The organism is Pelomonas caseinilytica, from assembly GCF_021353235.1.
Lineage (GTDB): Bacteria > Pseudomonadota > Gammaproteobacteria > Burkholderiales > Burkholderiaceae_C > Pelomonas > Pelomonas caseinilytica.
In genome coordinates this window covers 391428-475600 of record NZ_JAJTWT010000004.1, presented here as the reverse complement: position 1 = coordinate 475600, position 84173 = coordinate 391428, and the positions used below count along the sequence as shown (strand labels likewise).

62 protein-coding genes and 1 tRNA gene (1 of these 63 only partly in view) are annotated in these 84173 nt (G+C 71.8%); 12 read left to right on the top strand and 51 right to left on the bottom strand.

Going from position 1 to position 84173, the window contains the following annotated elements:
• Window positions 1-249 precede the first annotated feature (249 nt).
• The 5 genes from LXT12_RS12750 to tssK form a co-directional block, all read right to left on the bottom strand.
• Entirely contained in the window at window positions 250-2019 is a 1770-nt protein-coding gene (locus LXT12_RS12750) for a type VI secretion system contractile sheath domain-containing protein (protein WP_233392559.1), read from the bottom strand.
• Window positions 2020-2027: 8 nt separating this feature from the next.
• Window positions 2028-2636, bottom strand: a complete 609-nt coding sequence (gene tagF / locus LXT12_RS12745) for a type VI secretion system-associated protein TagF (protein ID WP_233392558.1) — start codon at window positions 2634-2636, stop codon at window positions 2028-2030.
• A 109-nt stretch (window positions 2637-2745) separates the two neighbouring features.
• Window positions 2746-6288: a type VI secretion system membrane subunit TssM gene (gene tssM / locus LXT12_RS12740; protein WP_233392557.1), complete on the bottom strand. Its 3543-nt coding sequence runs from the start codon at window positions 6286-6288 to the stop codon at window positions 2746-2748.
• Window positions 6289-6474: 186 nt separating this feature from the next.
• Window positions 6475-7830 (bottom strand): DotU family type VI secretion system protein, encoded by a 1356-nt coding sequence (locus tag LXT12_RS12735; RefSeq protein WP_233392556.1) that lies wholly within the window; start codon window positions 7828-7830, stop codon window positions 6475-6477.
• Window positions 7831-7967: 137 nt separating this feature from the next.
• Entirely contained in the window at window positions 7968-9305 is a 1338-nt protein-coding gene (gene tssK / locus LXT12_RS12730) for a type VI secretion system baseplate subunit TssK (protein WP_233392555.1), read from the bottom strand.
• 174 nt (window positions 9306-9479) lie between these two features.
• Between tssK and LXT12_RS12725 the strand changes: the two genes are divergently transcribed.
• Together LXT12_RS12725 and LXT12_RS12720 are read left to right on the top strand one after the other, a co-directional pair.
• Window positions 9480-10049 (top strand): OmpA family protein, encoded by a 570-nt coding sequence (locus tag LXT12_RS12725; RefSeq protein ID WP_233392554.1) that lies wholly within the window; start codon window positions 9480-9482, stop codon window positions 10047-10049.
• Between the two features lie 48 nt (window positions 10050-10097).
• Window positions 10098-11183, top strand: a complete 1086-nt coding sequence (locus LXT12_RS12720) for a hypothetical protein (RefSeq protein WP_233392553.1) — start codon at window positions 10098-10100, stop codon at window positions 11181-11183.
• 67 nt (window positions 11184-11250) lie between these two features.
• Here the strand turns inward: LXT12_RS12720 and LXT12_RS12715 are convergent, their stop codons facing one another.
• The 19 genes from LXT12_RS12715 to tssA all read right to left on the bottom strand — a co-directional run bounded on the left by LXT12_RS12715 (window position 11251) and on the right by tssA (window position 33592).
• Window positions 11251-11658 carry a DUF4280 domain-containing protein gene (locus LXT12_RS12715; protein ID WP_233392552.1) on the bottom strand — a complete coding sequence of 136 codons (408 nt, stop codon included), beginning with the start codon at window positions 11656-11658 and terminating at the stop codon, window positions 11251-11253.
• A 10-nt stretch (window positions 11659-11668) separates the two neighbouring features.
• Window positions 11669-12418, bottom strand: a complete 750-nt coding sequence (locus tag LXT12_RS12710) for a PP2C family protein-serine/threonine phosphatase (protein WP_233392551.1) — start codon at window positions 12416-12418, stop codon at window positions 11669-11671.
• Window positions 12419-12443: 25 nt separating this feature from the next.
• Window positions 12444-14234 carry a type VI secretion system-associated FHA domain protein TagH gene (tagH, locus tag LXT12_RS12705; protein ID WP_233392550.1) on the bottom strand — a complete coding sequence of 597 codons (1791 nt, stop codon included), beginning with the start codon at window positions 14232-14234 and terminating at the stop codon, window positions 12444-12446.
• A gap of 23 nt (window positions 14235-14257) precedes the next feature.
• Complete coding sequence (locus LXT12_RS12700) at window positions 14258-15043, bottom strand: hypothetical protein (protein WP_233392549.1); 786 nt, start codon at window positions 15041-15043, stop codon at window positions 14258-14260.
• Window positions 15043-16626 carry a hypothetical protein gene (locus tag LXT12_RS12695; protein WP_233392548.1) on the bottom strand — a complete coding sequence of 528 codons (1584 nt, stop codon included), beginning with the start codon at window positions 16624-16626 and terminating at the stop codon, window positions 15043-15045. The genes LXT12_RS12700 and LXT12_RS12695 overlap by 1 nt, the downstream gene beginning before the upstream one ends.
• Window positions 16614-17162 carry a DUF4123 domain-containing protein gene (locus LXT12_RS12690; protein ID WP_233392547.1) on the bottom strand — a complete coding sequence of 183 codons (549 nt, stop codon included), beginning with the start codon at window positions 17160-17162 and terminating at the stop codon, window positions 16614-16616. Before LXT12_RS12690 ends, LXT12_RS12695 begins: the two co-directional genes overlap by 13 nt.
• The gene (locus LXT12_RS12685; RefSeq protein ID WP_233392546.1) at window positions 17159-20092 is read right to left on the bottom strand and encodes a type VI secretion system Vgr family protein; all 2934 of its coding nucleotides are present in this window, start codon (window positions 20090-20092) and stop codon (window positions 17159-17161) included. Before LXT12_RS12685 ends, LXT12_RS12690 begins: the two co-directional genes overlap by 4 nt.
• An 18-nt stretch (window positions 20093-20110) precedes the next feature.
• Window positions 20111-22786 carry a type VI secretion system ATPase TssH gene (tssH, locus tag LXT12_RS12680; protein ID WP_233392545.1) on the bottom strand — a complete coding sequence of 892 codons (2676 nt, stop codon included), beginning with the start codon at window positions 22784-22786 and terminating at the stop codon, window positions 20111-20113.
• Between the two features lie 159 nt (window positions 22787-22945).
• Window positions 22946-24025: a type VI secretion system baseplate subunit TssG gene (gene tssG, locus LXT12_RS12675; protein ID WP_233392544.1), complete on the bottom strand. Its 1080-nt coding sequence runs from the start codon at window positions 24023-24025 to the stop codon at window positions 22946-22948.
• Window positions 24022-25887, bottom strand: a complete 1866-nt coding sequence (gene tssF / locus LXT12_RS12670) for a type VI secretion system baseplate subunit TssF (RefSeq protein WP_233392543.1) — start codon at window positions 25885-25887, stop codon at window positions 24022-24024. The genes tssG and tssF overlap by 4 nt, the downstream gene beginning before the upstream one ends.
• A gap of 140 nt (window positions 25888-26027) precedes the next feature.
• Window positions 26028-26561, bottom strand: a complete 534-nt coding sequence (tssE, locus tag LXT12_RS12665) for a type VI secretion system baseplate subunit TssE (protein WP_233392542.1) — start codon at window positions 26559-26561, stop codon at window positions 26028-26030.
• A complete protein-coding gene (locus tag LXT12_RS12660; protein ID WP_233392541.1) occupies window positions 26561-27409 on the bottom strand; it encodes a type VI secretion system accessory protein TagJ in 849 nt (282 codons plus the stop codon). Before LXT12_RS12660 ends, tssE begins: the two co-directional genes overlap by 1 nt.
• Window positions 27410-27561: 152 nt before the next feature.
• Window positions 27562-28128: a double zinc ribbon domain-containing protein gene (locus LXT12_RS12655; protein ID WP_233392540.1), complete on the bottom strand. Its 567-nt coding sequence runs from the start codon at window positions 28126-28128 to the stop codon at window positions 27562-27564.
• Between the two features lie 19 nt (window positions 28129-28147).
• On the bottom strand, window positions 28148-29005 hold the full coding sequence (locus LXT12_RS12650) for a type VI secretion system tube protein Hcp (RefSeq protein ID WP_233392539.1): 858 nt from the start codon (window positions 29003-29005) through the stop codon (window positions 28148-28150).
• A gap of 10 nt (window positions 29006-29015) precedes the next feature.
• Window positions 29016-29561 (bottom strand): hypothetical protein, encoded by a 546-nt coding sequence (locus LXT12_RS12645; protein WP_233392538.1) that lies wholly within the window; start codon window positions 29559-29561, stop codon window positions 29016-29018.
• 238 nt (window positions 29562-29799) lie between these two features.
• Window positions 29800-30300: an Hcp family type VI secretion system effector gene (locus LXT12_RS12640; RefSeq protein WP_233392537.1), complete on the bottom strand. Its 501-nt coding sequence runs from the start codon at window positions 30298-30300 to the stop codon at window positions 29800-29802.
• A 97-nt stretch (window positions 30301-30397) separates the two neighbouring features.
• Window positions 30398-31891, bottom strand: coding sequence for a type VI secretion system contractile sheath large subunit (gene tssC, locus LXT12_RS12635; RefSeq protein WP_233392536.1), 1494 nt, complete (start codon window positions 31889-31891; stop codon window positions 30398-30400).
• 42 nt (window positions 31892-31933) lie between these two features.
• Window positions 31934-32428, bottom strand: a complete 495-nt coding sequence (gene tssB / locus LXT12_RS12630; protein ID WP_233392535.1) for a type VI secretion system contractile sheath small subunit — start codon at window positions 32426-32428, stop codon at window positions 31934-31936.
• Window positions 32429-32506: 78 nt separating this feature from the next.
• The gene (gene tssA / locus LXT12_RS12625) at window positions 32507-33592 is read right to left on the bottom strand and encodes a type VI secretion system protein TssA (RefSeq protein ID WP_233392534.1); all 1086 of its coding nucleotides are present in this window, start codon (window positions 33590-33592) and stop codon (window positions 32507-32509) included.
• 162 nt (window positions 33593-33754) lie between these two features.
• Between tssA and LXT12_RS12620 the strand changes: the two genes are divergently transcribed.
• The 3 genes from LXT12_RS12620 to LXT12_RS12610 all read left to right on the top strand — a co-directional run bounded on the left by LXT12_RS12620 (window position 33755) and on the right by LXT12_RS12610 (window position 37007).
• Window positions 33755-35620 carry a serine/threonine protein kinase gene (locus tag LXT12_RS12620; protein ID WP_233392533.1) on the top strand — a complete coding sequence of 622 codons (1866 nt, stop codon included), beginning with the start codon at window positions 33755-33757 and terminating at the stop codon, window positions 35618-35620.
• A 223-nt stretch (window positions 35621-35843) separates the two neighbouring features.
• Window positions 35844-36296 carry a hypothetical protein gene (locus LXT12_RS12615; protein WP_233392532.1) on the top strand — a complete coding sequence of 151 codons (453 nt, stop codon included), beginning with the start codon at window positions 35844-35846 and terminating at the stop codon, window positions 36294-36296.
• A gap of 153 nt (window positions 36297-36449) precedes the next feature.
• Entirely contained in the window at window positions 36450-37007 is a 558-nt protein-coding gene (locus LXT12_RS12610; protein ID WP_233392531.1) for an RNA polymerase sigma factor, read from the top strand.
• A 36-nt stretch (window positions 37008-37043) separates the two neighbouring features.
• Here LXT12_RS12610 and LXT12_RS12605 read toward each other — a convergent pair whose 3' ends face one another.
• From LXT12_RS12605 to LXT12_RS12585, 5 genes are all read right to left on the bottom strand, one after another.
• On the bottom strand, window positions 37044-37898 hold the full coding sequence (locus LXT12_RS12605; RefSeq protein WP_233392530.1) for an endonuclease/exonuclease/phosphatase family protein: 855 nt from the start codon (window positions 37896-37898) through the stop codon (window positions 37044-37046).
• Window positions 37899-37990: 92 nt separating this feature from the next.
• Complete coding sequence (pdeM, locus tag LXT12_RS12600; RefSeq protein ID WP_233392529.1) at window positions 37991-38650, bottom strand: ligase-associated DNA damage response endonuclease PdeM; 660 nt, start codon at window positions 38648-38650, stop codon at window positions 37991-37993.
• Window positions 38647-41178 carry a ligase-associated DNA damage response DEXH box helicase gene (locus tag LXT12_RS12595; RefSeq protein WP_233392528.1) on the bottom strand — a complete coding sequence of 844 codons (2532 nt, stop codon included), beginning with the start codon at window positions 41176-41178 and terminating at the stop codon, window positions 38647-38649. The genes pdeM and LXT12_RS12595 overlap by 4 nt, the downstream gene beginning before the upstream one ends.
• A 638-nt stretch (window positions 41179-41816) precedes the next feature.
• Window positions 41817-43460, bottom strand: a complete 1644-nt coding sequence (locus LXT12_RS12590; protein WP_233392527.1) for an ATP-dependent DNA ligase — start codon at window positions 43458-43460, stop codon at window positions 41817-41819.
• Window positions 43457-44485: a ligase-associated DNA damage response exonuclease gene (locus tag LXT12_RS12585; protein WP_233392526.1), complete on the bottom strand. Its 1029-nt coding sequence runs from the start codon at window positions 44483-44485 to the stop codon at window positions 43457-43459. The genes LXT12_RS12590 and LXT12_RS12585 overlap by 4 nt, the downstream gene beginning before the upstream one ends.
• Window positions 44486-44679: 194 nt before the next feature.
• On the opposite strand from LXT12_RS12585, the gene LXT12_RS12580 reads away from it, so the two are divergent.
• A tRNA-Met gene (locus LXT12_RS12580) sits at window positions 44680-44756 on the top strand.
• Here the strand turns inward: LXT12_RS12580 and LXT12_RS27130 are convergent.
• The 5 genes from LXT12_RS27130 to cadR form a co-directional block, all read right to left on the bottom strand.
• Window positions 44713-45651 (bottom strand): recombinase zinc beta ribbon domain-containing protein, encoded by a 939-nt coding sequence (locus LXT12_RS27130; protein ID WP_419964772.1) that lies wholly within the window; start codon window positions 45649-45651, stop codon window positions 44713-44715. The genes LXT12_RS12580 and LXT12_RS27130 overlap by 44 nt on opposite strands.
• Window positions 45652-45754: 103 nt before the next feature.
• Window positions 45755-46171 carry a type II toxin-antitoxin system VapC family toxin gene (locus LXT12_RS12570; RefSeq protein ID WP_233392523.1) on the bottom strand — a complete coding sequence of 139 codons (417 nt, stop codon included), beginning with the start codon at window positions 46169-46171 and terminating at the stop codon, window positions 45755-45757.
• Window positions 46158-46385 carry a hypothetical protein gene (locus LXT12_RS12565; protein WP_233392521.1) on the bottom strand — a complete coding sequence of 76 codons (228 nt, stop codon included), beginning with the start codon at window positions 46383-46385 and terminating at the stop codon, window positions 46158-46160. Before LXT12_RS12565 ends, LXT12_RS12570 begins: the two co-directional genes overlap by 14 nt.
• Before the next feature lie 13 nt (window positions 46386-46398).
• Window positions 46399-46575 carry a hypothetical protein gene (locus LXT12_RS12560; protein WP_233392519.1) on the bottom strand — a complete coding sequence of 59 codons (177 nt, stop codon included), beginning with the start codon at window positions 46573-46575 and terminating at the stop codon, window positions 46399-46401.
• Window positions 46576-46793: 218 nt separating this feature from the next.
• A complete protein-coding gene (cadR, locus tag LXT12_RS12555; protein WP_233392518.1) occupies window positions 46794-47246 on the bottom strand; it encodes a Cd(II)/Pb(II)-responsive transcriptional regulator in 453 nt (150 codons plus the stop codon).
• A 97-nt stretch (window positions 47247-47343) separates the two neighbouring features.
• Between cadR and LXT12_RS12550 the strand changes: the two genes are divergently transcribed.
• The 4 genes from LXT12_RS12550 (at window position 47344) to LXT12_RS26745 (ending at window position 51539) form a co-directional block, all read left to right on the top strand.
• A complete protein-coding gene (locus LXT12_RS12550; RefSeq protein ID WP_349255021.1) occupies window positions 47344-49608 on the top strand; it encodes a heavy metal translocating P-type ATPase in 2265 nt (754 codons plus the stop codon).
• A 100-nt stretch (window positions 49609-49708) separates the two neighbouring features.
• Window positions 49709-49981 (top strand): hypothetical protein, encoded by a 273-nt coding sequence (locus tag LXT12_RS12545; RefSeq protein ID WP_233392516.1) that lies wholly within the window; start codon window positions 49709-49711, stop codon window positions 49979-49981.
• A 456-nt stretch (window positions 49982-50437) separates the two neighbouring features.
• Window positions 50438-51358 carry a cation diffusion facilitator family transporter gene (locus LXT12_RS12540; RefSeq protein WP_233392514.1) on the top strand — a complete coding sequence of 307 codons (921 nt, stop codon included), beginning with the start codon at window positions 50438-50440 and terminating at the stop codon, window positions 51356-51358.
• Window positions 51359-51413: 55 nt separating this feature from the next.
• Window positions 51414-51539, top strand: a complete 126-nt coding sequence (locus LXT12_RS26745; RefSeq protein WP_255763586.1) for a hypothetical protein — start codon at window positions 51414-51416, stop codon at window positions 51537-51539.
• Window positions 51540-51715: 176 nt separating this feature from the next.
• Here LXT12_RS26745 and LXT12_RS12535 read toward each other — a convergent pair whose 3' ends face one another.
• Window positions 51716-52210: a Rossmann-fold NAD(P)-binding domain-containing protein gene (locus LXT12_RS12535; RefSeq protein ID WP_233392513.1), complete on the bottom strand. Its 495-nt coding sequence runs from the start codon at window positions 52208-52210 to the stop codon at window positions 51716-51718.
• Window positions 52211-52406: 196 nt separating this feature from the next.
• On the opposite strand from LXT12_RS12535, the gene LXT12_RS12530 reads away from it, so the two are divergent.
• A complete protein-coding gene (locus tag LXT12_RS12530; protein WP_233392512.1) occupies window positions 52407-53213 on the top strand; it encodes a Crp/Fnr family transcriptional regulator in 807 nt (268 codons plus the stop codon).
• Window positions 53214-53268: 55 nt separating this feature from the next.
• The gene (locus LXT12_RS12525) at window positions 53269-56628 is read left to right on the top strand and encodes a bifunctional diguanylate cyclase/phosphodiesterase (protein WP_233392510.1); all 3360 of its coding nucleotides are present in this window, start codon (window positions 53269-53271) and stop codon (window positions 56626-56628) included.
• Here LXT12_RS12525 and LXT12_RS12520 read toward each other — a convergent pair.
• The 16 genes from LXT12_RS12520 to LXT12_RS12445 form a co-directional block, all read right to left on the bottom strand.
• A complete protein-coding gene (locus LXT12_RS12520) occupies window positions 56614-58704 on the bottom strand; it encodes a PAS domain S-box protein (protein ID WP_233392508.1) in 2091 nt (696 codons plus the stop codon). The genes LXT12_RS12525 and LXT12_RS12520 overlap by 15 nt on opposite strands.
• Window positions 58701-59465, bottom strand: a complete 765-nt coding sequence (locus LXT12_RS12515; protein ID WP_233392506.1) for a winged helix-turn-helix domain-containing protein — start codon at window positions 59463-59465, stop codon at window positions 58701-58703. The genes LXT12_RS12520 and LXT12_RS12515 overlap by 4 nt, the downstream gene beginning before the upstream one ends.
• A gap of 103 nt (window positions 59466-59568) precedes the next feature.
• On the bottom strand, window positions 59569-62094 hold the full coding sequence (locus LXT12_RS12510; protein WP_233392504.1) for a PAS domain-containing sensor histidine kinase: 2526 nt from the start codon (window positions 62092-62094) through the stop codon (window positions 59569-59571).
• Between the two features lie 3 nt (window positions 62095-62097).
• Window positions 62098-62889: an ABC transporter substrate-binding protein gene (locus LXT12_RS12505; protein ID WP_233392502.1), complete on the bottom strand. Its 792-nt coding sequence runs from the start codon at window positions 62887-62889 to the stop codon at window positions 62098-62100.
• A 14-nt stretch (window positions 62890-62903) separates the two neighbouring features.
• On the bottom strand, window positions 62904-63650 hold the full coding sequence (locus LXT12_RS12500) for an HD-GYP domain-containing protein (RefSeq protein WP_233392500.1): 747 nt from the start codon (window positions 63648-63650) through the stop codon (window positions 62904-62906).
• Complete coding sequence (locus LXT12_RS12495) at window positions 63650-64021, bottom strand: response regulator transcription factor (RefSeq protein WP_233392499.1); 372 nt, start codon at window positions 64019-64021, stop codon at window positions 63650-63652. The genes LXT12_RS12500 and LXT12_RS12495 overlap by 1 nt, the downstream gene beginning before the upstream one ends.
• Before the next feature lie 319 nt (window positions 64022-64340).
• The gene (locus LXT12_RS12490) at window positions 64341-64550 is read right to left on the bottom strand and encodes a hypothetical protein (protein WP_233392496.1); all 210 of its coding nucleotides are present in this window, start codon (window positions 64548-64550) and stop codon (window positions 64341-64343) included.
• 130 nt (window positions 64551-64680) lie between these two features.
• Entirely contained in the window at window positions 64681-64917 is a 237-nt protein-coding gene (locus LXT12_RS12485; RefSeq protein ID WP_233392494.1) for a hypothetical protein, read from the bottom strand.
• A 111-nt stretch (window positions 64918-65028) separates the two neighbouring features.
• Window positions 65029-65661 (bottom strand): hypothetical protein, encoded by a 633-nt coding sequence (locus LXT12_RS12480; RefSeq protein ID WP_233392493.1) that lies wholly within the window; start codon window positions 65659-65661, stop codon window positions 65029-65031.
• Window positions 65662-65663: 2 nt separating this feature from the next.
• Window positions 65664-67358: a putative porin gene (locus LXT12_RS12475; protein ID WP_233392491.1), complete on the bottom strand. Its 1695-nt coding sequence runs from the start codon at window positions 67356-67358 to the stop codon at window positions 65664-65666.
• Window positions 67359-67375: 17 nt separating this feature from the next.
• Entirely contained in the window at window positions 67376-68047 is a 672-nt protein-coding gene (locus tag LXT12_RS12470; protein WP_233392490.1) for a TonB C-terminal domain-containing protein, read from the bottom strand.
• Window positions 68047-68448 (bottom strand): ExbD/TolR family protein, encoded by a 402-nt coding sequence (locus LXT12_RS12465; RefSeq protein ID WP_233392488.1) that lies wholly within the window; start codon window positions 68446-68448, stop codon window positions 68047-68049. The genes LXT12_RS12470 and LXT12_RS12465 overlap by 1 nt, the downstream gene beginning before the upstream one ends.
• Window positions 68449-69273: 825 nt before the next feature.
• The gene (locus tag LXT12_RS12460) at window positions 69274-69687 is read right to left on the bottom strand and encodes an ExbD/TolR family protein (RefSeq protein ID WP_233392486.1); all 414 of its coding nucleotides are present in this window, start codon (window positions 69685-69687) and stop codon (window positions 69274-69276) included.
• A 23-nt stretch (window positions 69688-69710) separates the two neighbouring features.
• Entirely contained in the window at window positions 69711-71402 is a 1692-nt protein-coding gene (locus tag LXT12_RS12455; protein WP_233392484.1) for a DUF2341 domain-containing protein, read from the bottom strand.
• 19 nt (window positions 71403-71421) lie between these two features.
• A complete protein-coding gene (locus LXT12_RS12450; RefSeq protein ID WP_233392572.1) occupies window positions 71422-83346 on the bottom strand; it encodes a filamentous haemagglutinin family protein in 11925 nt (3974 codons plus the stop codon).
• Between the two features lie 9 nt (window positions 83347-83355).
• On the bottom strand, window positions 83356-84173 hold the final stretch of the coding sequence (locus tag LXT12_RS12445) for a ShlB/FhaC/HecB family hemolysin secretion/activation protein (protein WP_233392482.1). 835 nt of this gene lie beyond the right edge of the window; only the last 818 of its 1653 coding nucleotides appear in the window; its start codon lies beyond the right edge, outside the window; it ends in the stop codon at window positions 83356-83358.

Sequence of the window (84173 nt, the reverse complement as noted above, 5' to 3'; positions counted from 1 at the left end):
CTCATGGTTCAGCTCCAATCGAAGAGCGAGGCAAATCGCCTCGCTCTCCAACTTGGCAGAGCCACAAACCCGACGAGCCATCGTGGTGTTGCCGGAGCGGTTACCGCGCGAGCGGTTTAGTCCTGCGCTGCAGACCCGCCGTCATCTCGCCCTGGTTTAGTACTTGCGCAGATATCCTCGCTTCACGGCGGAGCCTCCTTGGGACATGCCATTTTTGTTCTGGTGCTGCGGCAGATCGTGGCGGTTGGGTCAGCCGAGCGACTTGAGCAGCTCGGCCAGCTCGGGGTCCATGTCGGCGTCGTCCGCTGCGGCGGACGCGTCGCCCTCGCCGGGCTGATCGTCGCTACCGCTCGCGTCGCCGTCGTCGCTGCCGCCCAGGCTGGCCAGCAGCGCGTCGAGGTCGTCGGTGCCGGCGTCGCCATCGCTGCTGGTGCCGGCATCGTCGAGGCCGGCGATGGCCTCGTCCGCGTCGGAGGGGCTGTCGTCGTCGGTGGCAGTGCCGCGCCGCGCGGGGCGCGCGTCGGCCTCGGCCAGCTTGGACTTCAGGCTCATCTCGATGCCGGCACGCGCGCCGGCCTTGGAGGCCGCGCCCGCCGCGGTGAAGCCGGCCAGGCCAGCCAGGCGCACGCTCGGCTCGCCCTTGTGCGCGACCAGGGCGCCCACGCCCCAGCGCGCCAGCGCCGACACCGCCACCGTCGAAATGAAGCGTTCGGTGCAGGGCAGGGCGGTGCTGTCGCCGTCGGCGTCGACGTAGTGATGGAAGGGCAGGTCGTTCACCGTCGGCGTGCCGCCCTGGCCGGCCAGCACCGTGAGGGCCAGCAGGGCCGGGTGGCCCCAGAGCATGCCCGACAGGCCGTCGGCCAGCGTGAACTCCTCGAAGGCGAAGGACGAGATCGGGTCGCTGCGCTTGCCGTAGGGGTGGCGCAGCAGGAAGCGCGGGCCCAGCAGGCTCAACCGCCGGGCCTCGGGCAGGGCCTGCAGCGCGGTGAAGGCCTCGGCCACCAGCGGATGGGGCGGCTTCTTGGGGTTGGCGAGATCGTCCACGGCCATGGCCGTGAAGAAGCCGGCGCCGGCCGCCTCGGCCACCTTGGCCATGCGGCCGAGCAGTTCGGTGTGCGGCGGCGTGGCCTCGAACTCGTACAGGCCGGCGATGTAGGTGTAGCCACCGTCCTTTGCCTGGCTGGGCTGCTCTACCAGCAGCTTGTACAGGCCGGTGTCCGTCAGGTCGTCGCCGCTGCTGAGGTCGGCGGCGAACTCCTCGGCGCTGACGTCGATGAGGTGGACCTGCAGCATGGGCCCGGTCTCCAGGCGGCGCAGCAGGAAGTCCACGCCGCGCCACAGCGACTCGGCGGCCTGGAAGTCGGCCTGGTGCAGCACGGCGCGCATGCCGTCGGCGATGGCCGCATCCAGCGCATTGAGCAGGCCGGCCTTCTCGGGTTTGGCGGCCGGCACGACGAAGGGGCCGACCACGTCGCGCAGCAGGGCGTCGATGCCGCCGGCCTCGGGGGCGCTCGTTCGTCCCGTCAGGCGGGCGAAGTCGTCCAGCCGCGCGCCGGCGGCCGGCGCCGCGCCACGGGCCCGCGCGCCGCGACCGGCGCGCGAGGCCTTCTTCTTGATGCCGGCCATCTTGGCCACCTCGGCCGCGGCCTTGTCGAAGGTGGCCGTGTTGTTGAGGCGTTTGCGCAGGTCGGCGAGCTTCCTGAACAAGTCCAGCTCGCGGAAGAGGGTGTCGGGATGGAAGGACTCCAGGTCGGCCAGGGGCACCTGCACGCCGCCGCGCTTGCTGCCGATGGGCAGGGTCAGCGTCAGGTCCTGCTGGCCGAGCCAGTCCTCCAGCGAGTCGAACTCGACGGACTTGGGCTTGTGGCGGGCGAGGTCGCTGCCGGTGTCGAGCCGGCCGGCGGCGGCGCCGGCGCCGAAGTCGCCGAGCAGGGCGATGCGCACGGGGCGTTTGGCGGCCCAGGGGGGCGCGGCGGCGTCGAGCGTGCCGTAGTCGGGTGTCCAGTCGGAGTGGGCCATGGGAATCCTCAAGGTCTGAAAAGGGCGGCGAAGGCCGCGCCGCGGGGCAGGGCGGGCTGCACGCTGGGGCCGCTGGCCGCGTGCATCCAGAGGCTGCAGCCCTGCAGGCCGTCCCAGGCGGCCTGGCCGAGCAGGGCGGTCAGCGCGGCCGGGACGTTCGCATCGGTGGCCTGCGGCTCGGCGGGCGGCGGTGCCTCGGCCAGGGCCGCGTCCAGGGCTTCGGCGCTCCAGTCGTCGTGCAGGGCGTTGACGGCGATCTCCTCGATGCGGCCCGCCCACTGCCACAGCGCGGCGACCTGGGCGCCGTCGGCCGGCCGGGGCAGCGGCTCGCTGACGACGACGAGGGGGAAGTAGCGCCCCACGCGGTCCACCGACGGGATCATCACGCCCACGCGCAGGCCTTCGCCCGAGCCGTCGGGCATGCAGCCGGGCAGCAGGGCGAAGCGCCAGGCGGGGCTGGCGAGGTAGTCGTCCAGCCAGCTGTCGGGCGCGGCCTCGCGCAGCTGGTGCAGGCCCTCGGCCAGCCAGCCGTCCCACTGGGCGATCCACTCGGGCGTCAGTCGCCGCGAGGCGAAGTCGCCGAGGGCTGGCAACTTGCCGTACCAGCCTGCGGTCATGTCGAAAACTCCGAACACAGCCACAGAGGCACAGAGACACAGAGGGACTCGGAGTCCCACTCTCTCTGTGCCTCTGTGCCTCTGTGGCTGTTTCTTTGAATGCCCATGTTCACAAAGCCCCTGGGCAGCGGAACTGCTGCAGCTCGCGCAGCCGGAAGGGGTTGAAGACGCTGCTGGCCGTCACCTCCAGGCGGGCGCGGTGGCCGTCGAGGTTGATGACGACGACGAAGCGCTCGGGCTGCTGCGGCGAGCCCTGCACCTCGAAGCGGTCGAAGAGGCGGAACAGCGCCCACGGGCCGTCGAAGCTGACCGGCGCGCCGCCAGGCTGGCCGCTGAGCCGGATCTGCGAACTCAGCCGTGCGCCGGGCCACTGCAGGCTGACGGCCTGGTTGCTGCCGGCCGTGAACTTCGTGACCTGGCCGTCGATGTCCAGCGTCAGTTCCTTCAGGCCGTCGCCCAGCTCCAGGGCGCGCACGTCGACACGGAAGGCCGGCGCCTTGCCGCCGTTGCGGAAGAAGACCTCGCGCACGCGGGCGGCGCGCTGGAAGTCGGCCAGCGCCGCGGGCGACACCGGCCGGCTGCCGTCACCCGTGGGCCGGAAGCTCCACGGGTTGGTGCCGACGTCGACCAGCGGGCTGAGCTTGCGGCTGAAGAAGTCGTCCATCATGCCGCCCGGCGCGAAGAACTGGCCGAAGTCCTCGGGCAGCACGTCGACCTTGGAGCCCTGGGCGACGGGGTAGCGGCCGGCAATGGCGCGGGCGCAGAAGTCGGCGATGGGCTGCAGTTCGCCCGTCAGGCTCTGGCGCTCCACCAGGCGGCTCTGGTTGTCGGCCGCCTCGGCCAGGGTCTCCAGCGCGCCGCGCAGTGGCTCGGGCTGCTGGCCGGCAGCGGCCTTGAGCTTGGCGCCCCCGCCACCGGCCGGCGGCGGCGACTTGCTCTTCAGGGCTTCCTGCACGGCGCTGAGCTGCACGTAGACCTCGTTGAACATCTTCATCACGTCGTCCAGCGGCGGCGGCGTGCCGGTGACGAGGCGGTGCAGCGAGTCGAAGTGGTCGTCGACGATCTTCTCCAGCGGGCCGCCGGTCGAGATGGCCTGGGGCGCGCGGGCCTGGTTGCCAGCCAGCCGGGCGAGCTCGCCGCCCTTGGCGAGCACGGCGTCGTCCACCTTCTTGTTGGCCTCCTTGGCCAGGGCGTTGTCGGCGCCGGCGGGATCGATCAGCGTCGTCTCGCGCGAGGCCGCGCGCAGGAAGGCAGCCAGCGGCGAGTCCACCGCCGACAGCAGGCGCGACACGGCGATGCCGCGGTCCAGGCCGTTCATCTTCACGAGGCGCACGTCGGCGAGGTAGGCGTCCCAGACCTTGACGTACTCCTCCAGGTAGAGGCGCCGCACGCGCTCCACCAGGGTCTTGTCCGCCGCCTGGCGCTTGGCCGTGGCGGGGTTGGTGCCCAGCACCCAGGCCTCCTCCTCGGCGAGCTGCCTGGCGGTCTTGTCGACCGAGGTCTGGAAGGCCTTCTTGTAGCCGTCCCGGGTGAACATGCCGGGGATGCCCTGCGTCAGCGGCTGGCCGCTGGCACGCACGAAGACGTTGGGGCTCTGCGGGCCCGCCGCGGCGGCCACGGTGAAGGGCGGCAGGTCGCCGTCGATCTGGGCACGGCGCAGGCGGCTGAAGATGCGGTACTCCAGCGGGTAGGCGCCCAGCATCTCGCGCACGCTGGCCACGAGGGTCTTGTCCATGGGCTGGGCCACCTCGAAGGCGCCGCGGGAGAGCAGGGCGTCGAGGTGGTTCTTCAGCAGGGCCACCTTCTCGGGGCCGAGGCTGCCTTCGAGGTTGGCGTCCCAGTCCAGCCCCACCCAGGCCTGCAGGCCCGCGGCATCCAGGTGCTCGGGCGTGTAGAGCATCAGGTAGGCCTTGAGCGACTCGTAGGCGAACTCCAGGTTGTCGCGGTTGGCCGTGCGCAGCCGCTCCTCCAGCCGTGCCGCCACGCGCGGGGCGAGGGCCCGCTCCAGCAGCCGGTGGTAGGACACCTGGGCGCCGGCGTCGAGCTTGTCGCCCTGGAAGAGGCCGAAGCCCAGGCGCAGCGGCGGGTCGCTGAGCGCGAAGCCGGGCGGCTGGGCCGCGTCGCGGATGGCGGCCAGCGCCTCGGGCAGGGCCGAGGGGTCGCTGCCGCTGGTGGGCGGGAGCGCGGCCACGGTGTCGCGCAGGGCCGGCAGCTTGGCCTCGATCTCGGCGATGTAGCGCTTGTTGCCGACGTAGCTGAAGCCCCATCCGACCAGCAGCGTGAGCGTGGCCAGGGAGAGGGCCGCGAAGCCGGCCAGGCGCAGCCGGGCGTTGCGCCGCTCGACCTGGGCGTTCTGGCCCACCAGGCCCTGCTCCACGAAGACGACCTTGCGCAGCAGGTGGTTGAGGAAATAACTGCGGCCCTTGGCGGCGGCCGGCGGCGTCAGGCGGCGCTCGACGCCGAAGCTGCGGGCCAGCGCGCCGAGCACGCGGTCGATGGGCGTGCCTTCCTGCGTGCCGCTGGTGAAGTAGACGCCGCGCAGCCGCGGGGCTTCGTCCAGCGCGCCGCCGCCTCCGAAGACGGTCTCCAGGTAGCCTCCCAGCAGCCCGCGCAGGCCGCCGAACTGCTGCGGGAAGGCGAAGATGACGGCACGCTTGAGCGTGTCGGTCTCGGCCTCCATGCGCTCGATGAGGCGCTCGCGCAGGCGCTTCTCCAGCGAGGCGAACTCGCTGCCGAAGTTGGCCATGACCTCCTCGCCCGGTGCGGTGGCCAGCGGGAAGGTGAAGCCGAAGACCTGGTCGCGCTCCTCCTTGCCCATGGGGCCGAAGGTCTCGTTGAAGCCGGCCAGCAGGTCGCACTTGGTGACCATCACGTAGACCGGCACCTTCACGCCCAGGCGCTGCTGCAGCTCCTGCATGCGGCCACGCATGCGGGCGGCCTGCTCCTTGCGCTGGTCGGGCGGCAGGGCCAGCAGGTCCTGCACGCTGACGGTGAGCAGCACGCCGTTGATGGGGCGGCGCGGGCGCGCCTTGCGCAGCAGGTCCAGGAAGGTGTTCCAGGCCGAGGCGTCGGTGTCCTTGTCGGAGTCCTGCGTGGCGTAGCGGCCGGCGGTGTCGATGAGGACGGCCTCGTCGCTGAACCACCACTCGCAGTTGCGCGTGCCGCCGACGCCGCGCACGCTGGCCTGGCCGAGCTTGTCGGCGAGCGGGAAATTCAGCCCCGCATTCAGCAGGGCGGTCGTCTTGCCCGAGCCCGGCGCGCCGACGAAGACGTACCAGGGCAGGTCGTAGAGCGAGTTGCCGGCGAACAGGCCGCGCTTGCTGCCGGGGGCCTTCTTCAGCAGGCCGATGGCCTGGCTGAAGCGCTCCTGCAGCACCGCTTCCTCCTTGGCCGCGGCCGACGGGCCGCCACCCATGCCCTTGACGAGGGCGGCATTGATGCGGCGCCGGCGCATCTGCGACCACACCAGCCGCAGGCCACCGAGCAGCCACACGACGGCCAGCACGATCCAGCGCACCAGGCTGGAATCCAGCGGCCGGTGCTCGCCGAAGGCGATCAACGGGCCGACCCACCAGACCAGGGCCGAGACAACGGCCAGGAAGAACACGCCGAGCGTGATCGGGTGGAAGAGGATGGACAGGAATTTCTTCATATCAGGAGTTCCGTCGCGCTGCGTCTGCCTTCGACGAGGCGGCGGGCGCCTGCGAAGGGGTTGCCAAACACAGCCACAGAGACACAGAGACACAGAGGCGCTGCGGCACAACGGAGGCACAGGCGCAATCTCTCTGTGCCTCTGTGTCTCTGTGGCTGTGTTCTGCGGCCCTGGCAAATGCAGTCGTCATGATGAGCGTCCGTCCTGGACCATCAGCGTGACTTCGACGCGCCGGTTCTTCGCGCGGCCGGCGGGCGTCGCGTTGTCGGCCACGGCCTCGGCATCGGCGCGGCCTTCGGCGCGGACGCGGTTGATGTCGACCCGCTCCGACAGCAGGTTGCGGAAGGCCTCGGCCCGCGCCTGCGACAGGTGCCAGTTGGACGGGAAGCGCAGCGAGCGGATGGGCTGGTTGTCGGTGTGGCCGGTGACGAGGATGGGGCCCTTCATGCGCTGCAGGGCCTCGCCGATGCGCAGCACCAGCGGGCGCAGCTCGGACGAGACCTCGGCGCTGCCGGGCCCGAACAGGCCATCGCCCTTGATGACGACGATGGACTTGTCGGCCAGGTCCCTGACCTCGATGAGGCCGGCCTTGATGTCGGCGTCCAGCAGGCCGGCCAGGCGCGGTGCGGCCGGTGGCGGCGCGGGCGCGGCGACGGCGGCGGTCTTGACGTCATAGCTGCGCAAGGCCGTGAACACGTCGTCGGAGGCGCCGTTGATGCCGAAGCGCAGGCCCATGTAGACGACCAGCAGCACCAGGGCCGTGGCCGCGGCGACGGCCCACAGCGGCAGCTTGCGGCGCAGGCCGGCATCCCGGGCCTCGGCGCCCTGCCAGCGCGGCGACAGCGCCGGGTCGGGGGTCTGGCCCTGGCGCAGCATCTGCGCGAGGCGGGCGCGCACGCCGTCGAGCTGGGCGCGGCCGTTGTCGATGACGCGGTAGCGGCCCTCGAAGCCGAAGGCCAGGCAGACGTAAAGGAGCTCGAGCAGGTTGCGGTTGGCCGGCACGTTCTCGGCCAGCTTGGCCATCAGCGCGAAGACCTTCTCGCCGCCCCAGGACTCGTTGTGGAACTGCACCAGCAGGCTCTGCGCCGCCCAGGCGCCGGAGCCACCCCAGGGCGTGCTGGCGGCGGCTTCGTCGAGCAGGGTGCACAGGATGTAGCGGCCGGCGATGACCTGTTCGTTGGGCAGGCCGTCGGCGCGCGCCTTGGCCTCGAAGGCGCGGACGCCCTCGGCCAGCGCCTCCTTGAGGCCGGCGGGGTTGGGATGCTGGGCGCTGTGGCGGATGCGCGGCGCGGCCGACAGCAGCGGCATGGCGGCGGCCACCAGCGGGTTGAGGCTGGCGGTGGTGAGGGCTTCCAGCGCCAGGGGCGCCTCCCGCCCGGCCGGCCCCGCGGGCACGCCGACCGGCGTGCCGCCCGCGGCCGCCGCCGGCCGCGCGGGCTGCTGCTGCGGCTGGCCGCCGATGGGGCGGCCGGCGCTGGGCTTGATGACCGTGCGGTCCTGCCCGAAGGCGGCAAAGGGATCGTCGTTGTTGGGATCGCTCATGGGATCAACCGATCAATTCAGGAACACAGCCACAGAGGCACAGAGACAGCCGGACCGGGCAGACGCACGAGCGCAGGCCTGGGCCCGACTTCTCTGTGTCTCTGTGCCTCTGTGGCTGTGTTCGGATTTCCATGGCGTCAGGCGCGAATGGCCCAGAACTCGAGTTCGAGCCCGGGGAACTCGCCCGCGATGTGCATGGCCAGGCCGCCGGAGCTTTCGAGCTGCTTCCACAGCTCGTTGCCGCGCGTCTCCAGCTCGAAGTAGTTGTGGCCGGCGTGGTAGGGGATCTGGCGCGGCGCCACCGGCAATGGGCGCAGGGCGACGCCGGGCAGCTGCAGGTTGACGAGGTCGCGGATGCGCTCGACCGGGCCGATCTTGACCTGGGTGGGGAAGCGCGCCCGCAGCGCGTCGCCCGGCAGCTGGGCCGACACGGCCAGCACGAAGGTGGCCGTGCGCTGCAGCCCCACGTCGGGGATGAGGGCCACGCGCACGCCGTAGGCGCGGTCCTGCAGCTCGATGGGGATCGCCGTCTGCTCCATCACCATGGACAGCGACTGGCGCAGGTCGTCGATGACGGGCCGGAAGGTGGCGGCGAGGTCGTCGTGCACATAGTCGGCGTAGGCCGTGGGGCGGCGGCTGTCGCGGAAGGTGGCGAGGTCGCCGGCCAGGGCGAGGCAGTCGCTGTAGAGCCGCTCGGGATGCAGCAGCGACAGCGTGCGCAGGTGGTTGAAGACGGCCTGGTTGCGGTTGACGGCCTCCAGCAGCAGGAAGTCGGCGATCTCGCCGACGCCGCCGCGGCCGGGTGCCGCCAGCCGGGCGGCCAGGGCTTCGCCGCGCTGGTTCAGCAGGCCGCAGAGTTCGCGCAGATAGCCGTCCAGCACCGGGTGGGCGGGCGCGTGCAGCAGCGGCGGCACGAAGCTCGGGTCGAGCACGACCCGGTTGTCGGCGCGGCGCTCGACGACGCGGGCCACGCCCAGGGTGGCATAGCCGTCGCCGGCGTCGCGTTGCAGCATCAGGCGCAGGTTGAGGCGGCCGATCTGCAGGGCGGCGTCGCGGTCGAGCTGGGAGTTGCTGTCGCCGACGTCCACTTCCGCCGCCAGGAAGCGCGGGCCCATGGCCCCGGCCGCCTGCTCGGCATCGGTCTCGACGACGCCGGGGCGCTGCAGGGTCACGGCCAGCACGACGATCTCGTTGCGGGCGTCGGGCGGGATGTCGAGCGCGGCCGGGGCGGGGTCGCTGCCCGGCGCCGAGAAGGCCGTGCCGTCGGGCAGCAGGCCCTGGGCGGCGGCCAGGCCCACCTTGCCGAGGGTCAGCGAGGCCTCGTCCAGGCTCAGGGCGGAAAAGCCCCAGGCGTAGGCCACGGCCTGCTGCAGGCGCTGGCGCCATTGGTGCTCCCAGTGGCGGTCATGCTGCTGGAAGTGCTGCGGCTGGAGGAACATGCCCTCCGTCCAGATCACTCGGTCACGCCAGGTCATAGGGATGCAATTGCCTCAAGGAGCGGGGGAAAGGGAGCGGGGGCGCAGCCATGACGGCCTGCGATCAGGCACTGAGTGACCGGGGCGGCGGCTTGGTTCCCGGCCCGCACGGGAACCATTCGCGGCCGGCGGTCACTCAGTCAGCGTTCCACCCCCGACGACACGAGATCCGCCATGAAGCAGCTTCGCCCCGCCCTGGTCCTCTCCCTGTGTGGCCTCACCCTGAGTTCCTGGGTGGCGGCCCAGACGCCCGACATCGTGCCGCCCCCCGCGGCTTCGGCGCCCGAGGCCGTCGACCTGGGCAAGACCGTGCCCACCGCCGAGGCCATCGCCGAAGGCCTGTTCCCCGACGACAAGTGCAAGGAGCTGGAGGCCAACGGCTTCAAGTGCATGGGCTTCAAGCCGGCCATCAAGTACTCGCTGCCCGCGACCTCCTTCCGGGTCGGCTCGGCCGAGCTGCCGGCCCTGCTCAAGCGCCAGCTCGACGTCTTCGCCGACGTGCTCAAGACCAGGAAGAACAGCGACCGCAAGGTGCGCATCATCGGCCACGCCGACGCCTCCGGCACGCCCGAGGCCAACCAGGCCCTGTCCATGAAGCGCGCCGAGTCGGTGCGCGACTACCTCGTGGGCAAGGGCGCCGACCCGGCCATGCTGGTGACCGAGGGCGTGGGCTCCAAGGACCTGAAGAACCCGGCCAAGCCCAACGCGGACGAGAACCGCCGCGTCGAGATCGGCCGCAAGTAGCGCACTCGCCCGCCGTCGCATCCCGCCGATCAACAAGCCACGAAGACCATGAGCAAATCCATCGATAGCGGTACCGTCGTCTACGAGATCAAGGCCACCAATCCCAACGCGATCGCGAACTACGACGCGGGCAAGCTCGTGAAGGGCATCGGGGACGATCTCATCGCCTTCGTCGGCCGGCCCATCCAGGGCCTGGTGGTGAAGGCGAACGACGCCACCGCGATCGTCAAGAAGGTCAAGGAGGACCTGGTGGGCGGCAAGTGCGCCCAGCCTTGGCTGCGCGCCGGCATGTCGGGCAAGGACATGATCTTCCTGGTCACGGACCTGAAGAACGCCAAGTACGAGCGCGCCTGCACGCTGGTCGCCGACTACAAGGGCATCCGCGAGAAGCAGAAGAAGCTGCTGACCGAGACCAAGGTCTACAACCTCGACAAGGGCGACAAGGTCATCGACAAGGCCGCCAAGGACATGGTCAAGGCGCTGGGCGTCAAGGGCGACGGCAAGGGGCTGGGCGAGATCGACGGCAGCGTGTCCATCATCCTGCTGGCCCATGGCGACGAGGACAAGACGGCCAGCGGCCAGATCTACGGCAAGGACTTCGCCGGCAGCTCGCCCAAGGACCTGGTGGCGCTGCTGGTCGACAACAAGGACCCCAAGAAGCGCCTCAACCCCAGCTACTCCGGCACCATCTACCTGGACGGCTGCTTCACGGCCCAGGGCGGCGCGATGCAGAACTACACCAAGCAGGTGTGGGAGCTGCTCAAGGCCAAGGGCATCAAGAACTGCAAGGTGAAGGGCAACCTCGGGGCCGCGGCGACGCTGAAGTCGGGCGACGAGCTGGTGACCACCACCGAGGCCGAGAAGGCCGGTGACAAGCTCACGGCCAAGGCGCAGAAGGATTACGAGAAGCAGATCGCGCCGGCCCAGGCCAAGATCGAAGAGATCTGGAAGAAGAAGTACGGCGGCAAGGACAAGGACGGCTTCAAGAACGACCCCGACGTCGCCAAGCTGAATGCCGCGATCGAGAAGGCCCGCAACGACGCGGTCAAGAAGCTCGAGGCCGAACTGAAGAAGATCCCCGGCTACGAGGTCAAGAACCTGGTCGGGCAGTTCGGCCTGACGCGCTTGAACTGACCTTCACCCCGCGGCGTTCTGCCGCGCACTCCGGTCGATGTCGCCGCCCTCGGGCGGCGACGTGCTTTCAGGGCACCATCTCCGTCGTCTGCCCCGGCATGGTGATCGTGATGACCCCGCCGTAGGCGCAGTTCAGCGTCGAGGTGTTGTTGAGCACCGGCATGTTGGCCAGCATGACCGTGGCGGCGCCGGGCGTCCAGGGCGCCGGGAACACCGGCTGGCAGGGCATGGGCGTCAGCGTGAACACGCCCATCGCGGCGGCGGTGGCGGAGGCGGTGGCCGAGGCCACCGTCGGATTGCCCATGCTGCTGCACGCGCCGAAGGGGGCGATGTTGACGTTGGGCACGTTGTCCATGATGTTGGCCGCCGGCTGGTTGCTCGTCTTCATCTTGTTCTTGGGCAGCACGGTCAACTGGCTGGGCGCGGCGCCGAAGGGGCAGGCCAGCGCGGCGCCGCTGCAGACGTGTTGGGGCATGGCGTTCTCCTCAATCCGGTCCCAGCCACAGGGCCAGTGCCGTGAAGTTGTCGTGTTTGGGCGAGCCCGCCGCGGCGCGGCGCACGCGCTGCTCCAGGTCGTTGAGCCAGGCCTGCGGCTCGTGGGCGGCGGCCAGGGCGGCGGCGATCTCGTCGTCGGGCACCCATTCCCACAGGCCGTCGGTGCACAGCATCAGGGCCTCGCGCCCGAACAGCGGGAAGGGCGTCTGCGAGACGCTGATCTGCAGATCGCTGCCCTCGGTGCCCAGGGCGGAATACAGCTCGCTGCGCTTGGGATGCACGCGCGCGCCGGCCTCGTCGAGCAGGCCGGCGTCGATGAGGGACTGCACGAGGCTGTGGTCGCGCGTGCGCTCGGCCAGGCGCCCGTCGCGGAAGGCGTAGAAGCGCGAGTCGCCGCAGTGGCCCCAGAGGGCGTGGCGCTCCTGCAGGTCGATGGACAGCACCACCACCGTGGAGTGCATGTTGCGCAGGGCGGGGTTGTCGGCACGGTGGGCCAGTACCTCGCGGTTGGTGTCCATCAGCAGGGCCTCGAGGGCCTGCGGGTGGTGGGCCGGTGCGTTGGCATAACCCTGCAGCACGTGGCTCACCGCGAGCTTGGAGGCCACGTCGCCGCCGCCATGGCCGCCGGCGCCATCGGCCAGCACGCAGCACAGGTAGCGCTCGGAGTGCCAGTGGCCGCAGGCGTCCTCGTTGTAGTCGCGGCCGCCGCGTTCCGACATCAATGCCAGCTCGATATGCACGGGTGTGGGGTCCTTTGCTGGGCTCTTAGTCTCGGCCGGGTTCGGACTGCAGCGCGTCGAGCTGCGCCTCGTAGGCGCGCAGGAACTCACGGCCGAAGACCTGATGGAAGTCGTCGGACAGCTCGCCGGCGATCTGCTGGTACTCCTGCTGGAACACCGACCACAGCTGGGCCTTGCGCGCCGCCGGCAGCAGGCTGGACAGCACCGACTTCTGCGTCAGGCGCGACTCCAGGGCCGAGGGGTCGAAGCGCTGCAGCAGGCCTTCGAGCGCGGCGCGCATGCCGGCCAGGAAGGCGAGCTGGTGGGCGCGCAGGTCGTCGAAGGCGTCGCGCATGGCCCGCTGCGGCTCGATGAAGCCGCGCACCTGGGGCCCGAGCAGGTGGCCCAGCGCCACCTCGGGCGTGGGCGAGAACTTCAGCGGGTTGTTCTCCTTGGCGACGATCATGGTCGCCTCGGCGCGCACCTCGCGCTTGAGCGCCGCACGCGCCACCAGCAGGTCGACGGTGCCGCGTGCCGACTCGTGGATGAGCTGGCCGAGCAGCCGCATGAACTCGGGCGTCAGGCCGCCGGCCGGCAGGTTGGGCAGGCCCAGGCCTTCGCGGAAGGCGGCGAGCAGGGCGGCGTGGTCGGCCGAGACGGCGGGCGCGGATGCCGGGACCGCGGTCTGTGCCTGGACGGTGGCCGGCGGCGCGGGGGCCGGCGTGGGCGGCAGCAGCGTCGCGTCGGCATCGGCGGGCGGCGCTGCGGGCGGCACGGCGGGCGGTGCGGCGGACTTTCGGCCGGCGCGGATGATGGTCTTGCCTTCGCCGGCGCTGTCGTTCCAGGAGACGACGGCGCCGGACAGCGTGCCCGACGGGTCGAGCTTGTTCAGCGCCTCCATCGACGCCGCAGGCGGCCGTGGCCGCTGGCCGGTCGACGTGGCCGGCAGGGCCGGCGCCGCCGGTGGCAGGAAGGGCCGGTTCAGCTCGGACAGGGTGTCAGGCGCCGCGGGGCCCGCCGCGGCCGGCAGCATGCCCAGGGCCTTCATCGGGTCGGCGTGGCCGGCCATGTTGGGCTGGGCGATGGCCTCGCCCAGCAGCGACTGGCCGAGCGGGTTGCCGGCGGGCGCGGGCGCACCGAGGCCGAAGAGGGCGTCCAGCGAATCGCCACCCGCGCCGCCGCGGGGCGAGGCGCCGGGCAGGTCGGGAATGAGGGGGGCGGGCGCGCCGGAGCCGAGATCCAGGCCGAGGGCGCGGGCGCCGGCGGCAGGGACCGGCGCCTGGGCCTGGCGCGCCGGGGCGACGGGCGCGAAGGGGTCCCAGTCGGCCGGGATGCCGCCGGCCGCAGGCGCCGGTGGCGTGGGGGCGGCGAAGGCCGGCGCCGCCGCAGCGGCCGGCGGCGGTGCGCTGCCGAAGAGGCCGAGCGGGTCGGCCGCGGCCTGGCGCACTCCCGGCTGGGTCTTGGGCTGGGCGGGCGCCAGGCCGAAGAAGTCGGCGAAGGGGTCGCTCGCGCCACCACCGGCCGTGGCCGCCTCGACGCTCAGCACATAGCCGCCTATCTGCAGGGTGTCGCCCGGCTTGATGGCCGCCTCGCGGCCCTTGCCGAGCTGCACGCCGTTGACGCTGATGGCGTTGCTGCCCTGGTCGACGATGCCGAAGCCGCTGCTGGCGCGAAACAGCACCCGTGCATGCACGCGCGAGACGGTGCGTTCGGGATCGGGCAGCACCAGCTGGTTGGTCTCGGCGCGGCCGATGTCGCCGCCGAGTTCGTCGAATTGGGCGGACAGGGGCTGGGCCAGGGGCTGGCCGTTGTAGGAGGTGACTTGGAGGCGGATCATGGCCGGAGTGTCGGGGCTGGCGGTCAACGCAGCACGTAGACCTGGCCTTCGACCACGGCGACGCGCAGCGGCCAGGTGGTGCTGGGCACTTGCAGGGCAGGTTCGCCCAAGGCGTTCAGGCAGTCAATCAGGCGGCCCCCTGCCACGGGGCGCAGGATCACGTCCGCCGCGGTGGGCGGTTGCAGCGAGGCCAGGCTGCCGCTTTCGTGCAGGGCCTGCAACCCGGCCTTGAGCCGCTCGGCCGCCTGGCCGGCGGGCCACTGGTAGGCCTGGCCCAGCTCGTCGAGCTTGAGCCGGCTGCAGGCCAGCAGCATGTCGGGCCGGCCGCGCGAAAGCTCGAAGGCGAGTTTCTGCAGCCACGACAGCAGCAGCGCGTCGAGCCTGGGGCTGGCGGGCATGACGGGCGCGTCCAGCCAGCGCCAGCGCGGGAAGCCGACGGGCAGGTTCACGTCCTGGTGGACCGTGGTCGGGGCCTCGTAGGACTCGCCCGCAGCCACCGCCCAGCGGGCCGCCGCCAGCTCGCGCGTACTGGGCGACTCGGGTGTGCGGCCCTGGCGCACCAGCAGCAGCCGGGCGACGGCCATCTGCTCGGCGGCGGCCACGCGGGGCTGCGCCGCGGCGCCGTCCAGCCCCGGGGGCGGCGGCGCGATCGTCAGGCTGATGCGGTTCTCGCCCGCGAGCAGGACCTCGTGCACCGGCAGGCAGCGCGGCGGTGCGCCCTCGGGCAGGCGCAGCACGGGCAGGCCGTTGACGGCGACCTCGACGGCCACCCCCAGGGCGCTGACCTGCAGGCACATCAGGCGCTCCATCAGCCGGCACTCCAGTCGAGCAAGGTCAGGGCCGGCAGCAGCGGTCGCGTCTCGCGCTGCTCGCCGAGCACCGGGTCCAGCCGCGACAGCGGCAGCAGCACGGGCTCGAGCTCGATGCGGCAGAACCACTGGTGGCCGCGCCCGTCGGGCCGAGGGCGCAGGCCCGCCTTGCCGGCGAGCGCGCCGGTGAGGCCCGGCCGGGCGTGCAGCAGGGCCGGGTCGCCGGTGAGGCAGGGCAATAACGTCAAGGTCAGCGGATGGCACCAGCTGCAGGCGACCGACTCCAGCGGCGTGGTGGGGTCGACCTCCTGCTGCCACAGGCTCTGGCCGCTGGCCTGCAGCCGCAGCTCGGCGAGGCTGTCGCCCCAGCGCAGCTGGCCCGCCAGGCGCAGGTCCAGCGCGGCGGCGGTGAGGTCGATGCGGCCACTGGCCTGCATGGCGATGCCTTCGGGGGTCTCGCGCCAGGCCCAGGCCAGCCGTGCCTGGCCGGCGAGCAGGCGGCTCTCGGCCTCGAGCGTCGGCTGCTCCACGCCGCGGGCCCAGGCGTTGAAGAGCTTGTCCAGCCCCTTGCGCCATTGCGCTTGCAGGTCCAGCCACTGCGGCTGCCACAGCGCCGTGTCCACTTCGCGGCCATCGGCCTCCAGGCGCAGTTGCAGTGCGGCGGGCACGAGGGGTTCGGGCTCGGGCCAGCGCGTGGCGGGCCAGTCGCCGTGGTGCAGACCGAGCTGCCAGGCCGTGCGGGCGAAGGCCTGCACCGACACGGCCAGGCTGCGGAACGGCGCACCGGCCTCGCGCACACCGCAGGTGCCGACCGTGAACTGGTGCAGCGCCGGGCCTGGCGAGTGGGCGATGCCGGTGAGCCCAGGCTCGGCCTCGCGCGGGGCGGGCAGGGGCAGGGCCAGGCGGCGCGCGTCGGCGCCGCGCCGCTGCAGCCGCCCTGCCGGGCCATCGTGGCGCAGCTCCGGGTGCCGGCCACAGCCGCCGAGGGCATCGACGGCCAGCTTGAGCGTCGTCGGCGCGAGCACGGCAAGGCTCAGCGGTTCGGCGGGGGCGTCCTGCAGCGTCAGCGGCTCGCCGGTGCCGACGGCCAGGCGCACGGTGGCCAGGTCGCAGGTGACGAGCGGCGTCGGATCGGGCATGTCGGCGAACACGCCGGTCGCGCGTTCGAGGGCGGCCACGATGACGGCCGAGCGCTGCAGTGCGGCGTCGAAGCCCGGGCGGTTCAGCGGGCCGGTGGCCGGCAGCTCCGCGCGGGCGCGCGCCAGCAGCTGGTGGACCTTGAGCCGCCCGTCCAGGCGGGGCGAGCGCAGGATCTCCGCCGCCCACTCGAAGCCGGGCCGCGCGTCGAAGCTCGCGCCCCACAGCCCGCACAGCGCGACGAAGTCGGCTTGCGGACCGCAGGCGGCGATGCCGTGTCCGGCGGCCCGCTCCACCGCGGAGGCGACGAAGGCCGGCCAGCGCGGGCCCAGGCGCTCGGCGACGGCCGGCCAGATGCCGGCCAGCACCGGCGCGAGCGCCGCGCCGAAGCGCTGCCGCTCCAGCGCCTCGATGCGCTCGAACTGGGTGTCAGTCAGAGCAAGCACCGGGCCTCCCGCTGCAGGACGCCCTCGGCTTGCGACCACCACAGCCAGACCTGCGGTGCCAAGCCGACCAGCGTCTGGCCGTGCGCGAAGACCTGGTCGCGCTGGCCCGGGGCGAGCAGCGGCAGCAGGGCGTCGAGCAGCACCGGGTCCCACCAGCGCCAGGGGCGGCGGCGCCCGTCGGGCAGCTGCACTTCGGCCAGGTCGCGCGCGTACTCGCGCATCGCCAGCAGCGAGCGGTTGGACACCAGCAGCACGCCCCAGCCGGTGAAGGCGGTCGTGGCCTCGTCGACGAGCCAGCGCAGCAGCGGCTCGTCGGGGCGAAGCTCGGCGATGTAGGCGGCGCGTGCCGCCTGCGCGTCATCGAGCTGGCCGCGGCTGAGGCAGTTGAAGTCGGCGCCACTGTCCTGCAGCCGCTCGGCGAGGCCGGGCACCCGGCAGCCGTCGATGACGGCGTAGACCCGGCCGCGCGCCCACAGTGCCGCTTCGAGCTGGGCGAGGCTGAAGCGCGCGGTCGACGAAGCAGCCGTCGCGGTCATTCGGTCGAGGCGGGCGGTTCGGCGAGGCGCTCGTCCGCGTCATAGATGTCGGGCCGGGCGTTGGGGTCGGTGGTGGTGGCCTTCTCGCCGCCGACCAGCTGGCCGTCCTTCTCGTAGAGGTCGGGCCGGGCGTTGGGGTCGGTGGTGACGGCCTTCTCGCCGCCCACGAGCTGCCCATCCTTGGCGTACAGGTCCGGCCGCGCGTTGGGGTCGGTGGTCTGGGCCCGCGGGCCGCCGACGAGTTGGCCGTCCCGGTCGTAGAGATCGGGCCTGGCCTTGGGATCGGTGGTCTTGGCGCGCGGGCCGCCGACGAGCTGCCCGTCCTTGTCGTAGATGTCGGGCCGGGCGTTGGGGTCGGTGGTCTGGGCGCGGGGGCCGCCGACGAGTTGGCCGTCCTTGTCGTAGATGTCGGGGCGCTGGTTCGGGTCGGTGGGTGGCGCGGGCGGCGAGAGCAGCGCCATGGCTGCGGCACCGGCGGCTGCAGCCGCGGTGGCCGCCGCGACGGCCGCCGCCGCCCCTGCCGCCGCACCCGCGGCTGCGCCAGCCGCTGCACCGGCGGCGTCGCCCAGCGCGCCGGCCGAGGCCGCGAGGCCGCTGCCCGCAGAGAAGGCGTTCGCTCGCGGCCGGCCCCCGGCCGCGCCGCCGGGGGCGGTGCCGCCTGGCGAGCTGCCCTCCTCGAAGGGGTCGGCGAGCTGCTTCTTGTAGTCGTCCTGCTGGTCGCTCTTGAGCTCGTCGAGCACCTTGGCGTCCGCCACTTCCTTGGGCGAGGCGGCGGCGGCGCTCTCCGCCGAGCCCGCCGAGCCGCCACCGCCGCCGCAGTTGATGTTGACCAGGCCGCCGGTGATGTCGACGCTGCTCGACGTCAGTGCGATGGAGGAGCCGCCGCAGACGAGCTTGATGCCGGCCGTGCCTTCGATCACCACCTCGCCGCTGGCCTTGATCTTGACGCTCACGCCCTCCGCGACGACGTCGCTGGCGGCCTTGAGCGAGACCTTGGCACCGCTCTCGCCGACGAGGTTGCCGGTGGACTTCAGGTGCAGCACGCCGCCGCTGTCCAGGTGCACGTCCCCGCCGCTCTTCCAGTCGGACTTGCCGTCGGCGTCAACGCTCACGTCGGTCGCGGTCTTGACGCTGAGCTCCTTCTCGAGCTTGATCTGCCAGGTCGCGGCGCCCTTGGTGAAGATGTCGCCGGCGACGGTGGTGTGCAGGTCCTTGCCGAGGTCGTGCATGACGTCGTCGCCGACGTTCAGGCTCCAGGCGCCGCCCACCACTTCCTTGACCGACTGCCCGACGCGGCGCGTCTCGTTCATCTCGAGGTGGTCGAAGGTGTCGCCCTTCACGTGCCGGTAGAAGGCCTTCTGGGCCTGCAGCCAGACGTGCTCGTTGTCCTTGTCGTCGCAGAAGCGCAGCTCGTTGCGGGCGTCGTCGGCACCTTCCTTGGTCGAGTGGCTGACCCAGCCGCTGGTGTGCGCATGGGCGGGCAGCTCGTAGGGCGGCAGGTTGGCGTCGTTGTGGACGGAGCCAGTCACGAGCGGGCGGTCGGGGTTGCCGCCGATGAAGCTCACGACGACCTCGTGGCCGATGCGCGGGATCATCCACATGCCCATGCTCTTGCCGGCCCAGGGCTGGGCCACGCGGACCCAGCAGGAGCTGTCCTCGTCCTTGCCGCCCTTGCCGTCCCAGTGGAACTGCACCTTCACGCGGCCGTGCTTGTCGACCTCGATCTCCTTGTCCTGCGCGCCGACGACGTCGGCCGTCAGGGGGCCATGCATGCGGGGCCGCGGCGTGAGGCGCTCCGGGCGGAAGGGATGGCCGCTCTTCGGGATGCAGGCGAGATCGGAGACGAAGCCGTCGCGCCGGCCCTTCAGGCCCTTGAGGTCGTCGATGGCCTCATGGTCGCCGAACTCGGCGCGGTAGGACATGCCGACGACGAGGTAGTCGACGTTGTCGGAGGCCGCGAGCGCCTTCGTCAGCTTGAAGGCGGCGCCCACCGTCACGGCGCTGGAGTTGGTCGTGCCGGTGCAGACCGTCTGCAGGGACTGCAGCTCCTCGAGCCGGAGCTTGGCGATTTCCTTGGCCGCCGTCGTCGCCGACTGGGCCTCGGTGTTCTTCTGGTTGAGCACCGCGCCGGCCGGGAATTCGAACACCTCGCCGCCGCCGGGCACCTTGGGCGAGGCGGTCTGCAGGGCCGCCTTCTCTTCCTCGATCTCCTTGGTGGAGGCGAGATAGTCGTGGTCGCGGACGATGGCCTTGGTCGAGCGCACCTCTTCCTGGCGGCGCCAGTCCATGAGGCTCTCGTCGTGCTTGAGGCCGTTGGCCCACTGCAGCGTGGGCTTGTCGAGGGCGGGCAGGCCGCCACCCGATCCGTCGGTCAGCACGAGGATGTCCTTCTTCCTGTCGTGCTTGAAGAAGTAGTAGATGCCGGCGTCCTCGAGCAGGCGGCTGACGAAATCGAAGTCGGTCTCGTCGTACTGCACGCAGTATTCGAGCGTCGGATAGGCGGGCGTCGTGCGCAGCTTCCAGTCGATGTCGCTGCTGTAGGGGCCGAGCACCGCGTCGACGATCTCGCGCACCGTCTTGTCCTGGAAGACGCGCGAGTTGCGGCTGCGCGTGGCGAACCACAGCCAGGGCCGCATGACGATGCTGAAGGCCTCGTAGCGGCCGTGCCGCTCACCGCGCACCGCACGCGTCACATGGCCGTTGAATTCGCGCTTGACGCCGTGCAGGTCCATCACCACGTGGGCCGGCTTGCCGAGCATGGCATGCAGGTCGACGCGCTCCTTGATGCCGAGCCGGCTGACGTTGCCGACGAGGTCGACCTGCCACTCCGGCAGTCGGCCGAGCTTCTCCTGGCCCTGCATGCGCAGCACCAGCAGCTTGTCGGTGCCGCCGCCGAGCGCCGTCTCGATGGACAAGGTATGGCTGCTCATGCGCGCCCTCCCGGCCCGTCAGTCGAAGGCATAGCTGAAGTCGCCGTCGGCGACGTCCAGCGAGACGCGCTGCAGCGGCTGGCCCGAGGCCGTGCGCGACAGGTACTCGATGGAGACCCGCGGCAGCACCGTGTTGGTCAGGATGGCGTCGATGATGCGTCCGCCCGACTCCGCGTTGTTGCAGCGCTTGACGATGAGCTCGACCGCCGCGTCGCTGTACTCGAAGGGGATGCGGTGGTTCTCGGCCACGCGCTTGACGATGCGGCCCAGCTGCAGGCGCACGATGCGCGCCAGCATCTCGTCGGACAGCGGGTAGTAGGGGATGGTGACGATGCGGCCCAGCAGCGCCGGCGGGAAGACCTTCTGCAGCGGCTCGGTCAGCGCCGTGGCCAGCGACTCGGGGTCGGGCAGCAGCTCGGGGTCGCGGCACATGTTCATGATGAGCTCGGACCCGACGTTGCTCGTCAGCAGGATGATGGTGTTCTTGAAGTCGATGAGGCGGCCCTCGCCGTCCTCCATCCAGCCCTTGTCGAAGACCTGGAAGAAGAGCTCGTGCACGTCGGGGTGGGCCTTCTCCACCTCGTCGAGCAGCACCACGCTGTAAGGCCGGCGGCGCACCGCTTCGGTCAGCACGCCGCCCTCGCCGTAGCCCACGTAGCCGGGAGGCGCGCCCTTGAGCGTGGAGACGGTGTGCGACTCCTGGTACTCGCTCATGTTGATGGTGATGACGTTCTGCTCGCCGCCATAGAGCGACTCGGCCAGGGCCAGCGCGGTCTCGGTCTTGCCCACGCCCGAGGTGCCGCAGAGCATGAAGACGCCGATGGGCTTGTTGGGGTTGTCCAGCTTGGCGCGCGAGGTCTGGATGCGGCGCGCGATCATGTCCAGGCCATGCTGCTGGCCGATGACGCGCTGGCCGAGCGTGGCGCCCAGTCGCAGCACGGCCTCCAGCTCGTTCTTGACCATGCGGCCCACGGGGATGCCGGTCCAGTCCGCCACGACGCTGGCCACGGCCTGGGCGTCCACCGACGGCAGGATCAGCGGCGCATCGCCCTGCAGCTCGGCCAGGCTGGCCTGGGCCGTGTGCATGCGGCCGAGCAGGGCGGCGCGGTCGGGCTGGCTGGAGCCGGCCTCGTCCACCGCCTGGCCGTCGCCGCGCAGCTGGCCTCGCAGCTCCAGGATCTGGGCGACCAGGGCCTTCTCCTGCTGCCAGCGCTCTTCCAGCGTGGCCAGCCGGGCGCGCTCGGCCGCAAGCGACGCCTCCACCGTGGCGCCGCGGTCGCCGACGTTCACGCCGACCTGGGCCTCGCGGCCGATGATGCCCTGCTCGATCTCCAGCGACTCGATGCGGCGCTTGCAGTCCTCCACCTCGGCCGGCATGGCGTGCTGGCTGACGGCGACGCGGGCGCAGGCGGTGTCGAGCAGGCTGACGGCCTTGTCGGGCAGCTGGCGGGCCGGGATGTAGCGGTGCGAGAGCTTGACGGCCGCCTCGATGGCCTCGTCCAGCAGCTGGACCTGGTGGTGCTTCTCCAGCACGGTGGCCACGCCGCGCAGCATCAGGATGGCCTTCTTCTCGTCGGGCTCCTCGACCTGCACGGTCTGGAAGCGGCGGGTCAGGGCCGGGTCCTTCTCGATGTATTTCTTGTACTCGGCCCAGGTGGTGGCACCCACGGTGCGCAGGTTGCCGCGCGCCAGGGCCGGCTTGAGCAGGTTGGCCGCGTCGCCCGTGCCGGCGGCGCCGCCGGCGCCGACCAGGGTGTGGATCTCGTCGATGAACAGGATGATGGGCTTGGGGCTTTGCTGCACCTCGTCGATGACCTGGCGCAGGCGCTGCTCGAACTCGCCCTTCATCGAGGCGCCGGCCTGCAGCAGGCCGATGTCCAGGGTCAGCAGCGTGACGCCCTGCAGCGGCGGCGGCACGTCGCCGCGGGCCAGACGCAGCGCGAAGCCCTCCACCACCGCCGTCTTGCCCACGCCGGCCTCGCCGGTGAGCAGCGGGTTGTTCTGGCGGCGGCGCATCAGGATGTCGACGATCTGGCGGATCTCGTCGTCGCGGCCGGTGACGGGGTCGATCTCGCCGTTGCGGGCCTTCTCGGTGAGGTCGACGGTGAACTTCTTCAGCGCTTCCTGGCGGCCCATGGCGGCCGGCGCCATCGCGCCTTCGGCCTGGCCGGGCTGGGCCGAGCCCAGGGCGCTGCCGTCGGTGGCGCCCAGGCCCGCTTCGCCGGTCTTGCCGACCAGGGCGGGCAGCTTGTCCGCCAGGTCGTCGGGTTTGATCTTCTCGAACTGGCGCGAGATGCCCAGCAGGGCATTGCGCAGCGTCGGCGTGCTCAGCAGGGCCAGCAGCAGGTGGCCGCTGCGTACCTGGGCGTCGCCGTACATCAGCGTCGCGTAGACCCAGGCCTGCTGGATGGCGTGGGTGATGTGCTCGGAGAAGTCGCTGATCGAGGTGGAGCCGCGCGGCAGGCGGTCCAGCGCCGCGGTCACGTCGCGGGCCAGGGCGGCGGCGTCCAGGCCGTAGTGGCGCACCAGGGCGGCCACGTCGGATTCGTTGTTCTCCAGCAGCTGGGTGATCCAGTGCACCAGCTCGACGTAGGGGTTGCCCCTGAGCTTGCAGAAGACGGTGGCGCCCTCGATGGACTTGTAGGCCAGCGGGTTGAGCTTGCCGAAAAGGGCTTGGCGGCTGATGTCGGTCATCTGGAAATCTCCTCGGTGCTTGGTGCCCGAGTCGGCCGTTCAGTTCCCTGCTCGAGAAAACCGAAAGTCGAAAACCGAACACAAGCCACAGAGGCACAGAGGCACAGAGAAATCCGGGCCTCTCTGTGCCTCTGTGCCTCTGTGGCTGTGTTTGATTTGTTAGATGAGATGCGCCGGGGCGAGGGAGCGGCTGAGCGGCGCCCGGCAGATGCTCTCGACGTTCATGACCAGCTCGTCGGCGCGCGCGCGCGGCCGCCCGCTGTTCAGCCAGGCGCTGCGGCCGAGCTGGCCGATGCCGCGCTCGCGGCCCAGGCGCCAGGCCGGCACCTCGGCCGGCCGCAGCCGCAGCTGCACGTCCCAGGCGAACTCGAAGCCGACGTATTGCCTCACCATGGCCTGCAGCGCTTCCAGGCGCTGCCCCTCGGGGAGGAAGGATTGGAAGTCCGGCCAGGAGAGGGGGCCGACGACGATGCGGAACTTGTGCTGCACGTCCCACACCTGGGCGCCCAGCAGCGCGCCGCGGCCCAGGGCCTGGGCCGGGCCCGGATGCCGGTCCAGCCGGGTCCGCTCTTCACGGTCCAGCGGCATCCAGTGGCCCTGGAACTGCCGCACCTGCACCGGCACGCCGAAGCGCAGCCGCATCCAGGCCTCCAGGCCATCGGCGTCGCGCGTCGAGCGGGCCAGGCGGCCGGCGAAGTGCAGCTTGGGGAAGTCGCCCAGGGCGTCGCGCCCGCGCTGGGAGGGTTCGGCCAGGCCGGCGAGGGCGCCGACGTGCCGCACGATGGGGGCGTCATGCGGCCGGTCCATGCCGACGACCGGGTTGGCGCGCGCCCAGGCCCGGTAGAACAGCAGCCCGAAGCGGTGCAGCAGCAGGTCGACGAAGGCCGAGAAGCTGCGGTCGCCATGGTGCATCTGGCGTTCGCGGGCGTATTCGGTCAGGTGGGTGGGCAGGGCGCCGTTGGGCCCGAACATGCCGATGACCCGCTGCACCAGCCGAGGCGGCCCGTGGGGATGCACTTCGAGCCGCGTGATTGCCGTGGGGGCGAAGTTCAGCGCCGGCTCGCCGGCGAAGCGCAGCGGCTCGTCGCCGGGCCGCAGTGCCTCGCCCAGGCGGGGCTTGTCGGGGTGGGCGGCCTCCACGCGGCGCAGGGCCTGGAAGAGGTCGAACCGGCCCGGCCGCTCGGACAGGGCGCGGAAGATCGCCCCGCTGTCGCCTGCCGGGTGCGCCTCTTCGCTCACAGCAGTTGCCGGGCGCCCGACAGCGGGGCCCAGCGCTTGAGTTCGCCGCGCGTGCGCGACACCAGCTGCGTCTGCACGAAGCTGTTCATCGACACGTGGCGGGTGAAGAAGTGGTGCAGCACGCTGCCCAGCAGCGTGGCGCTGCCGCCCTCGAAGGAGAGTTCGTCGACCTCGACCCGCACCTCCAGCCCGCGCCCGAAGGCGATGGGCCCGGGCACCGGATGGCGGCGCACCACCGGCCGGGCGCTGACGGCCCGCAGGCCCTCCACCTGGCGCAACAGGCCGGCGTCGTTGCTCTGGGCGAAGAGGCCCACCAGTTCACGCAGGGCCAGCGCGCCGCGTTGGGGGTCTTCGTCCACCAGGGACAGATAGTTCAACGACAGCAGCGACAGCAGCCGCCAGGCCAGCGGCCCTTCGCGCAACGCGCTGACGGGCCGCGACGGCCCCGCGACGATGCCCACCGACTGCACCGGCGCGCGGCTTTCGAGGCTGAGCCCGCCGTCGGCGGAGCCGGCCGGCATGAACAGCGGCAGGTCGCGGTTGGTGCAGCGCACCTGCGCGGCGAGCTGGCGCAGCTCCTGCCGGTAGGGCGCGCGCTGCAGGTCCACGAGGGTGAGGTAGACCTCCGAGGGCACGTAGGCCGAGCGCGGGCCCTCGCGCTTGCCGCGTTCGCTCACGAGCCGCGGTTCGCGGTGGGCGCTGAAGAAGCCGGCCGCGCCCGCGGGGCCGGCGTGCGGCACGTCGAACAGCGGCAGGAACTGCAGCTCGTCGGTCTCGTTGGAAAAGCCCGTGACGGTGCCGACGTCGAAGACCTCGTAGTCGTTGCCGGCCAGCCGGTCGGGGATGACCTGGAAGCCGGTGCTGCGGTCGTCCACCGCGATGCGTTCGGCGCGGCGCTCGAAGAGATTGATCGCCGGCACGCAGTTCAGCGAGAAGTTGGCGGGCTCGCCGCCGCCCTCGAGCGAGGCCTCGTAGCGGTCGAAGAGCATCACCAGCTCGAAGCTGTTGCCCGGCGTGCGGGCGAAGGCGGAGGCCAGGCCCGTCACGTCGATGAACAGGAAGCGCTGCGGGAATGCGAAGTACTCCTGCATCAGCCGCGTGCCGGACAGGCCCCGCAGCGTCACAGGCAGCATGGCCTCGTCGTCCGCGAGGCCGACCTGGCGAACGCGGTCGGGCGAGAGGAAGACGCGCTGGGCATCCTTGCCGCCGGGGCCAGCGAGCAGGCCGACGCAGCGGCAGGTGGCCAGCTCGTGCAGCTTGAGCGCCACGTCCTGCAGGCCGCCCATGAAGAAGCGCAGGCTGTCCAGCGGCAATTGCGAGAAGCGCATGCCCTCGGGCAGGGCCAGGCGCAGGCGCACGCCGCTGCGGGGCCGTTCGCGCAGCGACAGGGCCGACAGCGGCAGGTCCGGCGCGCTCAGGAAATACTCGACCTGGGTGACCTTGACGGGCGTGAGCGTCACCGGCTGGGCGGTACGGAACTCGCAGCGCGTGGGCCCGAGGGCGGTGCGCGGCCCGAGCAGCGCGCTGCCGCGCGGCAGCGTGAAGCCGCTGAGCAGGTTGGGGTCGTTGGCGGGCGTGATCTGCGCGACCAGCATCGACGGCAGCGGCGCCGCGAGGTTGGGGCTGACCATGTCGAGCAGGCGCTGGGCGAGCTGAGGGAACTCGGCGTCCTGCTTGAGCTGCACGCGGGCGGCGAGGAAGGCGGCTCCTTCGAGCAGCCGCTCGACGTAGGGGTCGGCGACCTCCAGGCCTTCCATGCCGAGGCGCCCGGCAATCTTCGGGAACTCGCGCGCGAACTCGCCGCCCATCTCGCGGAGATAGCGCAGTTCCTGGTTGTAGTAGCGGAGGAGGCGGGGGTCCATGTCACACCCCTCGTTTCGCGCCTGGGCTGCGAGGAACACAGCCACAGAGGCACAGAGGCACAGAGAGGCCCGGAATGTCTCTGTGCCTCTGTGTCTCTGTGGCTTTGTTCTTGGTCATTGGAGGTGCAACCCGCGCATGTTCAGCCCCGCATGTCTTTCACCGCGGCCTGGCCGGTGTCGACGTCGACGTCGGCGCTGAGCATCAATTCCAGGGGCACCGGCTGGTTCCACATATTGCCCTTGATGGTCAGGCGCAGGCTGGTGGGCCGCAGGCCGGTGCTCAGGTCGTTCATGATGTGCACCTCGACCGAGGCCGGTTCGAGGCGAGGCTCGAAACGGATGATGGCCTGGCGCACCTGGGCCTCGATGATGGGGAAGTTGTGCACCGAGAACGACTGGCCGGTCAGCGGCAGGATGCCGAAGTTGAGCACCGAGTCGCGCGCATGCGGCAGCTCCTCCCACAGCGCGACGCGTTCGCGATCGCCATGCAGCGGGTCGGGCTCCTCGCAGACGGCATTGAACAGCCAGGACAGGTCGCGCAGCACGGCCTCGCGCAGCTGGCGGCGGTTGAGCACGCGGGCCTCCAGCGGCTCGACCTTGGAGCCGGGGTCGTTGTCGGTGAGCCGGTCGAGCAGCGAAGGCTGGAGCCGGTCCTGGGCGCCGAGGCCGGCCATCAGGGCGCCTCGGGCGCCTCGGGCGCCGCACCTTCGGCCACCTCAAACATGATGTCGCGGATGGCCATCAGGTCGTGGTCGCCGGCGTCGCTGGCGAGCACGCGCTGGCCCAAGCCGGCGTAGCGCTCGTCGCCGGCCGCACCGGGAATGGCCGTCCACTCGGTCTTGCGCGCCAGGTTGATGAGGCCGTCCTCGCTCTTCTCCGAGCCGGGATAACGCGTCGGCACCAGGGCGACGCTGTGGCCGCCGTTGGTGAAGCTGAGCTGGGCCGGCATCCACACGCAGTCGCGCAGGTCTTCCGGCGCGTCGAAGTGGATCTTGGCGAGGTGCTGGAAGGGCACCCAGGTGTAGTGGCCGTTGAGGCAGGCTTCCAGCACGGGGCCGAGGCGCGAGTCGGCGTCGGCCAGCCATTCGAAGGGCTGGCCGTCGATGGTGCCGGCGCGGGTGGGGGCGGCCTCGAAGGCCTTCGCCGCCAGGTCGGCGGCGAGCTCGCCGTGGCCTTCGCCCTGCTGCCGCAGGGATTCGATCAGCTGGGCCACCCAGGCCTCGGGCTGGCCGAAGACGACCGGCGTGCGCCGGCCGGCGAAGACCTCGGCGCGCAGCAGCTCGCAGCGGATGGCGTGGCCCATGGTCTCGCGCATGGGGATGGCCAGCTTGTCCATCTCGGCCACGACGTTGAGCTGGGTGTGGGCCCGCTCCCACTGGCCGAGCACGGCCAGCAGCTGGGCCAGGAAGGTGCGCAGCTTGGGGTCGGCCGGCTTGGCCCGCACGGCCTCGGTCAGCTTGGCCAGCGCGGCACGCGGGTCGCCGGCACGCAGGGCCTCTTCGGCGGCTTGTTGGGGGTTCATGTCAGTCGTCCGTTGCGCGGTCGGGATGGCCATTCCGCATGCGATCCGATGTGGCTTGCGGCCAGGGAACACAGCCACAGAGGCACAGAGACACAGAGGGCCTGGCTTCCCGCCCTCTCTGTGCCTCTGTGCCTCTGTGGCTTTGTTTGAATTCAGAAACCATGGCCGCAATCCGTGCAGAAGCGGGCGGCGCGTGGCAGGGTGACGCCGCAGGCCGGGCAACTCTTGTGCGTGCTGGCCATGTCGAAGCCGCATTCGTGGCAGAAGCGTCCGCCCTCGCTGGGCGTCTGGCAGTTGGGGCAAACCGAGCCGCCGCCCGAGGCGCCATAGCCGCCACCGCCGCCGCCCGTGGCCGCCTTGGTGGCGCATTCGCGGCAGGTGCCGGTGCCGGCGTTCCAGCATTCGCGGCCCACCCATTTGCGGCAGGTCTCGCAGCGCTCGTACAGCGGCGCGGCGGCGGCCATGGCTTCGGCCAGGGCTTCGCTCTTGGCGCTGCCACCGCCCGCCTCGGCAAAGGCGCCGGTTGCGCGGCTGGCCTTGTTGAGGTCGTAGAACATGAAGGCGAAGCGGCTCAGCCAGCCGGTGATCTGGCCCTTGCGGTAGGGCTTGAAGGCCGAGCGCGAGGTCTCGCCGCACTTCTCGCAGAAGAACTCGAACTGGAAGCCCGCCGACACGTCGCTCATCGACGTGCTGAGGTCGCGGTAGTTGGTCAGGGCCAAGGTCTGCTCCGGGACGGGGTCAGATCGGGGAGCCGATCGTCTTCATGGTGAAGGCGCGGGCCGTGCCTTGCGAGAGCGCCTTGGCCGCCGCCTGGCCGGCGTTGCCGCTCGAATAGTGCGCGGGCGGGTTCTTGTAGACGTAGGAGAGGGCGCCGAACTCGCAGGTCCACTCTTCCATCATTTCGGTCATCGTGTCGGTGACGGCGACCTGCAGCCGGTATTCCAGCAGCCGGATCTTCTGGATGTTGAAGACGAGCGAGGTGCCTTCGGCCACGGTCGCGGAGCGCCTGTGGATCGTCAGCGTGCCCGACGGGAAGATGTCGCCCGACTTCATCGAGTTGAGCATCTGCGTGCTGGCGATGTCCACACGCTTGGTGAACTTGAATTCGAAATTTCGATTGCGCTCGGCCTCGTCGATGGCCTGCTGGCGCGCCTGGTCCTCGAGCTGCTCGGCGGTCTGGGCGCGCTCGATGCCGCGGATCTCGTCGAGCGTCTGCTGATGCCGCTCGTTGATCGAGCTCATCTCCTGGTGGAATTGCCTGTCGGCGCGCCGCAGCGCGTCGCGGTCGGTCGGGTCGATCTTCGCGCGGTCCTTGATGAACTCGTCCAGAGCGTTCTTCTGCTCCCGCTCGGCGTCCTGCCAGGCATGCCTGGTGCGCAGGTCGACGCTGCCGCTGCGGTTGATCAGCTGTTCCTTGGCGCTGAAGGCATCGCGCCGGCTCTCGGCCTGCTTGGACTCGTCGGAGTTCGTGAGCGTCCACGACAGCGACTCGATCAGCACCTGCCCCTGGAAGAGGTGGGAGACGGCTTCGCCCGCCACCGGCACCCGGGTGGGCCGCAGCAGGATCAGGAAGATGTCGGCACCGGCGTCTGACATGACAGGGCGCTCACAGGGCGAGGGGGTGGAAGAACGGCGCCGTCGGCAGGTTGTCCTTGCCGAGGGTCTTCAGGTAGGTCATCTTGATGTTCTTGAAGTTGAGGACCCAGCTCTCGATGACTTGCTTGGACAGGCCGTCATCGCGCACTTCGAGGGCGCAGCTTTCGAAGTAGCCCTGCGTGGCCATGACGACGAAGCCGGGCTGGTGGATGGCACGGCCCTGCTGCTTGATGTGCAGCACGGTGATGGACGCGCTCACCACCGGCAAGTGGTTGTCCAGGCAGAAGTGCATCTGCGAGGAGCCGACGTCGAACCGCTTCTTGAAGCTCAACGGCTCCATCTGGATGGACACCGGCTTGCCCAGGCCCGCCATGGCCGCCGCCGCGCTCGCGACGCCGGCCATGCCGGTCTTCCTGGGCTTGGGGTCCTTCAGCGCACGCATGCCCCATTCGAAATCCAGGATCTCGACCGAGCCCTCGAAGCCCTCGAGCAGGCCCTCGCCCACCACCGGCCCGGCGCCGGTGATGAGCTGCATGAAGATGTTCGACTGGCTCATGTGGACCCCTCGTCCGGCGAATACGCCGGCCGGTCTTGCAGGCCGCGCTGCAGCTTGCGCCGCAGCCCTTCGCCAGGCACATGCCGCCCACCGGGCGCCATGTGTCCGGGCTCAGCCCCCGAGGGGACGGCGATGCTTGCTGCATTGAGCCGCAAGCACATCGCCAAGGCGGGCCGGCTTGGGGCGGCCCGGCGCTCGGCCCGCAAGGCGAACTCGAACGAGGGGTGCGTCATGGGGCTCAGGCCGAGGGCGAGGCGGTGCCGGCCGGGATGTCCCAGTTGTAGGTCTTGGGCGCGCCGAGCTTGCCGGTCTTGTTGTCCTGCGGCTTGTATTCGATCTTGACGGTCTTGAAGACCATCTCGACCTTCTGCGTGACCGAGCCCTCCTCGGTGCCGGCTTGCGACACCTTGGTGATGAAGCAGCCTTCCATGGTCATGGTGAAGTAGGTCTCCGGCGTGGCCGAGCCCGTGGTCTTCATCATCTGCAGCTCGACCTTGGGGAAGGCCTTGCCGGTGCAGATGTAGCCCATGATCACCGTCGACGAGGTGTCGAAGTAGTGCTCCCAGTTCATCTTGCCGGGGTTGGGCTTGCCGACGGAGGCGCCGCCGCCCTTGGTCCAGCTGGTTTCGGCTTCGATTTCCCAGTCCCAGCCCTGGATCTCGATCCACTTCTCCTTGCCCTTCTGGATGGACTCGCCATCGGCCTTGTCGAAGAAGGTGACGAATGCATTGACTGCCATGTTGATTCTCCTTTAGAGGTTCAGTGTGCGCGGGTGGTGGTGATGTGAGGCGACCCGTCCTGCTCCCGCGCGGGGCGAGCCCTCCGACCTGTTGGGTTCAGCTCGACTTTTCAGACGGCAGCTTGGAGACGAGGCGCAAGGACACGGTCAGGCCCTCGAGCTGGTAATGCGGCTTCAGGTAGAACTTGGACTGGTAGTAGCCCGGCGCGCCTTCCACCTCCTCGACCTCGACCTGGGCGGCCGCCAGCGGGCGCTTGGCCTTGGTCTCCTCCGAGGAGTTCATCGGGTCGCCGTCCACGTAGTTGAGGATCCAGCTGTTGAGCCAGTCCTCCATCGCGTCGCGCGACTTGAACGAGCCCACCTTGTCGCGCACGATGCACTTCAGGTAGTGGGCGAAGCGGTTGCAGGCGAAGAGGTAGGGCAGCCGGGCGGCGAGGGCGGCGTTGGCGGTGGCGTCCGGGTCGTCGTACTCGGCGGGCTTCTGCAGGGACTGGCCGCTGATGAAGGCGGCGAAGTCGCTGTTCTTGCGATGCACCATCGACAGGAAGCCGTTCTTGGACAGCTCGGCCTCGCGGCGGTCCGAGATGGCGATCTCGGTCGGGCACTTCATGTCCACGCCGCCGTCGTCGGTCGGGAAGCTGTGCGTCGGCAGGTTGGTGACCGCGCCGCCGGACTCGATGCCGCGGATGCGCGAGCACCAGCCGTACTGCTTGAACGAGCTGTTGATGTTGACCGCCATCGCGTAGGCGGCGTTGGACCAGGTGTACTTGCTGTGGTCGGCGCCCTCGGTGTCCTCCTCGAAGGCGAACTCGTCGACGGGGCTGGTCTTGGCGCCGTAAGGCACGCGCGACAGGAAGCGCGGCATGCACAGCGCCAGGTAGCGCGCGTCGTCTGACTCGCGCAGCGAGCGCCAGGCGGCGTACTCGGGCGTCGTGAAGATCTTGGTCAGGTCGCGCGGATTGGCCAGCTCCTGCCAGCTCTCCATCTGCATGACGCTGGGCGCCGCGCCGGTGACGAAGGGCGCATGCGCGGCGGCGGCCACCTTGGCCATCTCGCCCAGCAGCTCCACGTCGGGCGGCGTGTGGTCGAAGTGGTAGTCGCCCACCAGGCAGCCGTAGGGCTCGCCGCCGAACTGGCCGTACTCTTCCTCGTACAGGCGCTTGAAGATGGGGGACTGGTCCCAGGCCGTGCCCTTGAAGCGCTTGAGCGTCTTGCCCAGGTCCTGCTTGGACACGTTCATCACGCGGATCTTGAGCTGCTCGTCCGTCTCCGTGTTGTTGACGAGGTAGTGCAGGCCGCGCCACGCCGACTCCAGCTTCTGGAAGTCCTCGTGGTGGATGATGAGGTTGACCTGCTCCGTGAGCTTGGCGTCGATGGCCGCGATCATGGATTCGATGGTCTTGACGGCGTCGTCGCTGAGCAGCTCGGTGTTGGACAGGGCCTGCTGGGCCAGGGTCTGCACCGCCTGGGCCACCGCGCCGCGGGCCTCGTCGGTCTTGGGCTTGAATTCCTTGTTCAGCAGGGCTGCGAAGTCGTTGCCTTCGAAGGTCACGCCGGCCAGGGCCGATGCCGACTGTTCCGCTTGGGTCATGGTTGAAACTCCGGTCGTTTCTGTGAGGTTCGGGGCTGCGGCTTATTCAGCCTTGGGCGCGTCAGTCAGCGTCTTGAGCAGCGTGGGGTCGGCCAGCACCTTGGCGATGAGCTCGCCGGCGCCGGACTTGCCGTCCATGTAGGTGATGAGGTTGGAGAGCTGCTGGCGCGCTTCGAGCAGCTTGTTCAGGCCGTCGACCTTGCGGGCCACCGCGGCCGGCGAGAAGTCGTCCATGCTCTCGAAGGTGATGTCCACCGGCAGGTTGCCCTCGCCGGTCAGCGTGTTCTCGACCTGGAAGGCCACGCGCGGCTTCATCGACTTCATGCGCGAGTCGAAGTTGTCGACGTCGATCTCCAGGAACTTGCGGTCGGCCACCGGAGGCAGCGGGTCTTCCGGCTTGCCCGACAGGTCGGCCATCACGCCCATCACGAAGGGCAGCTGCACCTTCTTCTCGGCGCCGTACAGCTCCACGTCGTATTCGATCTGCACCCGCGGGGCCCGGTTGCGGGCGATGAATTTCTGGCTGCTCTTGCTCATCTCAATGCTCCTTGCGGACGGGATTCAGGGTTCAACGGCGCCGGGCCGTGGGGGCAAAACGGGGCGAGGGGCGGCGTGTCACGGGGACTCCAGGCTTTCCGGGTCCACGCCCAGCATGCGGGCCACCTCGTTGACGGCATCGGGTGCGAACTCGCGCACCAGCTGCAGGAAGTTGCGGTCGATCAGCCGCTGCGCACGGCGCAGCAGGTCGGCGGCGGGGTTGGTGGGCTCGTGCTTCTCGAGGTAGGCGCAGACCGCGTCGATGGCGCGCACCGCGTCGGCCCGGCTCTCGATGGACCCGAGGCCACCGCCGCCGCCACGGCGCCGCGACGGGGCGGGCGCATCGTCGGCACTGGCGTCCTCGATGCCCAGGTCGCCCAGCATGCCGGCGAGGTCGTCGGCATCCGCGCTGATGGTGGCCGCCTGCGGCGATACCGCGGCGACGCTGTCCAGCATGCTTCGCAGGGCCGAGAAGTCGGGCTGCTCGCCGTAGCCCAGGCGGGTGGACAGGCATTCCACCAGGGCGTCCAGCGCGGCGACCGCCTCGGCCACCTGGGTGCCGACCTGCGGGTTCTCGGCCACGGCGTCGGCCAGCATGTTCTCGATCTGGCCGCGCGAGGGCGTGGACTCGTCGTCCCGGGCGACCAGGTCGCCCATGGCGATCTCGATGTCGCGCACGCTGATCTGGCCGATGCCGCGGTCGTCCAGCACCAGGCTGGCGCGCACGTCGCCCAGCGTCGAGTCCAGGCTCGACAGCTCGCCCAGCACGTTGACGCGGGCATAGGCGTCGCCGTCGTCGGGCCGGGGGTGGAGCTCGTCCCACCAGCGCAGCAGCAGCTGCTCGAACAGGCGCAGGCCCTGGGCCAGCGCCGCGAACCCCTCCATGCGCAGACGGGCGCGCAGCCACAGGTTGGCCACGCGCAGGTCGCGGGTGCGGCCGTTCAGCTCCTCGGCCAGGCTGAGGACGGCCCGCCAGTCCGGCGGCTCGGCCGGGGCGAACTGGGTTTCGGGTTTGCCCGAGGCTGCCTGGGTCAGGGCCAGGAAGTCGTTGTCGTATTCCAGGTCGGGCCCGCAGGGGTCGTCCTCCGAAACCGGCTCCAGCCAGGGCGCCAGCGCGGGGTCAAGCGCCGGGTCGGCCGGTTCGTCGAAGGGCGAGGTGTCCATGGAGGTGGGAAGGAAGCTCGGGAGGGTGGTTGGGTGCTCGGCCGTTGAGTAACAGGGCCTGACGCTTAGTTCCCAGGCCCCTACCGCCGGGAACGGAATGGCGCTGCGCGACACTCAGCAACCTGGACGCGCGCGCGGCGCGTTCGCCGCCCAGCCCGCACGATGAACCCACCAGCCTCCAGCACCCCGGACGACAACGACGCGACCATCATCCGGCCCATCGGCCCCGCGCCCGCCGGCCCGGTGCCGGCGCTGCCCGCGGCGCTGGACGACGCGGCCACGGTCATCGCCCCACCGCCGGGCGCCGGCCCCGCCGGGCCGCCACCCGCCGCACGGCCGGACCGCCATGAAGGCGGCAACGCCCTGCCCGTGGGCAGCCGCCAGGCGGAGTTCGAGATCACCCGCGTGCTCGGCGAGGGCGGCTTCGGCATCGTCTACCTGGCGCGCGACCACCTGCTCGAGCGCATGGTGGCGCTGAAGGAATACATGCCCGCGGCCCTGGCCCTGCGCGGCGAGCACTCCCAGGTACGCGTGCGCTCCGAGCGCCACCGCGACACCTTCGAGGCCGGCCTCAAGAGCTTCATCAACGAGGCCCGGCTGCTGGCCCAGTTCGACCATCCCTCCCTCGTCAAGGTCTACCGTTTCTGGGAGGCCAACGGCACCGCCTTCATGGTCATGCCCTTCATCGAGGGCAAGACGCTGAAGGACACGCTGCGCGAAATGGGCGGGCCGCCCGGCGAGGACTGGCTGATGGCCATGCTCGCGCCGCTGACCGAGGCCCTGCTGGTGCTGCACGGCGAGCACTGCTACCACCGCGACATCGCGCCCGACAACATCATCCTGCTGCGCGGCAGCGGCATGCCGCTGCTGCTGGACTTCGGCGCCGCCCGCCGCGTCATCGGCGACATGACGCAGGCGCTGACCGTCATCCTCAAGCCGGGTTACGCGCCCATCGAGCAGTACGCCGAGGTGCCCAGCCTCAAGCAGGGGCCGTGGACCGACGTCTACGCGCTGGCGGCGGTCATCTACTGCGCCATCACGGGCCGCACCCCGCCGCCCAGCGTCGGCCGCATCGTCAAGGACGACTATGTGCCCCTGGCCCAGCTGGCCCAGGGCCGCTACAGCGAGCGCCTCGTGCAGGCCGTCGACCGCGCCCTGCAGGTCATGCCCGAACAGCGCATCGCCTCCATGGAAGCCTTCCGCGAGGCGCTGGGCCTGGGCGGCGTCGACGCGCCCAGGCCGAGCCAGATGGCCACGCTGATCCAGGCACCCGCGCCGGCGCCTACGCCGGCCGCCGCCGCGGCGCCGGCACCCGCGCGCGGCCGCGGGGCCCTGCTGGCCGGGCTCGGCCTGGCCGGAGTCGCCGCTGCCGGCGTGGCCGCCTACCTGCTGACCCGACCGCCCGCGCCGGCCGAGGGCACCGCCACCGCCGCCGTGCCGGCCGCGACGGCGCCCGCCCCCATTGCCGCTCCGGCTCCGGCCCCGGCGACCCCTCCCTTGGCTGCCGCCCCTGCGCCCGCCGACCTGCACGCCCAGTTCCTCGACCTGGTGGCCCACCACAGCCCGGGCTTCGACGTGCAGGCCCAGGCAGAGCGCACCGAACTGCGCATCGACCGCGACGAGCTGCGCTTCAGCGTCACCCCCTCGCGCGACGGCTATCTGTATGTGCTGATGGCCGGGCCCGACGGCAGCCTCACCCAGATCTACCCCAACGACAAGGCCCGCAACAACCGCGTCTCCGCCCGCCAGGCGGTGAAGCTGCCGCAATCGAGCTGGCCGCTCAAGGCCAGCGAGCCGGCCGGGCTGGAGGACTTCCTCGTCCTCGTCACCGCCGAGCCCCGCAGCTTCGCGCCCTGGGCGCTGGAGAAGGACCCGGCCTACGGCTTCCTGACCCTGCCCGCGCGCGGCCCGGCCACCGGCACTCCGGCCGGCGCCCCGAGCTGGCTGCTCGGCCAGCCGGACTGCGGCCGGCCCGCCTGCGCGGCGGAATTCGGCGCGGCGGTGTTCAGCCTGGAAGTGGTGCGTTAGCCCTTCCGGCGCCCCGCCTCGCGCAGGGCGGGGGAACCCGCTCGGCCTTGCGGTTACAGACAGGGGCCTGCCGGTCGCACCGCGGTGCGACCGGGCCTCCACGACGACTCTGGACCGCGTTCTGACCCCCACCCCCGCTCCGCTCGCCGTTCCGGCGACGACGCCCCGGCACCCCGGGCTGGACGCCTTCGTCGCGGCCGCCGCCGCGGGGCCCCTGCTCTGGGTGGCGCTGGTGGACGGGCAGGAGACGCTGTGCAGCGGCGCCACGCCCGCCGACGGCATCTCCGACCAGGTGGGGCGGCTCTTCGTGGTGGCGTTGCGCGAGCATTTCGGCGAGGCCGCCAGCGCCATCGCGGAGCGCGAGTGGCGCCTGGGCCTGCAGCCGCGCCGCCTGCTGCCCGCACGCACCGTGCGGCGGGCCGTGGCCTGTGCGGAATCGGCGCTCAGCCTGTTGCTGGCGCAGTCCAGCTTCCTGCTCTTCGAGTTCTCGGCCGTGCTGGGAGGTTGGCGCTTCCGCCGCGTCGCCGAGGGCCTGGGGCTGGACCCCTCCTCCCTGGGCCCGGAGCGCCGGGAGGCGTTGGACGTGATCCTGCGATCGGAGTTCCCGCCACCCTCCGCGGATGCCGAAGCCATAACGGCGAGGCTTCGCGCATTGTTGAGTCAGCCCGCGCACTGAAACCGGGTCGTGAAGTAGTTCACGGTGACGGGGGTTAACCCATGCCCGCAAACGCGGGGGTAGGGCGGGACAGCCATGTCGCCCCGCTGGCCGTGCCGGCGTCTGATCACACAAGGCGGTCATCGTGATCGCCGCCACCGCCCGGAGCCCGCGATGCAGTGCCTTCAGATCCGCCACCCCGCTGTTGCAGACCCTAACGTCATCTTCTCGGAGCTGTTCGGCGAACACCGCGACCGCCTGTACCGCTTCGTGCTCCGCCACATCGGCGACAGCACCGAGGCCGAGGAGCTGGCCCAGCAGGCCTTCGTGGAGGCGGCGCGCACCTTCGAGCACTTCCGCGGCGAGTCGCAGCTGTCAACCTGGCTCTACGGCATCGCGATGAACCTGGTGCGCAACCACCTGTCGCGGGCGCCGTCGCGCCTGTACCGCTTCGAGGACGAGACGGCGCTGGAGTCCACCCCTTGCGGCCAGGCCGACCCCGAGCAGCAATGCCACCTCAACCAGCTGATGCTGCTGCTGCAGACCGAGCTCGACGGCCTGATGCCCGAGATGCGCGAGGTGCTGCTGCTCGTCGCCATGGACGACATGAGCTACGAGGACGCCGCCGCCCTGCTGTCGGTGCCCATCGGCACGGTGCGCAGCCGCGTCTCCCGCGCACGCTCCCACCTGCGCACCCGCATGCAGGCCCGCGGCGCCCAACTGCCGTTCTGACGGGTCATTTGACCGGCATCGGTCGTTGCCCGGGATTCAGGGCAGGCGCAGCAGCACCTCCACCGGCAGGTGGTCCGACGGGTAGCGCCCCTGGCGCGAGTCGGTGAGCGCGCCCCAGCTCAGCGTCTCGATGCCGCGCGTGTGGAAGATGTGGTCGATGCGCTCTTCGGCGGGCAGTGGCGCATCGATGCGGAAGCCGTTGAACGTGCCCTCCGGGCCGTAGGGCGGCGTGCGGCTGGTGGCGCGCGCGTCGAGCAGTTCGCTCAGCAGGATCTGCACCGGCTCGCTGCCAGGCCCGCTGTTGAAATCGCCGATGACCAGCGTCGGGGCATCGCCGGCAATGCTGGCACGGCGGGCCAGCAGCAGCTTGGCCGATTCGCGCCGGGCGACGAGGCCTTCGTGGTCGAAGTGGGTGTTGAATACGTAGAACGGCCCGGCCTGCGGCGCGCGCCGATCGCGCAGCTCGACCCAGGTCGCAATGCGGTTGCAGCACCGGGCGTCCCACCCCTTGGAGGGCTTCTCCGGCGTCTCGCTCAGCCAGAAGGTGCCGCTGCGCAGCACCTCGAAGCGCTCCCGGCGGATGAACAGGGCGGCATGCTCGCCGCGTGCCGCGCCATCGTCGCGTCCGACGCCGACACGCTCGAAACCGGCGAGCTGCTCGAGGTCGGCGATCTGGTCCGGCAGCCCTTCCTGCGTGCCGAAGATGTCCCAGCCGTGATAGCGGATCAGCGCCAGCACCTGCGCGCGCCGTTGCGGCCAGGCGTTGATGCCGTCACTGGCGACATTCAGCCGCAGGTTGTAGGTGGCCAAGCGCCACGGTTCGCCGGCATGCGCGAGCTGCGGTGAGGCGGACAGGCAGAGGCAGGCCAGCAGGGCAAACAGGCGGTGCATATGGCGAAGGGCATCGTGGTCCAGGAGGCCAAAGCCTAAGCCAACCCTGAGGCCTGCTCCGAATCGGCCCTCTCACCTGCCCCGCCGGCGGATCAAGCCGTTCGGGGCAGCCAGCGCACCTCGCCGTCGCCGAGCACGGCCACCTCGGCGCCCTGACGGGCCAGTTCAGCGCGGTGCAGGGTCAGGGCCCCGGTCAGCCCGCCGAAGGCCGGCAGCACCAGGGCATGCGGCCAGCGGACGAAGCAGGGCCGGCGCAGACGGTCGCCCGCGCGGCTGGCGATGACGACGGCCGGATGCAGGTGTCCCGCCAGCGTGAAGCCGGGCGTGCCGGCAGCCGGAGGCTCGTGCGCGGCGGTGAACGGCCCGAGGGCCAGCGAACCGCTGACCGCCCGCAACGGCAGGCCGGCCGGGTGGATGCGCCGATCGTGGTTGCCCAGCACCAGCACGGTCTCGATCGCGGAGGCGAAGGTCGTCACGTCGGCGAGCAAGGCGGGCGTCAGGCCCTCGGCGCCGTGCCAGAAATCGCCCAGCACGACGAGGCGCTGCGCGCCGTGGAACTCGGCCAGGCTCCGCAGGCGGGCGAGCGTGCGGGCGCTGCTGCCGGCGGGCACGGGCTGGCCCTGGGCGCGGAAGGCCGCACCCTTGCCGAGGTGCAGGTCGGCCGCGAACAGGGTGCGCGCCGCCGGCCACCAGACGGCGCCGTCAGGCAGCAGCCACAGCGACTCCCCGGCCGCGTCCAGGCGCAGGCTCACCGCCGCCTCCGCCCTGATCTTTGCCCTGTCCGCCCGCCGCCGCGTGGCGCGGCCTTGTCGCCCTCCTGCCCGAAGGCCAGGCGCTCGCCCACGTCGCCGGGCGCGGTGCCGCCGCCCGCGGCGGCCTCCAGCTCGGCCAGCATGCGAGTCAGGCGCTGCGCCAGCGATTCGGTCGTGACCCGCTCGCGCAGCATCTCCACCAGCAGCGGGAAGGCCAGGGGCGACGTGCGCGCCGGGCGTTGCAGCTCCAGCGGCAGGGCGGCCAGGCGGTCCAGCGTGCGGGCCAGGGCGTCCACGTCCAGCTCGGCCGACAGCAGCTCCTCCTCGGCCTGGCGCAGCAGCCGGTTGCCCGGATCGTGCTGGCGGAAGACGTCGAAATACAGCGAGGCCGAGGCCTGCAGCTGGCGCTGGCTGCGCACCTCGCCAGGGTGGCTCTGGAAGATCAGCCCGGAGATGCGCGCGATCTGCCGGAAGCGCCGCCGCGCCAGCTCGCTGGCGTTGATGCTGGCGAGCACCTCCCCGCGCAGGGTCGCGCGGTCCACGGCGGCGAGCAGGCCGGGCAGGCGCGCGGCCCAGTCGACCTCGGTGGCGCTGAGCAGTTCCATGCCGTAGTCGTTGACCGCGACGGTGAAGGTGGCCGGCGTGTCTCGCCCGACCCGCCAGGCCAGCAGCCAGGCCAGGCCCAGGTGCACGGTGCGGCCGGCGAAGGGGTAGAGGAAGAGGTGGTGTCCGTCGGCCGAGGTCTGCACCTCCGCCAGCAGCCGCTGCGAGCCGGGCAGGGCCGACCACTCGGCCTGCAGCTTCAGCAGCGGCGCGACGAAGCGCATCTCGCGGTCGCCGTAGCGGCCCTGCGCCGCTTCGTCGAAGCGCTCCAGCATGGCGTCCGCCAGCGTGTCCGAGATGGGGAACTGGCCGCCGTTCCAGCGCGGCAGCAGGGCGCGGCCCGGCTTGGCGACGCGCACATAGGCCGTCAGGCCTTCGGTGCGCACCAGCTCCAGCGCCCGCCCGCCGAGCAGGAAGACGTCACCCGGCTTGAGCCTTGCGATGAAGTTTTCCTCCACCGTCGCGATGCGCCCGCCGGTGAGGAATTGCACGCTCATGACGGCGTCCGACACGATGGTGCCGATGTTGCTGCGGTGGCGCCGCGCGAGCCGCACGTCGGGCACGCGCCAGACGCCGTCGTCGTCGGGCACGACGCGCTGGAAGTCCGGGTAGGCGCGCAGGCTCTCGCCGCCGTGGCGCACGAAGGCCAGGGCCCATTGCCAGGCCTCGTCGGTGAGCATGCGGTAGGACGGCGCGGTGCGCACCTCGGCCAGCAGTTCGTCGGGCCGGAAGCCGCCGCCCAGCGCCACCGTCACGAGGTGCTGCACCAGCACGTCCAGCGGCGCCACGGGCGGCCGACGCGGCTCGATGCGGCCGGCCTGCACGGCGGCGCGCAGCGCCGAGGCCTCGACGATCTCCAGGCTGTGCGTGGGCACCATGGTGACCCTGGACCGGCGCCCCGGCGCATGGCCGCTGCGGCCGGCCCGCTGCAGCAGCCGGGCCACGCCCTTGGCCGAGCCGATCTGCAGCACCTGGTCCACCGGCAGGAAATCCACGCCCAGGTCGAGGCTGGCGGTGCAGACGACGCATTTGAGCTGACCCGACTTCATCGCCGCCTCCACCCAGCGGCGCAGTTCGGCGTCGATGGAGCCGTGGTGCAGGGCGATGGCGCCGGCCCAGTCGGGCCGCGCGTCGAGCAGGGCCTGGAACCAGCGCTCGCTCTGCGAGCGGGTGTTGGTGAAGACGAGGCTGCTGGCGGCCGAGTCGATCAGCTCGACGACGGCCGGCAGCATGGTCAGCCCCATGTGGCCGCCCCAGGCGAAGCGCTCGATGCGCGCGGGCAGCAGGGTCTCGATGGCGATCTTCTTGTCCTGCGCGCCGCGCACGATCACGGCCTGGGGCGCGAGCGTGTCCCGGGCCTCGTCCAGGTTGGCCAGCGTGGCGGACAGGCCCCAGGTCATGAGCCCGCGGTTCCAGCGCCGCAGCCGGGCCAGGGCCAGCTGCGCCTGCACGCCGCGCTTGGTGCCCAGCAGCTCGTGCCATTCGTCGACGACGACGAGGCGCACCCGGCTCAGGATGTCCGGCGCGTCGGCGCGCGACAGCATGAGGCTCAGCGACTCGGGCGTCGTGACGAGGGCGGTCGGCCAGCGGCGCTGCTGCGCGGCGCGCTCGGTGGAGGTGGTGTCGCCGGTGCGGGCGGCCAGCGTCCAGTGGGGCGCGAGGGCGGAGGCGGCGTCCTGCAGGGCGAGCAGGGTGTCATGGCTGAGGGCTCGCATGGGGGTCACCCAGAGCACGGTCAGCGGAGCCTCGGCGTCAGCGAAGGCCTGCAGCGCGCCGAGCCAGACGGCGAGGGTCTTGCCAGCGCCGGTGGTGGCGTGCAGCAGGCCCGATCGGCCCTGGCTCATTGCCTTCCAGACGGAGCGCTGGAAGGGGAAGGCTTTCCAGCCTTTGGCGTTGAGCCAGGCGGTGGTGGTGGCGGTCTTCATGCCGCGGGCCTTTTGAGGTTGCTTTTGCATCTAGCCTTTGCGACTCTCTGCACCGCCGCGGGAATCCGCCCCGCGAGGGCGGGTAACTTTCTTCTGTCGCGCCAGAAGAAAGTCACCAAAGAAGAGGCGCCATAAATCGAGGGCCCTGATGTGTTGAACGCCAAGAAGCGCCCCCAGGCGAACCGCTTCGCTCTCGCTGCTGTCCCTATCCCGAGCCCCATCCATCCACCGCCAGCCCGCCTAACGCGCGGCTGCACGCCGTGCTCACGAGTAGGAATACAAGCGCCGCTCGGGCGGCGCGTCGGGGCATGTGGTGGCTTCATTGGTGAGCCCGGCGTGCAGCCGGCGTTAACCGGCGCGAAGGTCCGATGGCTCGGGCTCTGGATAGGGACAGCGGCGAGAGCGAAGCGGGTCGCTTCTGGGACGGTCCGAGCTCTAAGCGCGTCAGGGCACCGGATTGAGGGCGCCTCTCTTTTGGTGACTTTCTTCTGGCGCGACAGAGAAAAGTTACCCGCCCGCCGGGGCGGACTCCCGGCTCGGTGCACCGAGTCGAAAGGCTCCATGCAAGAGCGCCCAACAACACAGCGCACCGAGCCGAAAGGCTCAAAGCAAAAACAACCATCGTCAGCGCGCCCCCCTCACCCCACCACCTCCATCAACGCCCTCAACGAATCCAGCGTATCCGCCTCATGCAAAGGCTTGTCCTCCCGGATCCTCAGCATCCGCGGAAACCTCACCGCGATGCCGCTCTTGTGCCGCGTGCTCGCCTGGATGCCCTCGAAGCCCAGCTCGAACACCAGCGTCGGCCGGACCCGCCGTACCGGCCCGAACTTCTCCACCGTCGTCTGCCGCACCACCCGGTCCACGCGCTTGATCTCCTCGTCGGTCAGCCCCGAATAGGCCTTGGCGAAGGGCACCAGCGCCAGGGCGCTGACGCTGCCGTCGAGCGCCGCCTGCGCCTCGGCGGCATCGCGCGGCGACCGGCTCCACACCGCGAAGCTGTAGTCGGTGTAGAGGCTGGCGCGGCGGCCGTGGCCGGCCTGGGCGTAGATCAGCACGGCGTCCACGCTCAGCGGCGCGATCTTCCACTTCCACCAAGCGCTGCCCGTGCGACCGATCCCATAGGGCGAGTCGCGGTGCTTGAGCATCAGCCCCTCGACGCGCCGCTCGCGCGAGCCCTCGCGCGCCGTCGCGAGGCCGGGCCAGTCGGCGGCCTCCACCAGCGGCGAGGTCGTGATGCCCAGGGCCTCCAGCCGCGCGCGCCGCAGGTGCATCGGCTCGTGCCGACGGTCCACGCCTTCGCTTTCGAGCAGGTCGTAGGCCAACAGCCGAACCGGTGCCTCGGCCAAGATGGCCTTGGACAGCTTGGTTCGGCCGATGCGCTTTTGCAGCAGGGCGAAGGGTGCGGGACCGGCTTCGCCCGGCAGCCAGGCCAGCAGTTCTCCATCCACCACCGTGCCATCGGGCCAGGTGGCGGCCTCCGCCAGCACTTCAGGGAAGCGCTCGGTGACGAGTTCCTCGCCGCGCGACCAGATCCACACCTGCCCGCCACGCTTGACGACCTGGGCGCGGATGCCGTCGTACTTCCACTCGGCCAGCCAGTCGCTCCTGGCGCCGAGTTCAGCCGGGTCGCCCGGCAGCGGATGCGCCAGGAAGAAAGGGTAGGGCTGGCCGCCGCGTGCGCCGTCCTCAGGCTCCCGCAGCAGGGCCAGGAAGCGCTCGGCCGTCGGCGGCGTGTCGATGTCCGTGTAGCCCATCATGCGCTGGGCGATGCCGGCGGCATCCGCGCCCGACCATTCGGCCAGCGCCCGCTGCACCAGCAGCTTGCTGACGCCAACGCGAAAGCCGCCGCCGACGAGCTTGACGAACATGAAGCGCTCGTCCGCAGACAGGCCGTTCCAGGCGGCCAGCACCGCCTCGCGCCGGGCGGCAGCGTCCAGGGCGCGCAGCGGCAGGATGCGCCCCTGCATCCAGTCCGCCAGCGGCTCGTCCAGCCGGTCTGCCGGGTCGGGCAGCACGTAGGCGATGGCCTCGGCGAGGTCGCCCGTGGCAGCGTAGCCCGCCTCGAACAGCCACTCCGGCAGGCCGGCCGCCTCGCAGGCCAGGGCGCGCAGTTCGTTGGTGGGCACGGCCCGCCTTGGCGTGCCGCCGGCCAGCAGGTAGACGGCCCAGGCCGCGTCGCGAGCGGGCGCCTGGGCGAGGTAGCGCTTGAGGGCTGCGACCTTGGCGAGCGTGGAGGTGCTGGCGTCCAGCGCGAGGTAGAGGGCGACGAAGCGCTTCATGCCTCGCCCTCGCCGGCCTGCGCCTCGTCGCCGTACTCGGTCGCGAAGGCCTCGGCGCGCAGGCCGAGTTCGCTCAGATAGCGCACCAGGGCGCCTTCGTCGCCGTGCGTGACGATGACCCGCTCGGTGCCGGTGGCGCGGATGGCCGACAGCAGGCCCGGCCAGTCGGCGTGGTCGCTGAAGACGAAGCCGCGATCGACGCTGCGCCGCCGCCGCGCGCCGCGCAGGCGCATCCAGCCGCTGGCGAAGGCGTCGCCATGCGGGCCCAGGGCGCGCGCCCAGCGGCTGTCCTGAACCGCCGGCGGCGCGATGACGAGGGCGCCGCGCAGCGCCTTGAACGAGGTCTCTGGCGTGACCGTCTCGGCCGCGGGCAGGGCGACGCCGGCGTCTCGATAGGCTGCGTTCAGGCGCGCGACGGCGGCGTGCACGAGCACCGGGCCCGGCGCATCGGCCGTGGCCAGCCCGGCGAGCAGTCGCTGCGCCTTGCCGAGGCTGTAACCCATCAGCAGCGCATGCCGGCCCTCGGCCGCGCACGCCGCCCACCACGCGCGCATTTCGGCCAGCACCTCCTGCTGAGGCGCCCAGCGGTAGATGGGCAGGCCGAAGGTACTTTCGGTGACGAAGCAGTCGCAGCGCACCGGTTCGAAGGGCGCGCAGGTGGTGTTGACGTCGCCGGCCCCACTGACGAAGTAATCACCCGACACGACCCAGACCTCGCCGCGATGCTCGATGCGGACCTGCGCGGAACCGAGGACGTGGCCGGCGGGATGCAGGCTCAGCGTCACGTCGCCGATGCGGCGGGGCTCGCCATAGGCCAGGCCTTCGAGGGTCGCGTCGTCACCCAGGCGCGAACGCATCAGGCCGAGGGCGTCGCGCTGGGCGAGATAGGCGCCATGGCCCGGCCGGCAGTGGTCGGCATGGGCGTGCGTGACGACGGCCCGGTCCACCGGCAACCAGGGATCGATGTAGAAGCCTCCGGCGTCGCAGTAAAGGCCTTCCGGGCGGCGCGTGACCAGATCGGGCATCGCCACAGTGTGCCCAATGCCTCGATGCCCACGTGCGCATCGCGCCGACGGCCTGCGCGCTGCCGGGGGCTGCGACGACGCGGCTTCGAGGCCCTGGCCGACAACCTCTCGCCCGCCGCCGTGCTCCCGCCTGCCTCGCCCTGGCGAGCACCTTGCCCGGACCAGGAAAATCGTGCTACACTTTCAGCTTCAGTCGCGGGGTGGAGCAGTCTGGTAGCTCGTTGGGCTCATAACCCAAAGGTCGTCGGTTCAAATCCGGCCCCCGCAACCACTTTCAGAGACCCGCCGAGTAGCAGTAGCCGCTCGGCGGGTTTTTCAATTTCGGCCCTGGTTGCGCCCGTGTCGGCGTCGCGGCCCATCTGCACCGGGCCGAGCATGTCGGCCAGCAGTTGCCGCGTGCGGTCGCGGTCGGTGTCTTCCTCGAGGACTCGCTGCAGCTCCAGCACCTGGCGCCGGTAGCGCGCCAACACGTCGTCGATGACCTGGCCAGGGCCGGCCGCGGCTTGGTCGACGAGCTGGCGCAGCCGCGTGCGCTCGGCCTCGGCGGCGCGAAGCCGCTGCTGCGGCGCCGGGCTGATGCCCATCGCGGCGATGGCCTCCACCAGGCGGCCGATCTCGGCTTCCAGCGTCTTGAGCAGGCGAGGCGCTGTGGCGACCTCGCCCGTCGCTTCGCGCTGCATGTCGGCGAGGAGTGCAGCGACTTCACGCTGCAGCAGCGACATCGCGTCGGGGCTCAGCAGGTCATCGCGCACCTCGGCCAGCAGTCGCTTGTCGAGCACGTCGCGCCCGATGGTCACCGACGACGCGCACACGGCCGCGCCGCGGTCCCGGTGGGCGCTGCAGCCGTAGCGCTTGGGATTGATCGCCGTGAAAGCCGCACCGCAGGCGTAGCACCGGAGCATGCCGGCGAACAGCGTGCGCGGGATGGCGCCCTTGCCGGTGCGCGTGCCGCGCGCGGGGCCACGTCGTGCGCGGTCCTGCACGCACCGCCACAGCTCATCGCTCACGATGCGCAGCTCGGGCTCCTCGCGGGTCTGCCACTCCGCCGGCGGGCGCTCGACATAGCGGCGCTTCCCCGTCTCCGGGTCTTTCTGCCACTGCCGCCGGTTCCACACCACGTGGCCGATGTACAGCACGTCGAAGCGCTTGGCGAGGGCGTCGGCCATCAGCGCCTTGCCGCCGGCGCGCATCGCCAGCGGCGTCGAGCCGCTGACGCCTTCGTCAGTGAGTAGGGGACGCGGCGCAGGTTGGCCTCCCGGCCGCAGTCGTTCAGGCGGAGAAGAGTTCGACGCCGGCCGCGCGCGCCGCGGTCTTCAGTCCACCATCCAGGGTAGCGAGCTTGGCGCCCGTGGCGAGTGCCAGCGCCAGATACACGGCGTCATAGCCTTGAACGTGCCGGCGCACGGCGAAGCGCACCAGGCCCGAGACGGTGGACAGCTGATCCAGGTAGCGGACGCCGATCATGTCGATGGTCTCGCCGTACTCTGCAACCAGGGCCTCGCCCCAGCGCTTGGTGCGCCCGATCTTCAACAGCCGGTAGCTGCATTCCTGCGCCATGAGCATGGGCGCGATCAGCTCTTCGTCGCCTTCCAGCTTCGCGGCGGCCACATCCGCCGCGTACTGGTGATTGACCTCCGATTCGTCCAGCACCCAGGCGAGCGCGACGGAGGCATCAACGACGATCACGGTCTTCGCGGAGCTGCTCGACGATGCTCTTCTGGCCCTTCTTCAGGGTCCGGCGAGGATGCTTGGCATAGAACGCGTCCAGCCTTGCCCGAATCTCTTCCGAGGTCAGGCGCGGCGCGCTGCTGGGCACCTCGTAGAAACCGATGCCCTCGACCTTTTTCAGGCCGATAGGCTTGGGTTTGGCACGGCTCTTGGCTAAGAGAACGCTTTTCATACGTGCGATCTTCTCATGGTGACGGCTGGGGCGTTTTGTCAGCGCCCAGTAGCTTGGCCCTCAGCTCGTGCATGGAGACGCCGCGCTCACCCGGATTGGCCTGATGGTGGGCCAGGCGCGCGCGCAGCTCGGCACGCTGGGCGTCGGTGAGCTGCTGCGGGGCGGCCGCTTCATCGGGTTGCAAAGGCATAGGCGAATGGTAGGGGTTCGGCGATGCTGCGGCCACCGCCAGGGCGGTTCACCTGGGGAAATAGAGGCGTCTCCGGGAGGAATTGCGCGCCCCGCAACCAAATCCGGAAACCCGCTGAGTGCCAGCCGCTCAGCGGGTTTTTCCATTTCGCCAGCTCAATGTCTTCGGGCCCGCTCGCAGGCGGTGTTCTCGACTGCAGTCACCGTCCGGCGTCCGCCTCAGCCGGAATGAACCGACCGCAGATGCTTTGAAACCGCCTTGGCGGCGGTCGCCTCTCTGGACGCGTCGGACAGGCCGGAGAGGATGCCGCATTGGTCGGACGGCCGGGCGTCGCCGCAGCGCTCGCGCAAGGACTTCAGCGCCTTTTCGAGCGCGCGCAGTTCGCGGATCCGCTGGGTGACGTGTTCGATGTGCTCGTCCAGCAGGAGGTTCACGTCGCCGCAGCTTTCGTGCGGCGCGTCCTTGACCTTGAGGAGGATGCGCACTTCGTCCAGCGACATGTCCAGGCCCCGGCAGTAGCGGATGAACTGCAGCCGCTCCAGGTGCCGGGTCTCGTAGACGCGAAAGTTGCCCTGGGTGCGGGCCGGCGCGGGAAGCAGGCCCTCGCGTTCGTAATAACGGATAGTCTCGACGGCGGTGGCCGAGGCAGCGGACAACTCACCGATCTTCATGATGGGCCCCTGGGTTCGCCATCGGCCGAGTGTAGGGACTTGACTCTGTAGCAGCTACAGATTGTCAAATGCCCTTGCACCTGACGATCCATCCCGCATGAGCACCCACGACCACGGCGCGCCTGCCGATCACCACCACGCACATGACCACGCCCATGGCTCGGGGCACGACCGCGACCACGATCATGCGGTGCCCTGCTGCGGCCCCACCTGCGCCTCGCCGGTCGCGACGACGCTGACGCCTCCTTCAGCCGGCGGGCTGTTGTTGCGTATTCCCGCGATGGACTGCCCCACGGAAGAGGGGCAGATCCGCCGCGCGCTGGAGCGCTTCACGGAGATCCGCGGGCTGCGCTTCGACCTGGGCGCCCGCACGCTGAGCATCGACGCCCCGCCGGCCAGTTGGGAACCGGTGGCCGCGGCCATCCGTGCCCTCGGCTTCGAGACCGAGACCTTGTCCGTTCCCCCGGCGGCCGAGGACACGTCCAAGGCGCGGCGCGGCGAGTGGGCGCGGCTGCTGGCGGCGCTGCTCGTGGCCCTGGGTGCTGAGACGGTTCATTTCTCGGCGCCGGACGCGCTGGCCTGGAAACTCGCCGGCATGGCCCTGGCGGGCGCCGCCATCGCCCTCTCCGGCCTCGCGGTGCTCCGCAAGGGCCTGTCGTCGCTGCTGCGCGGGCAGCTCAACATCAACGCCCTGATGTCGGTGGCCGTGCTGGGCGCCTTCGTCATCGGCCAGTGGCCCGAAGCCGCGATGGTGATGGCGCTGTACTCCCTCGCCGAACTCATCGAGGCCCGTTCGGTCGAGCGGGCGCGCAAGGCCATCACCGGGCTTCTCGCGCTGTCGCCACCCCGCGTGGAAGTGCGCCAGGCCGACGGCAGCTGGGCCAGCGTGGCGGCCAAGTCCGTGGCCGTGGGGGCCCTGGCCCGCGTCAAGCCGGGCGAGCGCTTTGCGCTCGACGGACGGGTCACGGCGGGCCAGGGCGCCGTCGACCAGTCGCCCGTCACCGGCGAGAGCATCCCCGTGGACAAGCTGCCGGGCGACGAGGTCTTCGCCGGCACCATCAACCAGAGCGGCGCCCTTGAATTCGAAGTTACCAAGCCGGCGGGCGACACGACGCTGGCGCGCATCATCCATGCCGTCGAGCAGGCCCAGGGCCAGCGCGCACCGACGCAGCGCTTCGTCGACCGCTTCGCCGCCGTCTACACCCCGGCCGTCTTCGCGCTGGCCCTCGCGGTCGCCGTGGGCACGCCGCTGCTCATGGGCTGGCCGTGGCCGGCGGCGGTCTACAAGGCCCTGGTGCTGCTCGTCATCGCCTGCCCCTGCGCCCTCGTCATCTCGACGCCCGTGACCGTCGTCAGCGGGTTGGCTGCCGCCGCGCGTCGCGGCATCCTCATCAAGGGCGGCGTCCACCTGGAGGAGGCCCGCAGGCTCAGCGTGATGGCGCTCGACAAGACCGGCACGCTGACCGAAGGCAGGCCGCGCCTCGTCGCCCACGCGGCCCTGTCGCAGGCGCGGCCCGAAGCCGAGGTGATGCAGGTCGCGAAGAGCCTCGCGTCCCGCTCCGACCACCCGGTGTCCCAGGCCGTCGCGGCCGGGCTGGGTGGGCAGGCGCTGGCCGTCCAGGACTTCGGCGCCCAGATGGGACGCGGCGTCCACGGCACGGTCGCCGGCCGCCGCTATTTCCTCGGCAACCATCGCTGGGTGCACGAGCGCGGCCTGTGCTCCGCCGAGCTGGAGTCGCGGCTGGAGGAGCACGAGGCGGCCGGCCTGATGCTGTCCCTGCTCGCGGACGAAGACGGCGTGCTGACGCTGTTCGCCGTCGCGGACACCGTGAAGGCGTCCAGCCGGCAGGCCGTGGCCGAGCTGAAGGCCCTGGGCATCCGCACCATCATGCTGACGGGCGACAACCCCTCGACGGCGAAGGCGATCGCCAGCCAGGTTGGCATCGACGACGTGCGAGCCCATCTGCTGCCGCAGGACAAGCTCGATGTCATCGCCGACCTGGGTACCACCCGGCGGGTGGGCATGGTGGGCGACGGCGTCAACGATTCGCCCAGCCTCGCCGCGGCGGCCGTGGGCTTCTCGATGGGCGGTGCCGGCACCGACACGGCCAAGGAAGCGGCCGACGTGCTCATCATGAACGACGACCTCCGCAAGGTGCCCGAGACCATCCGCCTGTCCCGGCGGACCCATGCCGTGCTCTGGCAGAACATCGCCATCGCGCTGGGCATCAAGATGGTGTTCTTCGCCTTGGCCGTGTTCGGCAGCGCCACGATGTGGATGGCCGTCTTCGCCGACATGGGGGCGAGCCTGCTGGTGGTGTTCAACGGCCTGAGGCTGCTGCGGGCCCCGGCCGCTCGCTGACGGCGGCTTCGACGGCCGGGCGACCGGAACGGGCCTTGCCGGGGCCGCACGACCGCGGCGCCAGCGGCGCCATTCCCTGGCCTTCCCGAAAGGAACTCCCATGCCTTCGCGTCTCCTCGTCCTTGCGGCTGCTGCCACGGTCGGCACGCTGATCTGGCGCTCCCTGTCCGCCCGCGCCATGGCCGACCGCGTATCCCTGCCCACGTCGGACGGCCTCATGCCGGACGGCCTGGGCCGCGATCCCGCCGCCGACCCCGATGCGCTCACGCGCGACCTGCCGCTGCGTTCGCTGGAGGCCGGCATGCCGGCCGACCGCCACGCCGATGCCGACCGGCCGCGGCCCGGCTTCGCCGATTACGCGCGCGGCGCCTGAGCGGCCACCCGCGGCCTGCGGGACGCCGGTTCCCGATGGCAACGACTTGGCCGGGTGCCGTCGGCGAGCCGACCTGTGCCTGGCCGGCGGCGACGCGGTGGCCTTCTTCTACGATGCCGCCCGCATCCAGCGCCACACTGCCGCGCCCGAGCCGCTGCGCGCGACCCTGTTCGGCAAGGCAGCGAGCTGCAGCGGCTCAGCGGCGCGTGCGGAAGGTGATGGGCCAGCGCAGCGCCTGCACCGGCGCCACGCTGTGCTGCCACTGCCAGCGGGCGAGCGCCGCGTCAGCGCCATGGTCGCACCGTGGTGCCGCCGGTCCTCCTGGGCTGCCGGCTCCGGAGGCAATCCGCTTTCCCTGTGCGCGCGAAAGGGGGATGCCGGCGAGGCGCGCCGCTTGCCCCACGGAGCGGCTTGCGGCAAATCCCGCCGCCGGTATGCGGCTTGCTCCGAGCCGGCATGCCGTCCGAACTCCGCTCCCGCGAATCGCCCGTGGTGCTGTACGGTGCCATCGCCGCCAACGTCGCCATCGCGGTGACCAAGTTCGCCGTCGCCGCCCACACCGGCAGCTCGGCCATGCTGTCGGAGGCGGTGCACTCGACGGTGGACACCGGTAACGGCCTGCTGATGCTGTTCGGCCTGCACCGCAGCCGCCGGCCACCCAACGCCGTCCACCCGTTCGGCCATGGCCGCGAGCTCTACTTCTGGAGCCTCATCGTCGCGGTGCTGATCTTCGGCCTGGGCGGCGGCGTGTCCTTCTACGAGGGTGTTCGCCACCTGCGACATCCGCTACCGGCCCAGCAGCCGTTCTGGAACTACGTCGTACTCGGCGCGGCCCTGCTGTTCGAGGGGACGAGCTTCGCCATCGCCTGGCGGCAGTTCCGCCGCGAGGCGCGCGACCGGCCGACGTGGGCGGCGCTGCGCCTGAGCAAGGACCCCACCACCTACACCGTCGTGGCCGAGGACGCCGCCGCCCTGCTGGGGCTGCTCGTCGCGGCCGCGGGCATCGCCCTGGCCGAGGCGCTCGGCCGCCCGGAAATCGACGCCCTGGCCTCGATGGTGATCGGCCTGCTGCTGGCTGGCGTGGCCCTGTTGCTGGTGCGCGAGGCGCGCGGCCTGCTCGTCGGCGAGGGCGTGCAGCCCCACACTGCCGAGGCCCTCGTGGCCTTGGCGCGGGCGCATGTCGAGGTCGTCGCCACCGGGCCGGTGCTGAGCATGTACATCGGCCCCAAGGAGGCGCTGCTCGTGATGGAGCTGGGGTTTGCGCCCGGTGTGAGCGCCGAGCGGGCCGCGCAGGTGGCCGCGGCGCTGCGCGGCGAAATCCGCGAGCGCTACCCCATGCTGACCCGCGTCTACCTCGGCTTGCTCGCCGGCGGCTGAAGCGGGCCCTCGGGCACCTGCATCGCCGGCAGGCGCCTCGCAACCGGACTCCACCATGCCCAAGCTCCCTGGGGCGCGGGCGAGCGGCGCTGCCGCGCCGCTGGCCGGCAGCGGCATCGAGCCCGGCGGCGGTGGGGCCACGCAGCCGCCGTCAGGCTCGGCCGCCTCCGGCCCGCGGTGAGGGCTGGCGCCCCGGCCTCTTGCGCTGGATCAAGGCGTTAAGCGGCGCACACCCCTAGGCTGCGCGCCTTGCAGCACGACCCCGGACCCATGACGTCACTGCCTGGCCTGTCGGACCGTTTGGACCGGCCGGGCCGGCTCGACCGCTCGGCCGCTTGCGCCCTCGGCGCGAAGCCCTCAGCCCATGCTGACGAGCAAGGCGGCTTGCAGGATGCGACGACGCTTGACCTCGACTGGCGCGTCACCTTGGAGTTCGGTCGCCAGGGCGCAGGTCGGGTGGCTGGCCGTGGCCAGGCCCGCGAAGACGGGGATGCCCGCGTTGCTGGCGATGCGCTTGACCAGCGAGATCGGCAGGTGTTGGCACTCGACCGCGTCGTAGAGCTGGCCCAGCATGCGCGCCGTGTCGGCGACTTGGCTGGCGCTGCTGGCTTCGTCCAGGCTGGGCTGCACGAAGGACACGTGGGCGCCGAGATCCGTGGCCGCCTGCACGAAGGCGGTGGCGCCTTCGTCGCCCTTCTCCGGCGACAGCAGGGCCAGGCGCTTGCCGCTCATCAGCTTCAGGCCGGCGCCATCGGCGCTCGCAAGGACGCGCGCCTGCGACAGCACGGCGGCGGCTTGCTTGGGGTCCTGGAAATCGGTACCGGCGGTACCTTGACGAGCTCTGAAACGCATTGGCGGCAGCGTATCGGAGCGATCTGCCCGAGCCTTGACGGAGGTCAACTCGGGTGGATGTCGTTTGGTGTTGCCTCTTCGTCACCGTCTGTTTACCCAGCGTTACCCAGCGCTACCGAGCGATGTCTCGCATTGGCACTGCATTGCCGGGCCCTGCCTAGCATCGATGCCATCGAGCCAACACACGGACATCGCCATGCAGACCGCCGCCCCCATCGTCACCACGCCCGCCATCGCCCCCCTGACCCGCGGCATCCCCGCCCGCCGCGAATTCGCGGTGCCGTCCGGCGAGGGTGCCCAGCGCCGGGCCGACCCCGACACCGCGGCGCGCATCGCCGAGACGATGAAGCTGCTGGTCGAGGTGCTGGAGGTCAAGCGCCGCGTGGTGCGCGCCGGCGACCTGGTCTACCGTGCGGGCGAGGCCTTCACCAGCCTGCACATCCTCAACTCGGGCCTGTTCAAGCTGCTCAGCTCGTCCGCCGAGGGCCGCGAGCAGGTCGTGGGCCTGCGCTTTCGCGGCGACTGGCTGGGCTTCTGCGGCATCGCCAAGGGCCGCTACACCTGCGACGCCGTGGCCATGGACACCGGCGAAGTCTGGACCGTTCGCTACGACGCCCTGCTGCGCGCCTGCGCCGAGCATCCCGAGCTGATGGAGGTCATGCATGCGGCCATGAGCCACGAGATGATGCGCGACCGCGATGTGCTCATCTCCATCTGCACGCTGCCGGCCGACGCCCGCGTGGTCGCCTTCCTGCACTACTGGGCCGACTCGCTGGCCAGCCGTGGCCTGCGCACCGACCAGATCAGCCTGCGCCTGACCCGCGCCGAGATCGGCAACTACCTGGGCCTCACGCTGGAGACGGTCAGCCGCGTGCTGTCCAAGCTGGCGCGCGCCCAGCTCATCGCCTTCAACGAGCGCAACCGCCGCGACATCTGCATCCCCGACTTCCACGCGCTGGACGCCTTTATCCAGCGCCGCGAGGCCGCTGCCGGCCTGCACTGAACGCGCGGCCGGCGCGCCGGCGACCCCGAGACCAAGAAGATTCAGGGAGATCCGGATGACGCCGCCGAACCTTGTTCCCGACACGGCGCACCAAGACCCGCCCCGCACGCGGGGCGCGCCGTGGCGCCGCTGGCCCAGGCCCTCGGGCCCCGCGCTGACCGCCCTGGCCTATGCCTTCTTCGGCCTGGCCTGGGTGCTGCTGTCCGACCGGCTGATGCAGCTGGTGGCGCCCGACGTGGCGACCCTGTCGGCCGTCGGCCTGGGCAAGGGCGTGGCCTTCATCCTCGTCACCAGCGGACTCATCTACCTGGTCGCCGCCCGCCACGCGCCGGCGGGCCCGCGCGTCGAGGCCTCACGCGGCGAGGAGCGCGATGCGCTGCCCTGGGTCTTCGGCCTGCTGGCCGCCGCCATCGTGCTGGCCAGCCTCGTCAGCTACGCCACGGCCGCCCACCGAGCGCACGAGCAGCAGGTGGGCCAGCTCCGCCAGGAGGCCGAGCTCAAGGCCGGCATCGTGCAGGGCTGGATCGACCAACGCGCCGAAGAGGCCGGCCAGCTGACCGGCGACGCCCTGCTGCGCGACAGCCTGCTGCGCTGGCGCCGCACCGGCAGCGAGGCCTCGGCCCAGGCGCTGCGCCGCTATCTCAAGACCCTGGCTTCGGCCGGCCGCTACGCCGATGCCGTGCTGGTGGACGGCAGTGCCGCCCTGCTGCTCGCGCCCGACGGCGCCGCCCGCCGCTTCGGGCCCGAACTCAGCCGCGGCGTGCAACGCGCCTTCGCCCGCGGCGCCCCGGAGAGCACCGACTTCTACACCGCCGACGGCGATGCCCCCAACCTGCACATGGACCTGATGGTGCCGCTGGCCGGCGCCGATGGCCATCCCGACGCCGTGCTGGTGCTGCGCACGGCGCCGCGGACACAGCTGCTGCCGCAACTGCTGATGCGCGCCACCAGCGGCGCGCCCGAGACCCTGCTGTTGTATCCCTCGCCGACGGGTGTGCTGGCCTTCGGCATCGGCGGCAGCGACGCGGCCCAGCAGCGGCCGGCGCCTGCCCGCAAGCCTTCGCTGGCCGACCTGGCCGGCCGCGCCAGCCTGGCCGGCAGCTTGCTCGGCGGGCTGGACGACGGCAGCGGTGAAGCCCGCCTGGCCGTCGCGGCGGCGGTGCGTCGCTCCGGCTGGTACGTGGCCGTGCAGACGCCGCGGGACCGCATCGACGACGCCTTCTGGAGCGGCGCGGCCGCCCTGGCCGTGACCGACGTGCTGGCCCTGCTGGCCGCCGGCGGCGTGCTCTACACCGCGCAGCGGCGCCGCGAGCACCGAGCCACCTCCCGCGTGGCCGAGCACCGCGAGGAGGGCGTGCGGGCCTGGAAGATCGCCGAGGCCATCGCCAACTGCTCCAGCGACGCCATCTTCGCCAAGGACCTGCAGGGCCGCTATCTGTTCGTCAACCGCGAGATGTGCCGCATCGCCGGACGCAGCGCGGAGGAACTCGTCGGCAAGGACCTGAGCGACCGGGTGCCGAAGGAGCAGATGCACCGGTTCCTCCAGGACGATGCCGCCGTGCTGCGCGCCGACAAGCCGGTCTGCGTCGAGCTGCGCCTGGCCACGCCCGAGGGCGAACGCATCCATGCCTGCACCAAGGGCCGGCTGCTGGATGACGAGGGGCGCACCATCGGGGTCTACGGCGTCAGCAGCGACATCACCGAGCGGCGCGACCTGCAGCAGCGCATGCGCCAATGGGCCACGGCCTTCGAGGACGTGCGCGACGGCGTCGTCATCGCCGATTCCCTCGGCCGCGTGCAGGCCGTCAATCGCGCCTTCACCACCATCACCGGCTATGCCGCCGACGAGGCCATCGGCTCGGGCCTGAACCTGCTCAAGTCGGGCCGCCACGGGCCGGACTTCTACCGCCAGATGTGGGCGGCGATCAACGCCGACGGCCATTGGCAGGGCGAGATCTGGAACCGCCGCAAGAGCGGCGAGATCTATCCCGAGTGGCTGACCATCAGCGCCGTGCGCGACGACCACGACGGCGCCGTCACCAACTACGTCGGCGTCTTCACCGACATCAGCCGCCTCAAGCACAGCGAAGCCCAGAACGACTGGCTGGTCAACCACGACCCCCTGACCCGCCTGCCCAACCGGCTGCACCTGCAGCGGCGGCTGGAAGAGGCCCTGGCGCGCTCGCGCCGCCACGAGACGCGCGCCGTGCTGCTGGTCATCGACCTGGACGGCTTCAAGACCGTCAACGACAGCCTCGGCCACCCGGCCGGCGACGAGGTGCTCGTCTGCATCGCCAAGCGCCTGCAGGCGCGGCTGCGCCACGAGGACTTCCTCGGGCGGCTCGGCGGCGACGAATTCCTCGTCATCGTCGAGGCGCCGACCGAGGGCTGCGCCATCGACACCCTGGCCCGCGACCTGCTCGCCGCCGTGTCGGCGCCGGTGGCCCTGTCGGTCGGCCAGGACGCCTACCTGACGGCCAGCATCGGCATCAGCATGTTCCCTGAGGACGGCAGCCCCACGGCGGTCGAGCTGCTGCGCGACGCCGACGCGGCCATGTACCGCGCCAAGGAGATGGGCCGCAACTGCTTCAGCTTCTACACCGGCGACATGAATGCCTCCGCCATGGCCAAGCTGGAGCTGGAGGCCGCGCTCAGCCGCGCCATCGAGCGCGACGAGCTGCGCCTGTTCTACCAGCCCAAGGTCGATGCGCGCAGCGGCGCCATCATCGGTGCCGAGGCCCTGCTGCGCTGGGAGCGCGGCGGCGCCGGCCTGGTGGCGCCGGCCCAGTTCATCCCCATGGCCGAGAACAGCAGCCTCATCCTCGACATCGGCGCCTGGGTCATCGACGCCGTCTGCCTGCAGCTGCGCCACTGGATGGATGCCGGCCTGCCGATCGTGCGCATCGCCGTCAACGTGGCCGCGCGGCAGTTCGCAGCCGGCGACCTCGACGTGGTCGTCGCCCGCGCGCTGGAGCGTCACGACGTGCCCGCCGACTGCCTGGAACTCGAGCTGACCGAAGGCATGCTCATCAGCAACCCACAGGAAGGCACGCAGATGCTGCAGCGCCTGCGCAACCTGGGCGTCAAGGTGTCGCTGGACGACTTCGGCACGGGCTATTCCAGCCTGGCCTACCTGCACCAGTTCCCCATCGACGCGCTCAAGATCGACCAGTCCTTCGTCAAGCGCATCGGCGAGGTGCCCGACGGCGCGGCGCTGGTGGATGCCGTCATCGGCCTGGCCCACCGGCTGCGCCTGCGCGTCGTCGCCGAAGGCGTGGAGACCAGCACGCAGCGCGACCACCTGCGCCGCCAGGGCTGCGACGAGATGCAGGGTTACCACTTCGGCCGGCCCGAGCCGGCGGCTGCGCTGCAGGCGCAGCTGACGGCGCAGCGCGGCGCCTTACTGGGCGCCTGAAACCGCCCGGGCGATGGCTCGCGCCAGCTCGGCGCGGGTGTAGGGCTTGGGCAGCAGCTCCCAGCCGGCCGGCGAGTCGCGGTCGGCGTCCAGCAGCTCGGCGGAGAAGCCCGACATCAGCAGGATGGCCAGCGACGGCAGCCGCTCCTGGGCAATGCGGGCCAGCTCGGTGCCGCGCATGCCCGAGCCGAGCGCGATGTCGGTCAGCAGCAGGTCGAAGGCGGCGCCGGGCTTGAGCAGCAGCAGGGCCTGCTCCGCGCTCGGGCTGGTGGTGACCTCGCAGCCCAGCATCTCGAGGAAGCGGCGGGCCACGACGCGCACCTCGGTGTCGTCCTCCACCATCAGCACCTTGAGGCCGGGGCGGACGGCGTCGCCGTCGTGCAGCGATTCGTCCACGGCCGCCTCCTCGGCCCAGGGCCTGGGAAGGTAGAGCGCGATGGTCGTGCCGGCCCCGGGTGCGGAGTCGATGGCCACGGCCCCGCGCGACTGCTTGACGAAGCCGTAGACCGTGCTCAGGCCCAGCCCCGTGCCGCGGCCGGCCTGCTTGGTGGTGAAGAAGGGCTCGAAGGCGCGCTCCTTGACCTCTTCGGGCATGCCCGAGCCGGTGTCGGAGATGGCGATGCGCACGAAGCGCTCGTCCATGGCGCTCGGGTCGTCGATCTCGCGCCTCACGTCGGCCGGCAGGGCGCCCGCCAGCTCGGCCTTGAAGCGCAGGCTGCCGCCCTCGGGCATGGCGTCGCGGGCATTGATGGCGATGTTGAGCAGGGCGCTTTCCAGCTGCCCGGGGTCGGCCAGGACGGGCGGGCATTCCGGCGCCAGTTCCACGCTGATCTCGATGCGCTGGTCGAGCGTGCGGCGCAGCATGTCGGCCAGCGACTCGAGCATGGCGCCCACGTCCACCGAACTCGGCTGCAGCACCTGCCGGCGCGAGAAGGCCAGCAGCTTGCTCGTCAGCTCGGCGCCGCGCTTGGCCGCGCGGGTGGCGGCGCCGACGAGCTGCTGGCCGAACTCATCGCCCGCCAGCGCGGGCAGCTCCTCCAGCACCTGCAGATTGCCCTGGATGACGGTGAGCAGGTTGTTGAAGTCGTGGGCGATGCCGCCGGTCAGCTGGCCGACGCTTTCCAGGCGCTGGGCGTGGTTCAGTGCCTCCTCGCTCTGGGCGCGCTGCAGGCAGGTCGCCAGCAGGTTGGCCATCGACTCGAGGAAGCGCGTCTCGTCGTCGCCGAAGCGGTGGGGGGCGAGGGACTGCACCGACAGCACGCCGACGATGCGCCCGCGGTCGGACAGCGGCACGGCCAGGGCGCTGACGATGCCCGCGTCGAGGTAGGTCCGCGGCACCTGGAAGCGGTCCTCCAGTCGCAGGTCGTCCACGACGACGGGGCGGCCCTGGGAGAGCACATAGCCCGGCGGCGAATCGGCACGGTTGGGAATGCGCGTGCCCACCGGCGCCGCCGCCACTTCGCCGAAGCGGCTGGCGACGCGGAATTCCTGGCGGTTGGGCTCCAGCAGCAGCACGCTCGAGAACTCCACCTCCAGGGCCTCAGCCGCGATGGCCGGCACCTGCATCAGCAGCTGCTGGGGGTCGCGCTCGTCGACGGCGATGCGGCCGAGCAGGGCGAGGTGCTCGCTGTGCCGGGCGCGTTGCAGGGCCTGCTTGACGCGGGGGTAGGCGCCGATGTCGCGGATGGCCGCCACCACGTAGGGCAGGCCGTGGTTCTGCAGCGGGCTCAGCGCGATCTCGACCATGACCTCGCTGCCGTCGCGGCGCTTGGCCACCAGTTCCATCTGCGTGCCCATGGGCCGGGGCCGCGGCGCGTGGCCGTAGGCCTGGCGGTAGGAGGCATGGCGGGGGCGGATGCTGTCCGGTACCAGGGCGTCCACGCCCAGGCCGATCAGCTCGCCCTCCGCATAACCGAGCAATGCCGTGGCAGACGGATTGGCCAGCACGATGCGCCCGTCGGCGTCCACCAGCAGCAGGCTGTCCGGGTAGGCCGAGAACAGCGAGCGGTAGACGCTCAGGTCGTCCACCGGCTGGGCCGATGCGGCGGGCGGCTGCGGTGCGGCGGGGTGGGTCATGGGGCGTCGCCGGCCGGGCCGACCGGCGGGATGAAGATGTAGCCCGCGCCGCGCACCGACTTGATGATCTGCGGGTTCTCGGCGTCGTCTTCGAGCTTGCGGCGCAGCCGGCCGATCTGGACGTCGATGGTGCGGTCGAAGGGCGCGGCCTCACGGCCCCGGGTGTGCTCGAGCAGGAAGTCGCGCGACAGCACCCGGCCCGGGTGCTGGGCGAAAGTCGCCAGCAGCGAGAACTCGCCGCTGGTCAGGCGCACCTCGTTGCCCTCGGGGTCGTTGAGGCGGCGGGCCGCGAGGTCGAGTTCCCAGCCGAGGAAGGCCAGGCGCTCGGCCGGGGCCGATGGCGCGGCGGCCGGCGGCGCCGACGGGCCCGGTGGCGTCACCGCCGGTACCGCGGGCCCCAGGCGCCGCAGCACGGCCTTGATGCGGGCCACCAGCTCGCGCAGGTCGAAGGGCTTGGTGACGTAGTCGTCGGCGCCGATCTCCAGGCCCACCACCTTGTCGACCGCGTCGCCCCGGCCGGTGATGATGACCAGGCCGCAGCGCCAGTGCTCGCGCAGCTGGCGCGCGATGGCGAAGCCGTCCTCGCCCGGCAGGCCCAGGTCCAGCAGCACGAGTTCGGGCGGGTCGCGCGGCATCAGCTCCATCAAGGCGTGGCCGGAGGAGAGCTGGGTCGTGCGGAAGCCGTGCCCGCTGAGGTAGTGGGCCAGCAACTGGGTGATGTCCGCCTCGTCGTCGACGACGGCAATATGCTGGAGAGTCACGGCTTCGTCGTGGCTGGTGCGTTATGGCGTGCAAACATTCTTGCACCGAACTGTGCGCCTTTGATCAGGATCAAGGCAGGGCGCGGTCACTCCCCGTAAGTGCTCAGTAAGTGGTATGCAGTTGCGAGTCGCCGGGCACGCGCAGGGGCAGGTGCATGCGGAAGATGGCGCCGCCGCCCACGCGGTTCTCCGCCGTGATGCGACCGCCGTGCACTTCGAGAATCTTGCGGGCGATGGCCAGGCCCAGGCCGGTGCCTCCGGAGCCGTCCTTGGTCTGGCTGGACTGCACGAAGGCCTCGAAGATGGCGTCGAGCTCCGCCGGCGGGATGCCCGGGCCGCGGTCGGCCACGCTGATCCGGCATTCCTCGGGCGTCAGGGCGACGGCCTCGATCTGCAGCGTGCCGCCCTCGGGCGAGAACTTGATGGCGTTGGCGACGACGTTGCGGATGGCCTGGTGGATGCGCATGGGGTCGACCTTGGCGGACAGCGGCTCCTCGGGCAGGCGCAGGTCCAGGCGCAGCCGGCGCTGGCCGAGCAGCGGGTCCAGCTCGCTGAGCACCGCCTGTACCAGGGTGCGCAGGTCGCAGCGCTCGAGGTCGAAGGTGCCGACGGCGCTTTCGATCTTGGACACGTCCAGCAGGTCGTTGACCAGGGCGAGCATGCGCTGGCCGGAGTTGTGGATGTCGGTGAACATGGCGGCCAGGCGGGGCTGGTCGCGCCCGCGGACGAAGCCCAGCTCCGAGAAGCCGAGGATGGCCTGCAGCGGCGTGCGCAGCTCGTGGCTGATGTTGGCCACGAACTCCGACTTCGAGCGGGAGGCCTCCTCCGCCGCGTCCCGCGCCTCGCGCGTGGCCCGCTCGGCGTCGCGGAACTCGCTCACGTCCATCAGCGTGCACAGGATGCCCGCGGTGCCGCCGCCTTCCCCGGGAACGGGCACCTGGGTGATGACGACGTCGCGCCGCGAGCCGTCGCGGTGGCGCACCTGGGCCTCGTAGCGCAGCCGCCCGCCGCCGGCCATCAGCCGGGCGTCCTGCCGCGCCTGGGCGCCGGGGTCGCCGGCGGACAGGAAGTCGCCCACGGGGCTGCCGATGACTTCCTCGCGCGTGTGGCCCACCAGTTCTTCCCAGGCCTGGTTGACCATCAGGTAGCGGCCCGCGGTGTCGAACATGGACACCGGCAGCGGGCTGATCTCCAGCAGCAGGCCCGTGAACGCGAGCTGGTGCTGGAGCTGCTGGTCCGACGCCACGCGTTCGCTCACGTCCATGGCGCTGCCCGCGAAGCCGACGATGCGGCCTTCGACGTACAGCGGCACGACGGCGATGAGGAAGTGGCGCGGATGGCCGTCGCGGCAAGGGATGCAGATCTGGGTCTGGCGCACGCTGGTGCGGTCGTCGCGGCGGAACAGCTCGGCGGTGCGCTGGCGATCGGCCGGCGCGGCGAGGTCCGCGAATCGCCGGCCCCGCGCCTGGCTCGGGCTTTCGTCGCTGATGGCGGCCCAGCGCGCATTGACGAAGGTGATGGCGCCATCGGCATCGGTGCGGAAGATCAGTTCCTGCACGCTCTTGAGCAGCACGCTGAGTTCGCGCTCGCGCAGGGCCACCTGTTCATGGGCGCCGTCCAGGGCGTGGCGGGCCTGCTCGCGGGCGCGCATCTCGCGCAGCAGCGCGGCGGTGCCGCCGGCCACGGCAGCCAGGGCCAGCAGGCCGATGACGCCCAGCCACCTCAGCCGCTCGTACCACGCGTGCAGCACCGCCGTCTCGGCCATCTCGACCATGACGACCAGGGGCCGGCTGCGCGAGGCGCGAAAGGCCACCACCTGCCGGCCGGGCAGCAGGCCGGGGCCGATGTAGTCGCCGTGTTCGCGCTCGGGCAGCCAGCTGTCGAAGACGGGGTGGGCCTGCAGGCGCTGGCCGGGCTGCAGCGGCAGCTCGTCGCTGGCCGCGATCAGCTGGCCGCCCAGGCCGGCGAGCGCGGCCAGGCCGCCGCCGTCCGCGAGCGCCACCTGCTGGAAATTGGCCAGAGCCCCGGGGTTGACGAGGGCCACCAGCAGCAGCCGCCGGCCGCCGAACTGCACGGTGCGCAGCAAGGGCAGCATGCCGACGCCGGCGGCGCGCGGCGTGCGGGCCGGGCTGGCGAGGTCGGCCAGGCTGCGCCCGGCCAACAGCGGCAGCAGCGCCTCGCGCCCGTCGGCGGGCAGCGGGCCGAGGCGGCGCAGGTCGACGCGCAGTCCGGCCTCGCCGGCGACCGAGCTGGCCAGCACGGTGCCGTGCTCGTCCAGCACCGCGGCGCCGCGCAGGAAGGGCAGGCCGCTGAGCAGGCTGCGGCCGAGCAGGGGCTGCAGCCGCGCGGGTTCGGCCGAGGCCTGCTGGGCGATGCCGTCGCCCAGGGTCTGCAGCAGCAGCGAGGCCGACTCGACGGTGCGGGTGACGTGGTCCTCCAGCGTGCGGGCCACGAGCGCGGCGCGGTCGCGGGCGTTGTCCAGGGCCTCGCGGCGCTCGAAGCTGGCCAGCGCGGCCAGCGCGGCGAGCACGGCCAGGGCCAGCAAGGCCGCCAGGCCCTGGGCCAGCAGCCCGGCGCGGCCGAGCATGGGCCGGGCCGGCGGCGGGTCGTCGGGGCGCTGGCGGGCCATGCCTCAGCGCAACAGGGCGATGTCGGCCAGGCCGTGGCGGCGGGCCGCGGCCAGCAGGCGGCCGTCGTGCTTGATGGCGGCGACGAATTCGTCCAGCCGCGCCAGCCAGCGGGCGTCGCCGTGCTTGGCGGCATAGGCGTAGGGCAGCACGAAGAAGGGCTTGGGCGGCGCGACGAGGCGGGCCCAGTCGGCGTTGTCGAGCAGGCGGCGGCTGTACGGGTAGTCGGTCATGAAGACATCCACCCGGCCGGCCTCCAGCTCCTGCTCGCGCGTGGCCGGCGGGCGGATGACGACCATGCGCGCCTGCTTGAGGGCGTTCTGCATCACGGGCTCCATGAAGGTGCCGGCCTGCACGGCCACCAGCACGCCGGGCTGGTCGATGTCGGACCACTGGCGCACGGTGCGGCTGCCCCGGGTGGTGACGCCGTAGATGTCGCTTTGCAGATAGGGCTCGGTGAAGGCCAGTTGCTCCTTGCGGCTGGGCAGCATGCCGATGGCGAACATGGCGACGTCGCAGCGGCCGGCGTTGAGGTCGCCCACGAGCTGCGGGAACGACGAGTCGACGTACTCCAGGCCGACGTTCAGGTCGCGGGCCAGCTCGGCGCTGAGGTCGATGTCGATGCCGCCGAGCTGCTGGGTCCGGGGGCTGCGGTAGGTGATGCCGTAGTAGTCGGGCCAGATGCACACGCGCAGGGTGCCGCTGGCGCGCACGCGGTCCAGGGTCTGGGCCGCGGCGGGCGGGAGGCCGAGCACGAGCGCGGCGAGCAGCAGGAGCAGGCGGCGCGTCGAGGACATGGCGGGGGAGGCTGTCATTCGAAGGCGACGAGGTCGTCGAAGCTCGGCGGCGCGCGGTTGATGCTCTCGCGCAGCTCGATGAGGGCGGCGGCGTTGTCGATGAAGGTGTCGACGACGCGCGGGTCGAAGCCCGCGCCGCGCTGCTCGGCCAGCATGCGCAGTGCCACGTCGTCGCCGAAGGCCGGCCGGTAGCAGCGGTCCATGGTGAGGGCATCGAAGAAGTCCACCACGGCGACGATGCGGCCCGACAGCGGGATGGCTTCGCCGGCCAGGCCGCGCGGGTAGCCGCTGCCGTCCCAGCGCTCGTGGTGGGTCAGCGCGACCTCGGCGGCCAGCTGGAACAGCGGCACCCGCGAGCGGCCGAGCATGTCGGCGCCCATCTCGGCATGCTGGTTCATCATCCGGCGCTCGTCGGCGGAGTAGCCGCCCGGCTTCTTCAGGACGTCGTCGGGGATGCCGATCTTGCCGACGTCGTGCATGGGCGCGGCGCGCCTGAGCATGCGGGCGAAGGAGGCCGGCTGGCCCAGGGCGAGGGCCAGGCGTTCGGCGAGATAGCCGATGCGTGCCATGTGCACGCCGGTGTCGTCGTCGCGGAGCTCGGCGGCCAGCGCGAGGCGCAGCAGGGCCTCGTGATGCGCGCGCGTGACCTCGCGCAGCGCCTCGTTGCGCTCGTGGTACATGCGGCGCAGGTCCACGACGATGCGCTCCATCTGCGCCGCGGCGGCGTCGTCGAAGCTGCGGCCGGGCAGGGCGGCGTCCATCAGGCCGGTGCCCACAGGTCGGCGATGCAGCCGATGAGCTGCAGCGGGCTGAAGGGCTTGACGAGGTAGGCGTCGGCACCGGCCTGCAGGCCCGCCTCGCGGTCGCGCGCCTGGCCGCGGGCGCTGAGCATCACCACCTTGGGGCCGCGGCTGCCGAAGCGCTCTCGCAGTTGCCGGCACAGCGCCAGGCCGTCGAGGGCGCCGGGCATCATCACGTCCAGCAGCACCAGGTCGGGCCGTCGCGCCGTGGCGGCCGCCAGGGCCGATTCGCCGTCGGGGGCTTCTTCGATCTCGTAGTCCTCGAACTCCAGCGTCATGCGCAGCAGCCGGCGGATGTCGGCGTGGTCGTCGACGATCAGGATCTTCTTCATGGCTCGCCTTGAATTTGATTCCTGAATTATCAGATGTATCAAATTTGGCGGCGCAACCTGCCGTCGGCCCAAACCGGCAAAACTCCTCAGCTGAGCGCAGATCCGACGGTGCCCGTCATGCGATGGGGTGCCGCTCGTACCCAGGTCAGTCCGCCGCCGCCTGACGGCTATGCTGTTTTTATCAAATAAAGAGGGCGCGCCGGCGCATTCCCGCCTCTGCTTTCCATGGTGGCGGTCCTTTCATGCCTTCAAAAGCGCCGCGGCGCAGCGGGCACCGGGAACGGGCCTCGCTGCGCCGCGGCGCGGGGTCAGGGGGGCGTCAGCGCTGCTGGCGGCCCTGGCCGGAGTCATGGCTCGAGCCCTGGTTGTTGCGGCTGGAATCGCTGCCGCGGCTGATGTCCTGCTGCTGGCCCTGGCCGCGCTGGCCTTGCTGGTTGTCACGCTGCTGGCCTTGCTGCTGCTGCTCCTGATTGCTGCGTGCGCCGCCTTGCTGATTGCGCTGGGACTCATTGCGGGATTGCTGGTTCATCTGGATCTCCTATCACTGAGCCGGCGAAACGCCGACTCCCCGGATTGGGCAAGTGCGATGCCCGGGTCCCGCAAAGGCCCGCGCCTCCGCTGTCCCCCCTGGTGCCCCTGATTTCGGCAAGTTTTGCAGCTCAGCCGGTTTGAAGGGTCATTCCAGATGGCTGGCCCGGCGCAAACGCAGGGTGCTGATCACCAGCAGGCCCGCGGTCCCGATGGCGGCGGCCACCAGGCAGGGTCAGTGCACCGTTCGCGAGGGCGTCGATCCAGCGGACGTTCGGGTAGGCCAGCCGTTGCGCCCTGGCGTCGGCGACGATGTCGGCCGGCGCCCGCCCGTCCTGGCCGGCCGACTCGGCCATGTGCAGCAGCACGTGCAGGACGCCGGAAAGGCGGCTGTGCGGCTGTCTCGTTTCATGCAACGACTGTAGTTGCGTGAAGAAGGCTGCGCCGCCTGTGGGGCCGCGGCGAGCCAGGCCCGGAAGTCAGTGTGAGCCGGTGGTGCGCAGGGCGGCCAGCTCCGCGCGCAGCTTCTCGGCCTCGTCTTCGGCGCGCACGGCAGCCAGGCCGAGCAGCGGCTCCTGCAGCGCGGCGGTGTCCAGCGGCGAGCGGCCGAGGGCGCGCTGCACCAGGTCCTGGCCGACGGTGTAGAGCTGGCGGTTCCTGGCCTCGGCATCGGCCAGGGCCCGGGTGCTGCGCTCCAGCAGCTGGACGAGGGCCTGGTTGGCCTGCTGGCGGGCGGCGAGGTCCTGCCGCGCGGCAAGGAGTTCCTGCTGGCAGGCCTGTTCGGCCTCGGCGGCGCGGGTCTCGGCCTGCCGCCGCGCATCCTCGCCGGCCTGGAGTTGCGATCGCAGCGCCTGCAGCTCGGACTCCCTGGCCTTGAGCCGGGCCGCGCTGCCGGCCGCCTGGCTGCGCGCCGAGGCCGCTGCCCTTTGCGCCGTGGCCGCTTCGGCGTCCGACCTCGCCTTGTCGGCCTGCAGGGTCGCCTGCTGCTCCTGGGCCGCCCGCAGCGCGGCCTGGGCGCGGCGCAGGGCCTCGCGTTCCTTCGAAGGCTTGGCCTCCTGGGCCTGGATGCTCAGGCTGGCCGCGAGCAGGCAGGCGAGGGCGATGCGCTTCATGGTCAGAACCTCGCGTTCAGGTCGAGCTGCAGCACCTCGATCTTGAGCGGCGCACTGCTGAGGTTGCCGCTCAGCGAGGTGGCGTCGCCCGGCACGGCCAGGAAGCGCACCCCGTCGTCGAGGTTGCGCGTGCTGGTCCAGCGGGCGCTCAGCCAGAAGTTGCGGTCCAGGCCGACGTTGCCGCCGATGCTCCAGCCCTTGTAGTTGGTGCCGCCGAGGTGCCAGGTCGTGTCCGTGAAACCGTCGATCCAGGCGTCGCGCTGCACCAGTCGGTAGGCGGCAAATCCCTGCCAGTCGCCGCGACGCGCCAGCGTGGGATTGCCGACGAGGATGCGGGCCTGCACGGCATGGGTCCTGTCGACGATGGTCTTCTCGGGGTGGACCGGGTCACGGAGGGACTCGCCCGCGCGCCGCTCGATGTCGGCGATGTCGAAGCCGGTGTTCTTGATCCAGTCCAACGTCAGGCCGACCGGCACGGGCAGCACGCTGGCGTCGAGCTGCAGGCCGACGGTCAGGTTGACGGGCCGGAACCTGGACGCCAGGCCCCAGGTCGGCGCGGCCGTGCTGGTGGGGTCGTTGAGGTTGATCAGCGTGTTGCCCTTCAGGCGCAGCCCTGCGCCGTATTGCGAGGCGAAGTAGCTGGTCGCCCCGTTCAGGGGGCCGGCCGGCGGCGGGCTGCTTTCGCGCTGGCCTTCCATGTGGCGGAAGTCGTAGGCCGCCAGGCCGAGCCTGAACTGCACGCCGCGCGCGAGATCCATCTCGCCGCCCAGTTGCGCGCCCAGCAGCCACTTGTCCTTGGTCGACAGGTTGAGTTCCTCCAGCGGAAAGACGCCGGCCGTGGCGAAGAGGCTGCGCTGGGGCGTGAAGGCGCGGCCGATCTTCGCCGCCACGCCGTCGAAGGCGAGGTCGTCGGGCCAGGCGAGATCGGTGCTGTAGAAGGGGTTGGGCATGCGGCCGAGATCGGCGGACAGGCCGTCGCCCGTCAGCCCCTGTTGCCAGCGGATGTAGGCCCGGTCCAGGCCGAGGGTGTAGCGGTTGAAGTCGTTGCCCAGGGTCTGGGTGGTCGACGTCGCGCCGTTGCTGGTGCTGCCGGTGGCCAGGCGCATGCTGGCCAGCACCTGGTCGCTGAGCCTGGCGTCCACTTCGAGGCGACCCCGCAACGTCAGGCGCTGTCGATCGGTGGTCGTGTTGCTCAGGTCGGGGGCCCAGGCCGGCGAGGCGGCCTGGGCGCGATAGACCTCCGCGGCGACGTTGGTCTTGTCGAAGAACTCGCCTTGCGCCCGCACGCGCAGGTCGCCGCCGACCTTGATGCGGCCGATCCAGTCCGGCAGCGCATCGGGCTGGCCCCAGCGCTCGCCCCTGGCCTGGGCCAGCACCTCGGCCTTGATCTCGTCGCGCATCTGCTGGCGCACGGTTTCGGGCACGTAGGGAATGCGCAGCACCTTGGGCGTCGCGCTGGCTTCCGCCCGGGGCGCTGGCGGGGCGGCCGCGGGCGCCGTGGCAGACGCCTGCGCCTGCTTCAGGATGGCCTCGGCCTTGTCGCGGGTGAGCAGGCCCTGGGCGACGAGGGCGTCGATGAGGGCCTGGGTCGTCGCACGCAACCGGGCGATCTCCTCCTTGTCAGAGGTCTGGGCGCCGGCGGGCAGGGCGGCGGCGAGGATGAGGCTGGCGAGCAGCGGCGTCAGGATGGGCTTCATGGGCGGCGGTTGGAGGCTTAGGCTTGGGGTCGCACGCTGAGCCGGAAGCGCATCGGCTGCGACAGCGCGAGCGCCGGCGGCGGCGGCAACTTGAATTGGCGGCGGGTCTCGTCGAGGGCGGCGCGCAAGGCGGCATCGTTGCCGTCGTTGCCACTGGCGCTCAGCTCGAAGCGCTGGATGGCGCCGTCCTTGTCCAGCCAGATGGCGAAGGTCGCGGTCAGCTGGTCGGCGTCGGCCTTCAGGTGGCGCTCGATCTCGCCCTGCAGCAACTGGCGCGCGGTGTTGGCGTAGAAGCGCTCCTGCGCTCGGTCGGTGACCGTGCCGGCGGGACCGCCGGCGCCGGTGACGGGCGTGCCGCCGGCATAGTCGCGCGACACGCTGCCCGACGAGAAGGCGCTCGGCCCGTCGCCGGCAGCGCCTTCCATCTTGATCGCCTCGGCCGGCTTGGGCGCCTCGACCGGCTTGGCCTGCTCCTCGCGCATCACCTGCTTGGGCTCGTCCTTGGGCGGCTCGGGCTTCTTCTCTTGCTTGGGGGGCGGCGGGGGCGGCGGCGTGTCGGGCAGGATGGAGATCTTTGCCACCTGGCGCCTGGGCCCTTCGGCCTTCATGTGGCTGAGGGCCCACCAGGCCGCGAAGGCGAGCAGCACGAAGGCCGCGGCGGCGATGAGCTTGAGGTGCAGCGGCTTCATCACGTGCCGATCCGGCTCGTCACCAAGCCCATGTTGACCTGAAGCCGGTTGCACAGGTCGATGACCGCCACGACGCTGGCGTACTGCGTGCGCGCATCGCCCTTGATGGCCACCGACATGCCGGCATCGCGCGCCTTGGCGGCGTTCAGTTGGGCCTCCAGCTCCGCGAGGCTCACGCCGACACCGTTGAGCAGCACGCCGCCGTCCGGCATCACCTGCACGATCTTGAGCTCATGCTTCTCGGTGCTGGGCTTGTTGCTCGGCTTGGGCATGGTGATGGACAGACCCTGCACCGAGGCCGTCGTCATCAGGATGAAGACGACGAGGAGCACGTAGGCGAGGTCGAGCATCGGCGTCACGTTGATGCTGTCGTAGGGCTTGGCGTCCTGGTTGACTTGCATGTCAGGCGCTCCTTCGGAGGCTTGGGCAAGAGTGCCTGGGCTTGGGTGCTTCTATTTGCAGTGCCTCGGTGGCCAGGCCCATGCCGGGAGTTCGCCCCGGCGGGCGACCTACTTTCTTGGGCGCCCAAGAAAGTAGGCAAAGAAACCGCCCCCGAACCGCCCGCCCCGCCGCTGCGCGGCGGGGTTCCCTGCGGTGCTCGCACCTTGAGGCGCCGCGCAAAACTCGCTCCGCTACGCTCCGCTCAGACAGTTGCGCGGAGTCAGTTGTTGAAGCGCGCTGCGCGCGCGGCCTCAAGGTGCTGCGCTCCTCGGCGGGCTCAAAGGGGGAGTGAAGGAACAGCCGCGACCGCAGGGATGCGGCGTTTGGCTGTTGGCTGTTTCGGCTGTTCGGGGTCTCCCCTTCTAAACCGCCGAGAAGCGCAGAACTCCGAGGCGCGCGCGCAGCGCGCTTCAAGCTCTGACTTCGCGCCGTTGTCTGAGCGCAGTGAGCGCAGCGAACGAAGCGAGTACGGCGCGAGCCTCGGAGTTCGACGCAGTGAGGCTGGACCGAGCACAGCACCTGCGTGCTGTGCGACGCCTGCCGAACGCCTTGCCGCATGCAAGCGGCAAGGCACGCAGGGCACCCACCCGGATCGCGGGTGGGCGGTTTTGCAGGGGCCGCTCTTTGCCTACTTTCTGGCGGGCCAGAAAACCGAAGGTTTCGGCGAAGCCAAAGTAGGTCGCCTGCCGGGGCGAATTCCCGGCACGGTGCACCGAGTCCAGAGGCTCGTAGCAAAAGCCCCCCACAGACCCTGCCGGCTGCACCACGACGCAGCAGGAGCGCCATCATTCCGCCCCCGCCCGCTTCGTCACCAGCCCGATCTCGGTGATGTCCAGCTTCTTGGCCACCTCCAGCACCTGCATCACCTTCTCGTACTGCGCCGACGCATCCGCCTTCAGCACGACCGGCAGCGAAGGGTTGGCCGACTTGTACTGGGCCAGCGTCGTGCGCAGCTGCTCCATGTCCACCGGATAGGCGTCCAGGTAGACGGCACCGTCGGCGGTGATGGTGATGGCCCGCGTCTGCGGCTTGGCGAGGTTGTTGGCCGCCTGCGTCTCGGGCGACCTCACCTTCACGCCCTGCACCGACGCCGTCGTCAGGATGATGAAGACGACCAGCAGCACGTAGGCCAGGTCCAGCATCGGCGTGACGTTGATGTCGTCGTAGGGCTGGTTGTCGGTCTTGACGTCACCGGCCATGGCGCTCTCCCGATGTCATCGCTTCAACGCGCGCCGTAGAGCTCGGCCACGCGGGTGATGAACTCGTCGATGAAGATCTGCATGTCCGACGTCGCGTTCTTGATCTGCGACGCCAGGTAGTTGTAGCCAAACAGGCTCGGGATGGCGACGCCCAGGCCCGCCACGGTCGCCAGCAGGGCCGCGGCGATGCCGGGGGCGATGGCGTTGACGTTGACGTCGCCGGCCGCGGCGATGGCCGCGAAGGTGATCATCACGCCCACCACCGTGCCCAGCAGGCCGAGGAAGGGGCCGCCCGAGATCGCGATGGTCAGCAGCACCATGCCCGAGTTGAGCTGCGCGTTCTCGCGCACGTAGTCGGCATCGACCGAGGCCTTGACGGCGTCCAGCGACGCGCCCGACAGCGGCGCGCTGCCCGCCTCGCCGACCCTGCGCTTGGCCAGCTCGCGCACACCGGCCTGGTAGAGGCGGTAGATCGGGGACTGCGGATGCGGCGCGTGCTGCTCCAGGTGTAGGAGCTCGTCGCTGGCGTCCCGGAAGCGCAGCACGAAGCTGCGGTTGGCCCTGGCGACCCGGTTGACCAGCAAGCCCTTGGTCACCATCACCCAGGCCGCGATGGCGAACATGACGGCCAGGATGCCGATGACGGCCCAGGCGTCGGGCGTCAGGTTCTTGACCAGGATGCCCATGTAGCCGTGGCTCTCGCCCTCGGCCTCAACGGCGTCCTTCGCTTCGCGCGCGGAGGCTACGAGCCGGCTCTCGCCGCCCTGGGCGCCGGCGGCGACGGCGATCCAGTCGGCGCTGCGCAGCGCGGCGGAGAGCTGCACCTCGTCCATCAGTCCGCGGGCGCCTTCGCCCAGGCGCAGGCTGCTGCCCAGGGCCGGGGTGGCGAGGTCGCCCTGCGCGACCTGCGCCCCGTTGACGAAGAGCGTGGCCTTGCCCAGGCCGAGGCGCACGGCGACCTGGGTCCAGCGCGCGACCGGCACCTCGCCCCCCGAGACCTCCGCGCGGTCCGCCCGCACGACCAGGCGCCCGCCGCTCAGGCCGAGCGTCAGGCCGCCCCATTGCAGCAGCGTGGCCCGCTGCACGTCGTCCAGCTTCACCCACAGGCTGGCCGTCAGCTGGTTGCCGGCGTCGGTGACGGCCTTGTCGGACAGGGCATAGACGATGGGCTCGCCGGCGAGCTTGGCGCTGGCGGCGAGCAGTCCGTTGGGCTCGATGGCCGGCGGGGACTGGGGCCTGATGGCGCCGAGCTGGTCGCCACCGGCGGGCTTGTCACTGAAGTGCAGGGCGACGACGGTGGCCGCGTCGAAGCCGCCGCCATCGGCGCCCTCGGCCGCCGCCTTGGCATTGCCGGCGTAGACGTAGAAGACGTTCTTGTCGGTGCCGGGCAGCACGCTGGGCAGTTGCACCCACAGCACGGCCAGTTCATTGACCGCGTCGAAGCGCTCGATGCTGAACTTCAGCGGCGTCTTGTCGTCGGCGGCGACGACGCGCAGGTCGCCGCCGTCCTCCTTGGCCGCGGTGAAGTCGAAGTTGCCGGAGTGCAGGCGCACCGCGACGGCCACGCCCGCGGCGGCCTCCTTGGTTTCCAGCCCCTGGGCCGAGGTGTTGAGCGTGACCTTGGCGCGCTCGCTCCAGTCGGCGTTCCACCAGGCATGGGCGGTGGCGGGCAACAGCGTGGCGAGGGCGAGTGCGGTGAGTGCTTTGCGCATCATGGTGGCGGTCTTTCGGGGATCAGGAAGTGCCGAAGCCGAGGAACTCCAGCAACAGTTGGCGGCGACGGCGGCGGCGCTCGTCCTTGTCCTTCTCGGTGTCGGCATTGCCGGCGGATGGAGCGGCTGCGGGTTGGGTCACCGGCACGGCGACGGGCGGCGTGATGGCCACCTCGGCGGTGGTGCCGGCGCGGGCGCCCGACACCTGGATGTCGTTGGCATTGACCAGCCGCTCGGCGCCGAGGAAGGCATTGCCCTTGGAGCGGATGCCTGCCTCGCCGGCGTTGATCTCGCCGGTGGGGGCGTAGAGGTCGAGGTCATTGCCGGCCGACAGCACGGCGATGCCCGAGCCGCTGAAGGAGCCCGAGGTGTCGAACACCAGGTTGCCGTTCGAGTCCAGGCGCAGCACGGGCGCCGGGGCGCCGGTGACGGTCTTGGCGCCGCGGCCCGCATCGATGTTGCCGCCCGACGACCACATCAGCAGGTTGCCCTTGCCGAGGGTGAAGACGCGCGACTGGTTGACGTCGAAGTTCTGCGCGACGACGGCCGACACGTCGCCGCCGTTGACGGTGACGATGCCCAGCTCGGTCGGCGCCTTGCTGCCCGCCGCCACCTCGCCGGCATTGACGCCGCCGCCAGCGTTGATCAGCGTGATGTCGGCGTTCTGCAGCGTCTTGATCTGGCTGGTCGGCATGCGGACCTGGGCGGCGGGGCGCGACGGCGCGTCGCCCAGCGGGAAGAGCAGGTCGATGGCCTGGTAGCCGCGCGCATAGGCGGCCCAGCGCTCGTCGCCCTCCAGCTCAGCGGCGGCGCGGCCGGCGCTGCGCAGCTCGCCCATCAGCACCCGGTTGAGCCAGGGGATCTGCCGCGCCAGCGGCAGGGCCTCGAACAGGCGCAGCGTGTCCGCCGCATCCGCGCCCCGCTGGCCGCCCATCTGGGCGACATAGTCGGCCAGCCTGGCGAGGTCGGCCGGGGCCGCGAGTTGGGACAGCGCCGAGGCGCGGGCATGCGGACTTTGCGCGGCCAGGCCATTCATCAGCACGCGGCTGACGAGGAGGGCCTGCTGGGCGGTGCCGAGCCTGTCGAGCTGGGCCAGGGCCGCCGCATCGTCGAGGGCCGACCAGGCCGGCTGCAGCAGGCTGGCCTGGCCTTTCAGCGCCTCCGTGACGGCCGGGTCGTCCACCGGCTTGCCGAGCAGCGCGGCCATGCGGGCGCGCTGGTCGCCGGCCTCGGCGCGGGCCGGCTGGGCGCGTACCTGTTCGATGACGAGGCGGTCCACCAGCGCGGTGCCGAAGCGCTGGCGCAGCAGGTCCAGCTGCCGGGGCGGCGAGGCGGCGTCGAAGGCGGCGGCCGTGCCGCTGCCGCCGAGCAGCACCCAGGCCTGGCCGAGCTTGCCTGCCAGGCCCGTGGCGCCGAGGACCTGGAAGCCCGCGGCACTGGCGCGGGCGTAGTCGTCGCCGTCGGCGCCCAGGCCGGCGACCACGGTCAGCCGAGCACCGCCCTCGGGCAGCAAGGCACTGTTGGACAGGTTGCCGCGGGCGATGATGCCGGTGCTGTTGCCGAGGTCGACATCGCGGCCGGCCAGCACCAGCACGTCGCCGGGGCCGGCGACTTCCAGGCCGGTGCCGCTCGTGAAGCGCACGTCGCGGCCCGCCCGCAGCTGGCTCAGGTCGCTGGGGCTGCCGGCGGCGGCGCCCTGGTGCTGCACGCTCACCTGCGACAGCCGCACGTCGCGACCGGCGGAGACCACGAGGCTGCGTGTCGAGCGCAGGTCGTTCAACGTCACGTCGTCCTGGGCCGACAGCACCAGCACCGGGTCGCGCGAACTCTGGTCGAGCTGGGCCTGGCCCAAGGCGTTGCGCGAGAAGAACTGGGCCTCCGGCAGGCGGGCATTGGGCAGGCTTTCGTCGGCCAGCGTGAGCATCGAGGTGGCCTGGGGCGCCAGGGGCGAGCCGAGGGCCAGTGCCCGCACGTCGTTGACGCTGACGGCGTCGCGGCCGGCGATCCAGGTGCGCGCCTGCAGCGGGTCGGCCGCGGTGCTCCACTGCCACAGGCTGGTGGCGCCGACGCTGCCCTGGGGGGCCAGCAGGCGCACATCCACCGGCACGACCTTCCCCGGCGTGGTCAACCCGCTGCTGCCGGTTTCCAGCGGCTGCAGGGAACCCAGGTAGGTGACCGAGCCGCTGCCGCTTTGCGCCAACAGCCGGGCGTCTGCATCGAGCATGGGCAATGCGACGTTCTGGCCCTGAGCGTCGTTGTTGGCCTTGGAGGGCAGAGCCAGCGCCAGATTGCGGGCGTTGGCCAGCGTCACGTCACCGCCGGCCTGCACGCGGATCGCGCCGTTCTGGTAGAGCAGCTGCAGGCCCGGGTCGAGGTTGAGGTCGGCGCCGGACTCGGTACGCACCGCGCCGCCGGCGGCCACGTCGATGCCATGCGAGGCGAGCAGCTGGCCGCTGACCACGTCGCGGCCGGCGCGCAGCTGCACGCTGCCGCCGCCGAACTGCTGCAGGCCGCTCGGCAGCCCCTGCGCATCGCTGCCCGTGGGGGCGATGAAGCCCGAACTCGCCGCCGCGGCGTGCAGATGGACGGCGTCGCGCCCAGCCTGCACCTGCACCGAGCCGCCGCCGAAGGTGGCCACGCCCTGGGCGAACAGGTCGGTCCGGCCGAACCAGGCCACCGTGTCGTCCAGCGTGCCCTTGGCTCGCCACAGCCAGCCGGTGGCATAGCGCTGGCTGGCATTGCCCGCCTGGCCGACGACGTCGCGGCCGGCCGTCAGCCTCACGGCGCCGCCCTGCTGCGTGAAGGGCAGCAGGCCCGAGGTGTCCAGCGCCGGGGCGAGGTTCTCGAGCAGCGAATTGAAGGGCGTCGAGGGCAGCGGGTCGGGGGTGTCGGGCGCCGGCGCAGGGCTGGGCGCGGGACTGGGCGACGGGCTCGGGGAGGGGCCCGGCGCGGGTGCCGACGTATCGGCGCCCGGCGGGGGCGGCGGCTGCACGTTGCCGGTGGTGTTGCCGTTGCCCTCGGAGGGCGCGCCGCCTCCCGCCGTGGCGGCCAGCGCGGTCGCATGCGCCTGGGCGGCCGAGGGCACGGCGGGAGGCGCGGCGGAAGGAGCAGGTGCGCCAGCCGGCATCGCGCCGACCGGAACCCCGAGGGTGGCGATGGTGGCGCGGCCGTCCAGCCAGCGGATGTCCTGCGCCGCCGCCAGCTCGATGCGGCCGGTGGTGCTGCGCAGCTGCACCGGCGCGGCGTCGGAGCCGGCCACGCCGATCGACAGCGAACCGGCCGAGGCGTCGCTGCGCGTGGTCATGACGTTCGCGGCGCCCAGGTCGGCCCCGGCCGCGATGCGGATGGCGCCGGCGCGGGCGGAGGTGCCTATCCATTCGCCGGCATTCGTCGGCGATTCGCGCAGGCCGGTGGCGAGACTGGCCTGCAGCTTCACGTCGCCGGCGGCACGCAGGGTCACGGCCGCCTCGGCGGCATTCGGCGCGGCGGCCTGCTGCGCGGCGGTCAGCGTGGGCTGGCGCCAGCCGGCCGTCAGGCTGAGGTCGGCCTGGGACCGCACCTCGACGCCCGGGCGCACCCGCATGGCGGGCATCAGCGCGGACTGGCCCGCGCTCAGCCGAGCCGCGATGGCCTGGGCCGTCTGCTGGGCCTCGCCCATGAAGGCCGCGTTGTCGGCCGCGACTTGGTTGAGCAGCAGCTGGTTGGACGGCGCGGGGCTGGGCGATGGCGACGGGCCAGGTGATGGTGCCGGGCTGGGCGAGGGCGCGGGGCTGGGCGAAGGTGCCGGACTGGGCGATGGCGAAGGGCTGGGCGAAGGCGCCGGACTGGGCGAAGGCACGGGGTTGGGCGAAGGCGACGGCGACGGGCTTGGCGATGGGGCGGGGCTCGGCGTCAGCGGTGGAGAGGGCGGCTGTGTATTGCCCGTCGACGGACCATTGCCCGGCGCAGGTTGCGCCGGTGAGGGCGTCGGCGATGGGCTGGGCGACGGGGTGGGCGCGGGGGCTGGTGGCAGCGGCGGAGAGGGAGGCTGGGTACCGCCCGTCGACGGACCATTGCCCGGCGCGGGATTGGATGGCGAAGGTGCTGGCGTGGGCGAAGGTGCCGGCGCGGGCGCAGGTGCCGGCGTGGGCGAAGGTGCTGGCGTGGGCGCAGGTGCTGGCGCGGGCGAGGGTGCCGGCGTGGGCGAAGGTGCTGGCGTGGGCGAAGGTGCTGGTGTGGGCGAAGGTGCTGGTGCGGGCGAAGGCGCTGGTGCGGGCGAAGGTGCTGGTGCGGGCGAAGGTGCTGGTGCGGGCGAAGGTGCCGGCGCGGGCGCAGGTGCTGGTGCGGGCGCAGGTGCTGGTGCGGGCGCAGGTGCTGGTGCGGGCGCAGGTGCCGGCATGGGAGCAGGTGCCGGCGTGGGCGAAGGTGCTGGCGCGGGCGAAGGTGCCGGCGTGGGCGAAGGTGCCGGCGCGGGCGAAGGTGCTGGCGCGGGCGAAGGTGCCGGCGCGGGCGAAGGTGCCGGCGCGGGCGAAGGTGCCGGCGACGGTGAGGGCGATGGAGCAGGCGTCGGCGAGGGCGCCGGGACGGGCGCCGGCGCCGTCGGAGGTGCCGGGGGTTGGGTGTCGCCCGTGGTCGGGCCGTTGCCGTCCGACGGCGTCGACAGTGAGTTCGAGGCGGCTGCGACGGCCAGGGCCTTGACTGCGGTGGCCGTCGGCTTGGGCGGCGCGGTCATGGGCGGCGCCGGCGGCTGGGCGTCGCCCGTGCTCGGGCCGTTGCCTTGCGCAGGATCTGGAGCCGTGGGCACCGGAGCAGGGCTCGGGCCGGGCGAAGGCGAAGGCGAAGGCGAAGGGATGGGTGTCGGCGTCGGCGTCGGCGTCGGCGCGGGGGCAGGCGCCGGGGCCAGTTGGTCCACCAGTTGCTCGATGCCGTCGTAGACCTTGACGGCCTCGACGTCGACGCTGCCGACCTGGTTCAGCCGGGTCTGCAGCTCCGCGATCCGCACGTCCTGGCCCTCGCGCAGCGCGCGCAGCGCGAGTTCGCCGCCTTCGAGGTCGATGCTGCCGCCCTGCAGCCGCAGCCAGCCGGCGCTGCTGTTGAGCGCGATGCGGCCGGGGTCCAGGTCGCCGGCGCTGCCGGCGCTGCGGGCCAGCAGGCGGGCGCCGTCGGCGATGACGAGGTCGCCGCCGGCGTTGAGGGACATCTGGCCGCCGCCGCTGGCCGATGCCAGCGCGACCAGGTCGCCGGCGATGGCGAGGTTGCCGGTGTCGCTGCTGAGTTCCAGGGACCGGGCCGCCAGGCGGGCGCCGACGGGCAAGGCCTGGTCGCCGCTGCGGTTGCGCACGGCGATGCGCTGTTCGAAAGCGCGGTGGCCGGCACCGCCGATGGCCGCGGCCAGCGCGCCGAGATCGATGGCCTCCTTGCTGTCCAGGGCCAGGCTGGCCGCCGTGACGGCGGCGTCGGAGGCCGCTGCGCTCAACTGGCCGCCCAGGGCGAGGCGGCCCTGCGGCGCGTTCAGGCTGAGCTGGCCGCCATCGCCGTCGCCGGCCGCCGAGACGTCGAGCCGGGCGCCGGCGCCCAGTACGAGGTTGCCGGTGCTGCTGCTGGCCGTCAGGCTGCCCGCGGCAAGGTCGGTGCGCACGGCGTGGTCGCCGCTGGCGATGAGGTCGCTGCGGCCAGCCACGCTGAGCCGGCCGCCGCTGATGCTGAGGTCGCCGATGGCGTTGAGCACGAGCTGCCCGGCGGGCAGGTCGATGTCGGTGGCGATGTCCATGGACTGGGCCGCCAGGGCCAGCTGGGCGGCAGCGCCGCGGGCGGCGGCGGGAGCGGCGGCGCCGGTGCCGAGGAGCTGCAGGCCGCCCTGCACGGTCCAGCGGCTTCGCGCCGCGGCCGTGCCGGCCGCGCTGGCGCCGACGACGCTCGTCGTGGCGTTGACCTCGCCGGCCGCGGCGACCTGGCTGTCGCCGCTGAGGACGATACCGTCGGGCGCGCCGAGCGAGGTCTTCGCGGCCTGCCAGGCCTGGCTGCCGGGCCCCACCTGCAGCGTGGCGCCGCTGGCGAGCCTGATCTGCCCGCCGCCGCCGGCGCCAGTGGCTTCGCGGCCGGTGCTGTTGGTCAGCACCAGGGACCGGGCTGAGATGCTCGCGGCGTCGTCCGCCGTCGCGGCGCGCAGGGCCGGCGTGTCCAGGGTCAGGCGGCCGAGGGTGGTCTGGCCGGCGGCGTCGCGTCCGAAGTCCAGGGCGCCGACGAGGTCGAGGCTGGAGTAGCTGCGCAGCAGCAGGTTGGCGGCACGGCCGAGCTGGCCCAGCAGGTCGCTGCCGATCACCAGGCTGTCGCCGGCCAGCGGCTGGGTGCCGCCGAGCTGCAGGCGGGGCACGCCGATACCCAGGGCTGCCGCATCCAGCGTGGCGCCGTCGGCCATGGCGGTGTGGCTGGTGGCGTCGAGCTGCACCAGGCCGCCGCTGGCTCGCAGCGCGGCGCCGGCGCGCAGCGTGAGGCTGCCGCCGTCCAGCGTGGCGCCCTGGCGCAGAAGCTGGCTGTCGCTGCGCGCGCTGGCGAGCACGGCGGCGCCGTCGCCGCTCAGCCGCCAGTCGGTGGCCGTGGCGCCGTTGCCCTCGGCCTTGAGCGTGCCGCCCAGGTCCAGCGACTGGCGGGCCGCGAGCAGCAGGGTCGGCGCGACCAGGTTCTCGCCGGCCTCGACGCTCAGCGTCGTGGCGCGCACGTCGAGGCTGCCGGGGTGCTGCAGGTCGATGGGCACGGCGCCGAGCACGAGGCTGTCGACGCCCAGGCCGCTGAGCTGCCGCGCGTCGAGCTGCAGGCCGCCGCTGCTGCCGCCCGTGCCGACGTGGATGTCTTCGGCACCGAAATAGGCGCTGCCGCCGCGGCCCGCCTCGCCGCTGCTCGCCTTGCCGGTGGTGAAGCGCAGCGTGCCGCGGATGTCGGCCTGCCGGGCCGACACGACGAGGGCGCCGGCATCGCGGTTGAGCGCCGGCGTGGGCTGGTCGTTGCGCACGGCGAGGGCGCTGAAGAAGGCGTCGGCGCCGGCCAGGCGGATCTCGCTGTAGCGCCGGGCCTGGGCCGGGGTCAGGACTTGCCAGTTGCTGGTCAGCGCGTCCAGCACCGTCGTGCCAGCCTGGCCGAGCCGGGCGCCGACGAGCAGGCTGCCGTTGTCGCGAGCGATGGCGCGGCCCAGGGCCAGGGCGGTGCCGCTGGCCGGACGCACGAGCAGGGCGCCGGGCAGCAGCGCGAAGCGCGCCGGCAGCAGGGTGTAGCTGCCGCTGAGCACGGTGCCGTCGGGCAGGGCCAGGCCGCTGCCGAAATGGATCTGGCGACCGAGCGCCGGCAGCCCCGGCAGCGAGTTGTCGGCCGCGCCGGTGCTCTGCACGCCGGGCACGATGGCGTAGCTGCCGTCGGCGGCGCTGAAGATGTCGGCCGAGCCGCCCGGGCCGGCGACGAACTGCCAGCCGAGCAACTGGCCGCCGCCGCTGAGGTCCAGCGTGGCGCCCGCGGCGATGTCGACCTTGGGCGCGTCGAGCACGATGGCCTTGGCCGGCGCGGCGCCGCTGGTCTTGCCGGGCAGGCTGCCGGGGGCGGCCCAGAGCTCGCCGTTCCAGTTGCCGAAGAGAGCACTGCGGCCCTTGGCGGTGACCGAGGTTTCGCTGCCGTCCAGCAGCTGCACCGCCTCGCTGGCCTTGAGCGTGATGCTGCCTTCGGGCGCGCGCAGCCGGCCGCCTTGCACGATGGTCGCGGCCTGCACGTCGAGCCGGCCCCCGGCGCTCCAGGGCAGGTCCGGCGCCTCGCCCGCCGGCTGGCCGATGGTGACGCTGCGGCCCGTTGCGTCGAGGGTGTAGGCGGTATCGGTGGCCGGGTAGACCTGGCGCGCGTTCAGCACCAGGTCGGCCGCGGTCGCGAGCCGCCCTTCGTCGCTGGGGGTGGGTCGTTGCAGCACCAGGTCGCCCTGGCTTTGCAGCGCCAGCTCGCCGATGCCCTGGCTGACGACGCGGCCGTTGAGGTCCAGTCGCTCGCCGGCCTGCAGCACAAGGCTGGCGCTGCCACCACTGGCGGCCGGCAGGGCCCGGGTGGTCTGGTCCACCGTCAGCGGCTGCCCCTGGGTGTCGGCCCAGCTGATCCAGGGCGCCGACAGGCGTGCGGCGGTCTTGCCGGACTGCGGCGTGACGGCCAGGGCCTGCGAATCCAAGGTGAGGGCGCGCGACAGGTCCAGCGACACGCCGCCGTCGACGGCGATGCGCTCGCGGGCGCTGAGGGTGAAGTCGGCGACGCCCGAGCGGGCCACCCAGGTCGCATCGACGCGGGCCAGGGCCTCGACGCCGGCCGCGCGGCCCAGGTCGTCGGCCACCAGCGCGCCGGTGAGCCGGCCGTCGCCCGCGGCCAGCACCAGGCTTTGCACCTCCGGCAGGCTGGCATCGCGAACCAGGCCGGCTTCCAGGCGTACCTGCAGCTTGCCGCCGCTCTGTCCGGCCGCGCCGGCCTGGGCCTTCAGGTCGCCTTCGAGCAGCATCAGCCCGTTGCCGCGTACCGACAGGCTGCCGGCCGAGCTGCCGATCCGCTGGCGCGTCACGCGGTCGCCGCCTTCGGCGCGCTCGCGCACGTCCAGCAGGCCGGCGGCGCCGGAGACGTCGAGCTGGGCGCCCTGCTGCACCACCAGGCTGGTCCTGAAGGCGAGGTCGCCTGCGCCGGCGTCCAGGCTGATGCTGCCGCCCGCGAGCACCCGGCCGGTCAGCAGGCCGTCCTGCGTGGGCTGCAGCTGGCGCAGGCCGGCCACGTCGATGCGGGCCGAGCTGCCCAGCCAAAGGAACCGCGCCTGGCCCGCATTGCCGTTGTCGCTTTTCAGGCCGAGGCTGACCTTGCCGCCGGGCACGAGCAGGCTGCCGTCCAGGCTCAGCCGGTTGCGCGCGTTCAGGCCGAGGGTGGCCGTCGGATCCAGCGAGATGCTGGCGCCCTGCGCCACCACCAGCGTTCCCTGCGGGTCGGCGGCCCGGTAGCCATTGGACGCGAGGTTCAGGTTGACGGGCCTGGCATAGCCGGTCGCCGGTGCGCTCAAGGTCAGCGTCCTGCGCCAGTCGTCGCTGCCGCTGGGCACGAAGCGGCTCGCGGCCGAGGCCTGCCACAGCTGCAGCCGCGGTGCGAGCGCGGTACCGGCCTCGACGACCAGGGACTCGCGGCCCTCGAAAGCCAGGTTCTGGAAGCCGCCGCGGTTGAGGAAGCCGGCGTCGAGCCGCAGCGTGCCGGCCGCATCGGGGGTGGCGGGCGCGCTGCCGAAGCGCAGGGCCGGGGCCGTGATGCCGAGGCTGCCGCCCTGGGTGAAGGAATAACCCCGCAGTTCGCCGTCAAGCGTGAGGGTGTGGACGGGGCCCTGCGTCACCACGCCCGGCCCGGCGGACAGGGTCAGGCTGCCGGCCGCGGCGCCCGTCACGGCCTGGCTGGTGCCGACCAAGCCGCCGCCGGACACGTCCAGCACGCTGCCGCTGGCCAGCGAGACGTCGCCGCCGGCCTGCACCGTCAGGCTGCCGCCCTGGATGGCGGTCCGTGGCGCCGACTGCGCGCCCAGCGGGTCCAGCGCCGCGTTGATCCAGGCGCCGGAGACGTCGAGCTTCACCTGCTCGGCGAGCCTGACGTCGCCGGTCAGGCTGCGCAGCACGAGCTGGCCGCCGGTCGCATGGACCGAGCCGTCCACCTCGACCGTGCCGCTCTCGGACTGCAGGCGCAGCGCGCCGGTCGCCGGCAGGTTCAGCGCCCCGCGGAGCTTGACGTCGCCGACGGCCGTGATGCTGACCGAGCCGAAGCCGGCGTGTCGCAGGGTGTCGAGCGACAGGCCGGAGGCGATGCCGTCCAGCGATGCAGGAAGGGCGCCGGCCCCCAGGCGCGGCGTGGCATCGGCCGACAGGGCGAAGCTGCCGAGCACGGCGCCCCTGTAGCTGCCGTCGCCGAAGGCCGCCACATGCTGGAGGGCGCCGATGGCGAGCCGGCCTGCCGCGGCCAGGGCGTCGCGCCCGAGCAGCTGGCGCTGGCCCGTCAGCGTGCTGCCGCTGACCTGGCCGTCGACCACCACGGTCGGCGCGACCAGCGTCAGGCTGCCGCCGGCTTTGCCGTCCACATAGCCCGCCTCCAGGCGTGCCGGGATGGCACTGCCGTAGTTGACGACCGGCCCCCAGCGGTCATAGCGCGCCTTGCTGGTGCCGGCATTGCCGATGGCCGTGTAGACGAGGTCCCTGGGCGCGGTGTTGAGCGTGTAGGCCGCGCCGGTGCTGCTGTACAGCTGAGTGGGCGAGACCAGCGCCTCGGTATAGGTCACCTGGCCGCCGTCGACGCGCAGGCTGGAGCCGGCCTGCGCCAGCACCGCCTCGCCGGCGATCAGCCGCAGGCTGCCGCCGCTGGCCAGGCGCTCGCCGGCCGTGCGCTGCACGGCGGAGCGGTAGTTGGACAGGTCGCCGAGGATGGGCGAGGTCTCGCGGATGTCGAGGGTGACCTTGTTGCGGTAGAGCAGGCCGTCCTTCTGCAGCGGCGCATCCTTGAGGTCGTTGCTGCCCAGCAGTTCGGTCGTCACGAAGTTGCGGGCGGCGCTGACCGTGGTGTCCCTCGTGCCGGAGACGTCGATGCCGGCGCCGGTCTCGACGACGATGCGCCCGCCCGTCGCGTTCAAGGGGTTGCCGCTGCCGAGCAGGTCGCCGAGCGGTGCCGGCTTGTCCAGGGCGCGCAGTTCCGCGACGGCGCCGGGCGCGACGACCTTGGCGCCCCGGGCCAAGGTGATCTGGCCGCCCGCCAGGTCCAGCCGCGACCGCGTGAACGTGGCGCTGTCATCGCTGGTGAGCGGCTTGCCGTCCGCGCCGTTGTTGTCCGGCGTGATCTCGGTGACGCTGCCCGCGGCCAGTGTCAACTGGCCGCTGCGAACGGCCTGCTTGTAGGTGCTCCGGTCGCCGCTCGGGACCACCGCGCCGCCGTCCAGATAGGTCGTGCCGGCATCCCCCTGCGCGAGCAGCAGGATGGAGCCGTTCTGCGACACGCTGGTCGTCGCGCTGATGCGTCCGGCCTGGTTGACGGCCAGGCCCACCAGCGTGGCGTTGCCTCGCGGGACGCTGATCGTGCCGGTGTTCATGACCCTGCCCTGGCCCGAGTCCAGGTCGGCCCGGCCCACCTCCACCAGCAGGCCGCGCAGCGCCGGCACATTGGGGTTGGATTCGGACGCGTAGAGCGGCTCGGCGGTCGGCAGCTTGTAGAAGACCTCGGCGCCCCCGCCCAGGATCACCTGGCCGCCAGGCGCCGCGAGCGTGCCGGCGTTCTCCACCTGCCTGGCATAGAGCTGGATGCGTCCGCCCTCGGCCGTCTTGATCTCGGCGCCCGTCTCGATGCGGACGAAGCTGCCGGTGTAAAGGCTCCCCGGGTTGGCCTCGTCCTCGTTGCGGATGCTCAGGGCCGGATTGCCACCCGTGATGGCAGTGACGAAGCCATTGACGTAGTCGCTGTCCTTCGGGGCCAGCGTCGTGGCCATCAGCGCGCCGACGTCCACGCGCGCATCCCTGCCGAACAGGATGCCGTTGCGGTTGTAGAGCAGGATCTCGCCGCCGTTGGTGGCCTTGAGCTGGCCGAAGATCAGGCTGGGGCTGACGCTGCCGATGCGGTTGAGCGCACTGGAGCCGGGCTGGGCCATGTCGAAGGTGACCGAGCTGGCCGCGCCGATGTCGAAGCTCTGCCACTTGTAGATGGCGCGCTGGCTTGTCTGGCCGATGGTCATGTCCACGCCGCCGCGCGTGTTGCTCACGTTGACCGGCGCGCTGCTGCCGCTGCCGTAGACCCGCCAGCCCGGGGCCGGCAGGGGCACGCGGTTGATCGGCGGCGGGGGCGGTGCCGCCACCGGTGCCTGCGCCAGGGCGGCCAGCGGCAGGCTGGCCGCCAGCGCGGCGACGAGAGGCGTCAGCAGGAGGGCGGTCTTGCGCGGAACGGCGGTGTTGGACATGGCGCGGCTCTAGAAACGCAGGGCGGCGCGCACGTGCACGCGTTCGGAAGGCAGGCCCCGGCCGGCGACGTCGCGGTGGCGGCGCGCCCAGTCCAGGGCCAGGCTCAGCCCCGGCTGCAGGCCCAGGCGCACGCCCACGCCGCTGCCCATCAACGTGCTGCGATGGGGCTGGCCGGGCTCGGGTTGGATCAGGGCCACGCGGGCCACGTCGCCGAAGCCGAAGAAGACGAGCTCGGTGAAGGGCGGCAGGCTGGCGCCCTCGAAGGCGGACAGCAGAGCCGGCGCGAGATTGCGGCTGCGCAGCTCGAAGGACGCCAGCACGCCGTAGTCGGCCGACACGGCGGCCTCGGGATAGCCGCGCACGGTCTCGGCGCCGCCGACGGCGAACTGCTCGGCGCTGACCAGGGGCTGGCTGGCGATCTGCCCGGCCACGCGCAGCGCCCATTCGCTCGGACCGACACGGCGGCTGCCGCGCCAGTCGAGCTTGAGCGTCGTGAAGCCGCCGTCCGCGCCGCGGCGCTTGCAGGCGAACTGGTCGGCCGTGCCGAAGCTGCCGTCGGCGAGCTGGCAGTCCTGGCGGTCCTGCTGCCACACCGGGCGCAGCCCGAAGGTGGCGTTGACGCTGAGCTGCTGCTGCCTGCCCTGCTCGCCCCACCAGTTGCCGTTGTAGGCCAGCTGCAGCGGCGCGTAGCGCAGCGGGGTGCTGATGGCGCCGGCGCTGGTCTGCACGTCTTCCTTCAGGTCCTTGACGTCGAAGCCCAGCTGAAGGCCGTGGGCGGCGTTGGCGTCCAGGCGGTTCATGCCATAGCGAAATCCCAGAGTCGTGC

Excerpts from the sequence above, each read along its gene's own strand:
- LXT12_RS12750 (WP_233392559.1), bottom strand. The coding sequence starts at position 2,019 with ATGGCCCACTCCGACTGGACACCCGACTACGGCACGCTCGACGCCGCC.
- tagF (WP_233392558.1), bottom strand. The coding sequence starts at position 2,636 with ATGACCGCAGGCTGGTACGGCAAGTTGCCAGCCCTCGGCGACTTCGCC.
- tssM (WP_233392557.1), bottom strand. The coding sequence starts at position 6,288 with ATGAAGAAATTCCTGTCCATCCTCTTCCACCCGATCACGCTCGGCGTG.
- LXT12_RS12735 (WP_233392556.1), bottom strand. The coding sequence starts at position 7,830 with ATGAGCGATCCCAACAACGACGATCCCTTTGCCGCCTTCGGGCAGGAC.
- tssK (WP_233392555.1), bottom strand. The coding sequence starts at position 9,305 with ATGACCTGGCGTGACCGAGTGATCTGGACGGAGGGCATGTTCCTCCAG.
- LXT12_RS12725 (WP_233392554.1), top strand. The coding sequence starts at position 9,480 with ATGAAGCAGCTTCGCCCCGCCCTGGTCCTCTCCCTGTGTGGCCTCACC.
- LXT12_RS12720 (WP_233392553.1), top strand. The coding sequence starts at position 10,098 with ATGAGCAAATCCATCGATAGCGGTACCGTCGTCTACGAGATCAAGGCC.
- LXT12_RS12715 (WP_233392552.1), bottom strand. The coding sequence starts at position 11,658 with ATGCCCCAACACGTCTGCAGCGGCGCCGCGCTGGCCTGCCCCTTCGGC.
- tagH (WP_233392550.1), bottom strand. The coding sequence starts at position 14,234 with ATGATCCGCCTCCAAGTCACCTCCTACAACGGCCAGCCCCTGGCCCAG.
- LXT12_RS12700 (WP_233392549.1), bottom strand. The coding sequence starts at position 15,043 with ATGGAGCGCCTGATGTGCCTGCAGGTCAGCGCCCTGGGGGTGGCCGTC.
- LXT12_RS12690 (WP_233392547.1), bottom strand. The coding sequence starts at position 17,162 with ATGACCGCGACGGCTGCTTCGTCGACCGCGCGCTTCAGCCTCGCCCAG.
- LXT12_RS12685 (WP_233392546.1), bottom strand. The coding sequence starts at position 20,092 with ATGAGCAGCCATACCTTGTCCATCGAGACGGCGCTCGGCGGCGGCACC.
- tssH (WP_233392545.1), bottom strand. The coding sequence starts at position 22,786 with ATGACCGACATCAGCCGCCAAGCCCTTTTCGGCAAGCTCAACCCGCTG.
- tssF (WP_233392543.1), bottom strand. The coding sequence starts at position 25,887 with ATGGACCCCCGCCTCCTCCGCTACTACAACCAGGAACTGCGCTATCTC.
- tssE (WP_233392542.1), bottom strand. The coding sequence starts at position 26,561 with ATGGCCGGCCTCGGCGCCCAGGACCGGCTCCAGCCTTCGCTGCTCGAC.
- LXT12_RS12660 (WP_233392541.1), bottom strand. The coding sequence starts at position 27,409 with ATGAACCCCCAACAAGCCGCCGAAGAGGCCCTGCGTGCCGGCGACCCG.
- LXT12_RS12650 (WP_233392539.1), bottom strand. The coding sequence starts at position 29,005 with ATGTCAGACGCCGGTGCCGACATCTTCCTGATCCTGCTGCGGCCCACC.
- LXT12_RS12645 (WP_233392538.1), bottom strand. The coding sequence starts at position 29,561 with ATGAGCCAGTCGAACATCTTCATGCAGCTCATCACCGGCGCCGGGCCG.
- LXT12_RS12640 (WP_233392537.1), bottom strand. The coding sequence starts at position 30,300 with ATGGCAGTCAATGCATTCGTCACCTTCTTCGACAAGGCCGATGGCGAG.
- tssC (WP_233392536.1), bottom strand. The coding sequence starts at position 31,891 with ATGACCCAAGCGGAACAGTCGGCATCGGCCCTGGCCGGCGTGACCTTC.
- tssB (WP_233392535.1), bottom strand. The coding sequence starts at position 32,428 with ATGAGCAAGAGCAGCCAGAAATTCATCGCCCGCAACCGGGCCCCGCGG.
- tssA (WP_233392534.1), bottom strand. The coding sequence starts at position 33,592 with ATGGACACCTCGCCCTTCGACGAACCGGCCGACCCGGCGCTTGACCCC.
- LXT12_RS12620 (WP_233392533.1), top strand. The coding sequence starts at position 33,755 with ATGAACCCACCAGCCTCCAGCACCCCGGACGACAACGACGCGACCATC.
- LXT12_RS12610 (WP_233392531.1), top strand. The coding sequence starts at position 36,450 with ATGCAGTGCCTTCAGATCCGCCACCCCGCTGTTGCAGACCCTAACGTC.
- LXT12_RS12605 (WP_233392530.1), bottom strand. The coding sequence starts at position 37,898 with ATGCACCGCCTGTTTGCCCTGCTGGCCTGCCTCTGCCTGTCCGCCTCA.
- LXT12_RS12595 (WP_233392528.1), bottom strand. The coding sequence starts at position 41,178 with ATGAAGACCGCCACCACCACCGCCTGGCTCAACGCCAAAGGCTGGAAA.
- LXT12_RS12590 (WP_233392527.1), bottom strand. The coding sequence starts at position 43,460 with ATGAAGCGCTTCGTCGCCCTCTACCTCGCGCTGGACGCCAGCACCTCC.
- LXT12_RS12585 (WP_233392526.1), bottom strand. The coding sequence starts at position 44,485 with ATGCCCGATCTGGTCACGCGCCGCCCGGAAGGCCTTTACTGCGACGCC.
- LXT12_RS27130 (WP_419964772.1), bottom strand. The coding sequence starts at position 45,651 with ATGGCCGACGCCCTCGCCAAGCGCTTCGACGTGCTGTACATCGGCCAC.
- LXT12_RS12565 (WP_233392521.1), bottom strand. The coding sequence starts at position 46,385 with ATGAAAAGCGTTCTCTTAGCCAAGAGCCGTGCCAAACCCAAGCCTATC.
- LXT12_RS12560 (WP_233392519.1), bottom strand. The coding sequence starts at position 46,575 with ATGCCTTTGCAACCCGATGAAGCGGCCGCCCCGCAGCAGCTCACCGAC.
- cadR (WP_233392518.1), bottom strand. The coding sequence starts at position 47,246 with ATGAAGATCGGTGAGTTGTCCGCTGCCTCGGCCACCGCCGTCGAGACT.
- LXT12_RS12550 (WP_349255021.1), top strand. The coding sequence starts at position 47,344 with ATGAGCACCCACGACCACGGCGCGCCTGCCGATCACCACCACGCACAT.
- LXT12_RS12545 (WP_233392516.1), top strand. The coding sequence starts at position 49,709 with ATGCCTTCGCGTCTCCTCGTCCTTGCGGCTGCTGCCACGGTCGGCACG.
- LXT12_RS12540 (WP_233392514.1), top strand. The coding sequence starts at position 50,438 with ATGCCGTCCGAACTCCGCTCCCGCGAATCGCCCGTGGTGCTGTACGGT.
- LXT12_RS26745 (WP_255763586.1), top strand. The coding sequence starts at position 51,414 with ATGCCCAAGCTCCCTGGGGCGCGGGCGAGCGGCGCTGCCGCGCCGCTG.
- LXT12_RS12535 (WP_233392513.1), bottom strand. The coding sequence starts at position 52,210 with ATGCGTTTCAGAGCTCGTCAAGGTACCGCCGGTACCGATTTCCAGGAC.
- LXT12_RS12530 (WP_233392512.1), top strand. The coding sequence starts at position 52,407 with ATGCAGACCGCCGCCCCCATCGTCACCACGCCCGCCATCGCCCCCCTG.
- LXT12_RS12525 (WP_233392510.1), top strand. The coding sequence starts at position 53,269 with ATGACGCCGCCGAACCTTGTTCCCGACACGGCGCACCAAGACCCGCCC.
- LXT12_RS12520 (WP_233392508.1), bottom strand. The coding sequence starts at position 58,704 with ATGACCCACCCCGCCGCACCGCAGCCGCCCGCCGCATCGGCCCAGCCG.
- LXT12_RS12510 (WP_233392504.1), bottom strand. The coding sequence starts at position 62,094 with ATGGCCCGCCAGCGCCCCGACGACCCGCCGCCGGCCCGGCCCATGCTC.
- LXT12_RS12505 (WP_233392502.1), bottom strand. The coding sequence starts at position 62,889 with ATGTCCTCGACGCGCCGCCTGCTCCTGCTGCTCGCCGCGCTCGTGCTC.
- LXT12_RS12500 (WP_233392500.1), bottom strand. The coding sequence starts at position 63,650 with ATGGACGCCGCCCTGCCCGGCCGCAGCTTCGACGACGCCGCCGCGGCG.
- LXT12_RS12495 (WP_233392499.1), bottom strand. The coding sequence starts at position 64,021 with ATGAAGAAGATCCTGATCGTCGACGACCACGCCGACATCCGCCGGCTG.
- LXT12_RS12490 (WP_233392496.1), bottom strand. The coding sequence starts at position 64,550 with ATGAACCAGCAATCCCGCAATGAGTCCCAGCGCAATCAGCAAGGCGGC.
- LXT12_RS12480 (WP_233392493.1), bottom strand. The coding sequence starts at position 65,661 with ATGAAGCGCATCGCCCTCGCCTGCCTGCTCGCGGCCAGCCTGAGCATC.
- LXT12_RS12475 (WP_233392491.1), bottom strand. The coding sequence starts at position 67,358 with ATGAAGCCCATCCTGACGCCGCTGCTCGCCAGCCTCATCCTCGCCGCC.
- LXT12_RS12470 (WP_233392490.1), bottom strand. The coding sequence starts at position 68,047 with ATGAAGCCGCTGCACCTCAAGCTCATCGCCGCCGCGGCCTTCGTGCTG.
- LXT12_RS12465 (WP_233392488.1), bottom strand. The coding sequence starts at position 68,448 with ATGCAAGTCAACCAGGACGCCAAGCCCTACGACAGCATCAACGTGACG.
- LXT12_RS12460 (WP_233392486.1), bottom strand. The coding sequence starts at position 69,687 with ATGGCCGGTGACGTCAAGACCGACAACCAGCCCTACGACGACATCAAC.
- LXT12_RS12455 (WP_233392484.1), bottom strand. The coding sequence starts at position 71,402 with ATGATGCGCAAAGCACTCACCGCACTCGCCCTCGCCACGCTGTTGCCC.
- LXT12_RS12450 (WP_233392572.1), bottom strand. The coding sequence starts at position 83,346 with ATGTCCAACACCGCCGTTCCGCGCAAGACCGCCCTCCTGCTGACGCCT.